The 111,654-nt window shown below is 67.3% G+C and carries 107 protein-coding genes, 1 tRNA gene and 1 riboswitch (2 of these 109 running past the window's edge); of the genes, 48 read left to right on the top strand and 60 right to left on the bottom strand.

All coding sequences use genetic code 11. The features are described from left to right. Nucleotides 1–218: the start of a prolyl-tRNA synthetase associated domain-containing protein gene (locus ACW177_RS01345; RefSeq protein WP_492026875.1), read on the bottom strand. Its footprint begins 295 nt before the window's first position; 218 of the gene's 513 nt are visible here — the first part of the coding sequence; it begins with the start codon at nt 216–218; the stop codon falls past the left edge of the window. 38 nt (nt 219–256) lie between these two features. Here ACW177_RS01345 and ACW177_RS01340 point away from each other — a divergent pair, with 38 nt between their 5' ends. Further along, on the top strand, nt 257–1,024 hold the full coding sequence (locus ACW177_RS01340; RefSeq protein WP_267514950.1) for a DUF6065 family protein: 768 nt from the start codon (nt 257–259) through the stop codon (nt 1,022–1,024). A 25-nt stretch (nt 1,025–1,049) separates the two neighbouring features. Here ACW177_RS01340 and rph read toward each other — a convergent pair whose 3' ends face one another. After that, nucleotides 1,050–1,775 (bottom strand): ribonuclease PH, encoded by a 726-nt coding sequence (gene rph / locus ACW177_RS01335; protein WP_267514951.1) that lies wholly within the window; start codon nt 1,773–1,775, stop codon nt 1,050–1,052. Nucleotides 1,776–1,890: 115 nt separating this feature from the next. Between rph and hrcA the strand changes: the two genes are divergently transcribed. Further along, nucleotides 1,891–2,949 carry a heat-inducible transcriptional repressor HrcA gene (hrcA, locus tag ACW177_RS01330; protein ID WP_492028051.1) on the top strand — a complete coding sequence of 353 codons (1,059 nt, stop codon included), beginning with the start codon at nt 1,891–1,893 and terminating at the stop codon, nt 2,947–2,949. A gap of 53 nt (nt 2,950–3,002) precedes the next feature. Then, complete coding sequence (grpE, locus tag ACW177_RS01325) at nt 3,003–3,581, top strand: nucleotide exchange factor GrpE (RefSeq protein ID WP_492028050.1); 579 nt, start codon at nt 3,003–3,005, stop codon at nt 3,579–3,581. Nucleotides 3,582–3,693: 112 nt separating this feature from the next. On the opposite strand, the gene ACW177_RS01320 is transcribed toward grpE, so the two are convergent. The 9 genes from ACW177_RS01320 to ACW177_RS01280 form a co-directional block, all read right to left on the bottom strand. After that, nucleotides 3,694–5,778 (bottom strand): S8 family peptidase, encoded by a 2,085-nt coding sequence (locus tag ACW177_RS01320; protein ID WP_492026874.1) that lies wholly within the window; start codon nt 5,776–5,778, stop codon nt 3,694–3,696. Between the two features lie 233 nt (nt 5,779–6,011). Further along, nucleotides 6,012–6,911, bottom strand: a complete 900-nt coding sequence (locus tag ACW177_RS01315; RefSeq protein ID WP_492026873.1) for a dienelactone hydrolase family protein — start codon at nt 6,909–6,911, stop codon at nt 6,012–6,014. 63 nt (nt 6,912–6,974) lie between these two features. Further along, nucleotides 6,975–7,439, bottom strand: a complete 465-nt coding sequence (locus tag ACW177_RS01310) for a GNAT family N-acetyltransferase (RefSeq protein ID WP_492026872.1) — start codon at nt 7,437–7,439, stop codon at nt 6,975–6,977. A gap of 13 nt (nt 7,440–7,452) precedes the next feature. Continuing rightward, on the bottom strand, nt 7,453–9,057 hold the full coding sequence (gene purH / locus ACW177_RS01305; RefSeq protein WP_492026871.1) for a bifunctional phosphoribosylaminoimidazolecarboxamide formyltransferase/IMP cyclohydrolase: 1,605 nt from the start codon (nt 9,055–9,057) through the stop codon (nt 7,453–7,455). 97 nt (nt 9,058–9,154) lie between these two features. Next, entirely contained in the window at nt 9,155–9,787 is a 633-nt protein-coding gene (locus ACW177_RS01300; protein ID WP_492026870.1) for a hypothetical protein, read from the bottom strand. Nucleotide 9,788: 1 nt separating this feature from the next. After that, a complete protein-coding gene (locus ACW177_RS01295) occupies nt 9,789–11,642 on the bottom strand; it encodes a heparinase II/III family protein (protein ID WP_492026869.1) in 1,854 nt (617 codons plus the stop codon). Further along, nucleotides 11,639–12,304, bottom strand: a complete 666-nt coding sequence (gene rpe / locus ACW177_RS01290; RefSeq protein ID WP_492026868.1) for a ribulose-phosphate 3-epimerase — start codon at nt 12,302–12,304, stop codon at nt 11,639–11,641. The genes ACW177_RS01295 and rpe overlap by 4 nt, the downstream gene beginning before the upstream one ends. Before the next feature lie 47 nt (nt 12,305–12,351). Beyond that, on the bottom strand, nt 12,352–13,689 hold the full coding sequence (locus tag ACW177_RS01285; RefSeq protein WP_492026867.1) for an RsmB/NOP family class I SAM-dependent RNA methyltransferase: 1,338 nt from the start codon (nt 13,687–13,689) through the stop codon (nt 12,352–12,354). 47 nt (nt 13,690–13,736) lie between these two features. Then, on the bottom strand, nt 13,737–15,713 hold the full coding sequence (locus ACW177_RS01280; protein ID WP_492026866.1) for a potassium transporter Kup: 1,977 nt from the start codon (nt 15,711–15,713) through the stop codon (nt 13,737–13,739). 167 nt (nt 15,714–15,880) lie between these two features. Here ACW177_RS01280 and ACW177_RS01275 point away from each other — a divergent pair, with 167 nt between their 5' ends. Then, complete coding sequence (locus tag ACW177_RS01275; protein ID WP_492026865.1) at nt 15,881–16,351, top strand: Rrf2 family transcriptional regulator; 471 nt, start codon at nt 15,881–15,883, stop codon at nt 16,349–16,351. Nucleotides 16,352–16,358: 7 nt separating this feature from the next. After that, nucleotides 16,359–17,156: an SDR family NAD(P)-dependent oxidoreductase gene (locus ACW177_RS01270; protein WP_492026864.1), complete on the top strand. Its 798-nt coding sequence runs from the start codon at nt 16,359–16,361 to the stop codon at nt 17,154–17,156. Here ACW177_RS01270 and ACW177_RS01265 read toward each other — a convergent pair. The 3 genes from ACW177_RS01265 to ACW177_RS01255 all read right to left on the bottom strand — a co-directional run bounded on the left by ACW177_RS01265 (nt 17,153) and on the right by ACW177_RS01255 (nt 20,310). Next, a complete protein-coding gene (locus ACW177_RS01265) occupies nt 17,153–19,366 on the bottom strand; it encodes a protein-disulfide reductase DsbD family protein (RefSeq protein WP_492026863.1) in 2,214 nt (737 codons plus the stop codon). The genes ACW177_RS01270 and ACW177_RS01265 overlap by 4 nt on opposite strands. 56 nt (nt 19,367–19,422) lie before the next feature. After that, nucleotides 19,423–19,866, bottom strand: a complete 444-nt coding sequence (locus tag ACW177_RS01260; protein WP_492026862.1) for an OmpA family protein — start codon at nt 19,864–19,866, stop codon at nt 19,423–19,425. 102 nt (nt 19,867–19,968) lie between these two features. Continuing rightward, the gene (locus ACW177_RS01255; RefSeq protein ID WP_492026861.1) at nt 19,969–20,310 is read right to left on the bottom strand and encodes a YMGG-like glycine zipper-containing protein; all 342 of its coding nucleotides are present in this window, start codon (nt 20,308–20,310) and stop codon (nt 19,969–19,971) included. Nucleotides 20,311–20,467: 157 nt separating this feature from the next. On the opposite strand from ACW177_RS01255, the gene ACW177_RS01250 reads away from it, so the two are divergent. The 3 genes from ACW177_RS01250 to ACW177_RS01240 are packed head-to-tail and all read left to right on the top strand — an operon-like array spanning nt 20,468 to nt 22,595. Then, nucleotides 20,468–20,743, top strand: a complete 276-nt coding sequence (locus tag ACW177_RS01250; protein ID WP_492026860.1) for a hypothetical protein — start codon at nt 20,468–20,470, stop codon at nt 20,741–20,743. Nucleotides 20,744–20,787: 44 nt separating this feature from the next. Next, nucleotides 20,788–21,744, top strand: a complete 957-nt coding sequence (locus ACW177_RS01245) for a diacylglycerol/lipid kinase family protein (RefSeq protein ID WP_492026859.1) — start codon at nt 20,788–20,790, stop codon at nt 21,742–21,744. Then, nucleotides 21,744–22,595, top strand: a complete 852-nt coding sequence (locus tag ACW177_RS01240) for a metallophosphoesterase family protein (protein WP_492026858.1) — start codon at nt 21,744–21,746, stop codon at nt 22,593–22,595. The genes ACW177_RS01245 and ACW177_RS01240 overlap by 1 nt, the downstream gene beginning before the upstream one ends. Nucleotides 22,596–22,689: 94 nt before the next feature. On the opposite strand, the gene ACW177_RS01235 is transcribed toward ACW177_RS01240, so the two are convergent. The 3 genes from ACW177_RS01235 to ACW177_RS01225 all read right to left on the bottom strand — a co-directional run bounded on the left by ACW177_RS01235 (nt 22,690) and on the right by ACW177_RS01225 (nt 23,736). Then, entirely contained in the window at nt 22,690–22,869 is a 180-nt protein-coding gene (locus tag ACW177_RS01235; RefSeq protein ID WP_295707926.1) for a DUF1328 domain-containing protein, read from the bottom strand. Between the two features lie 109 nt (nt 22,870–22,978). Next, nucleotides 22,979–23,392: a hypothetical protein gene (locus tag ACW177_RS01230; protein ID WP_492026857.1), complete on the bottom strand. Its 414-nt coding sequence runs from the start codon at nt 23,390–23,392 to the stop codon at nt 22,979–22,981. Next, nucleotides 23,392–23,736 carry an ElaB/YgaM/YqjD family protein gene (locus ACW177_RS01225; RefSeq protein WP_492026856.1) on the bottom strand — a complete coding sequence of 115 codons (345 nt, stop codon included), beginning with the start codon at nt 23,734–23,736 and terminating at the stop codon, nt 23,392–23,394. Before ACW177_RS01225 ends, ACW177_RS01230 begins: the two co-directional genes overlap by 1 nt. Before the next feature lie 147 nt (nt 23,737–23,883). On the opposite strand from ACW177_RS01225, the gene ACW177_RS01220 reads away from it, so the two are divergent. The 3 genes from ACW177_RS01220 to ACW177_RS01210 all read left to right on the top strand — a co-directional run bounded on the left by ACW177_RS01220 (nt 23,884) and on the right by ACW177_RS01210 (nt 26,172). Beyond that, a complete protein-coding gene (locus ACW177_RS01220) occupies nt 23,884–24,537 on the top strand; it encodes a fumarylacetoacetate hydrolase family protein (protein WP_492026855.1) in 654 nt (217 codons plus the stop codon). After that, complete coding sequence (maiA, locus tag ACW177_RS01215; RefSeq protein ID WP_492026854.1) at nt 24,537–25,172, top strand: maleylacetoacetate isomerase; 636 nt, start codon at nt 24,537–24,539, stop codon at nt 25,170–25,172. The genes ACW177_RS01220 and maiA overlap by 1 nt, the downstream gene beginning before the upstream one ends. Before the next feature lie 82 nt (nt 25,173–25,254). Continuing rightward, on the top strand, nt 25,255–26,172 hold the full coding sequence (locus ACW177_RS01210) for an aldo/keto reductase (protein WP_492026853.1): 918 nt from the start codon (nt 25,255–25,257) through the stop codon (nt 26,170–26,172). Here the strand turns inward: ACW177_RS01210 and ACW177_RS01205 are convergent. Continuing rightward, a complete protein-coding gene (locus ACW177_RS01205) occupies nt 26,156–27,988 on the bottom strand; it encodes a TonB-dependent receptor plug domain-containing protein (protein WP_492026852.1) in 1,833 nt (610 codons plus the stop codon). The two genes, ACW177_RS01210 and ACW177_RS01205, sit on opposite strands and share 17 nt — an antisense overlap. A 148-nt stretch (nt 27,989–28,136) precedes the next feature. Beyond that, nucleotides 28,137–28,320, bottom strand: a riboswitch (cobalamin riboswitch). 75 nt (nt 28,321–28,395) lie between these two features. Between ACW177_RS01205 and mutS the strand changes: the two genes are divergently transcribed. Continuing rightward, nucleotides 28,396–31,098 carry a DNA mismatch repair protein MutS gene (gene mutS / locus ACW177_RS01200; protein ID WP_492026851.1) on the top strand — a complete coding sequence of 901 codons (2,703 nt, stop codon included), beginning with the start codon at nt 28,396–28,398 and terminating at the stop codon, nt 31,096–31,098. 90 nt (nt 31,099–31,188) lie between these two features. Beyond that, nucleotides 31,189–33,015 carry a methyl-accepting chemotaxis protein gene (locus tag ACW177_RS01195; RefSeq protein ID WP_492026850.1) on the top strand — a complete coding sequence of 609 codons (1,827 nt, stop codon included), beginning with the start codon at nt 31,189–31,191 and terminating at the stop codon, nt 33,013–33,015. Nucleotides 33,016–33,105: 90 nt separating this feature from the next. Here the strand turns inward: ACW177_RS01195 and lpdA are convergent, their stop codons facing one another. From lpdA to ACW177_RS01180, 3 genes are all read right to left on the bottom strand, one after another. Continuing rightward, a complete protein-coding gene (lpdA, locus tag ACW177_RS01190; RefSeq protein WP_492026849.1) occupies nt 33,106–34,512 on the bottom strand; it encodes a dihydrolipoyl dehydrogenase in 1,407 nt (468 codons plus the stop codon). 123 nt (nt 34,513–34,635) lie between these two features. After that, nucleotides 34,636–36,531 (bottom strand): PAS domain-containing sensor histidine kinase, encoded by a 1,896-nt coding sequence (locus tag ACW177_RS01185; RefSeq protein ID WP_492026848.1) that lies wholly within the window; start codon nt 36,529–36,531, stop codon nt 34,636–34,638. Nucleotides 36,532–36,742: 211 nt separating this feature from the next. Further along, on the bottom strand, nt 36,743–39,082 hold the full coding sequence (locus ACW177_RS01180; protein WP_492026847.1) for a TonB-dependent receptor plug domain-containing protein: 2,340 nt from the start codon (nt 39,080–39,082) through the stop codon (nt 36,743–36,745). 239 nt (nt 39,083–39,321) lie between these two features. Between ACW177_RS01180 and ACW177_RS01175 the strand changes: the two genes are divergently transcribed. Next, the gene (locus ACW177_RS01175; protein ID WP_492026846.1) at nt 39,322–40,434 is read left to right on the top strand and encodes a phytase; all 1,113 of its coding nucleotides are present in this window, start codon (nt 39,322–39,324) and stop codon (nt 40,432–40,434) included. A gap of 4 nt (nt 40,435–40,438) precedes the next feature. Here ACW177_RS01175 and ACW177_RS01170 read toward each other — a convergent pair whose 3' ends face one another. From ACW177_RS01170 to chvI, 5 genes are all read right to left on the bottom strand, one after another. Next, the gene (locus tag ACW177_RS01170; RefSeq protein WP_492026845.1) at nt 40,439–40,711 is read right to left on the bottom strand and encodes an HPr family phosphocarrier protein; all 273 of its coding nucleotides are present in this window, start codon (nt 40,709–40,711) and stop codon (nt 40,439–40,441) included. Then, on the bottom strand, nt 40,708–41,112 hold the full coding sequence (locus ACW177_RS01165; protein WP_492026844.1) for a PTS sugar transporter subunit IIA: 405 nt from the start codon (nt 41,110–41,112) through the stop codon (nt 40,708–40,710). Before ACW177_RS01165 ends, ACW177_RS01170 begins: the two co-directional genes overlap by 4 nt. A 119-nt stretch (nt 41,113–41,231) precedes the next feature. Next, nucleotides 41,232–41,660, bottom strand: coding sequence for an HPr kinase/phosphorylase (locus tag ACW177_RS01160; protein WP_492026843.1), 429 nt, complete (start codon nt 41,658–41,660; stop codon nt 41,232–41,234). Then, the gene (chvG, locus tag ACW177_RS01155) at nt 41,657–43,297 is read right to left on the bottom strand and encodes a two-component sensor histidine kinase ChvG (protein ID WP_492026842.1); all 1,641 of its coding nucleotides are present in this window, start codon (nt 43,295–43,297) and stop codon (nt 41,657–41,659) included. Before chvG ends, ACW177_RS01160 begins: the two co-directional genes overlap by 4 nt. Further along, a complete protein-coding gene (gene chvI, locus ACW177_RS01150) occupies nt 43,266–43,970 on the bottom strand; it encodes a two-component response regulator ChvI (protein WP_492026841.1) in 705 nt (234 codons plus the stop codon). The genes chvG and chvI overlap by 32 nt, the downstream gene beginning before the upstream one ends. Nucleotides 43,971–44,170: 200 nt before the next feature. Between chvI and ACW177_RS01145 the strand changes: the two genes are divergently transcribed. Beyond that, nucleotides 44,171–45,877 (top strand): hypothetical protein, encoded by a 1,707-nt coding sequence (locus tag ACW177_RS01145; protein ID WP_492026840.1) that lies wholly within the window; start codon nt 44,171–44,173, stop codon nt 45,875–45,877. Nucleotides 45,878–45,880: 3 nt separating this feature from the next. On the opposite strand, the gene ACW177_RS01140 is transcribed toward ACW177_RS01145, so the two are convergent. The 4 genes from ACW177_RS01140 to ahcY all read right to left on the bottom strand — a co-directional run bounded on the left by ACW177_RS01140 (nt 45,881) and on the right by ahcY (nt 50,128). After that, nucleotides 45,881–46,210 carry a TFIIB-type zinc ribbon-containing protein gene (locus tag ACW177_RS01140; protein WP_492026839.1) on the bottom strand — a complete coding sequence of 110 codons (330 nt, stop codon included), beginning with the start codon at nt 46,208–46,210 and terminating at the stop codon, nt 45,881–45,883. Between the two features lie 201 nt (nt 46,211–46,411). Further along, nucleotides 46,412–47,354, bottom strand: a protein-coding gene (locus ACW177_RS01135; protein ID WP_267515012.1) for an IS630 family transposase whose coding sequence is annotated in 2 segments (ribosomal slippage) — nt 46,412–47,017 and nt 47,019–47,354 — 942 coding nt in all. Because the reading frame shifts where the segments join, the coding sequence is not laid out codon by codon here. A gap of 152 nt (nt 47,355–47,506) precedes the next feature. Next, a complete protein-coding gene (locus ACW177_RS01130) occupies nt 47,507–48,661 on the bottom strand; it encodes a BaiN/RdsA family NAD(P)/FAD-dependent oxidoreductase (protein ID WP_492028049.1) in 1,155 nt (384 codons plus the stop codon). Between the two features lie 75 nt (nt 48,662–48,736). Beyond that, entirely contained in the window at nt 48,737–50,128 is a 1,392-nt protein-coding gene (ahcY, locus tag ACW177_RS01125; protein ID WP_492026838.1) for an adenosylhomocysteinase, read from the bottom strand. Nucleotides 50,129–50,273: 145 nt separating this feature from the next. Here ahcY and ACW177_RS01120 point away from each other — a divergent pair, with 145 nt between their 5' ends. Next, nucleotides 50,274–50,675: a Tat pathway signal protein gene (locus ACW177_RS01120; RefSeq protein WP_492026837.1), complete on the top strand. Its 402-nt coding sequence runs from the start codon at nt 50,274–50,276 to the stop codon at nt 50,673–50,675. Nucleotides 50,676–50,756: 81 nt separating this feature from the next. On the opposite strand, the gene pnp is transcribed toward ACW177_RS01120, so the two are convergent. From pnp to ACW177_RS01075, 9 genes are all read right to left on the bottom strand, one after another. Next, on the bottom strand, nt 50,757–52,994 hold the full coding sequence (gene pnp, locus ACW177_RS01115; protein WP_492026836.1) for a polyribonucleotide nucleotidyltransferase: 2,238 nt from the start codon (nt 52,992–52,994) through the stop codon (nt 50,757–50,759). 245 nt (nt 52,995–53,239) lie between these two features. Further along, complete coding sequence (gene rpsO / locus ACW177_RS01110) at nt 53,240–53,509, bottom strand: 30S ribosomal protein S15 (protein ID WP_492026835.1); 270 nt, start codon at nt 53,507–53,509, stop codon at nt 53,240–53,242. Nucleotides 53,510–53,582: 73 nt separating this feature from the next. Beyond that, a complete protein-coding gene (truB, locus tag ACW177_RS01105; RefSeq protein WP_492026834.1) occupies nt 53,583–54,515 on the bottom strand; it encodes a tRNA pseudouridine(55) synthase TruB in 933 nt (310 codons plus the stop codon). Next, nucleotides 54,515–55,069, bottom strand: coding sequence for a hypothetical protein (locus ACW177_RS01100; RefSeq protein ID WP_492026833.1), 555 nt, complete (start codon nt 55,067–55,069; stop codon nt 54,515–54,517). The genes truB and ACW177_RS01100 overlap by 1 nt, the downstream gene beginning before the upstream one ends. Nucleotide 55,070: 1 nt before the next feature. Then, nucleotides 55,071–55,517, bottom strand: a complete 447-nt coding sequence (gene rbfA / locus ACW177_RS01095; RefSeq protein WP_492026832.1) for a 30S ribosome-binding factor RbfA — start codon at nt 55,515–55,517, stop codon at nt 55,071–55,073. A gap of 65 nt (nt 55,518–55,582) precedes the next feature. Continuing rightward, nucleotides 55,583–56,260, bottom strand: a complete 678-nt coding sequence (locus tag ACW177_RS01090; protein ID WP_492026831.1) for a DUF2459 domain-containing protein — start codon at nt 56,258–56,260, stop codon at nt 55,583–55,585. Between the two features lie 58 nt (nt 56,261–56,318). After that, nucleotides 56,319–56,828, bottom strand: a complete 510-nt coding sequence (locus ACW177_RS01085; protein WP_492026830.1) for a hypothetical protein — start codon at nt 56,826–56,828, stop codon at nt 56,319–56,321. A 47-nt stretch (nt 56,829–56,875) separates the two neighbouring features. Beyond that, nucleotides 56,876–57,808, bottom strand: a complete 933-nt coding sequence (locus tag ACW177_RS01080) for a Gfo/Idh/MocA family protein (RefSeq protein WP_492026829.1) — start codon at nt 57,806–57,808, stop codon at nt 56,876–56,878. Nucleotides 57,809–57,959: 151 nt separating this feature from the next. Continuing rightward, nucleotides 57,960–59,117 (bottom strand): DegT/DnrJ/EryC1/StrS family aminotransferase, encoded by a 1,158-nt coding sequence (locus ACW177_RS01075; protein WP_492026828.1) that lies wholly within the window; start codon nt 59,115–59,117, stop codon nt 57,960–57,962. Nucleotides 59,118–59,283: 166 nt separating this feature from the next. Here ACW177_RS01075 and ACW177_RS01070 point away from each other — a divergent pair, with 166 nt between their 5' ends. From ACW177_RS01070 to ACW177_RS01060, 3 genes are all read left to right on the top strand, one after another. Then, on the top strand, nt 59,284–60,372 hold the full coding sequence (locus tag ACW177_RS01070; RefSeq protein WP_492026827.1) for an AGE family epimerase/isomerase: 1,089 nt from the start codon (nt 59,284–59,286) through the stop codon (nt 60,370–60,372). Further along, nucleotides 60,369–60,878, top strand: a complete 510-nt coding sequence (locus ACW177_RS01065; RefSeq protein WP_492026826.1) for a D-glycero-alpha-D-manno-heptose-1,7-bisphosphate 7-phosphatase — start codon at nt 60,369–60,371, stop codon at nt 60,876–60,878. The genes ACW177_RS01070 and ACW177_RS01065 overlap by 4 nt, the downstream gene beginning before the upstream one ends. Before the next feature lie 61 nt (nt 60,879–60,939). Further along, a complete protein-coding gene (locus tag ACW177_RS01060; RefSeq protein WP_492026825.1) occupies nt 60,940–61,821 on the top strand; it encodes an alpha/beta fold hydrolase in 882 nt (293 codons plus the stop codon). On the opposite strand, the gene ACW177_RS01055 is transcribed toward ACW177_RS01060, so the two are convergent. Beyond that, a complete protein-coding gene (locus ACW177_RS01055; protein ID WP_492026824.1) occupies nt 61,818–62,792 on the bottom strand; it encodes an ABC transporter ATP-binding protein in 975 nt (324 codons plus the stop codon). The two genes, ACW177_RS01060 and ACW177_RS01055, sit on opposite strands and share 4 nt — an antisense overlap. 107 nt (nt 62,793–62,899) lie before the next feature. Here ACW177_RS01055 and ACW177_RS01050 point away from each other — a divergent pair, with 107 nt between their 5' ends. From ACW177_RS01050 to dinD, 5 genes are all read left to right on the top strand, one after another. Further along, entirely contained in the window at nt 62,900–63,139 is a 240-nt protein-coding gene (locus tag ACW177_RS01050) for a zinc-finger domain-containing protein (RefSeq protein ID WP_492026823.1), read from the top strand. Nucleotides 63,140–63,228: 89 nt separating this feature from the next. Beyond that, the gene (locus ACW177_RS01045; RefSeq protein ID WP_492026822.1) at nt 63,229–63,669 is read left to right on the top strand and encodes a VOC family protein; all 441 of its coding nucleotides are present in this window, start codon (nt 63,229–63,231) and stop codon (nt 63,667–63,669) included. Then, nucleotides 63,669–64,292: a DUF6655 family protein gene (locus tag ACW177_RS01040; protein ID WP_492026821.1), complete on the top strand. Its 624-nt coding sequence runs from the start codon at nt 63,669–63,671 to the stop codon at nt 64,290–64,292. The genes ACW177_RS01045 and ACW177_RS01040 overlap by 1 nt, the downstream gene beginning before the upstream one ends. Before the next feature lie 38 nt (nt 64,293–64,330). Further along, nucleotides 64,331–67,246, top strand: a complete 2,916-nt coding sequence (gene polA, locus ACW177_RS01035; protein ID WP_492026820.1) for a DNA polymerase I — start codon at nt 64,331–64,333, stop codon at nt 67,244–67,246. A gap of 321 nt (nt 67,247–67,567) precedes the next feature. Then, nucleotides 67,568–68,422, top strand: coding sequence for a DNA damage-inducible protein D (dinD, locus tag ACW177_RS01030; protein WP_492026819.1), 855 nt, complete (start codon nt 67,568–67,570; stop codon nt 68,420–68,422). Nucleotides 68,423–68,637: 215 nt separating this feature from the next. Here the strand turns inward: dinD and ACW177_RS01025 are convergent, their stop codons facing one another. Together ACW177_RS01025 and ACW177_RS01020 are read right to left on the bottom strand one after the other, a co-directional pair. Then, nucleotides 68,638–69,057: a retropepsin-like aspartic protease gene (locus ACW177_RS01025; RefSeq protein ID WP_492026818.1), complete on the bottom strand. Its 420-nt coding sequence runs from the start codon at nt 69,055–69,057 to the stop codon at nt 68,638–68,640. Continuing rightward, nucleotides 69,058–69,291, bottom strand: a complete 234-nt coding sequence (locus ACW177_RS01020) for a hypothetical protein (RefSeq protein ID WP_492026817.1) — start codon at nt 69,289–69,291, stop codon at nt 69,058–69,060. A gap of 352 nt (nt 69,292–69,643) precedes the next feature. On the opposite strand from ACW177_RS01020, the gene ACW177_RS01015 reads away from it, so the two are divergent. After that, a complete protein-coding gene (locus tag ACW177_RS01015) occupies nt 69,644–69,982 on the top strand; it encodes a hypothetical protein (RefSeq protein WP_492026816.1) in 339 nt (112 codons plus the stop codon). 88 nt (nt 69,983–70,070) lie between these two features. Here the strand turns inward: ACW177_RS01015 and ACW177_RS01010 are convergent, their stop codons facing one another. Continuing rightward, nucleotides 70,071–70,529 (bottom strand): hypothetical protein, encoded by a 459-nt coding sequence (locus ACW177_RS01010; protein WP_492026815.1) that lies wholly within the window; start codon nt 70,527–70,529, stop codon nt 70,071–70,073. Between the two features lie 2 nt (nt 70,530–70,531). Beyond that, nucleotides 70,532–71,902, bottom strand: coding sequence for a CBASS cGAMP synthase (locus ACW177_RS01005; protein WP_492026814.1), 1,371 nt, complete (start codon nt 71,900–71,902; stop codon nt 70,532–70,534). 342 nt (nt 71,903–72,244) lie between these two features. On the opposite strand from ACW177_RS01005, the gene ACW177_RS01000 reads away from it, so the two are divergent. Further along, nucleotides 72,245–74,416, top strand: coding sequence for a phage terminase large subunit family protein (locus tag ACW177_RS01000; protein WP_492026813.1), 2,172 nt, complete (start codon nt 72,245–72,247; stop codon nt 74,414–74,416). Here ACW177_RS01000 and ACW177_RS00995 read toward each other — a convergent pair. After that, complete coding sequence (locus tag ACW177_RS00995) at nt 74,413–75,567, bottom strand: hypothetical protein (protein WP_492026812.1); 1,155 nt, start codon at nt 75,565–75,567, stop codon at nt 74,413–74,415. The two genes, ACW177_RS01000 and ACW177_RS00995, sit on opposite strands and share 4 nt — an antisense overlap. Nucleotides 75,568–75,667: 100 nt before the next feature. On the opposite strand from ACW177_RS00995, the gene ACW177_RS00990 reads away from it, so the two are divergent. Beyond that, nucleotides 75,668–75,871, top strand: a complete 204-nt coding sequence (locus tag ACW177_RS00990; protein WP_287928969.1) for a twin transmembrane helix small protein — start codon at nt 75,668–75,670, stop codon at nt 75,869–75,871. A gap of 2 nt (nt 75,872–75,873) precedes the next feature. Continuing rightward, nucleotides 75,874–76,446: a cob(I)yrinic acid a,c-diamide adenosyltransferase gene (locus ACW177_RS00985; RefSeq protein WP_492026811.1), complete on the top strand. Its 573-nt coding sequence runs from the start codon at nt 75,874–75,876 to the stop codon at nt 76,444–76,446. A gap of 224 nt (nt 76,447–76,670) precedes the next feature. On the opposite strand, the gene ACW177_RS00980 is transcribed toward ACW177_RS00985, so the two are convergent. Next, nucleotides 76,671–77,015 carry a hypothetical protein gene (locus tag ACW177_RS00980; RefSeq protein ID WP_271164898.1) on the bottom strand — a complete coding sequence of 115 codons (345 nt, stop codon included), beginning with the start codon at nt 77,013–77,015 and terminating at the stop codon, nt 76,671–76,673. Between the two features lie 115 nt (nt 77,016–77,130). Here ACW177_RS00980 and ACW177_RS00975 point away from each other — a divergent pair, with 115 nt between their 5' ends. From ACW177_RS00975 to ACW177_RS00955, 5 genes are read left to right on the top strand one after another with little or no spacing between them, the layout of a single operon-like run. Continuing rightward, a complete protein-coding gene (locus tag ACW177_RS00975; RefSeq protein WP_492026810.1) occupies nt 77,131–77,895 on the top strand; it encodes an electron transfer flavoprotein subunit beta/FixA family protein in 765 nt (254 codons plus the stop codon). 1 nt (nt 77,896) lies between these two features. Further along, nucleotides 77,897–78,826 (top strand): electron transfer flavoprotein subunit alpha/FixB family protein, encoded by a 930-nt coding sequence (locus tag ACW177_RS00970; RefSeq protein WP_492026809.1) that lies wholly within the window; start codon nt 77,897–77,899, stop codon nt 78,824–78,826. A 7-nt stretch (nt 78,827–78,833) separates the two neighbouring features. Beyond that, nucleotides 78,834–79,163, top strand: a complete 330-nt coding sequence (locus ACW177_RS00965; RefSeq protein WP_492026808.1) for a DUF6883 domain-containing protein — start codon at nt 78,834–78,836, stop codon at nt 79,161–79,163. Nucleotides 79,164–79,168: 5 nt separating this feature from the next. Beyond that, a complete protein-coding gene (locus ACW177_RS00960) occupies nt 79,169–79,399 on the top strand; it encodes a DUF4926 domain-containing protein (RefSeq protein ID WP_492026807.1) in 231 nt (76 codons plus the stop codon). Continuing rightward, nucleotides 79,362–79,694, top strand: coding sequence for a DUF167 domain-containing protein (locus ACW177_RS00955; protein WP_492026806.1), 333 nt, complete (start codon nt 79,362–79,364; stop codon nt 79,692–79,694). Before ACW177_RS00960 ends, ACW177_RS00955 begins: the two co-directional genes overlap by 38 nt. Nucleotides 79,695–79,703: 9 nt before the next feature. Here the strand turns inward: ACW177_RS00955 and ACW177_RS00950 are convergent, their stop codons facing one another. Genes ACW177_RS00950 through ACW177_RS00935 form a run of 4 tightly spaced genes read right to left on the bottom strand, consistent with a single transcriptional unit; the run spans nt 79,704 to nt 82,481 of the window. Continuing rightward, nucleotides 79,704–80,774 (bottom strand): osmoprotectant NAGGN system M42 family peptidase, encoded by a 1,071-nt coding sequence (locus tag ACW177_RS00950; protein WP_492028048.1) that lies wholly within the window; start codon nt 80,772–80,774, stop codon nt 79,704–79,706. Nucleotides 80,775–80,807: 33 nt separating this feature from the next. Beyond that, a complete protein-coding gene (locus tag ACW177_RS00945) occupies nt 80,808–80,960 on the bottom strand; it encodes a hypothetical protein (RefSeq protein WP_492026805.1) in 153 nt (50 codons plus the stop codon). Between the two features lie 55 nt (nt 80,961–81,015). Continuing rightward, nucleotides 81,016–81,924 carry a FecR family protein gene (locus ACW177_RS00940; protein ID WP_492026804.1) on the bottom strand — a complete coding sequence of 303 codons (909 nt, stop codon included), beginning with the start codon at nt 81,922–81,924 and terminating at the stop codon, nt 81,016–81,018. Further along, on the bottom strand, nt 81,921–82,481 hold the full coding sequence (locus ACW177_RS00935; RefSeq protein WP_492026803.1) for an RNA polymerase sigma factor: 561 nt from the start codon (nt 82,479–82,481) through the stop codon (nt 81,921–81,923). The genes ACW177_RS00940 and ACW177_RS00935 overlap by 4 nt, the downstream gene beginning before the upstream one ends. Before the next feature lie 205 nt (nt 82,482–82,686). Here ACW177_RS00935 and ACW177_RS00930 point away from each other — a divergent pair, with 205 nt between their 5' ends. Next, entirely contained in the window at nt 82,687–85,749 is a 3,063-nt protein-coding gene (locus ACW177_RS00930) for a TonB-dependent receptor (protein ID WP_492026802.1), read from the top strand. Nucleotides 85,750–85,797: 48 nt separating this feature from the next. Here the strand turns inward: ACW177_RS00930 and ACW177_RS00925 are convergent, their stop codons facing one another. Continuing rightward, complete coding sequence (locus ACW177_RS00925; protein ID WP_492026801.1) at nt 85,798–88,545, bottom strand: TonB-dependent receptor; 2,748 nt, start codon at nt 88,543–88,545, stop codon at nt 85,798–85,800. Nucleotides 88,546–88,792: 247 nt separating this feature from the next. Beyond that, nucleotides 88,793–89,539, bottom strand: coding sequence for a helix-turn-helix domain-containing protein (locus tag ACW177_RS00920; RefSeq protein ID WP_492026800.1), 747 nt, complete (start codon nt 89,537–89,539; stop codon nt 88,793–88,795). A gap of 174 nt (nt 89,540–89,713) precedes the next feature. On the opposite strand from ACW177_RS00920, the gene ACW177_RS00915 reads away from it, so the two are divergent. Both ACW177_RS00915 and ACW177_RS00910 read left to right on the top strand, forming a co-directional pair. Further along, nucleotides 89,714–91,837: a marine proteobacterial sortase target protein gene (locus ACW177_RS00915; RefSeq protein ID WP_492026799.1), complete on the top strand. Its 2,124-nt coding sequence runs from the start codon at nt 89,714–89,716 to the stop codon at nt 91,835–91,837. Next, nucleotides 91,834–92,439, top strand: a complete 606-nt coding sequence (locus tag ACW177_RS00910) for a class GN sortase (RefSeq protein WP_492026798.1) — start codon at nt 91,834–91,836, stop codon at nt 92,437–92,439. Before ACW177_RS00915 ends, ACW177_RS00910 begins: the two co-directional genes overlap by 4 nt. Nucleotides 92,440–92,447: 8 nt before the next feature. Here the strand turns inward: ACW177_RS00910 and ACW177_RS00905 are convergent, their stop codons facing one another. Then, entirely contained in the window at nt 92,448–93,074 is a 627-nt protein-coding gene (locus ACW177_RS00905) for a TetR/AcrR family transcriptional regulator (RefSeq protein WP_492026797.1), read from the bottom strand. A gap of 440 nt (nt 93,075–93,514) precedes the next feature. Here ACW177_RS00905 and ACW177_RS00900 point away from each other — a divergent pair, with 440 nt between their 5' ends. After that, a complete protein-coding gene (locus ACW177_RS00900; RefSeq protein ID WP_492026796.1) occupies nt 93,515–94,591 on the top strand; it encodes a hypothetical protein in 1,077 nt (358 codons plus the stop codon). Between the two features lie 127 nt (nt 94,592–94,718). On the opposite strand, the gene ACW177_RS00895 is transcribed toward ACW177_RS00900, so the two are convergent. From ACW177_RS00895 to ACW177_RS00885, 3 genes are all read right to left on the bottom strand, one after another. After that, nucleotides 94,719–94,795 (bottom strand) — tRNA-Arg (locus ACW177_RS00895). 153 nt (nt 94,796–94,948) lie between these two features. Continuing rightward, a complete protein-coding gene (locus tag ACW177_RS00890) occupies nt 94,949–95,749 on the bottom strand; it encodes an SDR family oxidoreductase (protein WP_492026795.1) in 801 nt (266 codons plus the stop codon). Then, complete coding sequence (locus ACW177_RS00885; RefSeq protein WP_492026794.1) at nt 95,749–96,060, bottom strand: 4a-hydroxytetrahydrobiopterin dehydratase; 312 nt, start codon at nt 96,058–96,060, stop codon at nt 95,749–95,751. Before ACW177_RS00885 ends, ACW177_RS00890 begins: the two co-directional genes overlap by 1 nt. Nucleotides 96,061–96,220: 160 nt before the next feature. Between ACW177_RS00885 and ACW177_RS00880 the strand changes: the two genes are divergently transcribed. From ACW177_RS00880 to ACW177_RS00860, 5 genes are all read left to right on the top strand, one after another. Beyond that, nucleotides 96,221–96,967, top strand: coding sequence for a Crp/Fnr family transcriptional regulator (locus tag ACW177_RS00880; RefSeq protein ID WP_492026793.1), 747 nt, complete (start codon nt 96,221–96,223; stop codon nt 96,965–96,967). 9 nt (nt 96,968–96,976) lie between these two features. Further along, nucleotides 96,977–97,765 carry a class I SAM-dependent methyltransferase gene (locus ACW177_RS00875; protein WP_492026792.1) on the top strand — a complete coding sequence of 263 codons (789 nt, stop codon included), beginning with the start codon at nt 96,977–96,979 and terminating at the stop codon, nt 97,763–97,765. Then, nucleotides 97,753–99,330: a 2-polyprenylphenol 6-hydroxylase gene (gene ubiB, locus ACW177_RS00870; RefSeq protein ID WP_492026791.1), complete on the top strand. Its 1,578-nt coding sequence runs from the start codon at nt 97,753–97,755 to the stop codon at nt 99,328–99,330. The genes ACW177_RS00875 and ubiB overlap by 13 nt, the downstream gene beginning before the upstream one ends. Nucleotides 99,331–99,343: 13 nt before the next feature. Beyond that, nucleotides 99,344–99,796 carry a hypothetical protein gene (locus ACW177_RS00865; protein ID WP_492026790.1) on the top strand — a complete coding sequence of 151 codons (453 nt, stop codon included), beginning with the start codon at nt 99,344–99,346 and terminating at the stop codon, nt 99,794–99,796. A gap of 98 nt (nt 99,797–99,894) precedes the next feature. Continuing rightward, the gene (locus tag ACW177_RS00860; RefSeq protein WP_492026789.1) at nt 99,895–100,671 is read left to right on the top strand and encodes a hypothetical protein; all 777 of its coding nucleotides are present in this window, start codon (nt 99,895–99,897) and stop codon (nt 100,669–100,671) included. A 24-nt stretch (nt 100,672–100,695) separates the two neighbouring features. On the opposite strand, the gene arfB is transcribed toward ACW177_RS00860, so the two are convergent. Further along, nucleotides 100,696–101,100 (bottom strand): alternative ribosome rescue aminoacyl-tRNA hydrolase ArfB, encoded by a 405-nt coding sequence (gene arfB / locus ACW177_RS00855; protein ID WP_492026788.1) that lies wholly within the window; start codon nt 101,098–101,100, stop codon nt 100,696–100,698. Beyond that, nucleotides 101,097–101,567, bottom strand: coding sequence for a YaiI/YqxD family protein (locus tag ACW177_RS00850; protein ID WP_154726976.1), 471 nt, complete (start codon nt 101,565–101,567; stop codon nt 101,097–101,099). The genes arfB and ACW177_RS00850 overlap by 4 nt, the downstream gene beginning before the upstream one ends. 237 nt (nt 101,568–101,804) lie before the next feature. Between ACW177_RS00850 and ACW177_RS00845 the strand changes: the two genes are divergently transcribed. Beyond that, a complete protein-coding gene (locus ACW177_RS00845; protein ID WP_492026787.1) occupies nt 101,805–102,152 on the top strand; it encodes a hypothetical protein in 348 nt (115 codons plus the stop codon). A gap of 545 nt (nt 102,153–102,697) precedes the next feature. Here ACW177_RS00845 and ACW177_RS00840 read toward each other — a convergent pair. Both ACW177_RS00840 and ACW177_RS00835 read right to left on the bottom strand, forming a co-directional pair. Continuing rightward, nucleotides 102,698–104,038: an amidohydrolase family protein gene (locus ACW177_RS00840; protein WP_492026786.1), complete on the bottom strand. Its 1,341-nt coding sequence runs from the start codon at nt 104,036–104,038 to the stop codon at nt 102,698–102,700. Then, nucleotides 104,038–105,510, bottom strand: a complete 1,473-nt coding sequence (locus ACW177_RS00835; RefSeq protein WP_492026785.1) for an amidohydrolase — start codon at nt 105,508–105,510, stop codon at nt 104,038–104,040. The genes ACW177_RS00840 and ACW177_RS00835 overlap by 1 nt, the downstream gene beginning before the upstream one ends. 183 nt (nt 105,511–105,693) lie before the next feature. Here ACW177_RS00835 and ACW177_RS00830 point away from each other — a divergent pair, with 183 nt between their 5' ends. The 5 genes from ACW177_RS00830 to ACW177_RS00810 all read left to right on the top strand — a co-directional run. Then, nucleotides 105,694–106,056: an endonuclease domain-containing protein gene (locus tag ACW177_RS00830; RefSeq protein WP_492026784.1), complete on the top strand. Its 363-nt coding sequence runs from the start codon at nt 105,694–105,696 to the stop codon at nt 106,054–106,056. Between the two features lie 119 nt (nt 106,057–106,175). Further along, on the top strand, nt 106,176–106,877 hold the full coding sequence (trmB, locus tag ACW177_RS00825) for a tRNA (guanosine(46)-N7)-methyltransferase TrmB (protein ID WP_492026783.1): 702 nt from the start codon (nt 106,176–106,178) through the stop codon (nt 106,875–106,877). Nucleotides 106,878–106,973: 96 nt separating this feature from the next. Further along, nucleotides 106,974–108,926: a methyl-accepting chemotaxis protein gene (locus tag ACW177_RS00820; protein WP_492026782.1), complete on the top strand. Its 1,953-nt coding sequence runs from the start codon at nt 106,974–106,976 to the stop codon at nt 108,924–108,926. A 276-nt stretch (nt 108,927–109,202) separates the two neighbouring features. Then, entirely contained in the window at nt 109,203–111,146 is a 1,944-nt protein-coding gene (locus tag ACW177_RS00815) for a methyl-accepting chemotaxis protein (protein WP_492028047.1), read from the top strand. Nucleotides 111,147–111,383: 237 nt separating this feature from the next. Next, on the top strand, nt 111,384–111,654 hold the 5' portion of the coding sequence (locus ACW177_RS00810; RefSeq protein WP_492026781.1) for a methyl-accepting chemotaxis protein. It continues 1,697 nt past the right edge of the window; only the first 271 of its 1,968 coding nucleotides appear in the window; it begins with the start codon at nt 111,384–111,386; its stop codon lies off the right edge, out of view.

Genomic DNA, 111,654 nt, shown 5'->3' with positions numbered 1-111,654 from the left:
TCGATGACCGTGTCCTGGCGGGCGGAGATCAGCCAGAGGCGGCCTTTGTGGTCCTTCAGGAACAGGTTCTTGGTGTGGGCGCCCGGCAGGTCGGCCTTGAGGTCCAGGCCTTCCTCGACGCGGAAGACGGCCGCGTGGTCGTGGGTGGTGTGGCCCACGCCGTTCTCGGCCAGCCAGGCAGTCAGGGCGTCACGGTCGAAAGCGGGGTGTGGCGTCATGGTTGAGCAGTCGCGTTTGCGGCGTTAGGAACGGTTCCATGGTCGATACCGTGCAGACGCGCCCGCTGGAACTGGAATGCTATCCGATGACGGCACGGCCGCCGGATCTGGTGCCCGGCCGTCAGTCGCGCAACTGGATGGACGCCTTCATCAGCCGCCACCCCTATCGCTGCCTGCCGCTGAACATGGCCAACACCACGGGGTGGGAGATCCTGTGCCCGTTCGGCTTCTCGGCCGAATGGAACGGCGGACCGCGCCAGGAAGACATCGTCATCACGCCCGATCGGCCCCAGCACGACCTGGCCCATTTCGTCACCTCGCACTTTTCGCGCGGGGTGCTGACCATGCACCCGCAGTATCTGTTCCGCACGCCGCCGGGCTGGGGGATGATGTGTTCGGGGTCGCCCAATCACCTGAAGGACGGGATCCAGCCGCTGGTCGGCCTGATCGAGACCGACTGGCTGCCCTTCCCCTTCACGATGAACTGGATCTTCACCCGGCCGGGCCGGATCACGTTCGAGAAGGGCGAGCCCTTCTGCTTCATCAATCTGATCGAGCACAAGAAGGTCGAACAGTTCCAGCCGGTGATCCGGACCCTGGAGTCCAACCCGGTGATGAAGGGCCAGTTCGAGGCCTGGAACCGCGCGCGCACCGATTTCAACCAGCGGCTGGCCGGCGGCGATCCGGACGCGGCCAAGGAGGCCTGGCAGCGCTACTACTTCAAGGGCGAGGTGCCCGAGGACCTGGGGGCGGCGCCGCCCACCCATTCGAACAAGCGCCGCCTGAAGTCGCCCCGCGTCGGCTGACGCGGGTGCGAAGAGGTCGGTGCGCTTAGCGGCGCACCGCCTCCAGCGCCGCCTTTTGCAGGGCGAACAGTTCGGTGCAGCCGATCTCGGCCAGGGAGAAGAGGCGGTCGAACTCGGCGCGGGAGAAGCCGCGCTTCTCGCCGGTGGCCTGGACCTCGACGATCTGGCCCGCGCCGGTCAGGACGAAGTTGGAATCGGCCTCGGCCTCGGAATCCTCTTCATAGTCCAGGTCCAGCACCGGCACGCCGTCGCAGACGCCGCACGACACCGCCGCCACCTGGTCTAGGATTGGGTCGGACTTCAGCACCCCTTCGTCGCGCAGATAGTTGAGGGCTGAGGCCATGGCGACCCAGGCGCCGGTGATGGAGGCGGTGCGGGTGCCGCCGTCGGCCTGGATGACGTCGCAGTCCAGCACCACCTGACGCTCGCCCAGGGCCTTCAGATCGACGACGGCGCGCAGCGAGCGGCCGATCAGGCGCTGAATCTCCTGGGTGCGGCCCGTCTGTTTGCCGGCGGCGGCCTCGCGGCGGCCGCGGGTGTGGGTGGCGCGGGGCAACATGCCGTATTCGGCGGTGACCCAACCCTGGCCCTTGCCGCGCATCCAGCCGGGAATGCTCTCCTCGACCGAGGCCGTCACCAGAACCTTGGTGTGGCCGAAAGTGATCAGGCACGAACCCTCGGCATAGCGGTTGACGCCGGTCTCGATGGTCACGGGACGCAGTTGGTCGTCGGTGCGTTGCGAATGGCGCATGAGATGGGTCCTTGGAAAGTCTGGCCTTGGAAGCGGGGGCGCCGGTGCTTATCCTGAAACCGTGAGCCTGTATGCCCCCAAAACCCCGCCGTTCGACGGCGCCCAGTCCCCAGGCATGGCCTTTGCGGGGCTGGCGGGTCTGGATGCGCGCGCACGCGACATCTTCCGGCGCATCGTCGAATCCTATCTGGAGACGGGCGAGCCGGTCGGGTCGCGGACCCTGTCGCTGGGCGGAATCGCCCTGTCGCCGGCCTCGATCCGCAATACGATGCAGGACCTGACCCTGGCCGGTCTGCTGGCCGCGCCGCATACGTCGGCGGGGCGGATCCCGACCCATGCGGGCCTGCGCCTGTTCGTCGACGGCCTGCTGGAGATCGGCGACCTGACGAAGGAGGAGCGGCGCGAGATCGACGGGCGGCTGGCCGGGCGGGGGCGGAATTTCGAATCCGCCCTGGACGAGGCGTCCAACCTGTTGTCCGGCCTGGCGGGCGGCGCGGGCGTGGTGTCCAGCCCGGTGCGCGAGTCCGGGGTCAAACACGTGGAGTTCGTGGCCCTGGGCGGGGATCAGGCCCTGGCGGTCATCGTCGCCGACGACGGCACTGTCGAGAACCGGATCATGACCCTGGCGGCCGGGGTCACGCCCTCGACCCTGGTCGAGGCCTCCAACTTCCTCAACGCCCGTCTGCGCGGCCGACCCTTCGCCGACGCCAAGCGCGAGATGACCCAGGAGCTGGAGATCGCGCGGCGCGAGCTGGACCAGACCGCCGCCCGCCTGGTCGAGGACGGGTTCGCCGCCTGGTCCGGCGGGCCGGACCGCGAGCGCGCCCTGATCGTGCGGGGCCGGGCCAACCTGTTGCAGGACGGCGAAGGCCTGGCGGATCTGGAGCGGGTGCGCGTCCTGTTCGACGACCTGGAGCAGAAGGAACAGCTGATCGGCCTGCTGGACGGGGTGGATGCGGCGCAAGGCGTGCGAATTTTCATCGGCGCCGAAACACGGTTGTTTTCACTTTCGGGTTCCGCCGTGATCGCGGCGCCCTATATGAGCGGCCGACAGCGGGTTCTGGGCGCCATCGGCGTCATAGGCCCCGCAAGACTGAACTACGCCCGTGTCATTCCGTTGGTGGACTATACCGCCCGGGTGCTGGGCCGGATGCTGGACGGGAACGACAAGTGAGCGACAAGCCCCTTAACGACGAATTCAACGAACTGGACGCCGATATGGCGGAAATGAACGCCGAACACGGCCTGGACGCCCAGCCGTCAGATGACCTGGCGCCGCTGGACGCCGTCATCGCCGAGCGTGACGAGTGGAAGGACCGCGCCCTGCGCGTCGCCGCCGAGATGGAGAACCTGAAGCGGCGCGCCGAGACGCAGCAGAACGACGCCCGCGCCTTCGCCATCCAGCGCTTCGCCAAGGATCTGCTGGGCGTGGCCGACAATCTGGAACGCGCCCTGATGGCCGCGCCCAAGGACACCGACGGCCCGACCGTCGCCCTGGTGACCGGTTTGGAAATGACCCAGAAGGCCCTGTTGCAGGCGTTCGAAACCAATGGGCTGAAGCGGGTCGCGCCCGAGGCCGGCGAGGCCTTCAACCCCCATCTGCACCAGGCCATGATCGAACAGCCGTCGGACACGGTTCCGGGCGGCGCCGTGCTGCAAACCATGCAGTCCGGCTTCGAACTGTTCGGCCGCACCATCCGTCCGGCCATGGTCGTGGTCGCGGCCAAGGGGTCCGGCGCGCAGGCGTCGAACCCCTATGGCGCGGCGCCCGAGGCCGAGACGCACGCCTTCGACAGCAAGGCCTGATCGTCTGGGCGTGAGTAGTGATTAGTGAGCAAGCCGTGAGCGAGAAGTGAGCCGGGGTTTCTACGCGCGCCGCTCACCTCTTGCTCACTAACACTACTCACCAACACCCACCTCAGAACTGACGCCGCCACCCGCCGATCAGGGCGAACTCGGGCGGCGCGTCGGCGACGTGACGCGGTTCGCGGCTGGCGACGGCCTGGACCGACAGGCTTGAGCCGTCCCACAGCTGACGCTCGCCGCCCAGGATGAAGTCGATCTGACGCCCGCTTGGCGTGGCCGAGAAGCTGCGGCGCGAATAGGTCAGGGGGTCGAAATAATCGACCGGCACGTCCGCCAGCCAGGCTGAGAATGTGCCCCGTTCGATCCGCAGCGGCTGTGACACGGTGAAGCTGATCCGGTCGCACAGGATGGTGCAGCCGGTCAGCAGGGCCAGCCGCCAGTTGGAGCTGATCGCCGCCTGATCGGTCGAGAGGAAGCGGCCCTCTGTGTCGGTCGCGCCCAGGCCGGCCTCGCCGATCAGGGCCAGGCCGGGCCGCAGGGTCCAGTCGCCGCCGACCGCATAAAAGTTGGTCCGCGAGGGCAGGGCGAAGTCCGATCCGCCCGGCAGGAAGGCGCCGAGCGGGCCCAGACGCTCGTCCAGGACGCCCAGGCTGAGCGACAGGCCGCCGTCGGCGCCGCGCCAGGCCAGGGTGGCGCGGCTATAGGTCGAGGCCTCTTCCTCGACCCGACGCAGGGGCATGCGGCGGTCGCCGCCGCCGCTCTCGGCCGCCAGGGTCAGGGCGCCGAAGCGGACGGCGCCGCGCATCGCATGATCGACCTGGGCCAGGGCGGCGAAACCGTCGCCGGCCGCGCCGTCGAACGGCGAGGACGCCCCGCCGCGGCCCTGCCAGGTCGCGAAGCTCAGCCGGCCCATCTCCAGGTCCAGCATGGCCTCCTGCCGGGGCTCGTCGCCCAGCCAGGGGGCGTCGGTCAGGTCGTAGCGCGGGGCGATGGGCTCGGGCGTCGGGGCCGGCTGGGACGCGGTCAGGTTCAGCCGACCGCCGTTGGGCAGGGCCAGGCGCGTCGTCGCCGTGCGGCTGGGTTCGAACGGGGCGGCCTGGTACGAGCGGCTGGGCGCGGTCGGATAGGCTGCACCCAGCTGGACCGCGAACATCCGGTCATAGCCGTCGAACAGGACGGTCCCCAGGGCCGTCTGGCGGGAGAAGGCGTCGCCGAAGGCGGGGCCGACGAAACTGCCCGGCTCGGCCTCAGCGACGATGGCGCCGCCGTCGGCCATGGGGACGGACGTGGCGCCCGCCGGCTGGAAGGCGCGGGCCATGTCCAGCAGGCCGCGGCCATAGACGATGTCGGTCCCGGCGTCGCCGGCGTCGCGCGCCGTGTCGATCAGTATGGCCAGGGCCTGACGCGCCGTCAGATTGGGGAAGGCGTCCATCAGCAGGGCCAGGGCGCCCGAGACATGGGGCGCCGAGAAGGAGGTGCCGTTGATCCGCCAGCAGCTGGTTCCGTCGCAGCCGGTGATGACGTCCTCGCCGGGCGCCGAGATATAGGCGGCGGCCGTCACCCCTGCGCGGTTCGAGAAGTCGGACATGAGATTGGCGGCGCCGTGCGAACCCACGGCGATGACGCCGCCGGCGAAGCGGGGATCGACCGCATATTGGGCCGGCCAGCCGGGGTTGGCCTCGCCGTCATTGCCCGACGAGGCGACGATGACCGCCCCGGAATCGACGGCGCGCAGCAGGGCCGCCTCGAAGGCGGCGCCGAACCGCCCGTCTCCGCCCAGGGACATGTTGATGATCTTGACCCCGTTGGCCACGGCGAAGTCCAGGGCCCGAACCAGGTCCGAACTGCTGAAACAGACGTCGTCTTCCTCATCCTCGCAGTCGGAGATGTCGGCGCGGATCGACAGTATGGTCGATTCATAGGCGACGCCGACCGAGCCCAGGCCGTTGAAGTTCGACGCGATCACCCCGGACACCAGGGTTCCGTGGCTGTCGTCGGCGACATAGGGGGTGTTGCGGCCCGTGATCACGTCGGTCGAGGCGCTGGAGATGCGGCCGACCAGATCCGCCTGGTTGTTGCTGACGCCGGAATCGACCACGGCGACGGTGACGCCGTTCCCGGTGGCGCCGGCCTGCCAGGCGACCTCGGCCTTCATATTGGCCACGCCATAGCTGCGCAGATATTCGCTCGACGTCACCGAAGGGGGCGGCGGCGGCGGAGGGGGAGGAGGAGGGGGCGGCGGTGGCGGGGGTGGCGGCACGACCGGCGTTACGGCTCCACCCCCGCCGCCCCCTCCTCCGCCGCCACAGGCCGCGAGGGGAAGAAACAGGAGGCCCGCACCGAGCAGGATCGCCCTACGCCACTGTGAATTCGCCACCTTCGCCCCTCCATGACACACAGCCCGGCGCAGTGTGTCACATCAGTAGCAATTCAACTTCTTAAAGATTTGTCGAAGACCGCGAGTAGTTTCGACCAGCCGTCCTTGGCGTCGGCTTCGGCGTAGCTGGCGCGATAGTCGGCGTGGAAGCCGTGGGGCGCGTCGGGATAGACGATGATCCGGCTGTCGGTCTGGCCCGCGCGGGCCAGGGCCTCGCGCATCCGCTCGACACTGGCCAGGGGGATGCCCTGGTCCTGGCCGCCGTAAAGCCCCAGGACCGGCGCCTTCAGATCGTCGGCCAGATCCACCGGCCAGGGCTGGCCCGACGAGACCTGGACCGGGGTCGCGTCGGGGGCGGGGGCCAGGCGACCGTACCAGGCCACGCCGGCGCCGATGACGGCGAACCGCGCCGCCGCCTGCCACACCACCTTGCCGCCCCAGCAGAAGCCGGTGATCCCGACCTTGCCGTCGCGCGCCCACAACTGCTGGCTGGTCCATTCCAGGGTCGCGGACAGGTCGCCCATCACCTGTTCGTAGTCGGCCGCCCCGACGATCTGCATGATCCGGCCCATGTCGGCCAGGGGCGCCGGGTCCTCGACCCGGTTGAAGAAGGCCGGGGCGATGGCGGCGTAGCCCTGTTTGGCCAGTCGGCGGCAGATGTCCTTGATATAGGCGTGGACGCCGAAGATCTCGGACACCACCACCACGACGGGGAAGGGGCCTTCGCCGGCCGGGCGGGCCAGATAGGCCGGCAGCTCGAACCCGTCCGGCGCCGGATAGGTGACCTCGGCCGTCTCGAGCCCGGCGTTGTCGGTGGTGATCGGCTGGGCCTCCTTGGCCAGGGCCGCGACCGCAAAGCCGGAGAAGAGCAGTCCCCCCAGGGCGCCCACCGCCCGGCGGCTGAGCTTCAGATCATCGGCGGTCTGGCCTTCGGGACGGATCAGGGTGGTCATGGGACGGCTCCAGAAACGGGGGAGCCGCAGACCATCACGGCGCGCGGGGGGCGTCCAGTCAACTTAGGCGGAAGCGGATCCGATCTGTTTGGCGAAACAGATGGCTTCCGGCCGGCCGACATAGCGACCATAGGGCGGAACTTCGCAGTAGTCCGCGCGGAGATAGAAGCCCACGGCCACCGTGTTGACGCGGCGCGTCTCCAGCTGGATTTCGGCGTAGCCGAGGGTTTTCGCCCGCGCTTCCAGGGCCGCGAGCACGGCGGAACCCACGCCCTGTCCGGCGACCGCCGCATACATGCGCTTGATTTCGGCGACGCCCGGCTGGAGCGGACGCAAGGCCCCGCAGCCAATGGCCCGACCCTGCGCGTCCCGCGCCAGCAGGAAGGCGGCGCCCGGCCCCCGAACATCGTCCGCGTCGAACGAGGCCTGACCGCTGGAGCCCGTGATCGCCGCCAGTCGCTGGGACAGGGCGGCGATCAGGACGCGAGCGTCGGGATGGTCGGGATCGGCGTCCTCGATATGGATCATCCCGGGTCGATCCTTAGTGCCGGAAGACCCGAACGCCGGTGAAGGCCATGGCGATGCCCTTCTCGTCGGCGGCGGCGATGACCTCGGCGTCGCGCATCGAGCCGCCGGGCTGGATCACCGCCGTGGCGCCGGCCGCGACGGCTTCCAGCAGGCCGTCGGCGAAGGGGAAGAAGGCTTCGGAGGCGCAGGCCGAACCCTCGGCCAGGGACTGGGTCAGACCCTTGGCCTCACCGGCTTCCTTGGCGCGGATGGCGGCGATGCGGGCGCTGTCGCGGCGGTTCATCTGGCCGGCGCCGATGCCGGCGGTCTGGCCGTCCTTGGCATAGACGATGGCGTTGGACTTGACGTGTTTGGCCACGGTGAAGGCGAACAGCATGTCCTGGATTTCGGTCGGGGTCGGATGGCGCTTGGTGACGATCTTCAGGTCCGACGGCTTGATCAGGCTGCGGTCGCGGCTCTGGACCAGGAAGCCGCCGGCGACCGAGCGGAACACCTCGCCCGGTCCGTGCGGATCGGGCAGGCCGTCCGTGATCAGCAGGCGCAGGTTCTTCTTGGCGGCGAAGACTGCCTTGGCCTCGTCATCGGCGCCGGGGGCGATGACGACTTCGGTGAAGATGCCGGTGATGGCGCGGGCGTCGTCGCCGTTCAGCGGACGGTTGACCGCGATCACGCCCCCGAAGGCCGAGACGGCGTCGCATTCCAGGGCGCGGGCATAGGCTTCCGACAGGTCCTTGCCGACCGCCACGCCGCAGGGGTTGGCGTGTTTGACGATGACCACGGCCGGGGCCTCGAACTCGGCGACCAGCTCATAGGCGGCGTCGGCGTCGGCGATATTGTTGTAGCCCAGCTCCTTGCCCTGGATCTGGGTCGCATGGGCCACGCCGGGACGCGCCTCGCCAGTGCGGTAGAAGGCGCCGCTCTGGTGCGGGTTTTCGCCGTAGCGCAGGGTCTGGGCCAGAGAACCGGCGATCGACTTGCGAGCGGGTGCGATGTCCTCGACCTGCTGGGCGAACCAGCCGGAGACGGCGGCGTCATAGGCGGCGGTGCGGGCGAAGGCGCGGGCGGCCAGGCGCTTGCGCAGGGCCAGATCGGTCGAACCCTCGGCCTTCAGCGCCTCGAGGATCAGGCCGATGCTCTCGCCGTCCACGGCGACGGCGACATAGCCGTGGTTCTTCGAGCCCGAACGGATCATGGCCGGGCCGCCGATGTCGATATTCTCGACCGCCGCCTCGAACGAGCCGCCCGCAGCAACAGTGGATTCGAACGGATAGAGGTCGATCCAGACGATATCGATGGCGCCGATGCCATGGTCGATCATTGACTGGGCGTGGTCTGCCGCGTCGCGCACGCCCAGAAGGCCGCCGTGGACCACGGGGTGCAGGGTCTTGACCCGGCCGTCCATCATCTCGGGGAAGCCGGTCAGATCGGCCACGTCCTTGACCGGCAGGCCCAGTTTGGCGATCGCCGCGCGCGTGCCGCCGGTCGAGACCAGTTCGACGCCCAGGTCGTGCAGGGTGCGGGCGGCGTCTTCCAGCCCGGCCTTGTCGGACAGGGAGATCAGGGCGCGTTGCGGCTTGACCCGGTCGGGTGCGGGCGGGAAGTCGGGAGCGGCGGGCATGGCGGCGTCCGTGAAGGCTGGGGGAGGATGGCGGGGCGTCTAGCACCATCGGCAGGCCGCGTCAGCCTTGCGGGGCTGTCGGAGGAGACGTAATTCGTCAGTCTAGATCGAATTCCGCCGTCGCCCGCTCGCAGAAGAAGCCGTGATCACCGATACGGATTAGGATCGACGCAACCGCGCCACCCCGTAAAAACGTGACAATGTGTGGCACGCCCTGATCGTTCAATTCGCCAATGATCAAGTCGGCGATCACGGGCGGCGCTACCGCCAATTGGTGCACAGGCGAACGAGCGACTTCCAGAAACCACGATAGCCTGTCGCCGCCATTCAAGATGTCCGAGGGCGAGCTTAATGCATCGACATCCAGAAGGTAGTTCTGAACACGGGCGTAGACGTCCAACGGTCGCGGGATCGACCCATTGCAAAAGATCGAAACAGTCGATGGCTGGGCCCAAGGAAGGTCTGATGTACGCTCCATGTGGAACATATCTAGCGCCTCGTCCCATTCGGGATCGACAAGCTCCGAAAGATCGATCGAACCACAGGTCACACCTTCGAAACGGAACTGGATTTCACCGTCGATGTCCGGTCGATTCTCGACCCACCACGATGCGCCTTCCACCGATAAGGTCGCCATGTCGCCGACCAGAGAAAAAGACGTGATCCGGGTTGGATGCGAGATCGGCCGCGTCGCCATCAGGTCGAACAGATCAATCGTACCCCGCGCCATGTCAGGTCGGATCGCCGCTCGCGCCCGCCGGGCTCAGCTTCCAGCGGATCCGGCTCTCGCTGTCGGTGCGGGCCGAGCCGCGCACGACGATTTGCAGCGAGCGGCGGGTCAGGCCGGCGTCGATATGGACGCTGGGTTCGATGGCCACGTCGGGGCCGTCGGTGCGGAACCACCAGCCCCGGCCCGAGGCGCCGCGCAGCAGGATCGAACGCCGGTCGCGCGCCAGCGAAGCCTGAACCCCCGGCTCCAGGTGGAAGCGGATGGCGTAGGGGGCCGCGATCTGGCGCACCATCTCCTTGCGGCCCGGCGTCGGGAACAGCTTTTCCTCGGCGCGCAGCTCGTCCATCCGCTGGTCCAGATAGAGGCGGCGCTGGTGGTTCAGGCCGAAGGCCTCGTTCCAGCCGTCGTGCTCCATATCCAGCCAGACCGCGCCGTCGCCGTCGCGCTGATCGGTGGTGACATGGATCGGCGGGCCGACCAGGCGCGGGCCCAGCAGTTCGCCCTTCCAGCCGCCCAGGGGCTCGTTCAGCGACCGTTCGCCCAGGGTCAGGGTCGAATGGCCGGGCGTCAGCCGCAGGGCCTGACGGTCGGTGGCGGCGGGGGTCCAGCCGGAGCCGGTGATCAGACGATCCTTGCCGCAGGCGATCTCGAGCGCCATCGGCTGGGCGCAGGCGGACGCCCCCCAGGCGCCGCCCGCGGGCGGCGCCGCGTCGGCGACGATGGTCAGCAGCGGACTGGCGATCCGGGTCAGGCCGGCGACGGCGCCGAGCGGCGGATGCTCGGGCTCGGCCTTGGTGCGGGCGGTGGCGGCCTCGTCATGGGCGCGGGCGGCGGCGACGCGGGCCACGGTGGACGGTCCCCCGCCCTGGAAACTGGCCAGACGGCCGTCCGGCAGGGCCAGCAGGCGCAGACCCTCCGTCAGGCGGGCGATGGCGCCGGTCACGGCCTCGGGCGTCGGCTCGGACAGCTGGGCCAGGGCGTCGTCCAAGGTCAGCAGGTTGAGCAGCAGCTCCAGCCCGGCCTCGGGACTGCGCGAGGCGTGACCGCCGTCGGGCTGGACAGCCGTCTTCAGCGCCCCGGTCAGGCCGGACAGGGCGCGACGGCGCAGGCCTTGGCCCGGCGCGCCGGCCAGGACGCAGCCGCCGATGGCCGCCGCCGTCAGCCGTTCGGCGCGGGAGGCCAGGCCGCCGGGCGGGCGCAGCAGCTGTCGGGTCTGGCGCGCCAGGCTGTCGGCCAGCCTCAGCCGCTCGGCCTCGGTCGCCACAGCGCCCATCTTGCGGGCGGCGCAGGCTAGGTTGATCACGCGGCGCGGCAGGATTTCAGGCCCCCAGGCGAAAGGCGACCAGCGGGCGAAGGTGTCGGTCCAGGCCAGGGTCAGGCGCAGGGCCTCGCGCGCGCCCCGCTCGCCCTGGGCCATCAGGGCCGGCAGCCAGTTGAAGGCGTGCAGTTCGACCGCGAACGGCCGCGACGGGCTGGGGCGGTTCCACGGATCGGCCGGGGCCTCGACCTCCATCGAGGCGCCCGCCAGGATGAAACGCCCGACAAGCAGATTCTTGCCCGGCGCCGGATCGTGCGGGCGGAAGTCGCGGGGCGTGGCCGCAAAGGCCGTGACCTTGCCCCCGCCCAGCACCGGGCTGAGCGTCAGGCCATAGCCCGGCAGGCCGTAGAGTTCGATCCACAACTGGCGGGTCAGGATCCGCCCGGCGATGGCGGGCCAGAGGCCGGGGCCGGTCTCGGTCGAGCCCGAACGGATCGGCGTGCGGACCGGCGCGCCGGCCAGGCCGGGGATCTGGCCGGAAGCGACGTCGGGCGCGGCGTCCTGGCCGCGCGGACTGAAGGGACCGATCGGGCTCACGCGGCCGCCGGCACAGCCTTCAGGGCGGCGATATTGGTCGCATAATCGCCCTTGAACACGAAGGAGCCGGCGACCAGGGCGTCGGCCCCGGCGGCGACGCAGGCCGCCGCATTGGCCGAGGTCACGCCCCCGTCCACCTGCAGATGGGCCGCCGATCCGGCGCGGTCCAGAATGGCGCGGGCCCCGGCGATCTTGCGCAGGGAGCTGTCGATGAATTTCTGCCCGCCGAAGCCGGGATTGACCGACATGATCAGCACCAGGTCCACCAGATCGACCACTTCTTCCAGGATCGACAGCGGCGTCGCCGGATTGAACACCAACCCGGCCTTGGCCCCCAGCTGGCGGATACGGCCCAGGGTGCGATGGACGTGCGGGCCGCTTTCGGGATGGATCGACAGCAGGTCGGCCCCGGCGTCGCGATAGGCCTCCAGCCACGGATCGACCGGCGCGACCATCAGGTGGACGTCGAACGGCAGGTGGGTGTGCGGCCGGATCGCCTTCACGATGTCCGGACCCAGGGTGATGTTCGGCACGAAATGACCGTCCATCACATCGACATGGATCCAGTCGGCGCCCGCGGCTTCCAGCGCACGGACCTCTTCACCCAGCCGCGCGAAATCGCTGGCGAGGATGGACGGGCAGATCAGGGGGGTAACGGCCATGGTCCCTCGGATAGGACGGCTTGCCCGCTGGGGCAAGGCGCTGGACGTCAGGAAACCCGTTCCAGCTTGGCGGCGAAGAAGCCGTCCAGGCCGCCGTGTTCGGCCCACATGGAGGGCAGGATGCGCAGCCAGCCTTCGGGCGTCAGGGCTTCCAGCGGGGCGCCCAGGGCGGCGGGATCGGCGGCGACGGTGCGGAAGCCGGGGTTGCGGCGCAGGAAGGCGATCATCTGGGTCTCGCCCTCCTCGCGCTCCAGCGAGCAGGTGCAATAGACCATCCGGCCGCCCGGTTTGACCCGTTCGGCGGCGACGTCGAGCAGCCGGTGCTGGACGTCGGCCAGTTTGGCGACCTCGGCCGGCTTGGTGGCGCGCAGGACTTCCGGATTGCGGCGGAAGGTGCCCGTCGCAGTGCAGGGGGCGTCCAGCAGCACGGCGTCAAAGCTGCGGTCGTCGTCCCAGTCCTCGGCGGGTACGGCGATCACCTCGGCGGTCAGGCCGGTGCGCTCCAGGTTCTGGCTCAGGCGTTTCAGGCGCGGGGCCGAGCGGTCCAGGGCGACCACCGAGGCGCCGGCGGCGGCCAGTTGCAGGGTCTTGCCGCCGGGCGCGGCGCACATGTCCAGGGCGGTCTCGCCGGGTTTGACGTCCAGCAGACGGCCGGGGACGGCGGCCGCGGCGTCTTGAACCCACCAGTCGCCGTCGTCGAAACCGGGCCAGGTCGCCACGTCGCCGCGCCGGCCCGTCCGGACGGTTCCGCCGGCCAGAGCTTCGCCCTCGACGGCGGCGGCCACGGCGGCGGGATCGACGCCGGGCTTGAGGCTGAGATCCGTCGCCGGCTCCTCGCGGGCGGCCAGGGCCAGGCCGGTCAGCGCCGCCTCGCCATAGGTCGCCTTCCAGCGGGCGGCGATCCAGTCGGGCAGATTGCTCTCGGCCGTGGTCAGGCCGGGGCCGTCGCGGCCCACGCCGCGCAGCACGGCGTTGACCAGGTTCTTGTAGGGCCGGGTCTTGGGATCGCGCTCGGCCAGTTTCACGGCGGTGGAGACGGCGGCGAAGGCGGGTGTCTCCAGCACCAGGGTCTGGGCCAGGGCGATGCGCATCAGGGTGCGGACGGCCTCGGGCGGCGACTTTTGCAGGCGCCGGTTCAGGATCTGGTCGATCTCGCCCAGGCGACGCAGAGCCGCCATGGCCACCGCGCGGGCGAAGGCGCGGTCCACGGCCTCCAGCGCGCGGGCGGCCGGCTGGGACAGGGCCTCGTCCAGACCGTTGCGCTTCTCAAGCGCCGCGTTCAGCAGAATGCCGGCGACGACGCGGGCCTCGACGCCGATGTCGTCCTGCGACGGGGCCTGCGCCACCTCTGCTGGAGCCGGGCGGGGCCGGCCCTTGGTGGCCATGCGGCGACCGCGCGCCTGAGAGCTGTGACCACCCCGTCCTTCGGAACTCATACGGCCACCTGCGCGCCCAGCTCGACCACGCGGCCGGGCGGGATATGGAAGAAGTCGGTCGGGTTGGCGGCGTTGCGCATCAGGAAGATGAACAGCCGGTCCTGCCACAGGGGCATGCCCTGGCGCGCCGACGGGATCAGCGAACGGCGGCCCAGGAAGAAGCTGGTCGACATGATGTCGAACTTCAGCCCCTGTTTGCGGCACAGGCCCAGGGCCCGGGGCACGTTCGGCGTCTCCATGAAGCCGTAGGTGATGGTCAGCTTCTTGAAGTCGTCATTGATCGGCTCCATCCGCACCCGGTCGGCTTCCTTGACGCGCGGCCGCTCGGAGGTGCGCACGGTCAGGATGACGTTCTTCTCATGCAACACCTTGTTATGCTTGAGGTTGTGCATCAGGGCCACGGGCGCCACGTCCGGATCGCTGGTCAGGAAGATGGCCGTGCCGGGCGCGCGGTGCGGCGGCCGGGCCTGAAGCATCTCGATCAGATCGTTCAGCGGCAGGCTGTCCTTGCGGGTCTTGGTGGTCAGGATCTGGGTGCCGCGCACCCAGGTCCACATGATCAGGACCAGACAGGCCCCCAGCACCAGGGGCATCCAGGCCCCGTCGGGGATCTTCAGCAGGTTGGAGGTCAGGAAGACGCTGTCGATGAAGGCGAACGGAACAAGCGTTCCGGCCACGGCCCACATCGGCCATTTCCAGCCTTTACGGATCACCGAATAGGCCATCAGCGTATTGACCAGCATGGTCCCCGTCACGGCCACCCCATAGGCGGCGGTCAGGTTGTGCGAGCTCTGGAACACGACCAGCAGCACCAGGACCCCGACCATCAGGAAGGTATTGACCGCCGGCACGAAGATCTGGCCGGCCTGGGTCTCGGAGGTGTTGCGGATGTCGATGCGCGGCAGCAGGCCCAGCTGGACCGCCTGTTGCGTGACCGAGAAGGCGCCGGTGATCACGGCCTGGGAGGCGATGACGGTGGCGGCGGTCGCCAGGACCAGCATGGGCCAGTAGGCGAACTGGGGCACCATGTTCCAGAACGGGTTTTCGGCCGCGCCGGGATTGTCCAGGATCAGGGCGCCCTGGCCCAGATAGTTCAGGGTCAGGCAGGGCAGGACGAATGCCAGCCAGCCCATGCGGATCGGCGCCTTTCCGAAATGACCCATGTCCGCATACAGGGCCTCAGCCCCCGTCACGGCCAGGAAGACGCTGCCCAGGATGATGAAGCCCAGGAAGCCGTCGTTGATCAGCAGCATGACGCCGTAGTGGGGCGACAGGGCGCGCAGCACGCTGATGTCGTCGAAGATATGGTATAGGCCCAGCGCCCCCAGGCAGAGGAACCAGACGGCGGTGATCGGGCCGAAATATTTGGCCAGGCTGGCGGTGCCGCGCGACTGGACCAGGAACAGGGCGATCAGGATGCCCGCCGAGATGGGGACGATGAAGGAGTCGAGCCGACCGCTGAGGCCCGGCGCGTCCTGCAAGCCCTCGACGGCCGAGAGCACCGAGATCGCGGGCGTGATGATGCCGTCGCCGTAGAAGAGGGCCGCGCCGCAGACGCCCAGGATGAAGATCCAGGCGCTGCGTCGACCGACCGCGAACTGGGCCAGGGCCATCAGCGACAGGGTGCCGCCCTCGCCCTTGTTGTCCGCCCGCATCAGGAAGAAGACATATTTGAAGGTCACGACGACCATCAGGGCCCAGAAGGCCAGGGAGACGACGCCGATCACGGCCAAGTCCCCGCCGACGCCCGACTGGGCATGGGCGATGGCCTCGCGCAGGGCGTAGAGCGGGCTGGTGCCGATGTCGCCGAACACCACGCCGATCGCGCCCAGGGTCAGGGCCCAGAAGCCGCCGTGCTTGGCGATCTGGCCCCCTGGGGCGTGGGACTCGGGTCCCGTAGCGTGGGTGGGTTTGTCCGGCGTGTTCGACGCGGCGGGGAGAGCGCCCGCGTCGTGGGGAGTATCCCCGGCCATGCGTATCCTCCGGGTCTCCGACGACAGGTCGAGCCCTTCAAAGCGGCGAGCCTTTAGGCTCATTCCGCGCCCGCTTCAATCGTGGTGCGCGGGATTCGCCTTCGTAGCGGGGCGCAGGATTTGTGATTCGGCTTCCGAACGCCTATTTTACGTGCAGGAACACAAACATGTCAGACAGCCAGCGCTTTCCCGTCGCCGCCCACGCCCTGGCCTATATGGCCCACAAGGGGGCGTTTTCGCCTGCCCAGGCGGCGCCCAGCGGCGTGCTGGCCTCGTCGATCCCGACCAATCCCGTCGTCGTGCGTCGGGTCACGGCCCTTCTGGCCAAGGCCGGACTGATCGCCACCCGCCCCGGCGCCGCCGGCGGTTCGTGGCTGCTGCGCCAGCCCGAAGACATCCGCCTGGACGAGGTGCTGAGGGCCGTCAACGGTTGCGCCCACATCGGCTCGCCTCCCGCCGGCGCCAAGGGCTGCCCGATCAGCGAACATATACCGCGCCAGGTGGCCAAGGCCCTGACCGCCGCGGACGAGGCCGCGACCGAGGCCCTGTCGAAGATCACCATCGCCGATCTGCTGGCCGAAAATCCCGTTTCGCTGGCGGCCTTTACGCCGCACAAGTCCTGCCCCGTCGCGGCCTGAGGGGCGGATGAGCCGGACCGTTCTCGTCACCGGCGCCTCGGCCGGCATAGGCGCGGCCCTGGCCCGGACTTATGCGGCGAACGGCTGGAACCTGATCCTGACCGCCCGGCGTGAAGGGCCGCTTCAGGCCCTGGCCGATGAATTGGTCGCCGCCCACGGCGTGACTGCGACTGTGATCCCCGAGGATCTGTCCGACCCCGCCGCGCCTGAACGGTTGATTTCATCCATTGCGGCGCGGGGCCTGATGGTTGACGGGCTGATCAACAATGCGGGCTTCAGCCGTGTGACGGGCTTCCTCGAAACCGAGCTGAGCGCTCATCGGGCCATGATCCAGGTCATGTTGACGGCGCCGGTGGAACTGTCGCGTCTGGTCCTGCCCGGCATGGTCGAGCGGGGCTTCGGCCGGGTGCTGAACGTGGCCTCCTTGGCGGGTCAGATGCCGGCGACCGGGGGCGACACCCTGTATGGGCCGATCAAGAGCTTCCTGATCAAGGCGTCGCAGGGCCTGTATCTGGAGACCCTGGGGACCGGGGTCCATGTCACGGTGCTGAACCCCGGCTACACCCTGACCGAGTTCCACGACGTCAATGGTTCACGCGATCAGGTGTCGCGCGCCTATCCGGCCTGGATGTGGATGGACGCCGCCCGCGTCGCCCGCATCGGTTATCAGGCCTGCGAGGCGAACCGGGCCAGCGTGACGCCGGGGGTGATGAACAACATCATGGCCGGTCTGGCGCGGTTCCTGCCCGATGGGCTGGCGCTGCGGATGGTGGCCAACCACGCCAAGCGGCTGGACCGGCTTTAGGGGGCCGGATTGGGCGTCCGGGCGGTCTGCAGGGCCTCGGTCACCACGCCTTCGGTCAATAGTTGCGGCAGGATGCGGGGTTCGCCGCCCGACGCCGGATAGAGCAGATAAAGGGGCACGCCCGATCGGCCGTGACGTTCCAGTTCGCGGGTGATGGCGTCGTCGCGGCGGGTCCAGTCCCCGACCAGATAGACGGCGTTCGCCGCCTGCAAGGCCTCGGCGACGCGGGGCGAGGACAGGGCGGCGCGCTCGTTGATCTTGCAGGTGACGCACCAGTCGGCGGTGAAATTGACCAGGACCGGACGGCCCTGGGCCTGGGCGGCGTCGATGGCCTCGGCCGACCAGGGAACGGCGGCCAGGGGGCTGGAGTCTGGCGCCGTCACCGGGGCTTCCGCGCGGCTGGCGGCTAAACCGGCGAAGCACAGGGTGAAGAAGACGGCGAGGAAGGCCGCTACGGTGCTGACGACGGCGGTCCCGCCTTCCGCCCGGCGCGCCTGGTTTACACCCGCCAGCCACAGACAGAACGCCAGCATCAGGGCGGCGACGAGGAACAGCCCGAGAGCTTCCGCTCCGGCCTGACGCGCAAAGACCCAGACCAGCCAAAGCGCCGCGCCATACATGGGGAAGGCCAGCAGGCCCTTCAGCCGCTCCATCCAGGGGCCGGGGCGGGGAAAACGCCGCAGCAGGCCGGGCGAGAGGCTGACGGCCAGATAGGGCAGGCCCAGACCCAGACCCAGCATCAGAAAGACCAGCAGGGCGGCGGGCCAGGGCATGACCAGGGCCGCGCCCAGGGCGGCGGCCATGAAGGGGGCGGTGCAGGGGGCGGCGACGACCACCGCCAGAACGCCTGTGAAGAAGGCGCCCGCTCCGCCCGGCAGGCGCGACAGGGGACCGGCGCCGGCGCCTTGGATCCCGGCCCCCACATGGAAGACGCCCGACAGGTTCAGTCCGACCGCCAGCATCAGCAGGGCCAGGCCGGCGATTACCGCCGGGGACTGGAGCTGGAAGCCCCAGCCTATGGCCTCGCCGCCCGCGCGCAGGGCCAGAAGGACGACGGCCAGGACCAGGAAACTGGCCAGCACCCCGGCCATGAACAACAGGCCGTCGCGGCGGGCCGTCTTGGCGTCGTGGGCCGAGGCCGCCAGGGACGCCGCCTTCATCGCCAGAATGGGGAAGACGCAGGGCATCAGGTTCAGGATCAGACCGCCGACCAGGGCGAACAGGGCCGATTGCAGGATCAGGACTGGGCCGGTCTTGGCAGGAGCGGGGGTCTCTACCTCTCCCGACAGCGCGCGGCCGCCCGTGATTCCCGCCAGAGCCGGGCCGGGGCGGGCCGTGATCTCCCAGGCGCCGGCGTCGGTGGCCAGGACGCCGGAGATCGGGCCGGTCAAACCCTTGGCGGCGAGGTCGCCGTTCGGCGTCAGGCTCAGGCTCAGACCATTCGGTCCGGTCTGCCCAGACTGGGCGGCGGCGTGGTCGATGACGCCGCCTTCGAATGGATAGAAGACCGCCTGGGTCGGTTCGCCGTCCGCCAGGGCCGCGCCGAGGGGACCGCCTGTCGCGGATAGGATCAGAACGCCGTCGGCCAGGGTCGCACGGGCCTCGATCCCGGCCGGACGCGGCGCGGCCGCCAGCACGGCCTCGAGGGCGGCGCCGTGATCGGGGTTCAGCGGCGGGGCGCCTTCGCGGATCGGCAGGTCCAGGCGCAGGCTCATCTGCACCGGCACGCACATCTGGTCGCTGCACACCAGGAACAGGACGTCGGCGGTCAGGGGTAAGGCGGTTCCGGGCCGGGCCGAGGCCGGAACCTCGATCGGCACGGGCAGATAGACTTCGCCGGAATAGCCGTAGTTGACCAGGCTCATCAGCCGCTGGCGGATGGGCAGGGGCCAGACGATCTCGCCGGCCTTCACTCCTGGCGGCAGGCGCCAGTCGATGGTGGTGGGTCCGCCGGAGTCGCCGGGATTGCGCCAATAGGTGTGCCACCCGGGCGCGATCTTCTGGCGCACCGCGACGACGACGGTCGATCCCGGCGCCGCCCATTGCGACAGGGGGACCAGTTCGGCCTCGATATTGTCAGCCTGCTGCGGTCCCACCGGGACGGACGCCGCTGACGGGGCCGGGCGGCTGACCGGCTGGGCCGTCGCCGGGACAGCGCCGCCCGACAGGACCAGAAGGCAGAGGGCGAACAGAGGGGCGATGGCGCGCATGGCCGTGCTTTTAGGCCCTGAAGTCGGGCCTGTCAGCGCATCTTAACGGCGCGGCCTTAACGCCGGGGATGGGCGTCCACCACGACCTCGGTACGCCGACGCAGGGGCTCGGCCGCCCCGCCCGCCGTGGTCGCGCCCGCGTCGCCCGCCGCCGTGACATCAAAGACCGGGGCCGGCAGGCCCGCCGCCGTCAGGGCCTGGGCCACTGTTCGCGCGCGCCGTTGCGACAGGCTCAGATTGGCCTCGCTGGCGCCGGTCGCGTCCGCCAGGCCGAGCACCTGCACGCTGCGCACCTCGCAGGTCTGCAACACCCCGGCCGCCGCCGCTATGGCCTGGCCGGCCGCATCGGTCAGCCGAGCCTCGTTTTCGCGGAAATAGATGTCGAACCGCACCGGCATACACGGCGAGCCGCTGGTCACGATCTCATCGCGTCGCATCGGGGTCGCGCAGGCCCCGAGCGCCAGCGCCCCGGCCAGGACCGCCATTCCAAAACTCTTCATGCCCATCCCATTCCCATCAAAAGAAAGGGCGGCCCGTCCACGACGAACCGCCCTTCTGAAACCCGATCAGTGCGACAGAAACAGCCCGCCGCCCTTGGCCGATCAGTACCGGCGCTGGCCGTTGTCCCAGTAGCATTCGTCCTGGCGATTATCGTAGCAGTAGTAGGTGCGACCCTGGCTGTCGCTGTAACGCTGCTGGTTGTTGCGGTCCTGAGCAGAGCCGCGGACGGCGCCGGCTACGCCGCCCAGGGCGCCGCCGATCAGGGCGCCGGTGGCCGCATTGCCGCTGCCGACATTATTGCCGATGACAGCGCCGGCGACGGCCCCGAGGCCGGCGCCGATGGCGCCCTGGCGAACCGTCTGGTTCGAATTGCCGTAAGGGTCGCTGGCGCAGGCCGAGGCCAGAAGGCCGGCCCCGGCGATCGCGATGATGGCCTTGTTCATGATGAAATCCTTTATCTGGGTTCGCCCCGAAGGCGAGAACGCTGGAAAGCGGTTCAGGTTCCCGTGTCTATCGTCGTTCTGTAGAAAGCGTTAAGCTTCGATCCTGGGCCTGGCCCGACAAAAGTCAGTGGGGGGAATGATGCGATTTTCTAAGAGGGTGCGCGCTATCGACGGCGCCGAAGGTCCGCTGTGGACGCGGCGCAAGAAGAAGAAGGCCTCGGCCGCCCCATTGATCAATGTGCTGGTGACTCTATTGGCCCTGATCGGCGCCCTGACGCTGGTTCTGTCGATCAAGGAGCGGTCCGTCGAGGCGGCCGGTCGGATGGTGGACGGCTGGATCGCTGCGGGCTGGACCGGCGCCCAGACGCTGGCGGGGCGCAGCCCTGAAGCAGAACCCAGCGCTGCGGCCGCCCGCGACGAACTGAAGCAATAGCCAAGCTTTAGGGAACGGCCGCGCGCGCCGAACGTTCGGGCGCCATGACCGATATCGTAAGTCCCGAACCCGAGGCCGACATCGGCCAACCGCAGGGCGCGCCTTTGCGCGCCCTGACGCCCCATGCGCCATTGAAGCGGGTGGTCATGCTGGTCAATCCCTTGTCCGGCAGCGTCGGGCCGGGCGCCGCCGCAGAGGCTGAGGCGGTGCTGGCCGACTATGATCTGGAGACCCAGGTCGTGGTGCTGGAAGGCGGCCATTTCGATCAGGCCATAGCTGAGGCTTTTGCGGCGTCGGCGGACGTCATCTTCGTTCTGGCCGGCGACGGTACGGCGCGGTCGGTGGCGTCGAAAGCCAGGCCTGACGGCCCGATGATCGCCCCCCTGCCGGGCGGGACGATGAACATGCTGCCTAAGGCCCTGTACGGTACGGGGGACTGGAAGCTGGCGCTGCGCCGCGCCCTGGAAGAGGGGGAGCCGCAAGTGGTTTCGGGGGGGGAGGTCGAGGGCGAATATTTCTATTGCGCCGCCATACTGGGATCGCCGGCCCTGTGGGCGCCGGCGCGCGAGGCGATGCGGACCGGCAAGGTCAAACTGGCCTGGGCCTATGCGCGGCGGGCGCTGAAACGGGCTTTCACCGGTCGGTTGAGGTTCAGCCTGGACGGCGGGGCCCGACGCCGGGCCGAGGCCCTGGTGCTGATCAGCCCGATGATCTCAAAGGCCATGGAGGAGCCGAACGGGCTTGAGGCCGCCGCGATGGATCCGTCCGACGCCAGCCAGGCCTTCCGTCTGGCGGCCAACGCCCTGTTCAGCGACTGGCGTCACGATCCGGCTGTCTCGACCCGCGCCGCCAAACGGATCGACGTCCGTGCCCGCTCGCGCATTCCGGCCGTGATAGACGGCGAACCCATCCTGCTGAAATCCGAGGCCACGGTGCGATTCATACCCAAGGCGTTCCGCGCCCTAGCCCCTCGACCGTCGGCGGCCGAGGACAGTCTGTAATGGGGCGGGTTCTTCAGTTTTCCGACGTCCATTTCGGCTGCGAGCACAAGGGGGCGGTGGCGGCGGCTCTGGAATACGCCCACGCCACGACCAACGACCTGGTGCTGATCACCGGCGACATCACCCAGAAGGGTTATCCGGCCGAGTTCCGGGCAGCGGGCGAATGGATGCGGGCCATGCCCGAGCCGCGTTTCGTCATCGTCGGCAACCACGACGTCCCCTATTGGAGCCCCGTCGCCCGGCTGTTCCATCCGTGGCGGGCGTTCGAGACGGCGACGGGATTCCCGGCCCACGACGGCCAGTTCTGCAATGATACGGTGATGGTGCGTGGCGTCGTCACCGCGCGCGGCTGGCAGGCGCGGCCCAACTGGTCCAAGGGGGTCATCGATCTGGATCAGACCCGACGCGCGGCCGAGGCCCTGCGTCAGGCCCCGATCGGCGCCCTGCGCATCCTGGCCTGTCATCACCCTCTGATCGAGATGATCGGCGCGCCGATGACCGGAGAGGTCAAGCGCGGCGACGAGGCCGCGCTGATTTTCGCGGAGGCGGGGGTGGATCTGATCATGACGGGCCATGTCCATGTGCCCTTCGCCCTGGCGATCGATCTGGCGGACCGGTGTTCCTACGCCGTGGGCTGTGGAACCCTGTCGCATCGCGAGCGAGGCTCCCCGCCCGGTTTCAACCAGGTGGACTGGGACGACAAGACCATCACCGTCACCGCCCTGGCCTGGGACGGCCACGCCTATAGTTCGCAACAGATCTGGCGCCTGCCGCGCCGTCAGGACACTCGCAAGGCCGCGACGGCGCCGGATCCGAACGCGCCCGGCACGCTGGAGAAGGCGGCCGTCTGAGGTTCGCCGGCCGGAACAGGTGCAGATCCAGCGGGCATGAATAAAGGGCCGGAACTCGTGTTCCGGCCCTTTCGTCTTGTCGGTTCGGCGCCCGTTACAATCGAGGGGAGCCGCGCCCGCGTAGTCCGCCGGCCACAAGGGCGATGACGAACAGGATGATAGCGATCACAGCGATGAATTTGGCGATCTCGAACGAGAAGTTCGCGATGCCGCCGAAGCCGAGAACGGCTGCGATCAAGGCCACGACCAGGAAGATAATTGCCCAGCGCATCATGGGTTTAGCTCTCCTGCGTTGATGTTGCCGACGGCGGCCTTTCGACCGTTCGTCCGTCGGCAGATCAACGTTTGCGACCGCGCGGCGTTCCGTCGCGTTCGCAGAAAGCTCAGCGTCGGCGGCGACGCTTGCTATAGCCGCCTTGGTCCATTTTGCGGTCGGCCACCATGCTGGCGACGATGGCGGCGAGGGCCGGATTGCGCAGCAGGAGGAAGGCGGCGCCCAGGCCGCCGACCGCCCCGATGATCGGCCGTTCGCGCACGATGTGGATCAGCTTGCCGACCAGACCGTCGGGCGCATCCTCTTCGTCCTCATCGTCATGACTGTCGCCCTTCAGGAAGATCAAGGCGACGACCAGGGCGACCAGAGAGAACAGGCCGAAGGTGATGGCCGCTGCGCCCAGGGGCGTGGTCATCAGGCTGATCGCATGGAATATCGCGATGCCGAGGAAGACCACGGCCAGGAAGGCGCTGGCGGCGACCACGCTGGTCGCCACGATCCGTTTGACGATGCCCTTGAACATCAGCGACGGCGGCCGGCCAGAAGCATGCCTAGGACGATGCCGACGCCCAGGGCGATGGCGGTGGACTGGACCGGACGCTCCTGGACGCGCTCGACGATATAGCGCTGGGCCTCGTCCAGACGTTCGGCGGCGTCGTCATAATACTCGCGGCCGCGCACCCGGGCGGTGTCGTAATAGCCGCGCGCCTGTTCGCGCACTTCCTCGCCCTTGGCGCGCAGCTTGGCCTCGGCCTCTTCGGCCTTCTCGCGCAGGCGCTGGGTTTCTTCGCGGGCGCCGGTCTTCAGATCCTCCTTGAGGGTCTTCAGGTCGGCCTTGATGTCTTCTCTAGCCTTGGTGGTGGCCATGGTGCGCGCTCCGGTTTTCAAGCTTGGCAATAGAATAGGGGACCCCGTTTGCGAACGCTACACCGGGGGCGAAGTTCCCGTCGATCCAATCGACGACCGCGCTTCGTCGGCCTCGCCAGTGGCGGCCCGTCGATCTAGACTGGGGCCATGACCGACTTCCTGTTCGCCCCCCGTCCCGTCCCCAGCCTGCCGATTACCGGCGACGACCGGCGGTTCCCGGTTCGCCGCATCCTGTGCGTGGGCCAGAACTACGCCGCCCATGCGCGCGAGATGGGGTCCGACCCGGACAAGCAGTCGCCCTTCTTCTTTTCCAAGCCCGGCGACGCCCTGGTGTCGGACGGCGCCGATCCGGCCTATCCGTCCGCGACGGCCAATCTGCATTTCGAGGCGGAGCTGGTGGCCGCCATCGGCGAGGACGGCGGAATCGTGGGCTGGGCCGTCGGCTGCGACCTGACCCGTCGCGATCTTCAGGCCGAGGCGAGGACGGCCGGGCGTCCGTGGGATGCGGCCAAGGGGTTCGACCAGTCGGCCCCCTGCGGCGCCCTGACCCTGGGCGCCCTGCCGAATCCGGCGGGGGTCATCGCCCTGACCGTCAATGGAGAGACGAAACAGTCCAGCACCCTGGATGACATGATCCTGAACCCCGACCGGATCATTGAGGAGGCCGGAAAGCTGTGGTCGCTTCAGGCCGGCGACCTGATCTTCACCGGCACGCCGTCGGGCGTCGGCCCGCTGGTGCGTGGGGATCGGGTGGTGGTGACGATCGACGGGCTGGAGCCCCTCAGCTTCGAGATGGTCTGATGATCCTGCACGGCTATTGGCGGTCAGGCGCCAGCTACCGGGTCCGCATCGCCCTGGGGCTGAAGGGCCTGGCCTATGAGACGGCGGCGCATGATCTGCGCCAGGGGGCCCAGAAGGCGGCCGATTATCTGGCGCTGAACCCGCAAGGCATGGTGCCCGCGCTTCAGGACGGCGACCTGGTCGTCGCCCAGAGCCCCGCCATACTGGAATGGCTGGAGGAGATCCATCCAGAACCGGCCCTCCTGCCGAAGGGGACGACGGACCGCGCCCATGTGCGGGCCATGGCGGCGCTGATCGGGTGCGATATTCATCCGCTGAACAATCTGCGGGTTCTGAAGTCCTTGCGCGGGGACTTCGGCGCCGATCAGGCGACCGTCGACGCCTGGGCCGCGCGGTGGATTGCACCAGGCTTCACGGCGCTGGAGACGCTGGTGGCGCGCCACGGGAACGGCTGGAGTTTCGGCGACGCGCCCGGCCTGGTCGATTGCTATCTGATTCCGCAGCTCTATTCGGCGCGGCGATTCAATATGGATCTGGAGCCCTGGCCGGGGCTTCTGGCCGTGGAATCCCGCGCTCTGGCGCGCCCCGCCTTCCAGGCCGCCGACCCTGACCGCCAGCCGGACGCCGACGCCTGACCTCGATATCGGCGGTGTTTAAGTAAGGTTCGCGTAACGTCTTGCTCAGCCTCCCTTAAGTATTGGAGGGCAAGATAGGAATGTGACGCATTCCCCCGCCACCCCTTCGGCGCCCTCGCCTATAGATCGCCTGGCTCTTGCCGTGGTGACCGAGCCTCAGCGCCCGCCCAATTCTTTGATGATCGGCCAGACCGGCGCGCGCGAAGACGCGATGCGCTTCCTGTTGCAGACCGGATCCGACGCCGGCGTGCGGATGATCGCGACCCGTCCCAACGGCGATGGTGAACGCCTGCTCGGCCAGGCCTGGCCCTTTCCCTCGCCCTTCCGGGTGACGGTGCGCACCGTATCCCTGAGCGAAGGCCTGGACCGGGTCGAAGCCCGGGCGCGCCGGTCGCTGGAGCGACTGGGTCTGCCACGCGGTGACGCCTTGCTGGTCGACAATGCGGCGGATCTTGCCGGCGTCGAAGGCCGCGCCCTGTGGGATCGTCTGCAATCGTTGAAAGCCCGCGGCCTGTTCCGCAGCATCGGCTTCTGCGCCAAGATCGAGGATGGCCCCGTCCTGCTGGCGCGACGTCTCGAGGCCGATGTGGTTCAGGTCTCGTGCAATCTTCTGGATCAGCGCGCGGCTGCGGAGGGGGTTCTGGACGAACTCAAGGCCGTCGGCGCCCAGGTTCATCTGGCGTCCGTGTTCGCGGGGGGGCTGTTGTTCGGCGGGGACGACCTGCCGCCGCACCTGGCGGACTATGCTCAGGTTCTGTCGCGCACGCGGCGGCGCCTGGCGGAACGGCGCTGCGACCCGATGCAGGCGGCCCTGGCCTACGCCTTCTCGCTGAAGGCCGTGGATCGGGTCGTGGCCAGCGTCGCCTCGGCCGCAGAGCTGCGCGCCATCCTGGCCGCCGCCCATGCGCCCAGCCCCGATCTGAACTGGTCGGAACTGGCGCTCGAGGCGCCGGCGGCCTTCGCCGCCGACGCCCGCGTGCGCATCAGTAGCGCAGCTTGAACCCGACATAGGCGGAGCGACCGGGCTCGCCGTAGCCCAGCACCTGCTGGTACCGCTCGTCGGCCAGGTTCTCGACACGGGCCGTCAGGGCGACCTGATCCGTCAGCTGATAGGCCGCGTTCAGATTGGCGGTGACGAAGCTGTCGCGTACGCCGCCCGAATCGTCCTGATCGCCCTCGGCGCGGACGGTCAGGGCGCCCGACAGCCGATCACCGCTCCAGCCCAGGGTCGCCGAACCGGCATGTTCGGGCACGCGCAGCAGGCGGGCGCCGGTCGAGCGATCCTCGGCGTCGGTCCAGGCATAGGCCAGGGTCAGGTCGAACCCGCCGCCGAGCAAGGCGCGGCCTTCCAACTCGATGCCGTCGGAACGGGTCTTGGCGATGTTGACGTAGTAGCTGTCGTAGGTCGCTTGATCGGTGAAATAGGTGATCTGGTCCTCGATATTCAGCCGGTACAGGGTGGCGCGACCATCGAACCGGCCGTCGGCGGAGGCCCAGCCGAGGGCGATCTCGACGCTGTCGGCCGTTTCCGGCTTCAGCGTGGGGACGGGGACCGACGAATAGCAGAAGTCGCAGACCGCCTGGCTGATCGACGGCGCCTTGAAGCCGGTGCCATAGGCGCCGGACAGGATGAAGCCGCCGGCCAGATCATAGGCCGCCGAGATGCGGCCCGTGGTCTTGGAGCCGAAGTCGTCGGTGTCGTCGAACCGCAGGCCGCCGGTGACGCTGAGCGCCTCGGTGACGGCGTAGCGGCCGGTGGCGAAGACCGAGGTCGTGCCCAGGTCCTGTTTCGCGCCGGTGGAGACGCTGCCTTCGCTCTCCTCGCGCTCGGCGCCGAAGGCATAGGTCACGGCGCCGGTCGCGCCGTCGGCCTGCCAGCGGTAGGCTTGGCGGTTGGCCTCATAGGTCGAGGGATAGTCGCTGAAGGTGTCGCGCTGGATGTCTGAGGCCGAGACGCTGAACTGATGGCTCAGGCCCAGAGCCGCCAGGCTGAGACGGCCGAAGCCGGACCATTGTTCGGACTCCTGGCTGTCGTCGGTGTCGGCCAGGGCGTAGGTCGGGGCGGGATAGCCGTCCAGATCCGCCTCGCTCTTGGACCAGCGGGCCGAGCCGTCGAACTTGACCGTGTCGGAGACGGCGTAACGCCCCTTCACGCCCAGGGTGGTGTTGGTGAAACCGTCAGCCTCGGGGTTGCCGTCGGCCTCGTCCGCCGCAGAGATGCCGTCGGTGTCGAAATGCGAGACATAGGCGCCCAGGGCCCAGGTCTCGTTGGCGACGCCCGCCGCCAGTCGGCCGCGCACGGTGTCATAGCTGCCGGCCTCGGCCTCGGCGCGCAGGCCGTCGATCTCCTTGGTGGTGAAGGAAATCACCCCGCCGATGGCGTCGGAGCCCCACAGCGACGACTGGGGACCGGACAGGACCTCGATCCGGTCGATGTCGCCCAACTCAAAGCCGGAAAAGTCATAGGCGCCGTTGACCTCGGAGGCGTCATTGACCGGCGCGCCGTCGACCAGGACCAGGGTCTTGCCGGGCGTGGCGCCGCGCATCCGCACCTGGGCCACGCCGCCGAAAGCCCCTGAACGGGTCACCGACAGGCCGGGGATGTCGGACAGGATGTCGGAGGCGAAGACCGCGCCGCGCTGTTCGATAGTCTTGGAGTCGATGACGCGTGCGCCGGGCGTGTCGGCGACGACGGCGGGCAGGCGGGTGGCGGTGACGACGACTTCGTCCAGCGACGTCGCATCGTCGGCCGCCAGGGCGGGCGCGGCGAAGGCGGCGGCCATCGCCGCCGTGGAGAGAAGTATGGAGCGCTTCATTGAGCGAGAATCCCCGATTTCGGCTCCGCGAGTGCGCGCGAGGAACCGGTATGAGCGAGCCGATCCGCCGGGCCTGAAGGGTCCGGACGGCGCAAGATCGGGTCGCTGCGACGAGAAGTCCCCGCGCCTCTGTCTGGTCCCGGACAGCGGACGAGCGACACAGGCGGCCAGGTCTCCTGGCTTGCGGGTCATAAACCGCCGTCCTCGCCTTCCCAGTTTCCCAGTGGCGCCGAGGTCGAGACCCCGGACGGACGACGCTCTCGCCGCCTACAGTTGCGGGCACAGCCACGGTGTCTCACCGTGTTCCCTTAACCGCCTGACGCGGCCTATCGCAGGGGCGACAAGCTTGTGCAAGGGCGGCTTAACGGGCTTGAGCGGTCGGCTGCGATCCGTCACCCTGACAGCACATGAACGCGCCCGCTTTCCCGACCCCCGAACATTCGCCCGAAGTCGCCGCCTCCCTGGAGGGGGCGACGCCGTTCATGGCGCAGTATCTGACGGCCAAGGCCGGACAGCCGGACGCCATCCTGTTCTTCCGCATGGGGGATTTCTACGAGCTGTTCTTCAAGGACGCCGAGGTGGCGGCGGCGGCCCTGGGCATCACCCTGACCAAGCGGGGCAAGCACCAGGGCGAGGACATTCCCATGGCCGGGGTGCCGGTTCACGCCATGGAGGGCTATCTGGCCCGGCTGATCCGCCTGGGACACAAGGTCGCCATCTGCGAACAGCTGGAAGACCCCGCCGAGGCCAAGAAGCGCGGCGGCAAGGCCGTGGTCCATCGCGGCGTGGTGCGGGTGGTGACGCCCGGCACCCTGACCGAGGACAGTCTGCTGGACGCGCGGGGCGCCAACCGGCTGGCGGCGGTGGCGGTGCGCAAGGGCCGGGCGGCTGTGGCGGTGGTGGAACTGTCGTCGGGCGCCGTGGACAGCGTCGCCTGTGCGCTGGAGGACCTGGGCGCGGCCCTGGCGGCGTTTCGACCGTCCGAGGTTCTGGTCACAGACCGGATCTATTCGGACCCGGCGACGCGGGACGCCCTGGACGGGTCCGGCGGCGTGGTTCAGGCTCTGGCCAGCGCCATCGCTGAGCCCCAGGCGGCCCAGGCGCGGGTCGAGCGGTTGTACGGCGTTGCGGCGCTTGATGGTTTCGGCGCCTTTGAAGAGGCGGAGATTTCGGCGCTCGGTCTGATCGCCGCCTATCTGGAGACGACCCAGGCCGGCAAGGTCCCGGCCCTGGCCCCGCCGCGTCGGCTGGGCGAAAGCGGCTTTCTGGCCATCGACCCGGCGACGCGGACCAGTCTGGAGATCGACCGGACGCAGAGGGGCGAGCGCGAAGGCTCGCTGCTGGCCTGTATCGACCGGACCGTCACCTCGGGCGGGGCGCGGGCCCTGGCGGAGCGGATCGCCCGGCCGCTGCGCGATCCGCTGGCGATCAACGAACAACTCGACGCGGTCGAATGGCTGCTGGAGCGGCGCGATCTGCGGCGCGATCTGCGCGACGGTCTGAAGGCTTCGGCCGATGTGGCGCGCGCGGTGGGGCGACTGGCGCTGGGACGCGGGGGGCCGCGCGATCTGGCGGCCGTGCGCGTGGGCCTGTCGATCGCCGAGGGGATCGCGGGCCTGTTCGTCGGTCAGGTGGATCCGATCACGGGTCAGCCGCGCCGCATCGCCCTGGCCCTGGACCGGCTGAGCCTGTCGCCCGAGGTCTCGCGGCTAAAGGCTGATCTGATCGACGGTCTGGTGGACGAGCCCTCGCATCTGGCGCGCGACGGCGGCTTTGTGCGTCCCGACTATCGGCCCGAACTGGACGCCGCCCGCACCCTGCGCGACGACAGCCGACGGGTGGTCGCCGATCTGGAGGCGCGGGCGGTCGCGGAATCCGGCGTGGCCTTCAAGGTCAAGCACAACGCCGTCCTGGGCTATTTCCTGGAAACCTCGGCCAAGGCGGCGGAAGGCCTGCTGCGGGCCGGGCCGGACAGTCCGTTTATCCATCGCCAGACCCTGGCCAGCCAGGTGCGGTTCACCACCGTCGAACTGTCGGAACTGGACGCCAAGATCAGCCAGGCCGGCCATCGCGCCCTGGCCATCGAGGCCGAAATCTTCGAAGGCTGGCGGCGCGAGGTCGCGCGGCTGGCTCAGCCGCTGCAGGCGGTGGCCGAGGCCCTGGCCGAGCTGGACGCCCACGCGGCCCTGTCGGAATGGGCGCAGGAGGTCGGGGCGACCCGGCCGGTGGTGGACGACAGTCTGGTCTTTTCCGTCGAGGCCGGGCGTCATCCGGTGGTCGAGGCGGCGGTCAAGGCCGCAGGCGACGCCTATACGCCCAACAATGCGCGTCTGGACGGCTCCGGATCGGATTGCGCTCGCCTGGCCATCGTCACCGGGCCGAACATGGCGGGTAAGTCGACCTTCCTGCGCCAGAACGCCCTGTTGGTGATCCTGGCCCAGGCCGGGGCCTTCGTGCCGGCGCGGTCGATGCGGCTGGGCGTGGTGGATAGGCTGTTCAGCCGCGTCGGGGCCGGGGACGATCTGGCGCGCGGCCGCTCCACCTTCATGATGGAGATGGTCGAGACCGCCGCCATCCTGACCCAGGCCACGCCGCGCAGTTTTGTCGTCTTGGACGAGATCGGGCGCGGCACCGCGACCTACGACGGCCTGGCCATCGCCTGGGCCACGGCCGAGGCCCTGCACGACGTCAATCGCGCCCGCACCCTGTTCGCCACCCATTATCACGAGCTGGCCCAACTGGAGGCGCGGTTGGACCACGTCTGCAATCTGTCCATGACGGCCAAGGAATGGAACGGGGATCTGGTCTTCCTGCACGAGGCGGCGCCGGGGGCGGCGGACCGATCCTATGGGGTGCAGGTGGCCAAGCTGGCCGGGGTGCCGTTGGCGGTCGTGGCGCGGGCGAAATCGGTGCTGGAGCGGCTGGAGGGCGAGAAGGCCGCGACGGCGCGCCTGGACGACCTGCCCCTGTTCGCCGCTGCGGAACCGGCGCCGGTCCTCGCCCCTTCGCCGGTCGAAGTCGCGCTAGGGGATGTGGACCCGGACGCTCTGACCCCGCGCGAGGCTCTGGAGGCTCTCTATCGGCTCAAGGGCATGATGGCGGCGAGGTAGTTTACAATACATCCAAGTTGGAAGTTTTAACCTTATCCGTGACAGATGGGCCGTTCGCGATCACAGTGGGCTTTCCTTCGGGATTCGACGATGAAACTCAGCGCCCTGTCCCTTTCGGCCAAGACGGCCTTGATGGTGGTCATCGCCCTGGCGGCCCTGACCGCGACCTTGTTGGCCGTGGCTGTGGTCTTGTTGAGCCGCGATGCGGAGGCCAGCGCCGCTGAACGCCAGGAAGCCAATATGCGCGTCGCCTGGGACGTGCTGGCCGACTATGGCGACGGTTTCTCTGCGCGCGATGGCAAACTCTATGTCGGCTCCACCCCCATGAACGACTTTGACGAGCCGGTGGATCGGATCAAGGCCCTGGTCGGCGGCACGGCGACAGTCTTCATGAACGACCTGCGGGTCACGACCAATGTGGTCAAGGACGACGGGTCTCGCGCCGTCGGCACCAAGCTCAAGCCCGGCCCCGTCTATGACGCTGTGCTGAAGTCCGGCAAAACCTATCGCGGTCAGGCTGAGATTTTGGGCAAGCCCTATTTCGTCGCCTATGATCCCATCAAGAACGCCGCAGGCCAGACCATCGGCGTCCTTTATGTCGGCATTCCCAAGACCGATTTCATGGCCTCGGTGAACCATATGATGATCGGCCTGCTCGTCTGCGGCGTGATCGTGACCCTGCTGGTGGTCGGCGGCTGTCTGATCGCCTCGCGCCGCATGTTCTCGCCGTTGAAGGCCCTGTGCGAGCGGATGGAGGCCCTGCGTCAAGGCCGTACCGATTTCGACGCCCCCTGGGTCTCGCGCGGCGACGACATCGGCCAGATCGCGCGAGCCGTCATCGCCTTCCGCGACGCCGCCGTCCGCCAGAAGGAGACCGAGGCAGAGGCCGAGGCCATGCGCGAGACCGCCCGCGCCACCCGCGCCGCCGGCGAGGCCGAGCGCGAACGTCTGGCCGAGGAGGACGCTGTGGTGGTCGAAGCCCTGGGCGACGGGCTGGCGGCCCTGGCGCGCGGCGACCTGAGCCACCGGATCACCGCCGCCTTCGCCGAGCGCAGCCGCAAGCTGAAGGACGACTATAACGCCGCCGCCGAGACCCTGTCCGTGACCATGGCCGACATCATCGACCTGGTCGGCGCCATGCGGGCGGGAACCACGGAGGTTTCAGGCGCCACCGACGACCTGTCGCGCCGCACCGAACGCCAGGCCGCCACCCTGGAACAGACCGCCGCCGCCCTGGACCAGATCACCGTGACGGTTCGCAAGACGGCCGAGGGCGCCCAGTCCGCGGCCGACATCACGGCCCAGGCGCGTGGCGGGGTCGGGGTGCGCGAACAGATCATCGCCGACACCACCGCCGCCATGGGCGAGATCGAAACGACCTCGGGCCGGATCAGCGAGATCATCGGGGTGATCGACGAAATCGCCTTCCAGACCAATCTGCTGGCCCTGAACGCCGGGGTCGAGGCGGCCCGTGCGGGCGAGGCGGGTCGCGGCTTCGCCGTCGTGGCGTCGGAAGTGCGCGCCCTGGCGCAACGCTCGGCCGACGCCGCGCGCGAGATCAAGGGGCTGATCGCCGCTTCCAGCGCCAGCGTCGGCGAAGGCGCGCGGCTGGTGTCCCAGACCGGCGGCGCCCTGACCGCCCTGATCAGCCAGGTGGCGGAGATCAATCAGCTGGCGGCCGAAATCGCCGCCTCTGCCAAGGAACAGGCCGTCGGTCTGGCCGAGATCAATACCGCCGTGAACCAGATGGACCAGACGACCCAGCAGAACGCCGCCATGGTCGAACAGACGACTGCGGCCAACCAGGCGCTAAGCCAGGAGGCCGAGAAGCTGGCCGATCTGGTGTCGCGCTTCCGTGTCGGCGAGCCGGGCCGGGACGACTATTCCCAGGACGACCGGACGGTCTGGGCCGCCTGAGCCGAAGCCCGACAGACCCAAACAAAAGGCCCGCCCGGCGATCACCGGGCGGGCCTTTTTCGTTTCAGACGCCCGGCTGGGCGCGGCGGATCAGGCCTGCATCATCCAACCTTCGACATCCATGGCCGCCTGACGGACGGCTTCCGAACGGGTCGGGTGGGCGTGGCAGGTGCGGGCGATGTCTTCCGAGGCGCCGCCGAAGCTCATGGTGATGGCGGCTTCGTGGATCATCTCGCCGGCCTGCGGGCCCATGATGTGGACGCCCAGCACCTTGTCGGTGGCGGCGTCGGCCAGCACCTTGGCGAAACCGTCGGTCTCGTGGTTGATCTTGGCGCGGCTGTTGGCGGTGAAGGGGAATTTGCCCTTCTTGTAGGCGACGCCGGCGGCCTTCAGCTGGTCCTCGGTCTGACCGACCCAGGCCACTTCGGGGAAGGTGTAGACCACGCTGGGGACCAGGGCGTAGTCGACGTGGCCGTATTTGCCGGCGATGGTGTCGATCACGGCGACCGCGTCTTCTTCCGCCTTGTGCGCCAGCATCGGCCCGTGGGTCACGTCGCCGATCACCCAAACGCCATCCGCGACCTTGAAGTGGTCGTGGTCGATGAAGCCGCGCTTGTCCGGCGTGACGCCGACGCTCTCCAGACCCAGGCCGTCCGTATAGGGACGGCGGCCGATGGCGACCAGGACGACGTCGCCCTTGAGGGTTTCGGCGGCGCCGCCGGCCGACGGCTCGACCGTCAGCTCGACCCCGTCCTTGACCGACTTGGCGGCCGTGACCTTGGCGCCCAGTTTGAACGTCATGCCCTGTTTGGTCAGGGTGCGCTGGAAGGCGGTGGCGACCTCGGTGTCCATGCCGGGGGTGATCCGGTCCAGGAACTCGACCACCGTCACCTCGGCGCCCAGACGGCGCCAGACCGAACCCAGCTCCAGGCCGATGATGCCGGCGCCGATCACGATCAGCTTCTTCGGAACGGCCGGCAGGGACAGGGCGCCGGTGGAATCGATCACCTTGCCGTCTTCGAAGGCGACGCCGGGCAGGGGGGTGGGCTCCGAGCCGGTGGCGATGACGATGTTCTTGGCGTCCAGGGTCTGGACCGAACCGTCGGCGGCGGTCACCTCGACCTTGCCTTTAGCGACGATCTTGCCCTTGCCCTTGATCCAGTCGGCCTTGTTCTTCTTGAACAGGAACTCGATCCCCTTGGTCAGGGCGGTGACGCTGTCGTCCTTGGACTTGTGCATCTGGCCCAGGTTCAGCTTGGGCTGAACCTCGATGCCGATCTTGGCGAACTCGCTATTGGCGGCGTCGAACATTTCCGAGGCGTGGAGCAGGGCCTTGGACGGCATGCAGCCGACGTTCAGGCAGGTGCCGCCCAGGGTGGCGCGCATCTCGACGCAGGCGACCTTCAGGCCCAGCTGGCCGGCGCGGATCGCGGCGTTATAGCCGCCGGGCCCTCCGCCGATGATGACGACGTCGTAGGGGGCGGGGGCTTCGGCCATGGTATCCTCTGGTCTTCTGGCGCGTGGGGGCAGGCGGGCGGACACTAGCGCCGAGCCGGCAAGGGTCAACCGCCGCGCATCATATGGGGCCTCGGAATCGACCTTTGCAGGGGTCGGAGGCGCTCAGGACGCGGTTTCGGTCGCCGTTTCGTCTGTGGATCGCCGGTTTTCGACCTGGTCAACGCCCTGTTCGGGCGACCGAGCCTGCGAAGGGAGAGTGATGGAGACTTCCGCCCCCTCGCCCGGCGCGCTGTCGATGGCCAGGGCGCCCGAGGACTGCCGCGCAAAGGCGAAGGCCTGCGACAGACCCAGGCCTGCGGCGTCCGGACGGGTGGTGAAGAAGGGCTCCGCCGCGCGTCTCAGGATGTCGGCGTCCATGCCGGGCCCGGAATCGCGCACGCTCAGCTTCAGGCCGCCGTCCGGAAGGACCGCCAGGCGAACCGCGACCGAGCCCGCGCCGTTCGAGGCCTCGACCGCATTCCGGGTCAGGGCCAGGACCGCAGCCTCCAAGGCGGCCGGGTCGATAGAGGCGAAGGCGGGCTGGGCGGGCGTTTCGATCATCAGGTCGATGGCCGATCCCGACAGCAGACGCAGCTTGGTCTCCATACCCGCCAGAAGCACGCCGACGTCCAGGCGTTGCAGATTGGTCCGGTCTTCGTCCTGGGAGAAGGCGCTGAGACGGCGGGTCAGGCGCTCGCCGCGTTGACCGGCGGCCAGGGCGGCCTGGCCCAGGCGACGGACCCGCTCGGGCTCATCGACATGGCGCAGCATCAGGTCCAGGGCCGAGGTCATGACGCCCAGCAGGGCGTTGAAATCATGGGTCACGCCGCCGGCCAAACGCCCGACATTGGCCATGCGCCGCTCGGCCTCCAGTTCGGCGCGAACGGCGCGTTCGGCCCGTTCCGCTTCCGCCATCGTATCCAGCAGGGCCTGGTTGTGTGCGGCCAGGATCTCGCCTTCGCGCCGCGCAAAGTCGGCCTGGGCCGCCTGAACCGCCAAGGCCACGGGATCGGACTCGTCCGATGACGCATCCGCCGGGCTTTCGGCGTCGCTCGGCTCCGCCAGGGGCTCGGGCGCGGGCTCCACAGCCGGAGAATCCGCCAAGGGTGCGCCGGCCAGAAGGATGGCGTCCGGCCGGTCGTTCTCGTCGATCAGGGGCAGCAGGGTCCAGCGGATGCCGGCGCCGTCGGCGTCCACCGTCTCGATCTGCGCCGGGCTTTCATCCTCGACCGACAGGGCGGCGCGCAGGGCCTGACGGCCCTCGGTGCGGCGGTCCAGCGGCAGGAACAGGTCGGCGAAATCGGATCCCGTCACCCCCTCGCCGCGCCCCAGCATGATCAGGGCGGCGCGGTTGGCCTGGAGGATGCGGCCTTCGGCGTCGACGACCACCAGGGCGCTGGACGCCGCATCAAACACCCGGTCGGCCAGGCTGGTCCGGCCCGCCGGCGGCGGGGGCGGCGGCGCGGGCTCGATCGCCGGGGTGGTCAGGACGTCGGTCTCGACGATGGCCGCGATGGAGCCGGTGATCTGACCCCGGTCATTCTCGATCGGCATGGCGGTGACCGAGACCAGCATCTTCTTGCGGGTCGCCGCATTCATCATCAGGTGCTGAAAGCCGCGCACGGTCTGGCCCCGCAGGGCGCGGGCGCTGGGCAACAGGTCGGCGGGGATCGGCTTGCCGTCCGGGAAGGTGATGCCCCAGGTGGCGGAATGGAAACGCAACCCCAGCAGTTCGGCGTCGCGACGCCCCAGCAGCTGGTGGGCGGCGCGGTTGGCGAAGACGAATTTGCCGGTGCTGTCGGTCTCGACCATGGCCACGGGCACGGCGTTCATGGTTTCGAACAGACGTTTGTCCGAAGACTCGGCGACCTTCTGGACGATGTCGAGCTGATCGGTGGCGCTGGCGTGCCGGGCGCCATGGGTGACGGCGAACCACAGGGCGATGACGGCTACAGCGTAGCCGACGGCGGCCAGAATGCCGAAGATCAGCGTCCAGTTGACCTCGCCTTCGAGGAACATCAATCAATCCGTCTCAATTTGGGGCGCGGTCCGCCCATCCTCGGTCCGGCTTTGCAAGGGCTGAACCAGCGATCCGACGATGGGGAGCGTGACCACAGCCTGACGACATCCGCACGGGCGCCGTCAAGCGGCCAGAGCCTCGCTTGTTCACCACGCATGAAAAAAGGGCCGGACGTCGCCGTCCGGCCCTTTCGTCAGTGGTTGAATGAGCTCAGAAGGCCATGCGGGCGACGATCTGATACCAGGGACCGGCCGATTCCGTTTCCAGTTCATACTCGTCGTAGTCGCGGTCGATTTGCTCTTGGAAGGTGTTGAACTTGTCGAACACCTCGTCCTTCGACGAGTCGAGCAGGTTCGAGCCGGTCAGGCGGAGCACCACGTTCGAGGCGACCTGTTTCTCGACGAAGATTTCGAGGTCACCGCCGTAGCTGGTGACGACTTCTTCGCCGACGATCCGGCTCTTGGCGTCGCCCTGCTTGCGATAGGTGGCGCCGAAAGCGGCGCCCCAGGTCGGGATGTCCTGGGTGAAGCCGACATTGAAGACATAGTCGGACTGCGAGTTGAAGCGGCGGTCGCCCATGAAGTCTTCAACCGAGCTGTCCAGCCACGAGTAGTTCAGGAAGACGCCGGTATGCTCCATGCCGATGAAGTCCAGCGGCGTCGACAGGTCGAACTCGACACCCCAGACTTGGCCGTCGCCGACGTTTTCGGCCGTCAGGACATAGGAGACCAGCTTGTCCGCCGCTTCCTCCGGCGTCTCGCCGTCGTCGATTGCGTCCTCGTAATCGCTCAAAGCCTGCTCGGAATAGGCTCCGGTGTTGGTGATTTCGATCAGGTCGGTGATGTCGCGATAGAAGGCGTTGACGCCGATCACGCCGCGACGGCCCAGACGACGCTCGAAGCCGAGGTCAGCGCCCCATGCCGTTTCCGGCTCGAGATCCGGATTGCCGACGAAGTCGTTGTCGCCGTATTCGCCCTCAAGAACAGCCGGCGAGATGTAGTCGAAGCTGGGGCGACGCACGGTGCGCGCCACCGAGGCGGTGATCCGGTCGGTGTCCGACAGTTTAAAGCGAACGCTCGCCGACGGCAGCAGGATGGCGTAGTCGTTGTCGTTCGTGCGCTCGTCCGCATCGACGGTTTCGTCGGTGATGGTGGAGTCGGTCGTCTCGTAGCGCAGACCGGCTTCCCACTTGGCCGGGCCGTTTTCGCCCGACAGCATAACATAGGGGTCGATCCGGGTTTCCTCGATCTTGCCCACGCCGCCTGGAATGCCTTCGAAATCGCCGAAGCTCCAGTCGGTGGCGGCGTTGGTCGAGCCGTTGGCGACGCTGAAGCGAACGCGCTCAGGTTCGGTGATCGAGGTGTCGCGGTCCTTCTGATTCCACTGAACCCCGAAGGCCAGTTCCAGATCTCCGGCCAGCAGACGCTTATGTTCGATCGCGCCGCTGATTTCCTTGTCTTCGATGTCGGTCTGGGTTGCTTCGGCGGTGAAGCGGTCTTCGTCCGGATAGACGACGGAGTCGCGCCGGAACTCGGACTCATATTCGAACTCGTACTGCTCGTCCTTGATCGAGGCGTAGCCGAGCTTGAACTTGGTCTCGCCGCCCAGCATTTCGCGGACATAGCGCAGGTTCAGCGACAGGTTGTCGGTTTGGATATCGACGTCGTTGTCGTTGATGGTGCTGATATTGGCGTCGGTCTCGACACCATCGACATATTCGATCGAATCCTCGTCCTGGTAGCGGTCCGTGCGGACGAAGACGCCCGACAGGTTCAGGCGGCCGCCGGCGACGTCAACGTCGTAGGAGCCGTTGAAGGAATAGTCGGTTCCGTCGCGGATGTCGGTCTGGACTTCGGTGTTATCGAGCGTGCCGTTCGGCTCGTCGAAACGCTGGCTGTACTTTTCCTTGGGATTGCGGCGGTCCTGGATATTGGCGCCCAGAAGCAGACGGCCCGGACCCGCCTGGCCGCCCCAGACGGCGCCATAGGTGCCGCCCCATGAGCCGTAGTCGCTGTCCTTCCAGTTCAGGGCGCCGAGGCGCACATAGCCGCCGTCCAGCGACAGGGCGTCGCGCAGGACGATGTTGATGGCGCCGGCGACCGCGTCACCGGAGCGATTGGCGGAGGACGAACGGACGACCTCGACGCGCTCGATCAATTCAGCGGGGATGCGGTCGACGAAGAAGGAGCGATCCACGCCAGCGCCGGGAACCCGTTCGCCGTTGATCAGGATTTGGGTGTAGGCGGAATCAAGGCCGCGCAGACGCACGCCGTCGGATTCCAGCACGTCGGACAGGAAGGTCACCGACGGCACGCGCTTCAGGGCGTCGCCGGCGGTCAGCGGTTCGAAGCGCTGGAAATAGTCGAGGTCGTAGGACAGGGTGGGCACCACGTCGTCGGTGCGGTTCCGCATCGCCGGCTCGCCGGTGACGATGATTTCTTCGAGCGCAGTGATGGGCGCTGCGCTGGCGTCTTGGGCGTGAACCGCGCCGGCGAAAGCCAGCGAAGCGAGGGACGCGAGCGACGCGCCCGCGAGCAGTTGCAATCTCATGATCTTGATCCCCTGACGTCGGGCTATGCCTTCGACGAATGTTGGGCGCATAAACTTGAGCAGCGACGCGTCCATGACGAATAGACGACGTCTCGTGCGAGGTTTTGAGGCGCATCCACGACAAGTACGATGTGTGCGGATCAATGTTCTTCAGGCCGCGCGAACTGCGGCGTCATCGTCCTTGACCGACCGACGGCGCCTGTGGTCTCGAAGGCCGTCCCTGGAGAAGAGGATCCCCCATGAAGTCGTCCATCAAGCGTGCCGGCGCACTGACCGCCACCGTCTGCCTCCTGGCCCTGTCCGTCGCGGCCTGCGCCACGCACGAGGTCGATTTCCAGGGCGAGGGCGAAGGTTTCGTCGGGCCGGGCGTGGAGGTTCAGGCGGTGCTGGAAACCCCGTCGGTCGGCACGGCCGGCGAAGACGCGGCCGACGATCCCGCCGTCTGGGCCTCGGCGTCTCCGGTGACGGTGATGGGCAAGACCACGCCGGGCTTCATTGCCGGAACGGACAAGAAGTCCGGCCTCTACATCTACGGTTTTGACGGTCAGATCCTGCAGTTCATGCCTGAGGGCCTGCTGAACAATGTCGATCTGACCGAGGGGCTGAGCGTCGGCGGACGGCCGCAGCTCGTCCTGGGCGCCAGCGACCGGACGCCGGGCAAGACCGGGATCTCCCTCTATCTGTTCGATCCGGCGGGGACCGGTGACAATGGCGTGCGGCCCTGGGGCGCCATCGCCACCGACGTGATCGAACCCTATGGCTTCTGTTTTGCGCGGCGCGGGGCCGAAATCCAGGCGATCCTGGTGGGGCACGAGGGCGAACTGCGTCAGTTCGTGCTGAGCGTCGACGCCGCCGGCCAGCCGGTGTCGCGGGAAGTGCGTCGCGCCGAGATCGGCACCATTTCCGAAGGTTGCGCCGCCGACGAAGCGACCGACGCCCTCTATATCAATGAAGAAAACGTCGGCCTGTGGCGCTACGGCCTCAATCCGGCGAGCGGCGCGGCGCGCACCCTGGTGCAGCCTATCGCCAAGGATATTCTGGTCGCCGACGCCGAGGGGCTGACGACCCTGACGGACGGCGATAAACGTTATCTGATCGGCTCCAGCCAGGGCGATTCGACCTTCCCGGTCTGGCGCATCGACGGCGCCGCGCCCGAGTACAAGGGCCGGTTCAAGATCGTGGACGGCGTCGTGGACGGGGTCACGGGCACCGACGGTTTGGCGGCCGCCAGCGGCGTGGTCGGTCACTTCCCCGAGGGGCTGGTGGTGATCCAGGACGACGTCAACGACGTCGGCACCCAGAACTTCAAATATGTGGACTGGCGCGACATCCGCCGCGCCCTGGGGCTGTAAGCGCCTATTGATCCTCGTCGAACTTGCGGGCGACGAGGTCCGTCAGGGCCTCGATCGCTTCCTCGGCGTCGGCGCCCTCGGCGGCGACATCTATGCTGCAGCCAATGCCGGCGCCCAGCATCAGCAGGCCCATGATCGAGCGGGCGTCCACCGTGACCCCGTCGCGCGTGACGTGGATTTCGCTGTCGAAGCTTGAGGCCAGTTTGACGAACTTGGCCGAGGCGCGGGCGTGCAGGCCGCGCGTGTTGCAGATGTCCAGCGTCGCCTTAACGGTCATTTTTCGCCCGCGAGCACCCAGGACGCCACCGAGATATATTTCCGTCCCGCGTCCTGGGCGTGGGCGACACAGGATTCCAGCGTCTCGCGACCGCGCACGCTGGCCAGTTTGATCAGCATGGGCAGGTTCAGGCCGGCGATGACCTCGGCGCGGGTCTGTTCCATCACCGATATGGCCAGGTTGGACGGGGTGCCGCCGAACATGTCGGTCAGAAGGATCACGCCGTCGCCGTCGTCGACGGCGGCGGCCGCATCGACGATGTCGCGCCGACGGCGCTCCATGTCGTCGTCCGGCCCGATACAGATGGCCGCGACGCCGCGCTGCGGCCCGACCACATGCTCCATCGCCGATAGAAATTCAGAGGCCAGCCCCCCGTGGGTGACGATAACAAGGCCAATCATGAGAACTTCACTCGCATCCCACCCCAAACCATCCCCGGACTCCCCCGTGCCCGACAGGGAGGCCGGACGCGCCCGTTTGGGACCGCAAGGCCGGTGTCATAGACCCGTTACGCGCGGGTTCAAAGCGTCTGAAACGCGACTGCGACCATGTCGACGGCTGATGCGGGGCGCGGATCCAGGGCCAGAAGGGGCAGGTCGATCCCGGAAAACCGCCGCGACTGCGGCTCCGGGAGGCGTTCGACCGCCTCTGGAAGGCAGGCGACAGCCAGGACGATCCGGGCCGCCTGCCGTGTCCTGACGGCCACGATTCCGACGCCCCGCGCCTCGATACGGCCGGCGATCGTGGACGGAGCCGTGGCGTAAAGCGCGCCGTCGGACGCCCAGACCTGGGTATAGTCGTCGCTGACCAGCCGCCATCCACGCCCGATCAGACGCAAGGCCAGATCGCTCTTTCCGGCTCCGGACGGCCCCAGGATCATCACGCCCTTCCACGCCCCATCGCGACGGATGGCGACCGTTGTGGCGTGGACGGGCGGCGCGGGGGTCATGGACGACGGCTCGGACCGAAGGCGGAGGGCAGAAGTATCTCGAACCGCGCGCCGATCACCGCGCCGTCGTCATCCGACCGGTTCGAGGCCGTGACCACACCGCCATGCGCCTCGACGATCTGTTTGACGATCGACAGGCCCAGGCCCGAGTTCGAACCAAAGGCCGCCCCCTTGGGCCGCGAGGTGTAGAAGCGTTCGAAGACGGTCTCCAGGTTCTCGGACGGTATGCCGGGGCCCTGATCCTCGACCCGAATGCGGATGGGCAGGTCGCCGTCCGTCTCCTCCAGCACCACCTGCACCTCGCCCTCGGCGGGACTGAAGGACCGGGCGTTGTCGATCAGATTGCGGAACACCTGCCCCAGGGGGCCGTCGCGGCCGGCCACTTTCAGGGTTTGGGCAGGACGTTCGAACCGGACAGGGATCTCGCCCGGTCGCGCCGTCGTCTCATAGACGCTGACGATGTCGGCCAGCAGTCGGTTCAGGTCGATGGGCCGAGGGCGGTCGCGCGACAGCTCCGCATCCAGGCGCGAGGCGTTGGAAATGTCGGTGATCAGCCGGTCGAGCCGGCGCACGTCCTGTTGCAGCAGATTGGTCAGCTTCTCCCTCTGGGCGTCGGTCTTGACCAGGGGCAGGGTTTCCAGCGCCGAACGGATCGAGGTCAGCGGGTTCTTGATCTCGTGCGACACGTCGGCGGCGAACCGCTCGATGGCGTCCATGCGCGTGGACAGGGTGTCGGTCATGGATTCCAGCGAACGCGCCAGATCGCCGATTTCGTCCTTGCGCTCTTCCAGATCGGGCAGGGAGATGGCCCGCGCCCGCTGCAACTTGACCTGATCCGCCGCCGCAGACAGCCGCATGATCGGCCGCGCCACGAACAGGTGCAGCACCAGGGACGCCAGCAGATTGACGGCCAGAGCCACCAGGGCGAAGGGCACCAGGGCCCGTCGCTGGTCGTCCAGGATTTCGTCCACATTGCCCGCTTCCAGCGTCAGGACGCCCAGGACCTGGCGCACATGGCGGATGGGGATGGAGACGGACACGACCCGGTCGCCGGATTCGTTGCGTCGGACGGTGGTCTGGGGCTCGCCGGCCAGGGCGCGTTCGACCTCGGCGGCGACCTCGGCCTCGACCTGTCGCTTGTGCTCGGCGGCGCGGTCGGTCTTTTCGGCCTGATCCGCAGGCAGGGGCGAGCCGGCCGGATGCGCCGGCGGCAGGGCCTGACCAGGGATGTTCTCGGTCACCTCATAGCTGTCGATGACCGGCAGGCCGTTGATGTCGTAGAGGCGCACCCGCTGGCCGTTGGGCACGAAATTGTCGCGTAGCCAGTTGGCTGCCTGGCCCACGTCGAGTTCCGGCGTCGGCACGCCGCGGCTGATGCCCAGTTCGCCCAGCACATTGCCGAGCAGTTCCGCCTGCACCGTCAGGGATTCCTGACGGGCTTGAATCAGGCCCTGGCGCCATTCGTTCAGCACCAGGGCCCCGCCGAACAGGATCAGCAGGCTGAGAAGATTGAGCGCCAGGATGAAGCCGCCCAGCCGCGAACCGCCGAAGCGATGCCTCGGCCGGCGAATGTGCTCCTCGTCGGGCTCGCGCCCGCCGGGATGGTCAGCTTTCGCGGTAGCGGTAGCCGACGCCATACAGGGTCTCGATTGCGTCGAACTCGTTGTCTACGGCGCGGAACTTCTTGCGCATCCGCTTGACGTGGCTGTCGATGGTGCGGTCATCGACATAGACCTGATCGTCGTAGGCGGCGTCCATCAGGTTGTCGCGGCTCTTCACGAAGCCGGGACGCTGGGCCAGGGCCTGGAGCAGAAGGAATTCGGTGACGGTCAGCTTCACCGGCTTGCCGTCCCAGGTCGATTCGTGGCGAGCCGGGTCCATGCTCAGCTTGCCGCGCTTGATCGCCTTGCCGGACACTTCGGCCGAGGGTTCAGGTTCGACGCCGTCGGCGCCGGTGCGGCGCAGCAGGGCCTTGACCCGTTCGATCAGCAGCCGCTGGCTGAAGGGCTTGTGGATATAGTCGTCGGCGCCGAGGTTGAAGCCGAGGATCTCGTCGATCTCCTCGTCCTTCGAGGTCAGCATGATGACGGGGATCTGCGAGGTCTGGCGCAGGCGGCGCAGCACCTCCATCCCGTCCATGCGCGGCATCTTCACATCGAGGATGGCGAGGTCCGGCGGGGTGCTTTCCAGCGCCGCCAGGCCAGAGGCGCCGTCATGATAGGCCGTAATCTTGTGGCCATGGCTTTCCAGCGCCAGCGAGACGGACGCCACGATGTTCTCGTCGTCGTCGACCAGGGTGATATTGGCCAAGGTGGTCTTCTCCTGAACTTCCCGTTCCCGCGAACGAGAACGCACGGCAAGCGTAACCGTTCGATCACGGTCACATTAGGGCCAAGGCAGATGGGCCGCCAAGCCGTCGGTTTCAACGATAGACGGATCGGTTTCCGTCGGCGCAAGGAAAATTCGTCGTGAAAACCCCGTTTTAAAGGCTTTGCCCTCAGGGTTCGCGCATGGCTGGTCCGATTCACTACGAAGTCTATGTCCGCAAGACCGTTCCGGCGTCCTGGACCCTGTTGATCGCGACCGAGGATCGTAAACACGCTCTGGAGACCGCCGAGGACCAGTTGTCCAATCGGCTGGCGGCCGCCGCGCGCGTCACCAAGGAGACGCTGGACCCGGACACGATGGAGTTCAACACCCTCACGATCCTGACGATCGGGGCGCCGGAGGAAAAGAAGAAGCCCAAGGCGGCGGAGGCCGTTCGCCCGGCGTGCAGCGCCCCGGCCGAACTCTATACGCCCCATGCGCGCGCCCTGATCGCCCGAGTGCTGGAGGATTGGCTGAAACGGCAGGGAGTGACGGCGTTCGAGCTGCTGCACCGGCCGGACCTGGCCGAGCGGCTCGACGCCTCGGGGGTGGAGCTTCAGCACGCCGTCCAGAAGGTGGCCGTGCCGGAAAGTCAGGCCAGCGGCCAGGATCTGCACGCCGTCGTGCGCCACTACCAGCGTCTTGCCGAGGATTCGGTCGCGCGGCTGCTTAAAGCGGGCCGGTCGGGACTGTTCCCGTCTTTGAAGAACCAGTCGATCGCCGATCTGGCCCATAGCCTGATCGCGACTCAGGACCGGACCTTCATCATGGGTGGCGTGATCGCCCATGGTCTGGCGGACCGCAAGGGCGCGCGCGAGCGGCTGGACTGTCTGATGGATATGGTCGATGCGGCGCCGCCCGAGGGGCCACCGCGCGCGCTCATACTGGGCGCGGTCGAGCAGATCGCGTCCGAAATATTGGCGGTTCGGTCCAATCTGGCGGAAATCCTGGGTCCGTCGCTGGATCACGGGGCCAGTCTCGCGGCCGTGGTGCGGATGATCGCCCCCCGAGAGGTTGAGCGGCTGATCGGCCTGGATCCCCGCATGGCCTTGATGACCCCGGTGGTCGAGGGGCCTGCGGCCCGTCTTGGGCAAGGCCTGGCGGCGGGCCATTTCCCGAAGCTGTCGACGTCTCTCGCCCGGATGGTCACGCGCGAACTGGCGAGCCAGCGGCGTCTCAGGCCCAATGATCCGGTGGGCGAGATCGACATCCTGCGGACGCTCGCCATGGCCCTGACGGCGGCGGCGGGGCGTCTGCTGACCTTGGAAGAGGTGCAGAACGCCTTCGTGGACCGCTCAAAGAGCCTGGTCACTCCGGATTTCGTCGGCGCCTATGTCCGCCAGTGCAAGACGGTGCTGTCGGAGGCCGAATATCTGACCCGGCTATGCGAAAACGTCACCGGGGGCGCCAACAAGCGGGCGGCGGCGCGCTGGCTCAGCGCCTGCGTCACCTCGCTGAGGCTGGAAAACGAGATGCGCCAGACGACGGCCGGCGGGCCCAGCGTCTCGCAGAAACTGCTGGTGCTCGCCCGGTTGCAGCGTTCGGTGCGCGCTGTGCAGCTGGGCGAGATCGACGAAAGAGAGATTTCGACGGCCATCGGCGTGCTGGGCGGGACGCTGGAAGCCGACGCCGGCCTGCTGAACCAGATCGGGCGGGCCCAGGCCACGCCGGTGCAGAAGCTGACCGCCCTGATGAAGATGATCACCGGCGAAACCGCGCCCCTTGGGCCGGCGGCGGACCGCGCGCGTAGCGAAGCGATCAAGATGCTGCGCCTGCCCGAAATCCGCGACGCCGCCGCCGGCGAGGCCGCGCTTCAGGCCATGATGCAGGCGGCCGGTCTGAAGATCTGACGCTCAGTCGAAGATGTCGAAGATGCTGTCGCGCTTCTTTTTCTTGTAGCGGTAATCGTCGTCGCGGCGGCGATCGTCGCGGTAACCCCGGTCATCGCCATAAGGCCGCCCGCCACCGCCCCAAGGCTGGGGTTGGGCGGGTGCATAGGTCTGAGGCTGCGGCTGCGCGGGTGCTGAAGTCCGCCCGTCCTGGGCCGCCGAATCCATCAGCTTTTCCAGCTCGCCGCGATCAAGCCAGACGCCGCGGCAGGTGGGGCACATGTCGAACTGCACCCCGTCGCGATCCAGGGTCTGCATCGAGGAATTGTCGTTCGGGCACATCAGAAGAGGCATGAGGTTTCCAGGCGGATCAAGAACAGGTTCAGGAAACGGGCGCCGACGCGAGGGAGCCGGAGGGGGGCGGTCCGTTCGCATCGGCGCATCCGTACGGTGCGACATCACGTCGTCGCGAACAGGCGAGGCAGGGGAACTCTCGCCGGTCGCGGCGACGCCAGAGGGGCCCGTTCCGCAGACCCAAGCTAGAGCGTGATTCCTTCACACGGAACCGTATCCTGAGTTGACGAGGTAGTTCGCACATTCGGCGGGGCTGAAGAGATTGATGATCTCTCCGGCCTTTCGCCACGTGGCTTCAATGGTTCTGGGCTGGGCGTTGCGCATGAGGTGTTTGAGCTTGGCGAAGACCTGTTCGATGGGGTTCAGGTCGGGGGAGTAAGGGGGCAGGAAGATCATGTGTGCGCCTTTGGCCCTGACAGCGGCGCGGGCGGCCTTGCCCTTGTGACTGCCGAGGTTGTCGAGGACGACGACGTCGCCAGGCGACAGGGTCGGAGCCAGTATTTTCTCGATGTAGACGAGGAAGATCGCACCGTTGATCGGACCATCGATAACCCAGGGCGCGTCGATCCGGTCATGGCGCAGGGCGGCGATGAAGGTCAGGGTTTTCCAGTGACCGAAGGGCGAGTGGCCCTTCAAGCGTCGCCCCCTCGGCCCCCAGCCGCGCAAGGGCGCCATGTTGGTCTTGACCCAGGTCTCGTCCAGGAACACCAGTCGCGACGGGTCGATCCGCCCCTGATGCGCCTTCCAGCGTGCGCGGCGGCGCGCGACGTCAGGCCGGGCCTGCTCCTCAGGCAGCAGTGTTTTTTTTGAAGCTCAGTCCTTCAGCGTGCACGAACACCCACACCGCTCGAGGGCCGGTCTTGATCCCGCGCGCGGCAAGTTCGGCCGTCAGTCCTCTGAGCGTGAACGGCCCTGAGGCGATGCGGGTGCGCAGCCATTCGGCGCAGTCTCCTGACAGCGTGCGAGGCTTGTGGCCGCCGACCTGGCCCGGCGCCACCGAACCTGTCTCTCCAACTCGCTTCGTCCACTTGGACACGCAAGACGGACTGATCCGAAGCGCCGCCGCGATCTCCCGGTGTGTCTCGCCCTCCGCCTTACGCGCCAACGCTCGCTCACGAAGATCCATCGAATAAGGAGCCGTCATCCGGGCTGGCCTCCCATCCAGCACGGATGTTGAATCAGATCACCGCAAACTTGGGAATCCCGATTCCGTCAAAGCGAGCCATGCTCTAGGGTCCGCGCCGCGCCGCCGCCATGCGTCCTGGCGCCACAGGGGAGGCCCGACTTAGGCGGGGTCTAACAAGCCTGGCCGGCGGCCCAGCCTGACGACCAGGCCCACTGGAAATTATAACCGCCCAGCCAGCCGGTGACGTCCACCGCCTCGCCGATGAAATACAGGCCGGGAACCGCCTTGGCGGCCAGGGTCTGCTGGTCCAGGGCGGCGGTGTCGATCCCGCCGAGGGTGGCTTCGGCGGTGCGATAGCCTTCGGATCCGACCGGCTTCACGCTCCAGGCGTTGACCGCCTGATCCAGCCGCCGCAGCGTCGCGTCGGATAGATCTGCCAGATTGCCCGCCGCGCCTTCGCGCGCGCACAGGCTTTCCGCCAGTCGTCGGGGTATGATGTGGCCCAGGGCCGTATGCACGGCCTGGCGGCCGTTCGCGGTCTTGGCGGCCTTCAGCTCGGCGAAGACGTCGCGGCCGGGGGCCATGGCCGCGACGATGGCCTCGCCCTCGCGCCAGTAGGAACTGATCTGCAATATGGCCGGGCCGCTGAGGCCCCGGTGGGTGAACAGCATGGCCTCGTTGAAGGCCGCCTTGCGCGCCTTTGTGTCGGGCGCCGAGGCGACGCGAGCGTCCACGGCCACGCCGGCCAGCGGCGTCAGGGTCTCCAACAGGCCCGCCTCGAAGGTCAGGGGGACCAGGGCCGGACGGGTGTCGGTGACGCGGATGTCGAACTGGCGCGCGACCTCATAGGCCCAGCCGGTGGCGCCCATTTTGGGTATCGACTTGCCGCCGGTCGCGACGACCAGGGCTGTGGCCGTGATCTGGCTTCCGTCCGACAGGTCGATGGTCCAGCCTTCGCCGGCCTTCGCCAGACGCTCGACGCCGGTCTTCATTTTCAGGGTCACGCCCGCCGCCGCCATGTCGTCGGTCAACATGCGGACGATCTGTTTGGCGCTGTCGTCGCAGAACAGCTGGCCCAGCGTCTTCTCGTGCCAGGCGATCCCGGCCCGGTCCACGCGCTTGATGAAGTCGTGCTGGGTGAAGCGGCGCAGGGCCGAGGTGGCGAACCGGGGGTTCTCTCCCAGGAAGTTCGCCGGCCCGCAGCCCAGATTGGTGAAATTGCACCGGCCGCCGCCGGAGATGCGGATCTTCTCGCCGGGGTTGGCCGCGTGATCGACGACCAGGACCCGACGGCCGCGCCGCCCAGCCTCGGCGGCGCACATCATGCCCGCGGCGCCGGCCCCGACCACCAGGACGTCGAAAGACGCCCGGCTCACGAGACCGGCTCCGGGATCTGGGCCTTAGTAGCGATAGTGCTCGGGCTTGAACGGGCCTTCTTGCGGCACGGAGATGTAATCGGCCTGTTCCTTGTTCAGCACGGTCAGCTTGGCGCCCAGCTTGCCGAGATGAAGGGCGGCGACCTTCTCGTCCAGATGCTTGGGCAGGGTGTAGACCTTGGTCTCATAGGCCGACTTGTTGGTCCAGAGTTCCAGCTGCGCCAGGGTCTGGTTGGTGAAGGAGGCCGACATCACGAAGGAGGGGTGGCCCGTGGCGTTGCCCAGGTTCACCAGGCGGCCTTCCGACAGCAGGATGATCTTGTTGCCGCCGGGGAATTCGATGTGGTGGACCTGGGGCTTGATCTCGTCCCACTTGAAGTTCTTCAGGCCGGCGACCTGAATCTCGGAGTCGAAGTGGCCGATGTTGCAGACGATGGCGTTGTGACGCATCCGGCGCATGTGTTCGACGGTGATCACATCCTTGTTGCCGGTGGCGGTGACGAAGATGTCGGCCTTGTCGGCGACGTCGTCCAGGGTCTGGACGTCATAGCCTTCCATGGCGGCCTGCAGGGCGCAGATCGGGTCGATTTCGGTCACGATCACGCGGGCGCCGCCTTGGCGCAGCGAGGCGGCCGAGCCCTTGCCCACGTCGCCGTAGCCGCAGACCACGGCGACCTTGCCCGACAGCATGACGTCGGTGCCGCGACGAATGGCGTCGACCAGGGACTCACGGCAGCCGTACAGATTGTCGAACTTCGACTTGGTGACGCTGTCATTGACGTTGATGGCGGGGAAGGGCAGCTCGCCGCGTTCCGACATCTGGTACAGGCGGTGGACGCCCGTGGTGGTCTCTTCCGACACGCCGCCGATAGCGTTGCGGATGGCCGAATAGAAGCCGGGCTTCTCGGCGATGTAGCGCTTCATCACCTTGAACAGGGCTTCTTCTTCCTCGTTCTGGGGATTGGCCAGAACCGAGATGTCCTTTTCAGCCTTCGGGCCGAGCACGCACAGCAGGGTGGCGTCGCCGCCGTCGTCCAGGATCAGGTTCGGATAGCCGCCGTCGGCCCATTCGAAGATCTTGTGCGCATAGTCCCAGTATTCTTCCAGCGTCTCGCCCTTGATGGCGAAGACCGGGGTGCCGGCTGCGGCGATGGCGGCTGCGGCGTGATCCTGGGTCGAGAAGATGTTGCACGAGGCCCAGCGGACCTCGGCGCCCAGGGCTTCCAGCGTCTGGATCAGAACGGCGGTCTGGATGGTCATGTGCAGGCTGCCGGCGATCCGGGCGCCCTTCAGCGGCTGATCCTTGCCGAACTCGGCGCGCAGAGCCATCAGGCCCGGCATTTCCGTCTCGGCGATGTCGATTTCCTTCTTGCCCCAGTCGGCCAGAGAGATGTCGCGGATGATGTAGTCGGTCATGGGGGGCTCCTGGCCGCAGGGGATTTTCAGCCCTTCTAGCCCGCAGACGATGAAGGAGCAATAAACACATAAGGATATCCTTATATGCGCTGTGCCTGATGTCGGGCTCAGCAGTTTCTTAAGCCCGATCAGTTAGGACGAAGGCATGGAACGCCGCGCTCTTCTCGGTCTCGCCCTCGTCGCGACGGCCGCCGCCTCGACCTCCGCCCGCGCCTCTTCGGGCGGCGGCGCGGCGCCGTCTGACGATACCTATTTCAGACTGCCGGTCATTACGGCCTCGATTCTTCGTGCGGACGGCCGGCGTGGGGTCTTCTCTGTGGAGGCCGGGGTGGACGTGCCCGACGCCGCGCTTCGCACCCGCGCCCAGCAGTCCGCGCCGCGTCTCCGCGCCGCCTATACCGTCGCCGCCCAGCGCTTCGCCAACGGCCTGCGCCCCGGCGCCGTGCCCAATATCGATCAACTGGTCGCCGAACTTCAGACGGCCACCAACACCACCCTCGGCCGGGCTGGAGCTCGCGTCCTGATCGGGACCGTCATGGCGCTCTGAACAGACGGTCTGAGCCGCCCAGAATGAAAAAGGCCCCGCCGTCGCCGGCGGGGCCTTTCTGTTATCGGACGAGCCTAGGGCTTAGTCGCGACGACGACGACCGCGATCGCCACCGCGATCACCGCCGCCTTCGCGCTTGGGACGGCCGCCGGTGTCTTCCGACAGGGGCTCTTCGCCGCGCTCGGCGCGCTCGGCGTTGATCTTGTCGGTCAGGTCTTCACCCGTGGTCTGATCGACAACCTTCATCGACAGCTTGGTCTTGCCGCGATCATCGAAGCCCAGGAACTTGACCTTGACCTCTTGGCCTTCCGACAGGACGTCGGCCGGGTTGGCGACGCGTTCCAGGGCGATCTGGGACACGTGGACCAGGCCGTCCTTGGCGCCGAAGAAGTTCACGAAGGCGCCGAAGTCGACGACTTTGACGACCTTGCCGGAGTAGATGGTTCCGACTTCCGGTTCCGAGGCGATGGACTGGATCCAGGCCTTGGCGGCGTCGATCTTTTCCTGGTCGTTGGCGGCGACCTTGATGGTGCCGTCGTCGCCGATGTCGATCTTGGCGCCGGTCTTTTCGACGATCTCGCGGATGACCTTGCCGCCCGAACCGATCACTTCACGGATCTTGTCGACCGCGATCTTGATGGTTTCGATCTTCGGCGCATGCTCGCCCAGTTCAGCGCGCGGCGCATCCATGGCCTTGGACATCTCGTTCAGGATGTGGAGGCGACCGGCCGAGGCCTGGGTCAGGGCCTGTTTCATGATCTCCTTGGTGATGCCGGCGACCTTGATGTCCATCTGAAGGCTGGTGATACCTTCCGAGGTGCCGGCGACCTTGAAGTCCATGTCGCCCAGGTGGTCTTCGTCACCCAGGATGTCCGACAGGATGGCGAACTCGCCCGACGGCTCCAGGATCAGGCCCATGGCGATGCCCGAGACCGGACGGATCAGCGGCACGCCGGCGTCCATCAGGGCCAGCGACGAACCGCAGACCGTGGCCATCGAGGACGAGCCGTTCGACTCGGTGATCTCGGAGACCAGGCGGATGGTGTAGGGGAAGTCTTCCTTCGACGGCAGCATGGGACGGATCGCACGCCAGGCCAGCTTGCCGTGACCGATTTCGCGACGGCCGGGCGAACCCATGCGGCCCGCTTCACCCACCGAATAGGGGGGGAAGTTGTAGTGCAGCAGGAAGCTTTCCTTGTAGGTGCCCTGCAGGCTGTCGATGTACTGCTCGTCCTCGCCGGTGCCCAGGGTGGCGACGACCAGGGCCTGGGTTTCCCCACGCGTGAACAGGGCCGAACCGTGGGTGCGCGGCAGGACGCCGACTTCCGATACGATGGCGCGGACCTTGTCGAGGGCGCGGCCGTCGACGCGGTGGGCGTTCTCGATGATGTCGCGACGCAGGACGTCGGCTTCGCATTCCTTGAAGGCGGCCGAGAACTTGGAGCTGTCGACGCCCTCGGGGTTCTCGTCGGTCTTCACCAGGGCGGCGGCGGCGGTCTTCTTGGCCGCATCGACGCCCGAGCGACGCTCGTACTTGCCGGGGTGGGTGTAGGCGGACTTGATGTCCTCGCCGACCAGCTTCTTGATCGAGGCGACGACGTCGGAGTGGTCTTCGGCCTGGAAGTCGAAGGGCTCCTTGGCGGCGTGTTCGGCCAGATCGATGATGGCGTCGATCACCGGCTGCATGCCGGCGTGGGCGAACATCAGCGCCTCGAGCATCTTCTCTTCCGACAGCTCCTTGGCTTCGGATTCGACCATCATCAGGGCGTCTTGCGTACCGGCGACCACCAGGTCCAGGTCAGAGGCCGGGATCTGGTCGACGGTCGGGTTCAGAACCAGCTCGCCGTCGATCAGGCCGACGCGCGCGGCGCCGATGGGGCCCATGAAGGGCACGCCCGAGATGGTCAGGGCGGCCGAGGCGGCGACCATGCCCAGGACGTCCGGATCGTTTTCCATGTCGTGCTGCAGCACGGTGATGACGACCTGGGTCTCGTTCTTGAAGCCCTTGACGAACAGCGGGCGGATCGGACGGTCGATCAGGCGGGAAACCAGGGTTTCCTTCTCGCTGGGACGGCCTTCACGCTTGAAATAGCCGCCCGGGATCTTGCCGGCGGCGAAGGTCTTTTCCTGGTAGTTGACGGTCAGGGGGAAGAAATCCAGACCGGGCTTGGGCGAACGGCCATAGACGACGGTGGCCAGAACCACGGTCTCGCCGTAGGTCGCCAGCACGGCGCCGTCGGCCTGGCGGGCGATGCGGCCCGTTTCCAGGGTCAGCGGGCGTCCGGCCCACTCGATCGTCTTGCGTTTGATATCGAACATATTTCGTCTTTCGTATCCCGGACGGCGTATTCCGTGCGGGGTCCCATCATTGGGGGCGGATGCGTCGGCGTTCAGTCCTTCGATCCAGAGGTCGCCGCGCCATCGCGGTCGACCGGGAGAGGACCGGCATGGCCCTCGCAACTGCGCCGTAAGTCCTGCGGCGCACAGGTCGTCTCTAGTCGCACAACGAGGCGCGGACGTGACCGCCCGCGCCTCGAAAGCGTATTCTACACTGATCCGACGCCTTAGCGGCGCAGGCCCAGCTTGGTGATGAGCGCCTGGTAGCGAGCGGCGTCGACCTTGACCAGGTGGTCCAGCAGACGGCGACGTTGCGACACCATCTTCAGAAGGCCACGACGCGAGTGGTTGTCCTTCTTGTGGGTCTTGAAGTGTTCGGTCAGGTTGGAGATGCGTTCCGACAGGATCGCGACCTGAACCTCGGCCGAGCCGGTGTCGCCAGCGGTGCGGGCGTTATCGGCGATGATCTCGTGCTTGCGTTCAGCAGTAACCGACATCGTAAGTCTCCCTTGGTGGCCTACCGCGCTTTCGCGCTACTTGAGGCCGGGTTGGAGTCCCCTGATCAGGCGATCAGGAAAGATTGAAAACGCGGTCGGGTTCTAACCGGCCGGCCCGCAACTGACAGAGTGCGACGAGGGTCTGGCCCTGAAAGGCTGAAACCGTTCGCGAACCGCCGGAAAGGCGATCCTTGAGGGTTTCCACCTGACGGGGGAGCAGAACGATCGGGCGTCCCTGCCGAAGCGAGAAGGCGTCCTGATCCGTCACGGCCAGCTCCGGGATGTCGTCCAGGGCGGTCGCAACGGGAAGCAAGCCTTCCGAGGCGGCGCCCCTATGCACCAAATCCTCGAGAAAATCCAGCGTCACGGCGTTTTCGGTATGAAACGGTCCCACCCGCTCGCGCCGCAGGGCCGAAACATGCCCCTCTGCGCCCAGGACGGTCGCCAGATCGCGCGCCAGCGACCGGACATAGACGCCCTTGCCGGTGCGGATGGTCAGTTCGACATGATCGGCGTCCGGCGCGTCCGTGACTTCGGCCGAATAGATGGTGACGCGGCGCGCCTGAAGCTCGAACTCCACCCCGTCGCGCGCCAGGTCATAGGCGCGGGCGCCGTCCACCTTGATGGCCGAGAAACGGGGCGGGGTCTGGTCGATCTCACCGACGAAGGCGGGCAGGGCGGCCTTCACCGCCTCGACCGAGGGGCGAACGTCGGAGCGGCCGATGATCTCGCCCTCGCGGTCCACGCTGTCGGTCGAGACGCCCCAGTTGACGGTGAAGCGATAGACCTTCTGCGCCTCCATCATCATCGGCACGGTCTTGGTCGCCTCGCCCAGCGCAATGGGCAGGATGCCGCTGGCCAGCGGATCCAGCGTCCCGGCGTGACCGGCCTTCTGCGCGTTGAACAGGCGGCGGATGCGGCTGACCGCCTCGGTCGATCCCATCTCGAACGGCTTGTCCAGGCAGACCCAGCCGTCAACGACGTCGCCCTTCTTCTTGCGGGCCACTACGGCTGCTCCGGCGGGAATGTGAGAAAGAACTCATTACGGGGGAGCATTACTTTTCCCGAGGAATCGGAGACCCCTCCGTAAAAGCGGACCACAACGGTTTCTATGCCGTCCTCGGAACGATTCCCGAAGACAAAGGCATTCTGAAACACGGCGTCGGGCTCCCCTATGCAACCCGGATCACCGTCGGTAGCGGCAATCTCGAGCATATAACCTCTGCCATATTCAGCCTGCAGAAAATGCGGTTGAACAACAGCGCCCGATAGCACCCCACATGAGCTTGTAAGTTCAAAGCCACGGCCGTCTATTCTCAACGCCGCACCAGACGTGGTGGACCATAGCCCGTCGGTCTCCAATGGGTTCCAGCTTGGATACGTCCACCGGGTTAAGGGCGACAGAGCAAAGCCGTGCTCCGGTTGGATAGCCAAGGCCGTCTCGACACCGACAACGAGAGGAACGGTGATCGGCAAAAGAAGCGGATTTCCCTCTTTCAGGCCGCCACAGCTTGCCAAGGCGATGGCCGACAAGGCGGCGCCAATGGCGCGCGTAGCCATCTTACTCTTCCTCGTCGCGGCGTTCCAGGTCGGCGCGGACGCGGGGGTCTTCGAACAGCCGGTCGATATGGCTGGCGGCGTCGAAGCTTTCGTCGTGGCGGAAGCGCAGGTCGGGGGTGAATTTCATGTCCAGCCGACGGCCCAGCTGGCCGCGCAGGAATTTGGCGTGGACGTTCAGCGCCTTGATGATCTCGCTCTCATGGCCCGTGGTCGGGGCGGCCTCGACGCCGGCGCCCAGGGGTTCGACGAAACAGGTGGCGTGTTTCAGGTCCGGCGACAGGCGGACCTCGGTCACGGTGACGGAGACCCCGACCAGGGCCTCGTCGTGGATGTCCTCCTCGCGCAGGATGTCGACCAGGGCGTGACGGATCAGCTCGCCGGCGCGCAGCTGGCGCTGGCTGGGACCGGCCGGGCCGGAGGAATTGCGGGTATGCTGTTTGTGGGCCATCGGCCGCTCCTTCTTGTTCGCCCGCCGGGGCTCGGACCCGGCCGGATAAGCGAAAGTCGGGCGGTCTAGGCGTGTGGAGCCGCCCTGTCCAGTTCCGCCGCTCTGACGGCCCGCATCACCTCACTCGAAAACACCGACCGCGCCGGGCGGATCGCCACCCCGCCGGCGTTCAGCACTCCGGCCGTCCAGTGGTTGCACAGGTGCAGGATCGAGAAGGTTTCGCGGCCGGCGAAGAAGCGTGCGTCGTCGCCGGGACGGGCGGCGGCGACACGCGGGGCGCCGCTCGACAGGTCCAGCGAGGCCTCGATCTGCCCCGCCATCCGGTCGAAGGCGGCGGGGGACAGGCGCAGGGCGGCGCGGCGGTCTGCGGCGTAGCGGTCGCGCGGATCCTGGCGCTCCGGGTCCAGCATGAGGACCGAAGGGTTGCCCGGCCGGAAGAAGGCGCGGGCCCCGTCGGGCAGCCGGTCCGAGATCGGACTTTGATCGACGTAGAAGGTCGCGTCGCCCCAGCCGATCAGGATCCAGTCGCCCGGCGCCAGGGCCGCAACGGCCTGTCCCAGCGGCCCGCCGCGTCGTTCAAGCGCCGCCCGGGGCACGGCCAGATCGGTGTGGAAACCGTTGTCGAGCAGATAGACGGTGACGGGCGCGCCGACAGCCGGCGGAATTGACGCGCCAGGGCGGGTCCAGGACAGCAGGGCGGCGATTACGCCGATCAGAACCGCCAGGGGCAGGGCCCAACGCATCGCCGTCTCTCCGAACGCCTATTCAGCCGCGAGGATAAGCGATCAAGCGTGACAGGCGCTAGGAGTCCGTGTCCGCGAAAGGCGACACCGGCGCGGTCTGCCATTCGCCGCGCCACTCGTAGCTCAGGGTTACGCAGTGGCGATAGGCCCCGTCGCTCCAGCGACCAACGGCCTGCATTGTCAGGGGCCTGGGCGCGCGGATGCGGCTCATCACCAGCCAGACTTCGTCCGCGCCGGGGCATAGGGCGCGAGCCAGTCCGCGTCCGTCGCCGGTCTGTTCGATGGTGTAGAGGTCGATCTCGTTCGACCCTTTCGGCAGGACCCGCCGCACCGCATCCGGCCCGCCGCGCGTGAAATCGGCCGAGCCGCGCGCGGTGGTCGAGAACAGCCGCTCGACACTGATCGCCCCGAACAGGCCGCGGCGGACTTGAAGCGTGATCCCCTTGGTCAGGGCCTGGGTGATCCGGTCCGTGGCGTTATAGGAGAAATAGCGGGTGTCGGCGTGCGCGGGCGCAGCCGCCGACACGGTCAGCAGGGCGACGAGAATGGGGGCGAGGGACGAGCGCATGTCTCTTCCTTTCCCAACCATTGCGGCGACTTTAGGCCTCGCCCCGATCAGTGTTCCCCCAGGCAGCGCAGGGCGACTTCGAGGTTGCGCAGCCCGTCTTCCCCCGTCACCGCCGGTGTTTCGCCGGTGTGGATGGCGCGGGCGAAGGCTTCCAGCTCCTTCTTCAGCGGCTCGGCCGGCCAGGAGTTCAGCATCCGGGTGGAGTAGGAGCCGTCGGGCTGCTGGCCGAAATATTCGGTGACCTGGCGGGTGATCAGGTCGGCCACGATGAACTTGGTCTTGGTGGCGACCTGCAGGGTGCGGGTCTTGTAGGGCGTGACCCAGTTGGTGGTGATGTGGGCGATGACCCCATTGTCGAGCCGGAATTGCAGCAGGGCCGTATCCTCGCGTTCGGCGCGGGTGCGGGCCAGTTGCGGCTGGACCTCGACGATCTCGGATCCGGTCAGGTGGCGGATGATGTCGATGTCATGGACCGCCAGGTCGATGACCACGCCCACGTCGCCCATGCGGGGCGGGAAGGGGCCGACGCGGGTGACCTGGATGGAGATGATCTCGTCGTCGGCCACGGCGCGCTTGACGGTCTCGACCGCCGGATTGAACCGCTCGACCTGGCCGACCATCAGGACGCGGTCATTGGCCTTGGCGGCGTCGATCATCCGCTGGGCGTCGGTGACCGTGGCGGCGATCGGCTTTTCGACCAGGACGTGGACGCCCTTTTCCAGCAGGGCGACGCCGATGTCGGCGTGGAAGCGGTTCGGCGTCGCCACGACGGCGGCGTCCAGGCCGGCGTCGATGAAGGCCTGGGCCGTCGTCACCGGCGTCGCCTCATAGGCGGCGGCGACGCCATCGGCGACGACGCTGTCGGGGTCGAAGACGGTGGTCAGGTCGAACTCGCGCATCTCGGAGGCGACGCGCGCATGGTTGCGGCCCATGACGCCGACGCCGGCGACGCCGAACTTGAGGATGGGGGTGTTGGGCATGATTGCGACCCTTGTATTCTGATCGACCCGTCATCCTCGCCCTTGTGGCGAGGATCCATATTCCCGGTGTGTCCGGAGCGACGGGTCGAAGGTCTGAGTTTATGGACCCTAGGCACAAGGCCCAGGATGACGAAGGAAAAAGCGCTCGGCCCTAAGCCGTGTACGACGCGACGGCGGCGATGATCTTGTCCTGGGTCGCCTCGTCCAGGTCGGCGTGCATGGGCAGGCTGAAGACCACATCCTTCAGGCGTGCCGTCACCGGCAGGCCGCCGGCTCCACGCGGGAAATGTTCATAGGCCGGCTGCAGGTGCAGCGGGATCGGATAATAGACGGCGGTCGGCACATCATGGGCCTTCAGATGGGCGATCAGGCCGTCGCGGTCGGCATGTTCGACCGTATATTGCGCCCAGTTGGAGATATTGCCCGTCGGCACGTCGGGAACCTTGGCGACATGGGGGCGCAGGCCTTCATTGTAGCGGGCGGCGATGCGGTTGCGCCATTCGATCTCCTGACCGAAGACCTTCAGTTTCTCGATCAGGACGGCCGCCTGGATCGTGTCCAGACGGCTGTTCAGGCCGATCCGCATGTTCAGATATTTGGGGTCGTGATCGAAGGTGCGGTCCTTCAGGTCCACCGCCACGGCCTTGCCGTGCACGCGAACGGAATCGATCAGCTGGGCCAGTTCGTCGTCATTGGTCAGCACCGCCCCGCCGTCGCCGTAGCAACCGAGGGGTTTGGCCGGGAAGAAGCTGGTCGTGGTGATGTCGGCCCACTTCAGCGGATGTTCGCCGCCGATGGTGCAGCCGAAGCCCTGGGCCGAATCCGCGATCAGCTTCAGGCCGTGCTTGTCACAGATGGCCTTGATGGCCGGATAGTCGGCCGGCTGGCCGAACAGATCGACGGCGATGACCACGCGCGGGGTCAGACGGCCCTCGGCCTTGATCCCTTCGATGGCGCGCTCCAGCGCGGCCGGGTCCATATTGTAGGTGTCGGCGTCCACATCGACGAAGACCGGCTCGGCGTCGAACCACGGCACGACCTCTGCGGTGGCGGCGAAGGTGAAGCTGGGCACGAAGACCGCATCGCCGCGCCCGATCCCCCAGGCCATCAACGGCAGGGCCAGGGCGTCCGTACCGTTGGCGCAGCCCAGGGCGTGCTTGGCCTGACCGAAGGCGGCGAGGTCGGATTCGAACTGGCGGACCTGCGGCCCCATGACCCAGGCGCCGCCGACGACGGCGTCCTGAACGGCGGCCTCGATCTTGCCGGCGAGACGAAGGCGCTGGGCCTGAAGGTCGATGAAGGGGATCATGAGGGGGCGCTCTCCATGGCGAGGCGGGGGCGGCGATCGGGCCGCGAGGCTGGCCGCCCTCCTAGCAAGATCGGGCGCAAGGGCCAAACGGGGCGCCGTCACTTCGCGTTGCCCATTGCAACCGTCGCCGCTTGGCGCCGGACGGGATGCACCTTATGCCGACGCCATGACGACGCTTGCAGACGCAAAAGCCCGGGTATCGACCTGGCTGTTCGATCAGGCCCTTCCGCTATGGGGCGCGCGTGGGGTGGACGCTGACGGGCGATTTTTCGAACAGTTGAACTTCGACGGCAGGCCTGTGACGGGCCTGCGTCGCCGCACGCGGGTGCAGGCGCGCCAGATCTATGTCTTCTGCGAAGCTGCGGATCTGGGCTGGGAGGCCGGTCGGGCGATTGCGCAGGCGGGCCTGGACGGCATGATCGCCACCTGCCGCCGTGACGATGGTCTGTGGGTCGCCGCCGCAGATGACGCAGGTCTGGTGGTAGATGAAACGCCCGATCTCTACGACCTGGCCTTTGTCCTGTTCGCATTGGCGGCGGCGCACCGGGTGCTGGGCGACGAACGCGCCCGGCCGCTGGCGCTGCAGACCGTGGCGGCGATCAATGCGCAGATGAGGGCGCCCCACGGCGGTTGGCAGGAGGCCCTGCCGCCCCGCCTGCCGCGCCGCCAGAACCCCCATATGCACCTGCTCGAGGCCATGCTGGCCTGGCAGGCGACGGCGCCTGATCCCGCCTTCGAGGCGGCGGCGCGGGCAGCGCTGGATCTGTGCCGAACCCGCTTCCTCGTCGACGGCGCCATTCGCGAATATTTCACCGAGGACTGGGCCCCCGATCCGCAGACCGGCCATGTCGTGGAGCCTGGCCATCTCGAAGAGTGGGCCTGGCTGCTGCGCCAGGCCAAGATCGCCGGTCTCGATTCCGCCGAGGCTGCCGAAGCCCTGCACCGCCGCGCCGTCGCCCAAGGGCTGAAGGCCGGCGCCATGATCCGCGAGGTCGATACGCAAGGCGCGCCGATCGACGCCGGGCGTCGCCTGTGGTGCCAGACCGAGGCGATCCGTTCCGCCCTGGTGTTCGGCGACCCCGAAGCCATCGACCTGATCGCCGCGACCTTCGACACCCATCTGGCCACGGCTGTCCCCGGCCTTTGGGTCGATTCCTATGACGCCGACGGCGTCTCACAGGACAAGGCCGTGCCCGCTTCGAGCCTCTACCACCTGATGACCGCCTTCACCGAACTGCTGAGACAAGACGTATGACCGGCCTACCCGCCGTCTTCCTGGACCGCGACGGAGTTCTGATCGAGGATTCCGGCTATCCCCACCTGCCCGAACACCTGAAGCTGATCCCCGGTGTCGGCGCGGCGGTGCGGCGGTTGAATCTGTTGGGTTATCTGACGGTGATCGTCACCAATCAGTCGGGCGTGGCGCGCGGCATGTTCGGCGAGGATCAGATGAACGCTTTCAACGGCCTGCTGGTCAAACGGCTCGCGCAGGAAGGGGCGGTGATCAATGCGGTCTACGCCTGCCCCTTCCATCCAGAGGCTCAGGACGAACGCTATCGCCATCCCGATCATCCGGATCGAAAACCCAATCCCGGCATGCTGCTGCGCGCCATCACGGATCACGGCATCGACCCGGCCAAGTCGTTCATGATCGGCGACCAGCCGCGCGACATAGAGGCGGCGAAACGGGCCGGGGTGTCGGGGTTTCTGTTTCAGGGCGGCAATCTGGATGTCTTCGTGCGTGAGCTGATCGGCGCCTGACGCCATCGCAATTCCTCGCGCGGTGAATTACTCTGATCCTTCTTGGTTGAAGGAGCGCCCCGTGAACCCCGTCGCCGCCTATGCCGAACGTCGTTGGAAATCATCGGACGGCTTGGACCTGTTCGCCCGCGACTATGCGCCGGGGCCCGGCGTTGCACGGCCCCCGATCATCGCCATCCATGGCCTGACCCGTAACAGCGCCGACTTCGGCGCGCTGGCGCCCCTCCTGGCCCAGAGCGGACGGCGCGTACTGGCGGTCGATGTGCGTGGGCGCGGCCTGTCGGATCGCGCGCCCGATCCAATGACCTATAGGCCCGACGTCTATGCGGCCGACGTGCTGGCGCTGATGGAGCAGGCCGCCATCGACCGGGCCGTCTTTGTCGGCACCTCGATGGGGGGGCTGATCACCATGGCTCTGACGGCGCTGAAGCCCCAAGCGGTGGTCGCCGCCATCCTGAACGACATTGGGCCCGAGGTTGCGCCGGAGGGTCTGGCGCGCATCGCCGCCTATAGCGGTCAACCGGTCGAGATCGGCTCCTGGGCCGACGCGGCGGCCTATGCGAAACGGATCAACGCCGTCGCCTTCCCCCATTATTCGGAGGCGGACTGGGACGCCTTCGCCCGCCGCATCTTCCGCCAGCAACCGGACGGCGAGATCGGGCTGGACTATGATCCCGATATTTCCGTGCCGATCCGGGCGGCGGGGGCCAAGGCCCTGGTTCCCAACCTGTGGCCCATGTTCCGGCGGCTTGCGAAGACCAAGCCCACTCTGCTGGTGCGCGGGGGCGCGTCCGACCTGTTGAGCGCCGTCATTGCGGACAAGATGCGCAAGGCCGCCCCGGCCATGGCCTATGTCGAGGTTCCCGACGTCGGCCACGCCCCCATGCTGGACGAGCCTGAGGCGAAGGCCGGAATCTTCGAGTTCCTCGCGGAGATCGGCTAGTCCTTGGTCGGATCGATCTGGCTCGCGTCCCCGTAGGTCAAGGCGAGGAAGACGTCTTCCAGGTCCGGGTCCTCGGTGGTGATGTCGGCGATGATGATTCCGGCCTTGCGGACGGCGGCGATGACCTGTTCGACCGACGACTGCCCCTTCTTGTAGGCCACGGCGAAGGCGCCGTTCGGGCGGGCGGTGACGACGAAGCCAGGCAGGGCGGGCGCCGTGTCCAGCGGGACATCAGGCGTGACCACGACATTGCGGCTGTCCAGTCGGCGCAGCAGCTGCTGCGTCGGCTCGCAGGCCACCACCTGGCCCCGGTTGACGATGGCGATGGTGTCGCAGAGCTCCTGCGCCTCTTCCAGATAGTGGGTGGTCAGGACGATGGTCACGCCCTCTGCATTGATCTGGCGGACGTAGGCCCACAGCTGACGACGCAGTTCGACGTCCACGCCTGCCGTCGGCTCGTCCAGGATCAGGATGGGCGGATTGTGAACCAGGGCCTTGGCCACCATCAGGCGGCGTTTCATGCCGCCGGACAGGGCGCGGACATAGGCGTTGGCCTTGTCCGACAGGCCTAGGGCCGCCAGCAGCTCGTCGGAGCGACGTTCGTTCTTGGGCACGCCGTAGAAGCCGGCCTGAACCTCCAGCGACTCGCGCGGGGTGAAGAAGACGTCGGCGACGATCTCCTGCGGCACCACGCCCAGGGCGGCGGCGGCGTCGCGCGGCTCCTTGTCGATGTCGCGGCCCCAGATGGTCACAGTGCCTTCCGATTTTTTCACCACCCCGGCCAGGATGTTGATCAGGGTCGATTTTCCGGCGCCGTTGGGGCCCAGCAGCCCGAACACCGAACCGCGCGGAATGACCAGATCGACCCCGCGCAGGGCCGTCTTGGGCGCGGCCTTCTTGGAGCCCGCATAGGTCTTCTTCAGCCCATGCACCTCGATGGCGTTGTCAGGCAGGATCGTCGCATCGGTCATTTGGGGCGCTTTGGTCGAGACATCGGGTCGTGCGGCGGTTTGACGCCGCTGGACGGGCCGCATAGGTATGCGCCCGACGCCTCCTCGCCAAGTCCACGAGTTGAACAATGCCGCCCCGCCATCCCGACGCGATCATTCCTCCGCCCGAACAGGTCATTGTCTCGACCAAGCGCGTCGCCTGCGACGGCGGCGGCGGGGCCCTGGGCCATCCGCTGGTCTATATGGACATGGGCGAGGACGACTTTATCGAATGCGGCTATTGCGACCGCCGCTTCGTCCTGTCGGCCCATCCGCATGACGAGAGCGAATATCTGAGCCCCGCCGCCCGCGCGCCTGAGGCTCACTGAACGTTCGTCACGTCAGTTGAGTCGTGGTTTCGCCATAGCGTGGCTATAGAGGACGCTGGACGACGCCCTCCCCGGACGGAGACACACGCTTGCGCTACCTGCACACCATGGTCCGCGTTCAGGACCTTGACGCCTCTCTGCATTTCTACTGCGATCTGCTGGGTCTCCAGGAGGTGCGCCGCACCGAGAATGAGGCTGGGCGGTTCACCCTGGTCTTCCTGGCAGCGCCCAAGAACCTGGAGCAGTCGGCGGCGGAACGTTGCCCTGAGGTCGAGCTGACCTTCAACTGGGATCCGGAAGCCTATCAGGGCGGACGCAATTTCGGGCATCTCGCCTATAAGGTCGATGACATCTACGCGGCGTGCCAGAGGCTGATGGACGGCGGGGTGGTGATTAATCGGCCCCCGCGCGACGGCAATATGGCCTTCGTCCGGTCGCCGGACGGCATTTCGATCGAGTTGCTTCAGGAAGGCGAGCCGCTGGCGCCGGCCGAGCCTTGGGCTTCCATGCCTAATACAGGAACCTGGTGATGCGTCTCCCGGCTCTGCGGACGGCGGCCATTCTGGCCATGAGTTTGCTGGCTGCGGCCTGCGCCTCGACCACTGAGAGCAACACGGGCCGCACCGCGACCGAACAGCTGCTGCTGGCCCGCGCCTCGGACAAGGCGGTCGAGGGTCTGTCCCTGCCTCTGCCGACGGCGTCGTCGATCTTCGTCGATGACTCCTATTTCCAGGGCGACGGCACCCGCTACGCCGTCAGCGCCATCCGTTCGGCCCTGTCCGACGCCGGCTATCGGCTGGCCCGCAACAAGGAGGAATCCGACGCCGTGTTCGAGATTCGCGCCGGCGCCCTGTCGCTGGAGCAGATGCGACGGGTCTTCGGCAGTCCGGAAATGCGGATTCCGATCAACGACTCGTTGAACGTCGTCTCGCTGCCGGAACTGTCGGTCTACAGCAATCGCGACCGGGTGGGCGTGGCCGAGTTTTCCGGTTTCCTGTACGAGGCCAAGACCGGCGCGCCTCTGGGCGCGGTCCTGCCGATGATTGGCGAGTATAGGATCCGCAGCCATAAGATGCTGATGATTGTCAGTTGGGGGCAGCAACAGGCGCAGCCGGGCCGGCGCGACCCGGGATCCAGCTGGACCGAATTCTGACGGCTGACGCAGCGGCTCAGGCCGCCTATGTTCCGGCCATGACCGACGCCGCCGTTTCCGACACCGCCCCCGAACAGGATCGCCCCCTCACCCAGGACGGCCCCGCCCTGCGGCTGTGGATGATCGACGCCTCAGCCTACATCTTCCGCGCCTACCACGCCCTGCCGCCGCTGACCCGCAAGTCGGATGGCCTGCCGGTGGGCGCGGTCCAGGGCTACTGCAACATGTTGTGGAAGCTGCTGAAGGACATGAAGGGCGCTGACGGCCCCACCCACCTGGTCGCCATCTTCGACCATTCGGACAAGACGTTCCGCAACACCCTGTACGACCAATACAAGGCCCATCGTCCGCCGGCGCCCGAGGACCTGGTCCCGCAGTTCCCGCTGGTGCGCGAGGCCACGGCGGCCTTCGGCGTCCACTGCGTCGAACTGGCCGGCTATGAGGCCGACGACCTGATCGCCACCTATGCCTGCAAGGCGCGCGACGCCGGGGGCGAGGCGGTGATCGTCAGTTCCGACAAGGACCTGATGCAGCTGATCGGCGGCGGCGTCGTCATGTGGGATCCGATGAAGGATCGGCGTCTGGCCGAGCCCGAGGTCTTCGAAAAGTTCGGCGTCGGTCCCGAGAAGATGGTCGATCTCCAGGCCCTGATCGGCGACAGCGTCGACAATGTGCCCGGCGCCCCAGGCATAGGCCCCAAGACGGCGGCCCAGTTGCTGGACGAATACGGCGATCTGGACACCCTGCTGGCCCGGGCCGGCGAGATCAAACAACCCAAACGCCGCGAGACCCTGATCAATTTCGCCGACCAGATCCGCCTGTCGCGTGAGTTGGTCCGCCTGACCTGCGACGCCCCGGCGCCGGAGTTGATCGAGGATTTCGCCGTCCGCGATCCCGATCCCGAGGCTCTGTCGGCCTTTCTGGACAAGATGGAGTTCCGCTCGCTGCAGCGCCGGGTCGGCGACGGCAAGGCAGGGCCCAGCGAAACCTCCGCCTTTGCGCCCAAGCGCGTCCCGAACCTGAGCGCGCCCGTCGCCACGCCTCGCTACGGGCAGGTGGTGGAAGGTCCAGCCGAGGCTCAGAGCTTCGACCTCGAGGCCTACGAGTGCGTCCAGACCGAAGAGGCGCTGGATCGCTGGATTGCGCGGGCAACCGAAGCGGGCGTGGTGGGTTTCGATACAGAAACCTCGTCGCTGTCGGCGACGCATGCGGGGCTGTGCGGGGTGTCGCTGGCGGTGGGGCCGAACGAGGCCTGCTACATCCCGCTGACGCATGAGCATGAGCCGCAGGCGGGCGAGGGGGGGCTGTTCGGGGAGCCGGGCGAGGCGCGGGAGCCGCTTCAGCAGCTGGACAAGGCGACGGCTTTGGCCAAGCTGAAGGGGGTGCTTGAAGACCCTAGTGTCTTGAAAATCTTGCAGAATTCAAAGTATGATCTTGCCGTTATGGCGCGACGGGGGATCCGGGTCGCCCCCTATGACGACACCATGCTGATCTCCTATGTGCTCGAGGGCGGGCTCCACGGGCACGGGATGGACGAGCTGGCGCGGTTGCATCTGGGGCACGACCCCGTCCCGTTCAAGAGCGTGGCCGGAACGGGCAAGAGCCAGAAGTCGTTCAAACACGTCGCCCTGAAACCCGCCACCCAGTACGCCGCCGAGGACGCCGACGTCACCCTGCGCCTGTGGCGCCTCCTCAAGCCCCGGCTGGCGCGCGAGGGCCTGTCCACCGTCTATGAGACCCTGGAACGCCCCCTGCCCGCCGTCCTGGCCGAGATGGAGACCGCCGGCGTCCGCGTCGACCCCGCCCGCCTCAAACGCCTGTCCAGCGAGTTCGGCCTGCGCATGGCCGAGCTGGAGGCCCAGGCCCACGAGATCGCCGGCCGCCCCTTCAACATCGCCTCCCCCCGCCAGATCGGCGAAATCCTGTTCGGCGAGCTGAACCTGCCCGGCGGCAAGAAGACCGCCTCCGGCCAATGGGGCACCGACGCCAGCGTGCTGGAAGACTTGGCCGCCACCCACGCCCTGCCCCGCGTCCTTCTGGACTGGCGCCAGCTGTCCAAGCTGAAGGGCACCTATACCGACGCCCTGACCGCCGCCGCCGACCCCGCCACCGACCGCGTCCACACCAGCTATCAGCTGGCCGCCGCCACCACCGGCCGCCTGGCCAGTTCGGATCCGAACCTCCAAAATATCCCGATCCGCTCGGAGACGGGCCGCGAAATCCGCCAGGCCTTCATCGCCGCCCCCGGCCATCTGCTGATCAGCGCCGACTACAGCCAGATCGAACTGCGCCTGCTGGCCCATATCGGCGACATCCCCGAGCTGAAACGCGCCTTCAAGGCCGGGCTCGACATCCACGCCGCCACCGCCAGCGAGATGTTCGGCGTCCCCGTCGAGGGCATGCCCTCCGAGACCCGCCGCCGCGCCAAGGCCATCAATTTCGGCATCGTCTACGGCATCAGCGCCTTCGGCTTGGCCGCCCAGCTGGGCATCGATCAGGGCGAGGCCGGCGCCTATATCAAGACCTATTTCGACCGCTTCCCCGGCATCCGAACCTATATGGACAAGACCAAGGCCGAGGTCCGCCAGGCCGGCTTCGTCTCCACCGTCTTCGGCCGCCGCATCCACATCCCCGCCATCCACTCGAAATCGGGCGCCGAACGCCAGTTCGGCGAGCGCGCCGCCATCAACGCCCCGATCCAGGGCGCCGCCGCCGACATCATCCGTCGCGCCATGATCCGCATGCCCACAGCCCTGGCCGAGGCCGGGCTGACCACCCGCATGCTGCTGCAGGTCCACGACGAACTGGTCTTCGAAACCCCCGAGGCCGAGGCCGACCGCGCCATCACCGTCATCAAGCGGGTGATGGAAAACGCCTCAGATCCGGCGGTGGCCCTGACCGTGCCGCTGGTGGTGGAGGCGCGGGCGGCGGCGAACTGGGATGCGGCGCATTGAGGGGGTGAGTGACGAGTGACGAGTGACGAGTGTTAGTGAGCAAGGGGTGAGCGGATGCGGCCGATAAGGCCCGTCCTTGCCCCCAATCCCGTCATCCTCGCCCCCTAAAACCGTCATCCTCGCCCTTGTGGCGAGGATCCATACGCCCGGTGTGCTGTCGTCGATACCGGGAGTCTGGATCCTGGGGGCAAGCCCCAGGATGACGAAAGTGGGGGTGAGCGGGTGCGGCCGCGCAGGCGCCAAATCCTAGGCGACACGCAGAGGCTCTCGGTCTACGCGAACCGCTATTGACTTCAAGTTGCTATTTTGTTCTCATTCGGCATGGCCGAAGTCGAGACCACTCAGCCGCATAGGCAGTCGTTCGAATCCATCCGTCGCGAAGACGACGGGGCCGAATACTGGCTGGCGCGGGAACTGGCCCCCGTCCTCGGTTATCAGGACTACCGAAACTTCCTGGCGGTGGTCGAGAAGGCCCGCACCTCGGCTGGATCGGCCGGCTTCGATGCTGCGGATCATTTCGGTGACGTCACCACAATGATCGACTTGGCGAAGGGCGCCCGACGCCAGATCGCCGACATCCGCCTATCCCGCTACGCCTGCTACCTGATCGTCCAAAATGGCGACCCCTCCAAGCCGGTCATCGCCGCCGGCCAGACCTATTTCGCCGTCCAGACCCGCCGCCAGGAAATTCAGGACGACCCCGCCTTCGGCGCCCTGTCCGAGGACGACCGCCGCCTGATGCTGCGCCGGGAGATGGCCCACCATAACACCGCCCTGGCCTCGGCCGCCGGCCAGGCGGGCGTCGTCACCGGCCTGGACTATGCGGTGTTTCAGGACCACGGCTATCGCGGCCTGTACGGCGGCCGCTCGATGCGCGACATCCACACGCACAAGGGTCTGAAGAAGAGCCAGAAAATCCTCGACCACATGGGCTCGACCGAACTGGCCGCCAACCTGTTCCGCGCTACCCAGACCGAGGACAAGCTGAAACGCGACGGCGCCCGCACCAAGGCCCAGGCCAACGACATCCACCGCGCGGTCGGCCGAAAAGTCCGCGCCACCATCGGCGAACTGGGCGGCGTCATGCCCGAACACCTGCCCACCCCCGACGCCAGCATCCAACAGCTGGAACGCCGCAAGGCCAAGACGCTGAAAGACGACTCAACCGAGGACTGACGCGCGGCGAACCCGCCGCAGGGGTTTGACCGGAGGCTCGGCGGTTGGGGGGGGGCGCATTCTATAGAACCGTCATCCTCGCCCTTAAAACCGTCATCCTCGGGCTTGTCCCGAGGATCCATAAGCCCGGTGCGTCCGCAGGGTGCGCCGTCGTTGAGACCGGGAGTATGGATCCTCGGGACAAGCCCGAGGATGACGAAAGGGGGCGGTGGGGCCTAGCCGTCAAATTCCTCGTAGCGGACCGGCGCGTCGTCGAACGGGTGGAAGTGGAACAGTTCTTCCCGCCCGTTGTAGGTCACCATGTAGTTCCTCAAGAATGAGCGGCCCAGCAGAACGCGGGAGCTGGGGCGCGCCATGGGCAGGGCGTAGATCTCGACCCATTCCTTGAAGCCGAGGTCCGCGATGGTCATTTCGGCCATGTAGACGCTGGCCATCACCTGACTGCCGTCCGCGACCTGCATGGGCTTTCGGTTGATGGCGACCAGCCCCAGCCGCGTGGCGACACGGCCGTCGAGGCAGATGACGGATGCGCCGGTGTCGATCAGGCCTTCGAGGCTCTCGGTCGGCGTGCCTGGGCCGGACCCGTGCAGAGTGATCTCGATCTGTGGGCCGCTGACCCAGATCTCGGCGGCCACCTAGTGGCTGATTTCAACAAAGGGCGCCGTCTCCACCCGTTCGTCGGTATGCCGGATCAGCACCTGCTCCCCGCTGTGATGCGCAATGGCGTAGCGGGCGGCCAGGGAGAATTCTTTGAAGGTCTTGATCAGTTTTTCGTGGACCACCAGCGCCCACACCGACCCATACTGAGCCCGGATGGCCGGAAGCAGGGTTTCGTAGGCGTGGATTTCCCGGTCGAGGCTGTCGTGCATCCTGAGATCCTCGCTGAGGGGGCCAGAACGAATCATAACACGGGCAGACTCGCGCCCAAAAAGATAAGGACGCCCTAACCAGCGGGCGGCGAACCCGCCGCAGGGATTTGACCCGAGGCTCAACGGTTGAGGGCGGGGTAGCCTATAAGATCGTCATCCTCGCCCCCTAAAACCGTCATCCTCGCCCTTGTGGCGAGGATCCATACGCCCGGTGTGTCCGCAGCGGACTCCACCGTCTATACCGGGAGTCTGGGGCCTGGGGACAGGCTTAGGATGGCGGCTGAGGAGGGAGCGGAAGGGAAGACGCGCGAATCCCTATTGACCAGAAGTTGCTATTTTGTTCTCATGCGGCATGGCCGAAATCGAGCACACACAGCCGCATAGGCAGTCGTTCGAATCCATCCGTCGCGAAGACGACGGGGCGGAATACTGGCTGGCGCGGGAACTGGCCCCCGTCCTTGGTTATCAGGACTACCGAAACTTCCTGGCGGTGGTGGAGAAAGCCCGCACCTCGGCTGGATCGGCCGGCTTCGATGCTGCGGATCATTTCGGTGACGTCACCACAATGATCGACTTGGCGAATGGCGCCCGGCGCCAGATCGCCGACATCCGCCTATCCCGCTACGCCAGCATCCAGCAGCTGGAACGCCGCAAGGCCAAGACGCTGAAAGACGACTCAGCCGACGACTGACGCGCGGCGAACTTCGGCTACTTGATCGTTTCCCATTACTGGAGGAGACCCTTCTAGGCTGCCCAGCGGAGGCGATAAGGCGATCCCGTTAGCCCATGAAAAGCACCGCTGCGAGGAAAGCTACGCCCGCATATATCAGAGCATAGCTGGATGAGAAGAAACGACCCTTGCCATCCACTCTGCCTGCATTGCTCCACGACGCGGGGTAGATCGGGCTATCCATCAGGCCAAGCGCGCCTGGGTCAAAAAAGCCTAGCGCTCGCTCAATGGTGGCTGCAACCCGCTGCTGCCCAGCAAAGCCCTTTTGGAGGTCGGCCAAGTACCAAAAGCGGAGCACTAACAGAGCGGCTCCGAGGCCAATGATGCTGATCCACCGCTCGCTGTCCGAGAGTTCCGTTTTGCTCTGGATGAGCCAGCCGCCAGCGGCGGCAAGCAGCCCCAGCACCCACAAGCCGATGCTCTGTACACGTTCGCGGATAGTGCGCATCGCCTGATAACGCTCTACGAGGGCCGCTAGGAGAACCGCGACCTTCTGTTCGTCGTTCAACGTCATCGCCTTGCTGCGAACCTTCTGTAGCCGGGCCGACTCGGGTTCCTCCGCGGCATCGGGACGCCGGTGACCTGGACCGGCACGCGGCGGAAGCCAAGCACCGCACCGAGCGCGGATACGATCACCACGTCCATGTGGTGCGTACCTTGGTACGCCGAATGCTCGGTCGCAGAAGTCCCCTGACCCGCGACGTGTCCGAGGTCGTTGGTGAGTTCGGCCTCTTCTCCCTCGTTCCGCACGAACCAACGCACCTGCGCTCCGGCGGGAAGTTGTTGGGCATTAGTGAGAGTAAAGGTGATTGTGCAGTCCTTCGGGATCGGGCCAATGCGATTGGTGCCAGCAAACACCGCCGGCGAGTCTTTCGGACGTGCCTGAACCTCTACCTGCGGATCAAGAGCCACCGGGACCAGCGCATTCCCCACAGAAGCTGCGACGGGGGCAGGGAAGAAGGCGTCGAACGCTTCCGTCCAGACCAAGGCGGTTTGCTGTTCGGTATGCGCCGCCAAAGCCGCATCTGCGATTTGGATCAGCCGCTGGAGGCCTTCAAGGAAGGCAGCATGATCGCTTGGCGAGAGCCGGTTCAAGTTTTCAGCCGGATTAACCGGATTGGGCACTGCGGCCTGCCAAGAGAGGCGCTGGAGGATCATATCTGCGAGATTGCGCAGGCCCAGATCATCCGTTGCAACCTGATCGGCTCGAAGTGGCACATACGCTTGGGCCGCAAGAACGGTGAGAAGCACCGAAGCCGGCCGCTGCTGGAGCTTCAGGGCCGCCCACATCTTTAAGTATCGGATCAGCCGCCGGACCTGTGCAGTGTCCTCTTCGGCAAACTGGTTCTGGAACCACACCCATAGCTGCTTCGGATCGCTGACTTCCCACCCAAAAGTTTCAGTTGCGAGGTCCCGAGCATCGCGGTCCGGGTCGAGATGGTAGGTCGGTACATCAATGTGGAAGTCCCCGGAGAACCGAATGCGGCTACACCGCTCTTTGGCCGGCTCTACAACTTCCTTCACGTCCGCTTGGGCTTCGTCAGCGTATCGGCGAAGGGAGCGCTGCACCCGATCCTTGAGGTCGCCGGGGTCCTCTCCGGTCGCGTCGGGCCCGCCCACCCAGTTGAAGTAAATGCCGAGATCGATGTCGAATTCGTCTCCCTTGCGCGCCGGTCTGATTTGCGTGCCGAACTTGTAGGAGCCTTGGAGCCAGGACGAGATTCGGTATCCGGTCGCCTCGCCGAGGTCGTCGACTAGATAATCCCGCAGATCCTGCCAGCGTTCCTGCTGCTGCTCGCGCTGCGGCTGCGTAGGGGTGATGCGCCGAAACAGCGTGGAGCGATTGACGTCAGTTGAATAGAAAAGGTGTTGGACCTGCATGGGTGGTTTACCGAGATGCCCGTAGCTGCCCTCGCAAGTGCACACGAATGTAGAAGCGAGACTTCGATCATTGAGCTCTAGCAAGTAGCAGAAAGCGTTGCCGGAATATATCCTCGGGACAAGCCCGAGGATGACGACAGGGGGAGGACGGCGGTGGGTCGGGGCGGCGCTTTTCGACGCGGTCGGTCCTTGTGGCGGGGGCGCCGGAAGGATGGGAATTGCGGGCGCTGGACGGGCGGAAAGCGCGCAATTCTGAAAGAGAATCCTTCTGAAATCAGGTGGTTGAAATCCGGGATGGGCGATTTGCGCGCCTGAGGTGCGGGTGGGGTTAGGCTTTTCCGCATGGGGAAGCATTTCAACAGTCGGATGGATGACGCGGCCTGGCGGGTCTGGTTCGGGCGGTGGCATGGGGGCGAGGCGGCGAAGGCGTTGCGGGCCGAGGCGGGGGTGTCGCCCGACACCTGGGGGGCGAACGCCAAACGGCTGGGGATGCGGATCGGCGACCTGCCGGCCGATCATCCGGCGCGGCGGTCGATCCCGGTCCTCGAGCGGCCGGACGACTGGCGGCATCCCAACAGCAAGCTGACGGCGGGACAATGGCGCGAGGTCTTCGCCCTGGTGGACCGGGGGGCGACCTATAGGGATATCGAGGCGCGGTTTCCGGTCCGGGCCTCGAACGTGGCGAGCATGGCGGGGAAGCTGGGCCTTCAGAAGCGGCAGAGGGCGCTGGCCGAGGGCGAACCTCTCCTGGGGAACGGGTCGCCTGATCCGGAGGGGGCGACCTGGGGCGTGACCGTCGATCCCGCCGATCCCGAGGGGACGCGGGCCGCCTTCTGGCGATTGATCCAGCGGGCGGCCGGGGAGGGTCGGTTCGCCGTGATGGGACGGATCCTGATGGCGAAAGAACAGGTCGAGCGCGTGTTCGACCGGGAGCGGGTGAGGGCGGGCGCTGTTCCTGGGGGCTACCGCCCTGCGGGCTACTTGAGCCCCCAGACCCCCACTATGCCTGGGGGCTACCGCCCTTCGGGCTCCATGAGCCCCCAGACCCCCACTATGCCTGGGGGCTATCGCCCTTCGGGCTCCATGAGCCCCCAGACCCCCGGTTTGCTCGAAGGCGGCGACGAGGGCGGTCAGGGCGCTGGGGGGCTGGTGTTGCGGCCGGCGCAGAAGCCGCCGGAGGGGGCGTGGACGACCTGGTTGTTTCTGGGCGGGCGGGGGGCGGGCAAGACTCTGGCGGGGGCGTCTTGGATCGCGGACATGGCCGAGCGGCTGGGGCCGGGCGGGCGGCTGGCGCTGATCGGGCCGACCTTGCACGATGTGCGCGAGGTGATGATCGCCGGGCCGTCGGGGGTGATGAGCCTGCCGCGCTGGACGGATGTCGGATTGGACGGGGCGGTGGAGTGGCGGGGGCCGGAGTATCAGCCGTCGCGGCGGCGGCTGGTGTTTCCGGGCGGGGCCGAGGCCTTCGTCTTCTCGGCCGAAGACCCCGACAGCCTGCGCGGCCCCCAGTTCGCCGCCGCCTGGGCCGACGAATTCTGCGCCTGGCGCAACGGCGGGGAGACGCTGGCTCTGCTGCGGATGGGGCTGCGCCTAAGACTGATGGCGGCCGATCCAGACTCCCCAGCCGTTGATCCGAACTCGGCGTCGGACGGGGGCGTGGGGGCTAAAGTAGCGAGGCTCCGCGAGCCGAGCGATAGCCCCCGGCTCGTTGTTACGACGACGCCGCGCCCGACAAGGGCGCTCAAGGCGCTCCGCGCCGAGGAATTATGTGCGCTCACCCATGCGACGACGCGGGACAATGGGGATCATCTGGCGCCGGGGTTTCTGGAGGGGCTGGAGCGGCTGTACGGCGGGACGCGGCGGGCGGCGCAGGAGCTGGAGGGCCAGGTGGTCGAGCCCGAGGGCGGGCTGTTCACCGCCGAGATGATGGCGGCGGCGCGGGGGGAGGCGCCGGTCTCTGCCAATGGCTTGGGGGACGGGCGGCCGGTCTATGAGCGGGTGGTGGTGGGGCTGGACCCCACCTGTTCGCGCGGCGGGGACGCCTGCGGCATCGTGGCGGTGGGGCGGCGCGGGGAGACGGCCTGGGTGCTGGCCGACCGCTCGATGCGGGGGCTGTCGCCGCAGAAATGGGCCGAGCGGGCCATGGAGACGGCGCGGCTGTTCGGCGCCCGCACCATCGTCGGCGAGGTCAACCAGGGCGGGGACATGGTCGAGGCGGTGCTGAAGGCGGCCGGGTGCGGCGAGGGGGACGGCGTCGGCTTTACCGCCGTGCGGGCCTCGCGCGGCAAGGCGGCCCGGGCCGAGCCGGTGGCGGCCCTGTATGAACAGGGGCGGGTGCGGCATGCGGGCGCGTTCGCGGCGCTGGAGGAGGAGCTGATGGCTCTGGGCGGCGAGGAGGCCGAGAGCGGGGGTGCGGAGGCGGGGCATTGGGACCGGGCCGACGCCCTGGTCTGGGCCGTTACCGACCTGATGCTGGACGGCCGGGGCGAGGGGCCGCGGGTGCGGGCGCTCTAGGCCGCCATCACCGCGATGTCGTCGGGGCTTTCGCCGCGGCCCAGGAGGCCGGTCTCGAAGTCCATGAAGATGTCCATCAGCTCCTCGACGCCGGGGGGATGGGCGGCAGGGCGGAAGCGGAAGCGCCAGTAGCTGACGATATGCTGCACGGCGCCCAGCTGGTCGCCCAGCTTGGCGAACATGGACGGGGCGTCCAGCAGGAAGTCGCGGAAGGCGGTGGGGCGGCCTTCTTGCGTCAGGCGGGCGTAGGCGTCGTCATAGACCCGCAGGGTGCGGCTGACCTCGTCGCAGGTGCGGATGATGCGGCCGCGCAGGACGGCGCGGCTGCGGTCCAGATGCTCGCGGGCGGGGCGGTCGATCTTGCCGATCGGCTTGATGGTGCGCACGGCCTCGGCCACGGCGGCGACCTCGCCCAGCAGGGTGGACAGGGTCCATTTGTAGTAGAGGAAGCCCTTCCAGCAGAAGACCCCCTCCTGATACTGCTCCGGCGCCAGGCGCAGGGTCAGGCGCAGGGCCTCCAGCTGGTCGCCGGGGCTGTTGGACAGGATCTTGGCCGCCATCCGCGCCGCCGAGTCCGAGGCCACGGCGATGGTGTCGTTCCCCAGGCTGAGGCTGACCAGGGGCTCGATCTCGGCGTGGACGAAGCTCTGCATCCGCGCCAGATCGCCGTCGCTGATGGAGAAATAGCAGGGCGCCGGGTCCAGACCGCCGCGCCGCAGCTGCTCGCGCAGCAGGAAGGGATCCAGCGACGGCAGCCGGTCGATCAGGCGCAGGGTCTCGAGATCCGGATGGCCGGCGGCGAGGCCGAAGGCCTCGGCCATCATCCGCTCGAAGCCGATCTGATTGACGAAGACATAGCGGCCGCCGGTCTTCAGATCCTCGTCGTCGATGGGGATGACCATCTTGGTGGCGACCTGGCGGCGGCCGGAGAAGAGATCGACCTCGTTGCGCCGCAGCCGGTGCTTGATGATCAGGCTGCGGTTCAGGGCGGAGGTGCGGAAGATCGGGCGGGCGGACCACTCGGGATTGCGCACGGCGCCGTCGATACGGCACTCGCCATGCTCTTCCCACACGCGCAGCAGGTTCAGCACCCGGGCGGTGGAAGCCGAGCTTCTGAGATGCTCCAGGTTGCGGACGACGCGATCAGTCATGGCGACATAGTGCCGCGTCAATGGTGACCAATGGCTTAGCTTTGCGCAGAAACGGCGAATTTTGCGCGACCCTCGGCACGGACGAGCCTAGACTGGGGCCATGCAGATGTTCGACATCCTGGTCATCGCCGCCATTCTCGCCGTCACGGTGACGCTGGGTCTGGGCCTCTATTCGCTGTTCCGAGGCGGAGACTACGCCCTGAGCCATTCCAACAAGCTGATGCGGTGGCGGGTCGGGCTTCAGGCCGTGGCCGTGCTGATCCTGGTCGGTGGCATGGTGTGGAAGGCGACGCAAGGGGCCTGAGCATGGTGACGCTGAACAAGATTTACACCCGCACCGGCGACGAGGGTCAGACCCGGCTGGCCTCGGGCGCGCCGGTGTCCAAGACCGATCCCCGGGTCGAGGCTTACGGCGCGGTGGACGAACTGAATGCGGTGCTGGGCGTGGCGCGGCTGAACAGCGGCCAGAACGACCGGATCGACGCCATGCTGGCCCGGATCCAGAACGAGCTGTTCGACCTGGGCGCCGATCTGGCCACCCCGCTGGACCCGCCCCCGGCCTGGGAGGCGCTGCGGATTCTCGACAGCCAGGTCGAGCGGCTGGAGCAGGAAATCGACTGGATGAACGAAAGCCTGAAGCCGCTGGACAGTTTCATCCTGCCCGGCGGCTCGCCCCTGTCGGCCCATTTGCACGTGGCGCGCACCGTGTGCCGCCGGGCCGAGCGCGAGGCGGTGCGGCTGGTTGAAGCGGGAGAAGCGGTCAACGGCGCGGCGGTGCGGTATCTGAACCGGCTGTCGGACCATTTGTTCGTCGCGGGGCGTCGGGCGAATGCGAACGGGGCCAATGACGTGAAGTGGAAGCCGGGGGCGACGCGGTAGGGGCCGCACGGTTCATACAGGACGAAAGAAGAGAGGGCGGCGTCACCTCTCCGCGCGCGAAGGCGCGTGGGGAGGACAGGTCGCGCTTGCGACCAGGCGGGGGCGACTCCGGCGGCGGGGTGGCCCCCAAGAGCGTCTGACACCGAGTCGCCCCCTCCTGGCGTTCGCTGACGCTCTCGCCTGTCCTCCCCGTCGGCCTTCGCCGACGGGGAGGTGAAGCGTGATCACGTCGCCGGTCTGGCCGCCGCCAACGCCGCCTTCTGGCGGGTGATTTCGGCGGCGCGGGCGCGGTCTTGGGCGGCGAGTTGGTCTTCGATGCGGATCAGTTCGCGGTTCTTTTCGTCCGAGGCCTGGGCGCGCGAGACGCCGTTGGGGCGGCCGGTGATCTGGGCGATGGAGATGGGCTGGGCGCAGATGCGGTTTTCCATGTCGTACCATTTGCCCGCCGCCTCGCAGCGTTCGCCCGGCGCGACCCAATAGGCCTGGACCGCGAAAACCCCCGCCACGGCGACGCCGAACAGGGCGAAGAAGATCATGGCCAGGCGGGGAAAGGTCAGAAAACGCTTCATCTCAGGATCCGTTAGGCGGGTTTTGCACGGGAGCTTGACCCCGCGTTACGTTGACAGGCCTTCGCGACCGCTCCATGTCCTGCCCCTACATTCAGGCGAATTCACGGATAGACCCATGAAGGTTCTCGTCCCCGTCAAACGGGTGATCGACTATAACGTCAAGGCCCGCGTCAAGGCTGACCAGTCCGGCGTCGATCTTGCCAACGTCAAGATGAGCATGAATCCCTTCGACGAAATCGCCGTCGAAGAGGCGGTTCGTCTGAAGGAAGGCAAGGAACATCACGCCGCCGGCACGGCGACCGAGATCGTCGTGGTCTCCATCGGCGTGACCCAGGCCCAGGAAACCATCCGCACCGCCCTGGCCATGGGCGCGGATCGGGGCGTGCTGATCCAGTCGGACACGGACCTGGAGCCGCTGGCGGTCGCCAAGCTGCTGAAGGCCGTGGTCGAGGAAGAAAAGCCCGACCTGGTGCTGATGGGCAAACAGTCGATCGACGGCGACAACAACGCGGTGGGCCAGATGCTGGCCGCCCTGCTGGACTGGCCCCAGGCGACCTTCGCCGGCAAGCTGGTGGTCGAAGGCGGCAAGGCGACCGTGACGCGCGAGGTCGACGGCGGGTTGCAGACCATCGCCGCCGAACTGCCGGCGGTGGTGACGGTGGACCTGCGGCTGAACACGCCGCGCTATGCCTCCCTGCCGAACATCATGAAGGCCAAGAAGAAGGAGATCGCCGTCAAGGCGGTCGCCGACTACGGCGTCGATGTCGCCGACCGTCTGAAGGTCCTGAAGGTCACCGAGCCGCCCAAGCGCTCGGCCGGCGTCAAGGTGGCCGATGCGGCCGAACTGGTTTCCAAGCTCAAGTCCGTGGGAGCGCTGTAATATGGCTGTCCTCGTCATCGCCGATCACGACGGTTCGACCGTTCGCGACACCACCCACAAGACCGTGACCGCTGCCCTGGGCCTGTCGTCCGACGTGGACGTTCTGGTCGTCGGGCAGGGCGCACAGGCCGCTGCTGATGCGGCTTCGAAAATCGCCGGCGTCCGCAAGGTGCTGCTGGCCGAGAGCGGCGGCCTGGGCCACGGCCTGGCCGAGGCGGTGGCGGCGACTGTGGTCCCGCTGGCCGCCGGCTACGACGCCATCCTGACGCCGGCCTCGACGGACGGGAAGAATTTCGCCCCCCGGATCGCCGCCAAGCTGGACGTGGCCCCGATCTCGGACATCGTCGAAGTGGTGTCGGCCGATACGTTCGTTCGGCCCATCTACGCCGGCAACGCCCTGGAGACGATCCAGTCGGGCGACGCCAAGAAGGTGATCACCGTGCGCCCGACGGCCTTCGCCGCCGCTGCTGAAGGCGGGTCCGCCCCGGTCGAGAGCGTCGCCGGCGCCGATGCGCCCAAGACGACGTTCGTCGCCGAAGAAATGGTCAAGTCGGACCGTCCCGAACTGGGCGCCGCCAAGATCGTGGTCTCGGGCGGTCGCGCCCTGGGCTCGGCGGAGGAGTTCCATGCGGTTATGGAGCCCTTGGCCGACAAGCTGGGCGCCGCCATCGGCGCCTCGCGCGCGGCGGTGGACGCCGGCTATGCGCCGAACGACTATCAGGTCGGTCAGACCGGCAAGGTGGTCGCCCCGGCCCTGTACATCGCCATCGGCATCTCGGGCGCCATCCAGCACCTGGCGGGGATGAAGGACTCCAAGTCCATCGTCGCCATCAACAAGGACCCCGACGCCCCGATCTTCCAGGTCGCAGACTATGGCCTGGTCGGCGACTACAAGACCATCGTGCCGGAACTGATGGCCGCCCTGGGTTGAGACCCAGGTGAAACTGCCAGGCGGTGGGCAGGCGGTCGTTCCGGACGGAAAGATCGAAGCCTACTGCCTGTCGGTTGAACATCCGGAAGGCCGACACAAGGCCCGGGTCTTCGCCGCCGCCCTGGGTCTGACCCTGATCGACGCCCCCGTGCTGAAGCGCCGGCTTCTGGAGGCGGCGAGGGACGCCGACGCCGAGCGGGTGGGGGCGACCCCGTTCGGGACTCTGTACCGCATCCGCTTCATGCTAGACTTCCGTGGTCGAACGGCGGTGATCAGCAGCGGCTGGATCGTCGGATCGGACGGGGTTCCGCGTCTGACGACCGCGATGGTGGAGTGACGACTATGATTGAGGAACTCGATGTCGTGGCCCTTCTGGCGGATCGCCCCGACCTGGGACTGAAGAAGGGCGAACGCGGGACGGTCGTGATGATGTTCAGCGAGACGGCCTTCCTGGCGGAATTCGCCGACGAGGCCGGCGTCGAGCGGGCGACACCGACCCTGACGACCGGGGATGTCGAAGTCGTGTGGCGGGTCGGTGATCACCGTTCCCCGGATCGGCGCGCCGCCGGTTGATCCCTTGGCCCGACTGCCCATCAAACTACAGCCCGGCGCGTCCAGCGACCGGATCGACGGTTGGGACCTGGATCCCGAGGGCCGCAGGGTGCTGAAGGTGCGGCTGCGCGCCCGGCCGGTGGACGGCGAGGCCAACGCCGCCCTGGTGAAGTTTCTCGCCAAGACCCTGGGGGTGTCGAAATCCTCGGTCGATCTGGCGCGCGGCGGTCAGTCGCGGCTGAAGATGATCGAGGTCGAGGGGCTGGACGAGGCCGAGCTGACGGCCCGGCTGGACGGGGTCATCGCCGCGGGTTGAGGGTTTCGATCAGTCCCGGTCCTCATCGAGCGGTTGGTGGGTGAAGCCCTTGACGTCGCTCAGCGGCTTGGCGTCGCGGCCGATCTCGACCTCGCTTTCGGCATAGGCGATCAGCAGGCGCGTCAGGTCCGCCAGCGCGCTGTCGTGGATCCGTTCATAGCCGTGGCTGGCGTCCACGCCGAAGGTGACCAGGGCCGTCCGGATGTCGGCGCCCGATTCCAGCGCCGAGGCCGAGTCCGAGCGGTAGTAGCGGAAGACGTCCTTCTGGTGCGGAATCTCGTGGTCGCGGGCCAGCAGGACCAGTTTGCGCGTCAGGTGCCAGTCGAACGGGCCGGTCTGGTCGGCCATGGCGATGGTGACGCCGAACTCGGACGAGTTCTGGCCCGGTGCGGTCGTGCCGTTATCGACCGTGACCATGGCCGCCACGTCGGGGATCAGCACCGACGAGGCGCCCAGGCCGACCTCTTCGGCGATGGTGAACAGCCACCAGGTGTCTACCGTCGGGGTGCGCTCCTCCCGGATCATGCATTCCAGGGCGGCCAGCAGGGTGGCGACGCCCGCCTTGTCGTCCAGATGGCGCGAGACGATGAAGCCGGTGTCCATGAACTCGGGCTGGGGGTCGATGGCGACGATGTCGCCGACGTCGATACCGAGGGCCAGGGTGTCGTCGCGCCCGTGGGTCACGGCGTCGATGCGCAGCTCGATCTGGCGCCAGCTGACCGGCTGGGTGTCCACCTCTTCGTTGAAGGTGTGGCCCGAGGCCTTCAGCGGCAGGATGGTCCCGCGCCAGGCGCCGCCCTCGGAAAAGATCGTGGCCCGCGCGCCCTCGGCGAAGCGCGACGACCAGTGACCGATGGCCACCAGCTCAAGCCTGCCATTGTCCTTCACCTGTTTGACCTGGGCCCCCAGGGTGTCGACGTGGGCGACGACGGCGCGGGCAGGCTTGGGCGTGCGGCCGGGCAGGCGGGCGCGAATGGCGCCGCGCCGGGTCAGCTCATACTCCAGGCCCAGACGCCCCAGTTCCCGGCACAAGAGCCAGACGGCCTCGTCGGTATAGCCGGTGGGGCTGGGCGTGTTCAGCAGATCGGCGAGACGTTCGGCCGTCGGCTGGGGTTAGTGATTGGCCAGGCCGGGGCGTTCGTTGGCCTCGATAAAGGCGTAGTCGGGCTCGCGCGGCGACTTCACCATCAGGTCGATGCCGGTGACGGGGATGTCGATGGCGCGAGCGGCGGCGACGGCGCTGAATCGTGGAAGCAGCGTGTACAAATGTCTAGCTGGCGAATGAGTTCACCCGATGGGTGTTATTCGGTTCAGCGGGCCTTCAACGCGACAGGGTCCAGGTCTCGCCGTGGCGGTCAACGGACACGCCGTAGAGCATGTGCAAGGCCTGGACGAAGGCCTGGGAGTCGCCGGCGGTGAAGACGCCGTCCACCGGCGTCAGGGCCAGGGACGGATCGGCGACCGTAAGCCGGATACGGCTGTAGCGGTTCATCTCGGCCACCGCGTCGGCGAGCGGCGTCTGATCGAAACTGATCCGGCCGTCACGCCAGTCTGCGATCTGACGAAGCCGGGCCGAGACGACGGGGCCGGGCACGCCCTTCGGGTCCAGGCGCACACCCTGGCCAGGGCGGAGGTTGAGGCGTTTGGCCCTGGCGTCCAGCGGGCCGACCGATACGCGGCCGTCAACGAGATCGACCTGTGTGAACCGTGGATCTCGCCGGACATTGAAGCGGGTTCCGGTCACCCGGATGTGGGCGCCGTCGCTGACGACATCAAACGGGGCGGCGTCGGAGCGATGGGCGACGGCGAAGAAGGCTTCGCCGCTGTCGAGCGTCACGAGGCGGCGTTGGTCCGAAAGCCGCACCTCGATCCGGGTGGCGGTGTTGAGCGTCACCTGCGAGCCGTCCGCCAGGAGCACCGTCCTGCGCTCGCCGATGTCGGTCTCATAAACGACCGGACGTTGGGTCCAGAGCAGGCCGGCGCCGACTGCAACGGCGACGCCCGCCGCCAGACCAGAGCCGACGACCAGCGCGCGACGCGACGGATAGGTCGGACGGGCGTCGTTCGCGGCGATCTCGAAATCGGCGGCGTCCAGTCGGCCCAGGGCGTCCCATACGGCCTGCACCTCGTTCGTCTCGGGGCGCGGGCTTGGCGTACCGCCCTGTTCTTCATGCGCGAGGTCGGCGACGAAACGGTCCGCATCGCGATCACGTGGGGGAAACGGAATCATTGTTCGAACCATCCACAGTCCTTGAGTTTGTGGCGACAGCGCGCCAGGGCGTCCGCCAGGAGCCGCTGGACGGTGCGCAACGGCAGTTTTTGTCGTTCGGCGATTTCGACGAGCTTGAGGCCCTCGACGCGGTGCAGCATCAAGACCATCCGCTCGTCCCGGCTGAGGCCGGCGATGGCGCGGCGGAGCAGAACGGCGTTTTGACGCCAGCGCAATTCGTCAAAGGGAGACGGATCCTCCTGTGCGAGGTCTTCGTGCAATTCGACGTGTCGCCCCCCTGCGCGGCTCTGGCGGCGGCGATGAAGATCGCGCACGACGCTGTCCGCCGTCTTGAAGACGTAGACGGTGTTGAACTCGGGCGGCGGGATCTTTCCGGCGAGGCGTAGAAGCCGGGCGTATATGTCCTGAAGCGCGTCCTCGGCGTCGGCGGGCGCCAGGAACCGCTGGAGATAGCGACGGAGTCGGGAATCGTAGCGCGCGACGATCGTCGAGACGGCGTTCCTCGCGGCTTGGTTCGCTTTCGCGTCTGTCATCGATGGCTCGGCGCCGTCAAACATCAAAATTCGCTCTTAGCCTCTGGTATTATAGACGCGCCGGCGCCCGAACCCCGCCAAGAATTTCGTCGGCGACCCGCCGAAATTTTCAGATGCGGCGGGTCAGGCCCGCAGGCCAAGCCGGCAGGCGTGCCGCCGACCGTGTCATCATTCCATTGCAGCCCGCCTCTAAGAACCGCGCCGGTCGAGGTTGTCACGGATCGTCGTTATGGGCGGCGGCGCACTGAATGCTCTTGTGGTCGGCCTGGGTGCGAGCGTCGTGATTTCGGTCGCCGTCTCGCCGGGAGAGGCCCTGGCGTCCGGGCCCGAGTCGGCATTCAACGTGCCCGCCCAGCCGCTAAACGAGGCGCTGCGAGAACTGGCGCGACAGGGGCGGGTGCAGGTCCTCTTTCAGGCCGACCGGGTGCAGGGACGCTATAGCCGCCCGGTGCGCGGGCGTTTCGAAGTGCGCAAGGCGTTCAATATGGCGCTCGCCGACGCCGGGTTCGAGGCTCGGCGCGTGGATGAGCGCACGCTGGTCGTCATGGCCGTTCCGCCTCCCGCGTCCCGAAGAGAAGGGCTGGCCGCTCCGCAGCGAGCGCCGGTCGTGCCGGAACTGACGGCGGTGCTGGTCGTCGCGCCCCGGCTGGAGATCGCCCAAGGCCGTCGGACCTTCGATACGGAGGCGGGGGAAATCAATGTCGTGGACCGCCTGTCCCGCCTCGATATGGACCGGGAGAGCGCACAAAACCTGTCGGAAGCCCTGGGCGGCCTGGCGGGGATGACCGTGATCAATACCGGGCGGTCATTCATCGGGGGCGTCGATTCAGCCTCTCGCGGCGAAGGCCTCTATGCCGCCTACAGGGGGCTGAACGCCGAATATAACCTGACCATGATCAACGGCGCGCCGGTGGCGCAGGGCCTGCCCTATTCGCGCGGGGTTCAGCTGAACCTGCTGCCGCCGGACGCCTTCCAGGCCGTGGTTGTGCACAAGACCGGGCGCGCCAATCTGGATGGCGACTTCATCGGCGGGGCCCTGGATTTCCAGACCCCGCGCGCCGCCGATGTCGATCGCTCGCCCTGGACCGCCGTCACGACCGGCGTGCGCGTCGAAACCCGCGCCCGCGACTATGGCGAGGACGGGTTGGGGGGCGCGGTCCGCGTCGAGCACGCCAGGCGTTTTGGACGTGACGGCGCGGTCGGGATGTATGCGGCCGCCGCCTACGAAGATCGCAGTTTCGTCAATTCTGAACTGGGGGGGGTGATGGCCGCGCAGAACGACCGGGGATGGGCCTATGCCGTCTCGGGATCGTCCGAGGGCGGGGCGGTGGATCCGACGCGGCCGCAGGACAATCTGATATCGACCAGCGTCAACGTCGGGGTGTCGAGCGGCCACAGCCGGATACAGAACCAGACGCTTTCGCTGGACTGGCGGGTGAACGACGGTCTGGACCTCTATCTCCAGGGCAGTCATGCGCGGGCCGACACCGAACAGAACTCGACCTTCACCCAGGTCGTCAGCGGGCCCCAGCGCTGGATCGACGACGGGACGGGGGCGTACAGATTGTCGGTCGATAGTCTTTCGACCCGCGTCTGGTACGAAACCAATCCCGACATCACCTCGCTGGCGACGTTGAACCTGGGCGCCAGGGCGCGGGCGGGACGATGGCGGGCTTCGTCCTATGTGCTGGCGACGCGGGGCGAAAGCGCTCGGCCCGACCATATCGAGGCCTCGGCCTGGATCAATCAGCGCGACGGCTACAATACCGCGACCACGCCGCGCGCCTTCAGCGGTCTGACGGTGCGATATGAGAACGGCCTGCCCGTGCCCTTGTGGCCCGAGGTGGTGTTTGATGATCTGAACAATGCGGGCGCCACCTTGCTGGCGCGGCGCGCCGGCCAGATGACCGAACAATTCTCCAGCCAGAGCCGCTACAGCCTCGGGTCGGACATCAGTTTTACGCCGTCGTCGGGCGACTGGCGGAGCCTGTCGTTCGGCTTCAAGTCCAGCCGAAGCGACCGGGACCTGACAAATCGCAACTGGACCAATCTCTTTTTCGGCGACCTGTACGAGACCTCCGGACTGACCTGGGAGTCGTTGGGCATTGCAAACGGGGTCTATGCCGACGTGTTTCCGGGCCTCTACGACTGGTCGGCGCCCAAGATCGATCAGGCGCGGCTGAAGGCCTATTTTCTGGAGAACCGCTCCGAGGCGAGTTTCAACACCTGCGGCGCCCTGTACGTCAACAATCTGAACTGCAACAGCCAGTCGGGCCGCGAGGTCGTTCACGCCGTCTATGGGATGGCGACGCGGATTTCGGGACGCCTGGAGCTGCAACTGGGCGCCCGCTACGAACAGACGCGTATCCGCAACACCTACTGGATCATGCCGGACGACGCCGATGGCGAACAAGCCGGCGACTGGGAGAGCAGCCGCACCCGCTACGACAAGCTGCTGCCCAGCCTGAACCTCAACTATCGGCAGGATGACGACACCGTCTGGCGGGCCGCGCTGTGGCGCGCCTATAGCCGCCCCGCCTTCATGCAGCTGGGCGGAGGGGTGCGGGTCGAGACCCTGAACGGCGTGACGACCGTCACCCGCGGCAACCCGGATCTGAAGGCGGTGGACGCGATCAATGCGGACTTCGCCTATCAACGGGCGTTCGGCGGTGGATCCGCCCTGAGCCTGTCGGCCTATTACAAGCAGTTGGACCACTATCTGTTCGAGAGCGAGGGCAGTCTGGACGTCGGCGAGGCCGTGACGGTCGACGGCGCCCGGGTGGTCATGCCCCAGAACGGCGGGAGGGGCGAAGCCTATGGGCTGGAGGCCGAGTTTCTCCAGTCCATCGCCGATCCCCTGATCAAGGGCGGCGAGATCAGTTTGCAGGTCAACGCCAGCCGCCAGTGGTCGAATGTCGATCTGGGGCAGGACGAACTGGGCCGCGATATGCCGATGCAGAATGCGCCGGACTGGTTGGCCAATGTGGATCTGTCTTATCGACTGGGGGGGCTCAGCCTGTATCTGAGCTACAATTACACGGGCGCCTATCTGTCCAGCTACAATGTGCTGCGCGCGCAAGGCGCGTGGGATAATCTTTGGGTCCGGCCGGCCCAGCGTGTGGATGCGAGAGCGCGGTGGAAGCCTGCTCCGGACGTCAGCCTGGATCTGACCGTCACCAATCTGACCGGGGAATACAGCTACTGGGCGCATGTGGGACGCGACAGCCTGGCCCTGTCCGACGTCATCCAGTCGGGCCGCCGCATCGTCATGTCCCTTCGTCGGGAATTCTAGCCGGGACAGTGACGCCGGCGCGGTCGGAACCGCGCCGGCGTCGATCCGTCAGAAGTCGTACTTGAGCGTCAGCAGGGTGGTGCGGCCCGAGTTGACCACGTCCGAAATGGCCAGGCTGTGCTGGCCGACATGGGTCCAGTAGCTGTAGTCCTCGAACAGGTTGGACACCGACACATCCAGCATGACCCCGTTGTCGAACGCGTAGCCGGCGTGAAGGTCGGTGCGGCGGATGGGGCGCGCCCAGGTGTCGAGACCTGCGACACGGTTGTAGGCCGTGACGGACTCGCCCGAGTAGTTGTAGTTCAGGTCGATGGTCATCGGACCCCAGGCGTAGTTCAGCTTGATGTTGGCCAGCATTTCAGGCGCGTTCTGCATCCGGTGCTTCTCGCCGCCGCCGATGTCGACCTCGGTCCACTGGCGGGTGTAGTTGGCGCCGGCGGCGAAGCCGGACAGAAGGCCGGGCAGCATGTCGAAGCGCTGGTACAGCTGAACCTCGAACCCGCGGACATAGCCGTCGCCGCCGTTGGTCGGGGAGACGATGGTCACGCGCTCGAAGGTCTCGCCGTTATAGGTCGTGCCGCCCGAGTTCGAGCCGCCGTTCACCGTCGTCGAGCCGTTGTCGTACATGTAGTCCGACAGCTGCTTGTAATAGGCGCCGACCATGGCGTAGCCGCCCTGGCTGTTGCTCCATTCCGCCGAGGCGTCGAAGTTCCAGGACTTGAGCGTCTTCAGGTCCGGGTTGCCCCGCGTCACGGTGATGGAGCCGTCGCCGCGCGAGGTGGTTTCCGCCCCGCCCAGTTGCACCAGGGCCGGACGCATATAGGCGCGGGTGATCGAGGCGCGATAGACCGTATCGCCGACCGGACGATAGTTGACGAACAGGCTGGGCAGCCATTCGTTGTACTCGGTCGAGTTGGACTCGAAGCGCTTCGCCGAGACGTCATTGTTCCAGTAGGTGTTCTCGATCTGGGTGTGTTCGTAGCGCAGGCCGGGGATGATCTGCAGATCGCCGAACTGATAGTCGCCGGTGGCGTAGGCCGCCGTGACGTCCTCGTCGCCCTTCAGCGTATTGCAGTTGAGGTAGCAGAGGTCGGCGGCCGCCGCGTCGGCGTCGAAATACTGATAGAAGAGTTCAAGCAGGCGGTCCTGGTTCACCTTGGGCACGCGGATGTCGTAAAGGCCCGGGTAGACCGAGTCGTAATATTCGGTCGCCAGACCCAGCTCGTCCCAGGTCACGCCGCCGCGACCCATCAGGTTGGCGAAGTGATTGTTGGTCCAGTCGTGGCTGCTGACGCGGCGATGGCTGGTGACGTATTTTACGCCTGTCTTGAAGGAGGTCAGGGCGCCGCCGTCGAACAGGCGTTCGGCGTCGAACCGCAGACCGGCCTTCTGTTGACCCGAGAATTGTTCGGTCAGCTGGCCGGCGCGTCGGGCCAGCAGGGCGGTGTTGGCGTTGTTGACCTGGTCCGCCTGGGCGGTGGTCAGCAGGGGCATCGGATAGCCGTCGGCGTCATAGCCGATGAACAGGCCGCTATAGGGGGTCTGGACGCCGGCGTTGTAGTTGTCCGACTGATTGTTCCGCATCGAGGCCTCGATGTGGTTCGGACGGTCGTTCTTGCCCTGCGAATAGAAGATCGACGGCGACAGGGTCCAGTCGCCCAGACGCTTTACGGCGCCCAGGCTGAGGGTGCCCAGGTCGGCCTCTTCCGGGTTGGTCGTGTACCAGACCCGGTTCGACGAGCTGGTCAGGTTGAGGTCATAGTAGCCGGTGGCGGTGTTCAGCACGCGCGAGCGGTTCTGGACGAACTGCACTATGGTCGAGTTCTGCTCCGTCTCCGCAAAGGCGTAGGAGCCGCGCATGTACAGTTCCAGCGTGTCGTCGGCATGCCAGTCCAGCGAGAAATTGCCGCCGTAGCGTTCGGTGTGGCCCGTCGAGACGCCGACGTTCAAACCGGTCAGCGCCAGATTGCTTTCGGCGTCCAGCTCGGTCGGGTTCACACCCTCGCCGGAGCTGGTCGAGGAATGAAGATAGGCCCAGCCGCCGTCGTTCTGGGCGTTCATCAGGCCGGCCACCATGGAGTTGGCGTAGGAACGCTTGTCGTAGAAGCCGCTGACATAGAGGCCGAACTGTTCGGTGGGGCCGAAGCGACGGGCGAACTCGCCGTTGACGCCGCCGCCCAGGCCGTCTTCGTCATAGTCGCGCGCACGGCTTTCGACGCGGCCGGACACGGACAGCGAGCCGTAGCCGTCGGCGAAGTTGAAGGCCGAGGGGGTGCGGAAGTCGACCGTGCCGCCGATGGCGTCGCCGTCCATGTCGGCGGTCGAGTTCTTGTTCACGACGATGGTCTTGAGGCCCGACGGCGGCAACAGCGAGAGCTGGACCTGACGGGAGTAGGGCATTCCCTGGGCGACGTTGACGCCGTTGATCAGGGCCAGGGTGAACTCGGAGTTCATGCCTCGCACGCCGACGAACATGCCTTCGCCGCGCGAGGCGCCGTCGACGCCGCCGAAGAAGGAGTTGCCGGTGTTGGTGACGCTGATGCCGGGCAGCAGGGCCAGGGCTTCGGCGACATTGTGAACGGCCGTGTGTTCCAGGTCGTCGGCCGACATGACGCTGATGGCGTTGTCGCTTTCCATCTGGGTCCGCAATGCGTCGCGGCGGCTGCCGACGACGGTGATCGCCGTCAGGTCGGTGGCGTCGCCTTCAACCGGGGTCGTGTCCTGGGCCTGGGCCTGGGCCGCGAACATGACGGCCGCAAGCGTCATCGACGACGCGAGGAGCCGGGATTTGAACATGGATCTCTTCATTGACTTGCAGTCCCTTGAGCCGGGGCAAGGACATGCCCCCCAAGGACCAAGGACGCGGCGGTTCCGGCGACGCGCCGGAATTTAATAAAGGCTTCACAATGGGAGCCGGCGCGCCCGGTGTCGGCAGGGTTTGTCGGCAGGTTTTTCGGGGCGAGGCTGCACGCCTCGCTCAATGACCCGGCCCTGTCAGCCTAGGCGACGCCCGCGCCTGGCGATGCGACATCCGCTCGCCGCGTCAGCGCGGGAAGCGCGCGAAGTCGTCGGTCGTGACCTTGTCCAGCTCCGCGCGATAGCGGGCGTAGGCCGGACTGTCGGGTGCGATCAGGCCGAACGTCCCCTCTTCCTGGGGCGAAGGCGTCTGGGGCGACGGCGTAAGGGCGATCGGCACGGCCGCCGGCACCAGCTGGGAGCCGTGGCCCACCATCAGCGTGGTCAGAATGCCGTATAGCGCCCCCTTGATCGTGGGGCGTCCCAGCACCGCCATCCGGTATTGCCCGTCGACATTGGTGACCAGATAGGTGTGTCCGGACAGGTGCGGGACCGACACGCTGCCGCGCTGTGAAAAGGCGCTGTCCAGCCGCTCGGATTCCGAGAAGGCCAGATGGGATCGCTCGTGGTCCCAGACGATGTCCGTCAGATAGGCGTAGATGTGGTTCGGGTAGCCGAAGGACGGTCGGAGGGTCAGATAGCGGCCTTCCAGCCAGCGCACGGCGCCGCGAGAATAGGATCCCATGGCGTCGGGCGAAGCCGCCGGGAGTTCGATGGGCTGGGAGATCGTCTGGCTTGGCCGCAGTGGCACGCCCAGCGCCTGTTCCAGACGGATGACGGTCGCCAGGGTGAAGGCGCGGCGGCCCGACAGGGCTTTTTCCAGCGTCGAGATGCTGATCCGGGCCATGTCCGCCAGCGCCTGTCGCGACAGGCGGCGCCGCGCCAGTTCCTCGCGCACGCGATGCGATATGCGCTCGGCCTCGGTGTCGATCACGCCATTCCCCGTTCCTGAACCTGTGATGGAATGCGCACATTTCCGCACATGCCGTCAAGTCGCGGACAGGACACGGAAAGCCGGGCGGAAAACGGCGGAGACTGGCCTGGATTTCGCGTGGCTGTGCGCACGGTTCGAGGCCTAGTCAAAAGGCTCCATCAAGGAGCATGGCCCATGAGAACCTCGCCTTTCCGTCCATCCAGTCGAAGCGGCGCCCCGCTGATCGGGGCTGTGTCCCTGCTGCTGATTTCCGTGATGCTGGCGCTCAGTCTGGCCTCGGCCGTCAGCGCACGCCAGGCCGCGCCCACGGGTGAGGTCACCTCCGGCGCCCTGATGCTGAAGACCCGCAACGGCGCCACGCCCGCCGCCGTGCAACTGGGCACGGACATGGAGGTGACGATCACCGGCCAGACCGCGCGGGTGAAGGTCGTCCAGGCGTTTCGCAACACGGGGCGAGACTGGGCCGAGGCCACCTATCTGTATCCGCTGCCCGAGGACGGCGCGGTCGACAGTCTGAAGATGGTGATCGGCCAGCGCGTGATCATCGGGCGGATCGAACGTCGCGAAGCCGCCCGGCGGATCTATGACCAGGCCAAGGCCGAGGGACGCGGGGCCGGACTGGTCGAACAGCAAAGGCCGAACCTGTTCACCAATCGCGTGGCCAATATCGGCCCCGGCGAGACGGTTCTGATCGAGATCGAATACCAGGCGCCGGTTCGCCGGACCTCCGGAGAATACAGTTTCCGCCTGCCCCTGGTCGTCGGCCCCCGCTATACGCCCGCCACCGCCCAAGGCGCGCCCGATGTCGCGACCGCCAGGGCCGGCGGCGCGCCGGTTCTGGACCCGCGCCGTCACGCCCCGACCAATCCGGTGTCCATCACCGTGCATCTGAACCCCGGTTTTGCGCCGACGGGCGTGGTCAGCCCCTATCATCCTGTGCGGATCGTGGACGCGCCCGGATCGGGCCGCACCATTTCGCTGACCCAGACCACCGTCCCCGCGGATCGCGATTTCGAGCTGCGCTGGCGCTCGGCCGAGGCCGATCCGTCGGTCAGCCTGTTCCGGGAGCGCCTGAGGAACCAGGACTATCTGATGGCGGTGATCGAACCCCCGGCTCCAAGTCGCCGTCGTGCGCCGCCGCCGCGTGAACTGATCTTCGTCATCGACAACAGCGGCTCCATGTCGGGCGACTCGATGGACCAGGCCCGCGAAAGCCTGAAGCTGGCCCTGCGCAGCCTGACGCCCGTCGATCGTTTCAATGTGATCCGGTTCGACGACAGCATGACGGAGCTGTTCGACAAGCCGGTCCAGGCCACGCCCGACCAGGTGGCGCTGGCCCTGCGGTTCGCCGGTCAGCTCGAGGCCCAGGGCGGCACCGAGATGCTGCCCGCGCTGAGAGCCGCGTTGGTGGATGATACGCCCCAGGACCGACGCCGCGTGCGCCAGGTCATCTTCCTGACCGACGGTTCGATCAGCAACGAGGACGAGATGCTGAGCGCCCTGGGGTCGGATCGCGGCCGCAGCCGGGTCTTCATGGTCGGGATCGGCAGTGCGCCCAACAGCTTCCTGATGAGCCGGATGGCCGAGGTCGGGCGAGGCGCATACACCCATATCGGCGACACGCGCGAGGTCATCGCCCGGATGTCCGCCCTGCTGGATCGCCTGACCCGTCCGGTCGTGACCGACCTGCGCGTCTATGGTCAGGGCGGAGACGCCGAGTTCACGCCCGTCGATCTGCCGGACCTCTATGAAGGCGAGCCCCTGGTCGTTCTGGGCCGCAGCGGCGACCGGCTGGGTCGGATGACGGTGTCGGGCGTGCTGGACGGTCGCCCGTGGAGCCGTCGGATCGACCTGAGCCAGGCGGTCGAGGGGCGGGGTATCGGCAAGCTCTGGGGCAAGCGCCGGATCACGGACATCGAGGTGGCCAGCCGCCTGGGCCAGATGACCGACGAGGCGGCGGCCGGCGCCATCGCCCAGCTGGGTCTGGACTTCTCGATCGTCACCCGCGAGACCAGCCTGGTCGCCGTCGATCATACGCCCCGCCGCCCGGTAGGCGCGCGCCTCACCGAGGAGGAACTGCCGCTGAACCTGCCCCACGGCTGGGACTTCGACGCCCTGTTCGGCGGGCCGGCCACGAGCACCGGCGCGGACGGCGGAGCGGCGGCCGATGACCCGCTGGAGCCGCTCGATCTGCCCCAGACCGCGACGACCTGGGAGCAGACGCTGGGCAGCGGCCTGGTCCTGATGATAATCGCCGGAATGGGTCTGTGGCTCGTCCGTCGGCGGAGGCCGGCGTGAGCGTCGCGATTAAGACGATGACGAAAGGACGGCGCCTGACGGGCGCCGTCCCCTTCGCCCTGGTGCTGTTCCTGATCGTCGGCTTGGCGCTGGCCGGCCAGGGCCTGATCATTCCCGCCAAGGCGGCGCTGGCGCAGATTCTGTTGGATCGCGCCTTTTCTCGCGCCCTGGAGAGCGGCTCGCCCGTCAAGGCCTGGCCCTGGGCGGATACGGCGCCGGTCGCCCGGATCACCGCGCCACGACTGGGCGTCAGCGACATCATCCTGTCGGGCGGATCAGGCGAAGCCATGGCGTTCGGGCCCACCCACCTGCCGGGAAGCGCCGCCCCGGGCCAGCGCGGCACGGCCGTCTTCGCGGCCCACCGCGACACGCATTTTCGTTTCCTGAAGGATCTGCGCCCAGGCGACGTCATACAGGTCGAAGACATCCACGGCGTGCGAACCACTTATCGTGTCGAGGGCGGCTATGTCGTTCGCAACGATCAGTTCGGCATCGACCGCCATACGCCGACGCCAATCCTGGCCCTGACCACATGCTGGCCGTTCGATTCAGGCGCACGGGGACCGCTACGCTATGTCGTCATGGCGCGGTGGACAGCCTGACGGTCGGCTCAGGGCAAGGCTCTGTTGTCGCCCGCTCCGAACGCCGCAAGAAACACCGCCGTCGCCTTGTCGACGGCCGAGTGGCGCGTCTGCTGATCCGGCGCGCCGTCCAGCCCCCAGAGCTGACGCTCGACAAGGCCGGCCTCGCACAGAGCCTTGAAGTAAAGACTGGCGTCGCGGAGATTGAAGCGCACCAGTTGTCCTGAATCCATCAAGCTGGCGATGGTCTCGCTGATGGCGACAAGCGTTTTGCGCGCACCCCTCTCGTAGAAGATGCGGCTGAGCTGCGGTTGCCGGCCGGCCTCACCCATGATGAGGCGATTTGCCTCCACGACATCCGGGCGGGTGACCAGGTCGAGATAGGCGATCCCGACTTGCCGAAGAACCTGGGCGGTGTCCGGGCCGATTTTCGCGGCCTCGATCTCCTCAATGCCGCCCTTGCCGGCTTCATTGACGAAAGCCTCGAAGAGCTCCTCCTTGCTCGAAAAATATCCGTAGAGCGTCGCTTTGGACGCCTCGGCCTGTTGAGCAATGGCCTCCATCGTCACGGCTCCGAAGCCCTTTTCGATGAACAGCTTGCTGGCCGCCCTGACGAAACCAAGCCGCCGGTCCTCTGTCCGTCTTCGCGCCATCATAGTCCTTTCACGACGGGTGCGCGGGGCCGACCGCCAGCGGCATCCTATAACGATACGGTACCGTATAGTTATCTTGACAGCGGTCAAATTCCGACGATAAGTGAACTGTATCGTTCAGTTATTGGGCCGGCCGTGAGCGCCTTATCAATGCACAGGCGAGAGGAGAGCGGCGGGGTCGATATCGCCGCTTTGCACGCGCCTTGGCGACCTGCGGCAGGCGAGTGTGACGCGGTTCCGCCCCAGCAACCTCTCGCGTTCGCGATACCGACGGGTGCGGCCCTGGCCGCTTCAACAGCGACTGGATCATTCAGCCGCTCACCACCGATCACAGGATCAGCCAGCAGCAAGACCTGCGCGCCTGTCCGCTGTGAACCCCGGCTTCCGCTTGCCTCCGCCCTTGCTGAAGGGGGCAGCCAATCAAGAAATGAGGAAACATAGATATGAGCAACGCTCCTAAAAAATGGATCAGGGCCGAAATGGAAGGCCTCGATCCAGAAACCGACTATGTCCGGATCTGGCAGCTTTCGAGTTGCTATGGCGCCGACGAGTTCATGCAGAATCTGATTTACGCGCTAACCTTCCCTAACTTCGTCGTTAGCGAATGGGGCGCGGCCGCCATCTGGCGCGAGGATGGAGGGAAGGTCGTCGAACGCTCATCCTCTCGCGTTGAGCAGACGCAGAACGCAAACGCCCTTTGGTGGTGGTACGGACCGCATGATGAGCGCACCAAGAAATCCGTCGCCGGCATCAATAATCTTCACGCCTATTGGGCAAAGCAGTATCCGGGCACGTTTTCCTATAACGAAGACTATATTTACGTCTGCGCCTTCACTGCGGTGACGATGCACCGGCTTCGCCTTCAAATGGGAGTGCCGGGAATATCGGAGCGGGAAAAGATCGCCGCCCATAAGTTCTGGGGGGAGATGTCCAAACTCTTCCGGGCAGAGAACGACAAGCCGTTGCATGGCTATCCAGACGACTTTGACGGCCTCGTCCGCTTCTGTGAAGCGATCGAAAATGAGCCCCGGCCGAAACCCGAACGCGGCAATCTGATCGCCTCGGCCATTTACGAGCAATTCGTGTTCAGGTTCTTCCCCGAGAACCTGCACTGGCTGGGTCATCAACTGATCCGTAGCCTCGCACTGCCGACGACATTGGAGACGATGCAGATCGACCCTCCGTTCCCGATGGCCAAAGACCTTCTGCCCAAGCTGCTGGGCATGGTCTTCTGGTATCAGGAGACGTTCATGGACGATCCGCCGCGCAGCTACGTCGAGGAACGCGAAGCGATGGATCGGCACGACAAGCAGGTTCTCCGCGAATCGATCCGCGCGCTCGACAAGGCGTTTCCGGCCCATTTCGCCGCACGCTATAAGGACGATCAGAGGTTCGCCGGCTGTCCGTTCCATGCCGCGTTGCCGCGTTACGAGGAAGAGACGGCGTTCGAGCCTCCCGTAGCCGTTCAGGAAATCGAGTCGTCCGTCGTCGGGAATATCGGCGTCGCCAACGCTGAATAAAGTCACCGTCACGCAAGGCGTCGCCAACATGCCGGCGGCGCCTTGTCACGCCTGCCGGCGTGACAAGGCGCCCAGCAATGGTGGGGAATCTGCTGCTGTTGGCGGAGTTCTCGGCTTTAAACCGAAGTGGCGCACCCGAGAGGATTCGAACCTCTGACCCCTGCCTTCGGAGGGCAGTACTCTATCCAGCTGAGCTACGGGTGCGTGGTCGGCGAGACGCCGAAGAGGCCGCTTACAGCAAGCGGCGGGCGGTCTCAATCCCGAATAAGCAGATGACCGCGCAATAGGGACGCGAACGATCACCCGGCCTCAAGCAGCGCGAAGCGCGGTAGGCCCAAAAAGAAAGGCGCCAGCGCGCTATTGCGCGGTCATGCCGCCGTCGATCTTGAACTCGGACCCGGTGACGAACTTCGACTCGTCGGAGGCGAGGTAGAGGACGCAGTAGGCGACGTCGTCGGGTTCGCCGATCCGCTTCAGGGGGATGCCGCGGGTCAGGCGTTCGTGGGCCTTGGCCTCGTCGCCGCCGGCCATGGCGATGAAGGGGTCGAGGATCGGGGTCTTGATGAAGACCGGATGGACCGAGTTGCAGCGCACGTTCCAGTCGGCCTTGGCCGCCTCGAGCGCCAGGGTCTTGGTGTACATCCAGACGGCGGCCTTGGTGGCGTTATAGGCGCCCATGCCGGGGGCGGCGACCATGCCGGCGATGGACGAAATATTGACGATGGAGGCCGGCGCGGCGGCGCGCAGGTGCGGCATGGCGTATTTGGCGCCCAGCATGATCGAGCGCAGATTGATCTCGTACTGACGCTGCCAGTTCTCGACCGTGTCCTGTTCGACGAAGGCCAGGGGGCCGCCGACGCCGGCGTTGTTGACCAGGACCGACAGGCCGCCCAGGTCGGCGACGGCGGCGGCGACTACCTGTTCCCACCGGGCCTCGTCGGCCACGTCGTGGGCGTAGGCGAAGGCGGCGCCGGGGATTTCGGCGTTGATCCGGGCGGCCAGGGCGGCGGCGCGGTCGCCGTCGATGTCGGTCAGGGCCAGGCGGGCGCCCTCGCGGGCCATCATGAAGGCCATGGCCTCGCCCAGGCCGCCGGCGGCGCCGGTGATCAGGACGGTCTTGCCGGCGACGCGGCCGGGGCGGCTGTGGGGGGCGGTCATCAATCGTGTCCGTTGCCGGGCGTCAGATCGCCGCTGATCGAGTCGATGAACTGGGCCAGCTGAACATCATGATCCGTGACCCCGTCGGCGTCGTGGGTGGTGAGCAGGATCTCGACCCGATTGTAGACGTTGAACCATTCGGGATGATGGCCCAGGGCCTCGGCCTGCATCGCCACACGGGTCATGAAGGCGAAGGCGGCGTTGAAGTCGTGGAACAGGATCGCCTTGACGATGGCGTCGCGACCGTCCTCGCTCGGCTTCCAGCCGTTCAGCGCGGCGCAGGCCGCCCGGGCTCCGATATTGCCGTCCATTGCGCGTCTCCCAGCACGATCTCTTGTCGGTTCCGTCCGGCGTAAGCCACCCGGCCGCGCGCGGCAAGCGTCCGTCAGGGCGGGGCGGAACAGACCGGCGCGCTCTGACGTTACCGGGTCTTGCGAAAGCGTCGCCGTTTCGGATGCGGAGGAACTGGGTATGGACAATCTGTGGATCGCCGCCCTTGAGCCCGCCGACCGCAAGCGGATCGAGCCCCATCTGGAGACGCGCACAGTGGCGCGCGGCCAGATGTTGTATGACGCCGGCGAGGCGGTCGGTGAGGTCTGGTTCCCGATCAAGGGGGTGGTGTCGCTGATGACCGTCCTGCCCGACGACAAGATGGTCGAGACCGCCGCTATCGGCCGCGAGGGACTGGTCGGGGTGACCTGCGGCCCGTTCAACGCCCGGGCCGCCAGCCGCGCCATATCCCAAGGCGACGGGGTCGCCGCCGTCTGTTCGGCCGAGGCGTTCGGCGCGGCGCTGGACGCGAGCGAAAGCCTGCGTTCGGCCCTGTCGCGCTTCACCGAAGGCCTGATGGCCCAGGTGCAGCAGGCCGCCGCCTGCAACGCCCAGCACCGGCTGGACGAACGGCTGGCGCGCTGGCTGCTGACCCTGCACGACCGGGCCGAGGACGACCGGATCGACCTGACCCAGGCCGACATCGCCGGTATGTTGGGCGTGCGCCGGGCCACTGTGTCCGAGGTCGGGACCGTGCTGGAGGGCAAGACGCTGATCCAGCGCGGCCGGGGCTGGGTTCGGGTGCTGGACCGCGACGGGCTGGAGGCGGCCTCCTGCGGCTGTTACGGCCTGATGCGTGAGGTGATGAAGGACTTGGAACTGCCTCAACCGGAAGCGGGCTCCGAGGGGGACGGACTTCGGGGTGACGGAAGGGCCGCGACGCGCTAGACCGCGCGCATGACCGACGCCTCCTCCCATGGCCCGCATTCGTCGGGCGACCGTTCCTCCTTCGGCTTCCGCGACGTGGATGCGCGCGAGAAGGTGAAGATGGTGCGCGGGGTCTTTGATTCCGTCGCCTCCAGCTATGACGTGATGAACGACCTGATGAGCGTCGGCGTCCACCGGGTCTGGAAGGACATCGCCGCCGCCAAGCTGAACCCACGCCCCGGCGAGACCATCCTGGACGTGGCCGGCGGCACCGGCGACATGGCGCGGCGCTATTCGAAGATGGCGCGCGCGGCCCAGGAGCGGCGGGGCGGCGAAGACGCTTCGGTGATCGTGCTGGACTATAACGCCGAGATGATCCTGGCCGGGGTCCACAAGGGCGGCGAGCCCGAGATGAGCTGGTCGGTCGGTGACGCGATGAACCTGCCGCTGCCGGACGCCTCGGTCGACGCCTATTCGATCAGTTTCGGCATCCGCAACGTGGCCCATATCGACAAGGCCCTGGCCGAGGCGCGGCGCGTGCTGAAGCCGGGCGGGCGGTTCCTGTGCCTGGAGTTCTCGCGGCCCACGACCGGGCCGGTGCGCAAATTGTATGACGCCTGGTCGTTCCACGCCATTCCGCGCATCGGCGGTTGGGTGGCCAAGGATCGCGACAGCTACCAGTATCTGGTCGAGAGCATCCGCCGCTTCCCCGACCAGACGGCCTTCAAGGGCCTGATCGAGGACGCCGGGTTCAAGCGCGTCTCGGTGACCAATCTGTCGGGCGGGATCGCCGCCATCCACCACGGGTGGGCGATCTGACCCGGGTCTATCGCACGGCCCCGCCGCCGCCGGCCGCCGTGGCGGTGCAGAATCCGGTCGCGGCCTTTCTGCGCCTGCTGGGCTGGCTGTGGGTTCTGGCGCGCCATGACGCCCTGATCCCGCGCGAGGCCAATCCCCTGCTGCCCGTCTGGGCCCGACCCTTCGCCCGCGTCGTGCAGATGCTGTCCGGCCGCGACGGACGTCAGGGCCGGCCGGGCCAGAGGCTGGGCAAGGCGTTCGAACACCTGGGGCCGGTGGCGATCAAGCTGGGCCAGGTCCTGGCCACCCGCGCCGACATCTTCGGCCTGCAGTTCGCGCGCGACCTGGGCCGGTTGAAGGACGCCCTGCCGCCGTTCTCGATCGAGGAGGCGCGGCGCGAGATCGAGAAGTCGCTGGGCCGGCCGGTCGAGAGCCTGTTCATCGATCTGAGCCCGCCGGTCGCCGCCGCCTCCCTGGCCCAGGCGCACCGGGCGACCCTGGCGGACGGTCGCGCCGTGGCGGTCAAGGTGCTGCGTCCCGGGGTCGAGCGCCGGGTCGCCGACGGGCTGGACGCCATGCGGCTGGGCGCCGCCCTGGTGTACCGGCTGGTTCCCCTGTCGCGCCGGCTGGAGCCCCAGGCCTTCGTCGAGACCATCGCCAACTCGATGGACCTGGAGCTGGACATGCGGCTGGAGGCGGCGGCCGCCAGCGAAATGGCCGATGTCCTGGCCAAGGACGGCTATATGTCCGCCCCCGCCGTCATCTGGGACGGGGTGGGCAAGCGGGTGCTGACGCTGGAATGGGCCAGGGGCGTGCCCATGACCGATCCGACCCTGACCGACCTGCCCGGCCTGGACGTCGATCTGCTGGCCGATAATGTGGTGCGGGCCTTCCTGGTCCAGGCCCTGGACCACGGGGTGTTCCACGCCGACCTGCACGAGGGCAATCTATTCGCCAGCGCCCCGGCCCATCTGACCGCCATCGACTTCGGCATCGTCGGGCGGCTGGGTCCGGCCGAGCGACGCTATCTGGCCGAGATCCTGTGGGGCTTCATCAGCCGCGACTATGACCGGATCGCCCGGGTCCATTTTGAGGCCGGCTATGTCCCGCCGCACCATTCGGTCGAGACCTTCGCCCAGGCCCTGCGCGCAGTCGGCGAGCCGGTGATCGGCCGGGCCGCCAGCCAGGTGTCGATGGGCCGGCTGCTGGGGCAACTTTTCGAGATCACCGCCCTGTTCGACATGCGGCTGAGGCCCGAGCTGATCCTGCTTCAGAAGACCATGGTCTCGGTCGAGGGGGTGGCGCGCCGGCTTCAGCCCGACCACGACCTGTGGAAGGCCGCCCAGCCGGTGGTCGAACGCTGGATCCGTCGCGAGCTGGGGCCCCAGGCCCAGGCGCGCGACGCCCTGAACGAGATGATCGCGGCGGCGCGGGCCATCTCGCGTCTGGTGCAGGACCCGCCGCGTCCGGTGACGGTGGTCATCGAAAAGTCGGGAACTCCCGCTTGGATGACGGCTTCAATCACGGTCGCGGTGGTCGCGGCCCTGACGGCCCTGGGTCTTTCTCTGTGGCCCTATCTGCACTGACCGGAGCCTTCGCATGAAGACCAGCCTGATCAAGACGGCTCTCGCCGCAGCCCTGTTTGCGGCGCCTGTGCCTGCGCTGGCCCAGGCGGCTGCGGGCGCGGTGCCCAACGCCTTCGACGCCGCGCCTGCCGCCCCCGCACAGGCTCCGGCTTCGGTCGAGGCCCAGGCGCCGGACATCGCGCGAGCCGAGGCGGCGCTGCGCGGCGTGATCGCGGCGGTTCAGGGCGCGGGCTTCGACTATTCGGTCTTCACCCCGGATCTGGCGACCCGGATGCGCCAGCTGTCGCCCGAGATCAGCCCCCTGATCAAGAGCTTCGGCGCCGTCCGCACGGTCGAGTTCGAGAAGGCCGAGGGCGACGCCCAGCTGTTCCGCGTCACCTTCGACAACAAGGTCACCGAATGGATGATCCTGTTCGATCCCGAGGACCGGATCGCCGGCCTGCGGTTCCGCCCCGTCGAAGGCTAGGGCGCAGGACGGCCAAGGCCTTGGGGCCATCCTAAGGCCAAGCTGATGCGCTAAGCCTTGGAACGACGGCGCTTTTTCCGTCTTCTGGGGTTTCAGACATGAAATATTCCGTCGCCGGCCTCGGCATGATGGCCCTGCTTTCCGCCTGCGCCAGCGGCCCAGGCGGCCCCGGCGGCGAAGGCGGTCCCCCGCCGCAGAGGAGCGAAATCTTCGTCAGCCCCTATGGCGAGCTGTTCGTGTCCGAGCCGGGCGAGCCCTATCCGGTCGCGGCCTGGTTCGCCGACGCCGACACCGACAGCGACGGTCGCCTGACCGCCGAGGAATTCGCCGCCGACGGTCAGCGCTGGTTCGCCACCCTGGATCAGGACAGCGACGGCGTGGTCGGGCCGTCGGAAATCTTCGCCTATGAGCGGCTGGTCGATTCCACCTTCGCCGCTATGGGCGGGGGAATGGGCGGCGCGCCAGGCGGCGGAATGGGCGGCGGTCGCGGCTCTGGACGGGGCGGGCCGCCGGGCGGCGGTCAGATGAACCTGAACGGCGACCAGCAGCAGGATCCCATGGGCGGAATGGGCGGCGGTCAGGAAGGCGGCGGATCGGGCGCCAAGCCGCGCGCCCAGCCCTATCGCGGCGGGACCGAGCGTCTGGCCCGCGCCGGCCTGTTGTCGGTGCCCCAGCCGGTGCGGGCGGCCGACCGCAACGCCGACCAGAAGATCACGCCCGAGGAATGGACCGCAGCGGGCGAGCGCTGGTTCGTCCTGCTGGACCAGGATCACGACGGGATCCTGACGCTGGAAAGCCTGCCCAAGACGGCGATGCAGGGCGGGCCCGGTCAAGGGCGTGGCCAGGGTCGGGGCGGCCGCCCCCCGCGCGGTTGATCCGGGGCCGCTAGTTCAGCGCCGCTAATCCAGGTTCGGCCGGCCGCGTCCCGACTTGATCGAGGCGCGGCTGGTCTTGGCCTTCAGCCGGCGTTCCTTCGAGGCCTTGGTCGGCCGGGTCGGGACGCGGAAGACGGGCTTGATCGAGGCCTCGTCCACCATGGCCTGCAACCGTTCGACGGCGTCGGCGCGATTGCGCTCTTGCGTGCGGTGGCGGACGGCGGTGATCAGGATCACCCCCTCCAGCGTCAGCCGACTGCCGGCCAGCTTCATCAGCCGCGCCTTGACCGGCTCGGTCAGGCTGGGGGAGTTCTTCACGTCGAACCGCATCTGGACGGCGGTCGAGACCTTGTTGACGTTCTGGCCGCCCGGTCCGCCGGCGCGGTAGAAGTGGAACTCCAGCTCGTCCTCGGGGATCGTCGTCGTCATGGCTGGCTCGGGGGGGCGACCCTGCGCGCCTTGACCACGGCCTGGTCCAGGGCCTGAAGAAACCGCGACCGGTCGGCGGCCGAAAACGGCGGCGGGCCGGACGTCGCCACCCCCATCGACCGCAGATGCTCGCCCACCATCCGCCCGGCCAGGGCCGAGCCGATCGAGTCCGGGGTGAAGGCCTGTCCGTTGGACTTCAGCGCCTGGGCCCCGGCCTTCAGGCAGCGGTCCGCCAGGGGAATGTCGGCGGTGATCACCACATCGCCCAGACCCGCCCGCTCGGCGATCCAGTCGTCGGCCACGTCAGGCCCGGCGTCCACCACCACCTGTTCGATCAGGGCCTCGCGCGGGACCTGCATCCAGCCATTGGAGACCACATAGGTCTTCAGCCCATAGCGCCGCGCCACGCGATAGACCTCCTCCTTCACCGGGCAGGCGTCGGCGTCGATGTAGAGGGCGGTCGGCATGGGCCTGACCTAGCGCGGACGGGGGCGGGTCGTCGAGGGTGGGGTGGGCTTACAGGAAGCTGAAACAGGGCCGAAGGGGTCTAGGTGAGGGCAATCGGTTGTCGCTTGGCAGGTTCATTTGAGCCGCTGATCTCAATGATTCTTTCCAGGTTCATGTGCGGCGTGCCTGCGGCAAAAATGAGTGGAACTGTATGCTCAACTCCGTCGCTGAGCACGACAAGCTCGGAAGGGCCGTAGATGCTGCGTCTGAGCCAAAAATGGGCCGAGTCAAAATTCAAAGGCTTCCGAAAATACGGGCTTGAGAGAACTGATCCCGATATCGACAATAATGAGCCTCCATGGCGCAAAACCTTGGCGAAAGCTAAAACCAAAATTGGGATCGCCACTAAGGCCGCAACCGCGGCGATAGGCCATCGATGTGCCGACCGGCTGCCCGACGCAAGGTACTCGCTGATGGAACCTGAGGTCCAAAAAGGCTCGACCAAGATCCATCCCATGGCCAGCCAAGCGATGCCGTATATGCCTCCAAACTTGAGAGGCGATATTCTCAAGATTGTGCGGCGGGTTTGTAGGTCCATATCGTAGTTTGGCCCTGGCGGCTGTTCGTTGCAATGTCGAGAGCGACGTTCCGCCACGCGTTGATTGGCGAAATCGGCGTCTGATCGCACAGCAGACGCTGCGGCGGCGTTCTGTCCCCTCCCCGCCCTGCGGGGAGGGGGACCGCGAAGCGGTGGAGGGGCTCTGGACGCCGCAGAGGCGCCTGTGTTGCGGACGCACCCCTTCCGTCACGGCGCGGAAGACGCGCCGCGCCACCTCCCCCAGAGTGGGAGGAGATGGGGTTGATGGAGCTTGGGCTGTCGGCCTCTTCTCTTTCGTCATTCCGGGCGAAGGGCCGCTTGGCCCGTAGACCCGGAACCCAGCGGCGCGCGGGAGCGCGAACCTGTCGCGGACTCGACCTTCAAACAGCCTGCGGCGGATAGATTTCGCCTTCGGCGCCGCTGGGTTCCGGGTCTCCGCTGCGCTTCGCCCGGAATGACGAAAGAAGGGCGGCGCTAACTCCCCAGAGGGGGAGGATAAAAAAGGGCGGAACCCTGCGGCCCCGCCCTTTCCGTTCAGGCTCTAAGCGGCCGTCAGTTGCGGTAGGCCGGCGGCATTGGCGTCTGCTGGCGGTAGCGGTCGCGCAGCAGCAGGGCGCGGCTGGTCAGGGGTTGTTCGACGCCGTCGATGAAGACGGCCGAGGGCTGGCTGAGCGGTTCCAGCGGGTCGCCGGACCAGACCACGACGTCGGCGGCGGCGCCCGGCGCGATCTGGCCGAACTGTCCGGCCATGCCGAAGATCTTGGCCGGATTGACCGTCAGGGCGGCGATGGCGGCGCTATAGGGCAGGCCGTGCGAGACGGCGTTGCCGGCGTTGTAGCGGGCCTCGCGGGCGCGGTGGGTCGAGCCCTCATTGCCCTTGATGGCGATGACGACGCCGGCCGCGTTCAGGGCCGCCGCATTCTCCATCCGCGCCGCCCGCATCTCGAAATCGGCGGGCAGGTTGGAGATGGGGTTCAGCAGGACCGGCACGCCCGCCGCCGCGATCTCGCCGGCGACCAGCCAGCCCTCTTCGGCGCCGTCCAGGATCAGCTTGATCCCTTCCTCGCGCGCCAGACGCAGCACCTGCTGGATGTCGGACGCCCGGTGGACGCTGACGATCAGGGGCATGGAGCCGTTGGCGACCGGGATCAGGGCCTCCAGGTCGGCGCGCGACAGGCTGAGGTCGCGCAGGCCCGCCCGCTCATAGGCCGACTTGTTGCGGGCGTAGAGGCGGACCTCGGCCATCGTCTCCTTGAACAGGACGAACTGGGCGCCGCGGGCGCCGCCGGCGATGTCGGCGCCGGCCTCACCGAAGGGGGCGACCATGGCCACGCGCGGCTTGACCAGGATGTTCGCATCCTGACCCAGGTCGATAATCGCCGCCTGGCCCGCGAACAGGCCCGGCGTCTGATAGCCGCCCTCGCCGGCGCCGGCCGTTTCGTCCTCGTGCACATGGCCGCCGGACGAGCCGGGGTGCTGGGGCACGACCACGGCGCGGGTGATGCCGCCCAGACGCGCCACCGGCAGGGTGAAGGACCAGGGGTCCAGGCCGTAGGAGATGTCGAAGGCGGCGCTGAGGGTGTTGGCGCTGTTGCGCAGTTCGTTGGTGCCGCTGACGGCGCCGACCTCGGTCCCGGCGAGGCCGGAATCGACGGCGACGAAGCCGGGGGCGACCGTCTTGCCGGTCGCGTCGATGACGCGGGCGCCGGACGGGGCGGCGCCGGCGCCGACCGAGACGATCTTGCCGTCACGGATCACGACCGTGCCGCGCTCGATGACCGAGGTTCCGGTCAGGACGCGGCCGCCGACGATGGCCACGGTGTCCTGGGCAAGGGCGGGGGCGGCGACAGCGAGAGCTGCGACGGCGCCGGCGAGGATGTGGGACAGACGCATCAGCGGGCTCCTTCGGCGACGTTGGCGGCGGTCAGGCCATAGCCCGGCTGGCCCAGCTCGAAGTCGCTGGTCGGCTGATAGGCGGGGTTGGTCCGGTCGAAGGTCAGGGCGCCGTCGATGAAGACCTGATCCGCGCGGGCGTAGATCGAGAAGGGATCGGCGCTCCAGATCACCACATCGGCGCGCTTGCCGGCCTCCAGCGAGCCGGTCTGGTCGGCGATGCCGATGGCCTTGGCGGCGTTGGAGGTGATCCAGCCGATGGCGTGTTCTTCCGAGATGTTCAGCCCGGCGCGGCGACCGGCCGACAGGGCGGCGGCGGCTTCCTGGTTCAGGCGCTGGGTCAGTTCCGCGTCGTCGGAGTGGATGACGGCGCACGAGCCCTGTTGCGCATCCACCAGCGCGGCGTTCTCCTCAATGGCGTCCAGGGCCTCCATCTTGAAGCCCCACCAGCCGGTCCACATGGCCGCGCAGATGCCGTTCTGGGCCAGTTGCGGCGCCAGCTTGTAGGCCTCGGTGGCGTGGTGGAAGGTGGTGATCCGGTAGCCGAACTCCTTGGCCATATCGATCATCATGGCCATCTCGTCGGCGCGGTAGCAGTGGTTCTGGATCAGGATGGACCCGTCCAGCACCCCGACCAGGGTCTCGTTCTGAAGATTGCGGGTCGGGGCCGCGCCCTCGCCGTCCTCGCGCCACTTGTCCCATTTGGCCTTGTAGTCGCGCGCGGCGATGAAGGCGGCGCGATAGCCGGCCATATTGCCCATGCCGGTCGCCGGGCTCTGGTTCCGCGAGCCATAGACGCGCGAGGGGTTCTCGCCGCAGGCCATCTTGACCGTATAGGGGGCGTCCGGGAACTTCATGCCCTGCATGGTGATGGACGGCGTATTGCGGATGGTTACGCCCCGTCCGCCGAACAGATTGGCCGAGCCGGGCAGGATGTGCATGGTCGTGACGCCGCCGGCGCGGGCGGTGTTAAAGCCCGGATCCTGGGGCCACAGCGAATGTTCGGCCCAGACCTGGGCGGTGTTGGGGCTGGTCGCCTCGTTGCCGTCGCTCATGCCCTGCACGCCGGGGGACGGATAGACGCCCAGATGGCTGTGGACGTCGATGACGCCGGGGGTGACATAGCGGCCGCGCGCCTCGATCACGCGATAGCCGGCGGGGACGGGGGTCGAGGCGTCGCCTACGGCGGCGATCTTGCCGTCCGTGACCACGACCACGCCATTGTCGATCTTGCGGTCTGTGCCGGTCAGGACGGTCGCGCCGACCACGGCGAAATTCTCGCGCGGCAAGGGCTGATAGGTGGACGGATAGGGGTTCAGGGTGGTCGCCGGATCCAGGCCGGCGGCCAGGGTCTTGTCCTTGGACGGCGCAGCCGCCTCCGATTCCGCGCCCGTGGTGGCGCAGGCCGACAAGCCAAGCACGGCAAAGCCTATGGCCGCGAGGCTGGCGCCCCGCAGATGATATCCGATCATCAGATCCCCTCTTCCCGACGACACGCCAGCCCGACGTGTCTTGCGACCGTCATAGGAGGGGCATCTGCCGGAGGCGTCAAAAGATTTCGATGTTCGGTGAGGTTACGGTACGATCCTCACCTCCCCGTTCGCGAAGGCGAATGGGGAGGACAGACCGCGAAGCGGTCAGGAGGGGGCGAGACGGTGGCTGACGGTCTGAGCTTCAAACGCGCGAAGGCCTTTCGCCGTTTAATGACTCCGCCGGAAGCCCGGCTTTGGACTGCGCTGCGGGCCGGTCGCCTGAACGGCTGCAAGTTCCGCCGGCAGCATCCGATAGGTCCGTATATTCTCGATTTCTACTGCGCCGAGGCGAAGCTGGCGGTCGAGGTGGACGGCGCGGTTCATGACCAGCTGGAACGGGTCGCTCACGACCAGCGACGGGCGGCGTGGCTGGGGGAGCGCGGCGTGAAGGTTGTCCGCGTGCGGGCGATCCATGTGAAAGACGAACTTGAGGGGGTGCTCGGCTTCATCCTGACGGTGGCGCGCGCGCGACGAGATGCGGGATAGGGTGGAGTCGCCCCCACCTGGTCGCTGGCGCGACCTGTCCTCCCCGTTCGCCTTCGCGAACAGGGAGGTGAGAGCGGATGGTCTGGACGCTCCGGCCTGGGACCGGTAACGGCACGCGCATGAACGACGACGAAAACCCCCATCTCGACCGGCCGCTGCGGTCGTTCGGCCGGATCAAGGCGCGGCCGATCAAACCGCGGCAGGCGGCGCTGATGGACAGCCTGCTGCCGACCATCGCCGTGCCGGACCCCAAGGCCGGTCCGCTGGACCCGAAGGCGATGATGCCTGAGGCGGTCGAGGTGTGGCTGGAGATCGGGTTCGGCGGCGGGGAGCATATGGCGGCCCAGGCGGCGACGCGGCCCGACGCCCTGGTGATCGGCTGCGAGCCCTTTCTGAACGGGGTGGCCTCGGCCCTGCGCCATGTCGAGGAAGGCGGGCTGAAGAATGTCCGCATCCACGCCGACGACGCGCGCGACCTCGTCGACGCCCTGCCCGACGCCTCGGTCGATCGGGTGCTGATCCTGTTTCCCGACCCCTGGCACAAGGCGCGGCACAACAAGCGCCGCCTGTTGCAGGACGAGACGGCCCAGGCCTTCGCCCGCATCCTGAAGCCGGGCGGGACGCTGCGGTTCGTCACCGACTGGCGCGACTATGCCGAATGGACGCTGGAGCGGCTGGAGCGCACGCCGGGGCTGGAGCGGATCGGGGCGGCGGACCAGGACTGGTTCGTTCCGCCGGCGGATCATGTGATTACCCGCTACGAAGAGAAGAAGCTGGGCGACACCGCGCCGATCTTCCTGGAATACCGGCGCAAAGCCTGACCCGACGAATACGGTATTCTACGTAGTTTCAACATAGGCAGGTGTTTAACGAACTTCGTTAGGAATGTTCCCTAAGTAAAATAACGGGGACGAACCATGAAGGCGTTGACGATCGGCGGCCGGATCAATCTCCTGGCCCTGGTGACGATGGCGGGTCTGCTGATCGTCACCGGCTTGTCCCTGATGCGGCTGGACGCCGTGATGCGCGACGACATCGCCGACCGCACCAAGAAGTCCGTCGAGATCGCCTATAGCGTCGTCGCCTATTATCAGGGCGAAGAGGCCGCCGGCCGGCTGAGCCGCGACCAGGCCCAGACCGCCGCCAAGGCCGCGGTCGGCGCCATGCGCTATGGCGCGGACGACTATTTCTGGATCAACGACATGCATCCCACCATGGTGATGCACCCGATGAAGCCGGCGCTGAACGGCAAGGATCTGAGCGAGAACAAGGACGCCGACGGCGTGCTGATGTTCAAGGAATTCGTCGCCGTGGTTCAGAAGGACGGCGAGGGCTTCGTCACCTATCAGTGGGCCAAGCCGAACCAGGACGGGGCCTCGCCGAAGATTTCCTATGTGAAGGGCTTCGCGCCCTGGGGCTGGGTGGTCGGCTCAGGCGTCTATACCGACCAGATCGCGGCGGCCGTGGGCAAGGCGGCCCTGGCCCTGGGCTCCATGGCCCTGCTGGTGCTGCTGGCGGTCGGGGCGACGGGCTGGTTCATCGGCCGTTCGGTGTCAGCCCCGGTGGTGGCGCTGGAACGGCGGATGCGCGGCCTGGCCGAGGGCGACAAGACCTCCGAGATTCCCGGCGTCAAACGCGGCGACGAGATCGGCAAGATGGCCGCCGCCCTGGCGATCTTCCGCGACGCCGCCATCGAAAAGGACCGGCTGGAGGCCGAGGCCCTGTCGCAACGCTCGATGAGCGAACAGGAACGGGCCGCGCGCGAGACCGAGAAGGCGCGCGAGGCCGAGGCCGACCGCGTCACCATTGAGGCCCTGGGCCAGGGCCTGTCGGCCATGGCCGACGGCGACCTGACCTATCGGATCGAGGCCGAGTTCGCGCCCAAGGCGGCGCAGCTGAAGACCGACTTCAACGCCGCCATCGCCCAGCTGCAACAGGCTGTGGCCGTAGTGGTGGCCAATATCGCCGGCATTCGTTCGGGCGCCGGCGAGATTTCGCAGGCCGCCGACGACCTGTCGCGCCGCACTGAACAACAGGCGGCGGGCCTGGAGGAGACGGCCGCCGCGTTGGACGAGATCACGGCCACGGTCAACAAGACCGCCTCGGGCGCCCGTCAGGCCTCGGATGTGGTTCAGGCGGCCAAGGGCGACGCGGAGACCTCGGGCGTCATCGTCCGCGACGCGGTCCAGGCCATGCAGGCGATCGAAGGCTCTTCGGATCAGATCAGCCAGATCATCGGCGTCATCGACGAGATCGCCTTCCAGACCAATCTGCTGGCGCTGAACGCCGGGGTCGAGGCGGCGCGCGCCGGGGAGGCCGGTCGTGGCTTTGCGGTCGTGGCCTCGGAAGTTCGGGCCCTGGCCCAGCGTTCGGCGGAGGCGGCCAAGGAGATCAAGACCCTGATCTCGACCTCGACCAACCAGGTCGGCGCGGGCGTGAAACTGGTCGGCCAGACCGGCGAGGCCCTGCAACGGATCGTGGATCGGGTCGCCGAGATCGACGGGTTGGTGTCGGAAATCGCCGCCTCGGCCCAGGAACAGGCGGTCGGCCTGGCCCAGGTCAATACGGCCGTGAACCAGATGGACCAGGTCACCCAGCAGAATGCGGCCATGGTCGAGCAGTCGACGGCGGCCAGCCATTCGCTGTCCCAGGAAGCCCAGTCGCTTCAGGCCTCGGTCGCCCAGTTCAAGGTCGGCGAGACGAGCCGCGCGTCTGCTCCCGCCGTCACGCCCAGTCCGGCGCCCAAGGCCGCCTCTGCGACGCCCGCGCGCTCGGGCCATATGGCCGCCGCCCTGAAGACCATCGGTCGCGGCGGCGCCGCACCCGCGCCCCAAGCTGACCCGGCGGTGGATGGGTGGGAAGAATTCTAGGTCGGGCGGCGTATTCATTGTCTGCTTGAACAGCAATTTCTACACGTACATCGAGTATTTACTGCAACCAAACAAATTATTGTTCTGATTTTCAATATTTAGATATGTCGAGTGTGTGAAGTTTCGCTTCAAAACTGATATTTTATACTCTCGTTAACTATCGGTGACGCATCCCTGCCCCCGGCAGATCACGCGAGTTCCTGAGCGAACGACAAGCGTGGCGCCGCTCGTCATCAAGGGGGATACAAGACCGTGAATTCCAAATCTGCCAGCGCCATGTCTTTCGGCAATGTGAAGATATCCAACAAGCTTATCATTGCTTTTTCGGCCGTTTTTGTCGCCGTCGTGGGCATGTCGTGCGCCGTATTCTTGAGCGCAAACAAGCTGGAGGAGGCGCAGCGCTGGGATTCGCACACGAACGACGTCCTGCTTGAGATCCGGTCGGTTTCCGAAGCCATGGTGAATCAGGAAACCGGCGTCAGAGGTTTTCTGATCTCCGGTGATCGCGAATTTCTCGAACCGTTCAACAATGGCGTCCAAGCTTTCGAGACTTCGCTGAGCAAACTGCGAGAGCTTACGTCTGATAATCCCAAGCAACAGGCGCGCCTTGATAGCCTCGACACCATGGCCGCCGCCTGGCGCGAAGAGGTCGCCAAACCCGAGATCGAACTGATGTCTGTCCCCGAGACGCAACAGGCCGGTCGCGCGATGGAAAGCTCGGGGCAGGGCAAGGCGAAGATGGACGCCGTCCGTGCCGTGCTCGACGAAATGTCGCAAGAGGAGCAGGGCCTGCAGACCGTGAGAAGCGCGACCCGCGCCAAGACCCAGGCCTTTTTGAAGTCCTCTCTGGTGGTGGGCGGTTTGATCGCCGCCGCAATCGCCGTGCTGATGGCCTGGATGTTGTCGATGACGATCTCGCGTCCGATCACGGCGATGACCGCTGCGATGACGAAGCTGGCTGCGGGCGACTACCGCGTCGATATTCCCGCCGCGGGGCAGCGAGACGAAGTCGGCCAGATGGCCCAAGCCGTCGATGTGTTCAAGACCAACGGATTGCGCGCCGCTAAGCTCGAAGAAGATGCCGTGGCGCAGCGTTCGATGACCGAACAGGAGCGTCTCGCCAATGAGGCCGAGAAGGCGCGGATCGCCGAAGAGGATCGCGTGGCTCTGGCGGCTCTGGCCGACGGTCTTTCGGCCATGGCCAACGGCGATCTGACACATCGTTTCGCGATCCAGGTCGCGCCGCGTTCGGAATCGCTGAAGTCGGACTTCAACGCCGCCATCGCTCAACTTCAACAGGCCATGGGCGTGGTCCTGAGCAATGTGGCGGGCATCCGCTCCGGCGCCGGCGAGATTTCTCAGGCGGCCGACGACCTGTCGCGTCGCACCGAACAGCAGGCCGCGTCGCTGGAAGAGACCGCAGCGGCCCTGGATGAGATCACCGCCACGGTCAACAAGACCGCCTCGGGCGCGCGCCAGGCCTCGGACGTGGTCCAGGCCGCCAAGGGCGACGCGGAGACTTCGGGCGTCATCGTCCGTGACGCCGTCCAGGCCATGCAGGCCATCGAGGGGTCGTCGGCCCAGATCAACCAGATCATCGGGGTGATCGACGAAATCGCCTTCCAGACCAATCTTCTGGCCCTGAACGCGGGCGTTGAGGCCGCCCGTGCGGGCGAGGCCGGTCGCGGCTTTGCGGTGGTGGCCTCGGAAGTTCGGGCCCTGGCCCAGCGCTCGGCGGAGGCGGCCAAGGAGATCAAGACGCTGATTTCCGCCTCCACCACCCAGGTCGGCTCGGGCGTGAGACTGGTCGGTCAGACCGGCGAGGCCCTGCAAAGGATCGTGGATCGGGTGGCCGAGATCGACGGGTTGGTGTCGGAAATCGCCGCCTCGGCCCAGGAACAGGCGGTCGGCCTGGCCCAGGTCAATACGGCCGTGAACCAGATGGACCAGGTGACCCAGCAGAATGCGGCCATGGTCGAGCAGTCGACGGCGGCCAGCCATTCGCTGTCCCAGGAAGCCCAGTCGCTTCAGGCCTCGGTGGCTCAGTTCAAGGTCGGCGAGACCGCCCGCGCGCCCGCGCAGGTCGCCGCGTCCCGCTCCGCGTTCCCGGCTGCGGCCCGTTCGGGTCATAGGGCGGCGGCGCTGAAGACCATCGGGCGCGGCGGCGCGGCCCTCAAGCCTCACGCCGAAGATCAGGCCGAGAACTGGGAAGAGTTCTGATCTTCGGGACGAGGACCGACGATCAGGGAACGGGGGTATAGGTGTTTTGCCCTAACGCCCCGTTTAGGATTCGTCTCAAGGCGGGAAGCCATAATCTAGGAGGTTTCAGACCTCACCCCTCTGTCGCCCCGGTGGACGTCGCTGTTCATCCCATCGGGCCGAAGGGCGGGTGAGACGCCGGAAGCCCGGGTTCAAATCCTTTGAGCCCTGTCTGTGCTATGGCGCCTGGAGACGGCCTTGAACAAGATTCTGTCGGACACCAAGGTCGCGGTGAAGATCATCGTGCCCCTGATCCTGCTGGCCCTGGTGGGGCTGGGCGGCGCCGTCTTCAGCGCCTGGGAGATGAAGCGGATCGACGCCAACTACAGCCGGCTGGTCGATGTCGATAACGTCGCAATGGTGCGGATGATCCGGGTCAACCGGAACCTTCAGGGTCTGGGCTACGACGTCTATAAGGTCTTCGCCTATGACGGCGCCTCGGCCGAAGCGCGCGAGGCGGCCGATCAGG

This window comes from Brevundimonas sp. AVps23W, assembly GCF_058681395.1.
The sequence above is the reverse complement of the archived record's forward strand: the minus strand, read 5'-3'. Positions and strand labels throughout refer to the sequence as shown.

Excerpts from the sequence above, each read along its gene's own strand:
- ACW177_RS01340 (WP_267514950.1), top strand. The coding sequence starts at position 257 with ATGGTCGATACCGTGCAGACGCGCCCGCTGGAACTGGAATGCTATCCG.
- rph (WP_267514951.1), bottom strand. The coding sequence starts at position 1,775 with ATGCGCCATTCGCAACGCACCGACGACCAACTGCGTCCCGTGACCATC.
- hrcA (WP_492028051.1), top strand. The coding sequence starts at position 1,891 with ATGGCCTTTGCGGGGCTGGCGGGTCTGGATGCGCGCGCACGCGACATC.
- grpE (WP_492028050.1), top strand. The coding sequence starts at position 3,003 with ATGAACGCCGAACACGGCCTGGACGCCCAGCCGTCAGATGACCTGGCG.
- ACW177_RS01315 (WP_492026873.1), bottom strand. The coding sequence starts at position 6,911 with ATGACCACCCTGATCCGTCCCGAAGGCCAGACCGCCGATGATCTGAAG.
- ACW177_RS01310 (WP_492026872.1), bottom strand. The coding sequence starts at position 7,439 with ATGATCCATATCGAGGACGCCGATCCCGACCATCCCGACGCTCGCGTC.
- purH (WP_492026871.1), bottom strand. The coding sequence starts at position 9,057 with ATGCCCGCCGCTCCCGACTTCCCGCCCGCACCCGACCGGGTCAAGCCG.
- ACW177_RS01300 (WP_492026870.1), bottom strand. The coding sequence starts at position 9,787 with ATGGCGCGGGGTACGATTGATCTGTTCGACCTGATGGCGACGCGGCCG.
- rpe (WP_492026868.1), bottom strand. The coding sequence starts at position 12,304 with ATGGCCGTTACCCCCCTGATCTGCCCGTCCATCCTCGCCAGCGATTTC.
- ACW177_RS01285 (WP_492026867.1), bottom strand. The coding sequence starts at position 13,689 with ATGGCCACCAAGGGCCGGCCCCGCCCGGCTCCAGCAGAGGTGGCGCAG.
- ACW177_RS01280 (WP_492026866.1), bottom strand. The coding sequence starts at position 15,713 with ATGGCCGGGGATACTCCCCACGACGCGGGCGCTCTCCCCGCCGCGTCG.
- ACW177_RS01275 (WP_492026865.1), top strand. The coding sequence starts at position 15,881 with ATGTCAGACAGCCAGCGCTTTCCCGTCGCCGCCCACGCCCTGGCCTAT.
- ACW177_RS01270 (WP_492026864.1), top strand. The coding sequence starts at position 16,359 with ATGAGCCGGACCGTTCTCGTCACCGGCGCCTCGGCCGGCATAGGCGCG.
- ACW177_RS01265 (WP_492026863.1), bottom strand. The coding sequence starts at position 19,366 with ATGCGCGCCATCGCCCCTCTGTTCGCCCTCTGCCTTCTGGTCCTGTCG.
- ACW177_RS01260 (WP_492026862.1), bottom strand. The coding sequence starts at position 19,866 with ATGAAGAGTTTTGGAATGGCGGTCCTGGCCGGGGCGCTGGCGCTCGGG.
- ACW177_RS01255 (WP_492026861.1), bottom strand. The coding sequence starts at position 20,310 with ATGAACAAGGCCATCATCGCGATCGCCGGGGCCGGCCTTCTGGCCTCG.
- ACW177_RS01245 (WP_492026859.1), top strand. The coding sequence starts at position 20,788 with ATGACCGATATCGTAAGTCCCGAACCCGAGGCCGACATCGGCCAACCG.
- ACW177_RS01240 (WP_492026858.1), top strand. The coding sequence starts at position 21,744 with ATGGGGCGGGTTCTTCAGTTTTCCGACGTCCATTTCGGCTGCGAGCAC.
- ACW177_RS01235 (WP_295707926.1), bottom strand. The coding sequence starts at position 22,869 with ATGATGCGCTGGGCAATTATCTTCCTGGTCGTGGCCTTGATCGCAGCC.
- ACW177_RS01230 (WP_492026857.1), bottom strand. The coding sequence starts at position 23,392 with ATGTTCAAGGGCATCGTCAAACGGATCGTGGCGACCAGCGTGGTCGCC.
- ACW177_RS01225 (WP_492026856.1), bottom strand. The coding sequence starts at position 23,736 with ATGGCCACCACCAAGGCTAGAGAAGACATCAAGGCCGACCTGAAGACC.
- ACW177_RS01220 (WP_492026855.1), top strand. The coding sequence starts at position 23,884 with ATGACCGACTTCCTGTTCGCCCCCCGTCCCGTCCCCAGCCTGCCGATT.
- maiA (WP_492026854.1), top strand. The coding sequence starts at position 24,537 with ATGATCCTGCACGGCTATTGGCGGTCAGGCGCCAGCTACCGGGTCCGC.
- ACW177_RS01205 (WP_492026852.1), bottom strand. The coding sequence starts at position 27,988 with ATGAAGCGCTCCATACTTCTCTCCACGGCGGCGATGGCCGCCGCCTTC.
- mutS (WP_492026851.1), top strand. The coding sequence starts at position 28,396 with ATGAACGCGCCCGCTTTCCCGACCCCCGAACATTCGCCCGAAGTCGCC.
- ACW177_RS01195 (WP_492026850.1), top strand. The coding sequence starts at position 31,189 with ATGAAACTCAGCGCCCTGTCCCTTTCGGCCAAGACGGCCTTGATGGTG.
- lpdA (WP_492026849.1), bottom strand. The coding sequence starts at position 34,512 with ATGGCCGAAGCCCCCGCCCCCTACGACGTCGTCATCATCGGCGGAGGG.
- ACW177_RS01185 (WP_492026848.1), bottom strand. The coding sequence starts at position 36,531 with ATGTTCCTCGAAGGCGAGGTCAACTGGACGCTGATCTTCGGCATTCTG.
- ACW177_RS01180 (WP_492026847.1), bottom strand. The coding sequence starts at position 39,082 with ATGAGATTGCAACTGCTCGCGGGCGCGTCGCTCGCGTCCCTCGCTTCG.
- ACW177_RS01175 (WP_492026846.1), top strand. The coding sequence starts at position 39,322 with ATGAAGTCGTCCATCAAGCGTGCCGGCGCACTGACCGCCACCGTCTGC.
- ACW177_RS01170 (WP_492026845.1), bottom strand. The coding sequence starts at position 40,711 with ATGACCGTTAAGGCGACGCTGGACATCTGCAACACGCGCGGCCTGCAC.
- ACW177_RS01165 (WP_492026844.1), bottom strand. The coding sequence starts at position 41,112 with ATGATTGGCCTTGTTATCGTCACCCACGGGGGGCTGGCCTCTGAATTT.
- ACW177_RS01160 (WP_492026843.1), bottom strand. The coding sequence starts at position 41,660 with ATGACCCCCGCGCCGCCCGTCCACGCCACAACGGTCGCCATCCGTCGC.
- chvG (WP_492026842.1), bottom strand. The coding sequence starts at position 43,297 with ATGGCGTCGGCTACCGCTACCGCGAAAGCTGACCATCCCGGCGGGCGC.
- ACW177_RS01145 (WP_492026840.1), top strand. The coding sequence starts at position 44,171 with ATGGCTGGTCCGATTCACTACGAAGTCTATGTCCGCAAGACCGTTCCG.
- ACW177_RS01140 (WP_492026839.1), bottom strand. The coding sequence starts at position 46,210 with ATGCCTCTTCTGATGTGCCCGAACGACAATTCCTCGATGCAGACCCTG.
- ACW177_RS01130 (WP_492028049.1), bottom strand. The coding sequence starts at position 48,661 with ATGATGTGCGCCGCCGAGGCTGGGCGGCGCGGCCGTCGGGTCCTGGTC.
- ahcY (WP_492026838.1), bottom strand. The coding sequence starts at position 50,128 with ATGACCGACTACATCATCCGCGACATCTCTCTGGCCGACTGGGGCAAG.
- ACW177_RS01120 (WP_492026837.1), top strand. The coding sequence starts at position 50,274 with ATGGAACGCCGCGCTCTTCTCGGTCTCGCCCTCGTCGCGACGGCCGCC.
- pnp (WP_492026836.1), bottom strand. The coding sequence starts at position 52,994 with ATGTTCGATATCAAACGCAAGACGATCGAGTGGGCCGGACGCCCGCTG.
- rpsO (WP_492026835.1), bottom strand. The coding sequence starts at position 53,509 with ATGTCGGTTACTGCTGAACGCAAGCACGAGATCATCGCCGATAACGCC.
- ACW177_RS01100 (WP_492026833.1), bottom strand. The coding sequence starts at position 55,069 with ATGGCTACGCGCGCCATTGGCGCCGCCTTGTCGGCCATCGCCTTGGCA.
- rbfA (WP_492026832.1), bottom strand. The coding sequence starts at position 55,517 with ATGGCCCACAAACAGCATACCCGCAATTCCTCCGGCCCGGCCGGTCCC.
- ACW177_RS01090 (WP_492026831.1), bottom strand. The coding sequence starts at position 56,260 with ATGCGTTGGGCCCTGCCCCTGGCGGTTCTGATCGGCGTAATCGCCGCC.
- ACW177_RS01085 (WP_492026830.1), bottom strand. The coding sequence starts at position 56,828 with ATGCGCTCGTCCCTCGCCCCCATTCTCGTCGCCCTGCTGACCGTGTCG.
- ACW177_RS01080 (WP_492026829.1), bottom strand. The coding sequence starts at position 57,808 with ATGCCCAACACCCCCATCCTCAAGTTCGGCGTCGCCGGCGTCGGCGTC.
- ACW177_RS01075 (WP_492026828.1), bottom strand. The coding sequence starts at position 59,117 with ATGATCCCCTTCATCGACCTTCAGGCCCAGCGCCTTCGTCTCGCCGGC.
- ACW177_RS01070 (WP_492026827.1), top strand. The coding sequence starts at position 59,284 with ATGACGACGCTTGCAGACGCAAAAGCCCGGGTATCGACCTGGCTGTTC.
- ACW177_RS01065 (WP_492026826.1), top strand. The coding sequence starts at position 60,369 with ATGACCGGCCTACCCGCCGTCTTCCTGGACCGCGACGGAGTTCTGATC.
- ACW177_RS01055 (WP_492026824.1), bottom strand. The coding sequence starts at position 62,792 with ATGACCGATGCGACGATCCTGCCTGACAACGCCATCGAGGTGCATGGG.
- ACW177_RS01050 (WP_492026823.1), top strand. The coding sequence starts at position 62,900 with ATGCCGCCCCGCCATCCCGACGCGATCATTCCTCCGCCCGAACAGGTC.
- ACW177_RS01040 (WP_492026821.1), top strand. The coding sequence starts at position 63,669 with ATGCGTCTCCCGGCTCTGCGGACGGCGGCCATTCTGGCCATGAGTTTG.
- polA (WP_492026820.1), top strand. The coding sequence starts at position 64,331 with ATGACCGACGCCGCCGTTTCCGACACCGCCCCCGAACAGGATCGCCCC.
- dinD (WP_492026819.1), top strand. The coding sequence starts at position 67,568 with ATGGCCGAAGTCGAGACCACTCAGCCGCATAGGCAGTCGTTCGAATCC.
- ACW177_RS01020 (WP_492026817.1), bottom strand. The coding sequence starts at position 69,291 with ATGCACGACAGCCTCGACCGGGAAATCCACGCCTACGAAACCCTGCTT.
- ACW177_RS01015 (WP_492026816.1), top strand. The coding sequence starts at position 69,644 with ATGGCCGAAATCGAGCACACACAGCCGCATAGGCAGTCGTTCGAATCC.
- ACW177_RS01005 (WP_492026814.1), bottom strand. The coding sequence starts at position 71,902 with ATGCAGGTCCAACACCTTTTCTATTCAACTGACGTCAATCGCTCCACG.
- ACW177_RS01000 (WP_492026813.1), top strand. The coding sequence starts at position 72,245 with ATGGGGAAGCATTTCAACAGTCGGATGGATGACGCGGCCTGGCGGGTC.
- ACW177_RS00995 (WP_492026812.1), bottom strand. The coding sequence starts at position 75,567 with ATGACTGATCGCGTCGTCCGCAACCTGGAGCATCTCAGAAGCTCGGCT.
- ACW177_RS00990 (WP_287928969.1), top strand. The coding sequence starts at position 75,668 with ATGCAGATGTTCGACATCCTGGTCATCGCCGCCATTCTCGCCGTCACG.
- ACW177_RS00985 (WP_492026811.1), top strand. The coding sequence starts at position 75,874 with ATGGTGACGCTGAACAAGATTTACACCCGCACCGGCGACGAGGGTCAG.
- ACW177_RS00980 (WP_271164898.1), bottom strand. The coding sequence starts at position 77,015 with ATGAAGCGTTTTCTGACCTTTCCCCGCCTGGCCATGATCTTCTTCGCC.
- ACW177_RS00975 (WP_492026810.1), top strand. The coding sequence starts at position 77,131 with ATGAAGGTTCTCGTCCCCGTCAAACGGGTGATCGACTATAACGTCAAG.
- ACW177_RS00970 (WP_492026809.1), top strand. The coding sequence starts at position 77,897 with ATGGCTGTCCTCGTCATCGCCGATCACGACGGTTCGACCGTTCGCGAC.
- ACW177_RS00960 (WP_492026807.1), top strand. The coding sequence starts at position 79,169 with ATGATTGAGGAACTCGATGTCGTGGCCCTTCTGGCGGATCGCCCCGAC.
- ACW177_RS00940 (WP_492026804.1), bottom strand. The coding sequence starts at position 81,924 with ATGATTCCGTTTCCCCCACGTGATCGCGATGCGGACCGTTTCGTCGCC.
- ACW177_RS00935 (WP_492026803.1), bottom strand. The coding sequence starts at position 82,481 with ATGTTTGACGGCGCCGAGCCATCGATGACAGACGCGAAAGCGAACCAA.
- ACW177_RS00930 (WP_492026802.1), top strand. The coding sequence starts at position 82,687 with ATGGGCGGCGGCGCACTGAATGCTCTTGTGGTCGGCCTGGGTGCGAGC.
- ACW177_RS00925 (WP_492026801.1), bottom strand. The coding sequence starts at position 88,545 with ATGTTCAAATCCCGGCTCCTCGCGTCGTCGATGACGCTTGCGGCCGTC.
- ACW177_RS00915 (WP_492026799.1), top strand. The coding sequence starts at position 89,714 with ATGAGAACCTCGCCTTTCCGTCCATCCAGTCGAAGCGGCGCCCCGCTG.
- ACW177_RS00905 (WP_492026797.1), bottom strand. The coding sequence starts at position 93,074 with ATGATGGCGCGAAGACGGACAGAGGACCGGCGGCTTGGTTTCGTCAGG.
- ACW177_RS00900 (WP_492026796.1), top strand. The coding sequence starts at position 93,515 with ATGAGCAACGCTCCTAAAAAATGGATCAGGGCCGAAATGGAAGGCCTC.
- ACW177_RS00890 (WP_492026795.1), bottom strand. The coding sequence starts at position 95,749 with ATGACCGCCCCCCACAGCCGCCCCGGCCGCGTCGCCGGCAAGACCGTC.
- ACW177_RS00885 (WP_492026794.1), bottom strand. The coding sequence starts at position 96,060 with ATGGACGGCAATATCGGAGCCCGGGCGGCCTGCGCCGCGCTGAACGGC.
- ACW177_RS00880 (WP_492026793.1), top strand. The coding sequence starts at position 96,221 with ATGGACAATCTGTGGATCGCCGCCCTTGAGCCCGCCGACCGCAAGCGG.
- ACW177_RS00875 (WP_492026792.1), top strand. The coding sequence starts at position 96,977 with ATGACCGACGCCTCCTCCCATGGCCCGCATTCGTCGGGCGACCGTTCC.
- ACW177_RS00865 (WP_492026790.1), top strand. The coding sequence starts at position 99,344 with ATGAAGACCAGCCTGATCAAGACGGCTCTCGCCGCAGCCCTGTTTGCG.
- ACW177_RS00860 (WP_492026789.1), top strand. The coding sequence starts at position 99,895 with ATGAAATATTCCGTCGCCGGCCTCGGCATGATGGCCCTGCTTTCCGCC.
- arfB (WP_492026788.1), bottom strand. The coding sequence starts at position 101,100 with ATGACGACGACGATCCCCGAGGACGAGCTGGAGTTCCACTTCTACCGC.
- ACW177_RS00850 (WP_154726976.1), bottom strand. The coding sequence starts at position 101,567 with ATGCCGACCGCCCTCTACATCGACGCCGACGCCTGCCCGGTGAAGGAG.
- ACW177_RS00845 (WP_492026787.1), top strand. The coding sequence starts at position 101,805 with ATGCTGCGTCTGAGCCAAAAATGGGCCGAGTCAAAATTCAAAGGCTTC.
- ACW177_RS00840 (WP_492026786.1), bottom strand. The coding sequence starts at position 104,038 with ATGCGTCTGTCCCACATCCTCGCCGGCGCCGTCGCAGCTCTCGCTGTC.
- ACW177_RS00835 (WP_492026785.1), bottom strand. The coding sequence starts at position 105,510 with ATGATCGGATATCATCTGCGGGGCGCCAGCCTCGCGGCCATAGGCTTT.
- trmB (WP_492026783.1), top strand. The coding sequence starts at position 106,176 with ATGAACGACGACGAAAACCCCCATCTCGACCGGCCGCTGCGGTCGTTC.
- ACW177_RS00820 (WP_492026782.1), top strand. The coding sequence starts at position 106,974 with ATGAAGGCGTTGACGATCGGCGGCCGGATCAATCTCCTGGCCCTGGTG.
- ACW177_RS00815 (WP_492028047.1), top strand. The coding sequence starts at position 109,203 with ATGTCTTTCGGCAATGTGAAGATATCCAACAAGCTTATCATTGCTTTT.